We start from the raw sequence: 111,230 nt of genomic DNA, 5'->3' as shown, positions 1-111,230 counted from the left end.
AGGCCGGGTCTTCAGCTATCAGCGCTATCTTTCCGTGCTCAACGAGGGCACGGATCCGCTACCCCGGCCGGCCTGATCCCTGGCCTCACCGCCTGAGCGACTTCAGCCACCCATACCCGCTCACCAGCAGCACCCCTGCCAGCACCATCAGTGCCCCGGCCAGGAAGTTGGGCTCGATGGGCTCGCTGAGCAGCCAGGCACCGAAGACCACGCCGAAGATGGGCGTCATGAACGAGAACACGCCCAGGCGCGAGGCCAGGTATTGCGTGAGCAGCCAGAACCAGACCAGGAAGCTCACGAAGCAGACCAGCACGGACTGGAAGGCCAGGCCCGCCCAGGCCAGGGGCGTGGGCTCGAAGCGGGTCTGGCCCAGCAGGAAGGCGGCGGGCAGCAGCAGCGCAAAGCCGGTGGCCAGCTGGTAGAGCAGGGTCTGCGCGGCGGGCAGCGATGCCAGCCGCGTGGTGCGGATGGCCACCGTGGTGGCGCCCCAGGCCACGCCGGCGGCCAGCGCCAGCAGGTCGCCCAGCAGCATGGCGGCGCCGGCTGCCTTCGAAGGCTTGCCGCCGCCCAGGAAGGCCAGCGCAATGCCGGCAAAGGCCAGCACGATGCCCAGCCATTGCAGCGGCGCCAGGCGCTCCGAGGGCAGCTTCCAGTGCAGGCCCAGCGCCGCGAACACGGGAGCGGAATACAGGAAGACCACCACATGGGCGGCCGAGGTGTGGTTGATGCTCTCGCCCACCAGCAGGAATTCCAGCGCAAACAGCGTGCCCACGGCCAGGCCCGGGCGCCGGCTGCCGTCGCCCCACTGCACGCGCATGCCGCGCCAGCGCATGAACAGCCACACCAGCACGGCGCCCGCGCCCGAGCGCAGCGCGATCTGCAGCGTGGGCGCAATGGCATCGGCCGTGGCCTTGAGCAGGATCTGCTGCAGGCTCCAGATCAGGCACAGCATGAGCATCAGCGCGGAGGCGCGCGCGTCCAGCGGTTTGCGTGGGTCCACGACGTCTTCCTTTCAGCGACCGTGAAAAAGCCGGCCCGCAGGCCGGCTTCGCATCAGGCGGGGGCTGGCCCGGCCAGCGGGCCGGCCATCACTTGATGCCCAGCAGTTCCACCTCGAAGTTCAGCGTGGCGTTGGGCGGGATCACGCTGCCCGCGCCACGGCTGCCGTAGGCGATGGAGGGCGGGCAGGTCAGCTTGGCCTTGCCGCCGACCTTCATCTTCTGCACGCCTTCGGTCCAGCAGGGAATCACGCCGGTCAGGGGGAACTCGATGGGCTGGCCGCGCGTGATGGAGCTGTCGAAGTCCTTGCCCGTGTCGGGGAAGTAGCCGCGGTAGTGCACGCGCACCGTGTCGCTGGCCTTGGGGCTGGCGCCTGTGCCTTCCTTGAGGCTTTCATAGACCAGGCCGCTGGCCGTGGTGACGAGCTGGGCCGCATGGGCCGCCACGCCGGTCAGTGCGGCGAGCATCAGGCCGCAGGAGGCGGCCAGGGTGGTGAGGGTCTTGTTCATGAGGGCTCTTTCAATGCAATGTTTGCAGCGGGTTCGGTTCACGCCTTGGCGGGGACACCGATGTCGTCCAGCGCTTTGGCGATGTGGCCGACGGTGCGGTCCACGTTATGCCATTTTTCCAGGCCGAACAGGCCGATGCGGAAGGTCTTGAAGTCCGGGCCTTCGTCGCACTGCAGGGGCACGCCCGAGGCGGTCTGCAGGCCGGCTTCCATGAACTTCTTGCCGCTCTGGATGCCGGGGTCGGTGGTGTAGCTTACGACCACGCCAGGGGCCTTCCAGCCCTCGGCCGCCACGCTGGGAAAGCCGCGCGACTCCAGCAGGGCGCGCACCTTGGCGCCCAGGGCGATCTGCTCGTCGCGCACCTTGGCGAAGCCGTAGGCGCGCGTCTCCAGCATCACGTCGCGCAGGCGGACCAGGGCGTCGGTGGGCATGGTGGTGTGGTAGGCGTGCTGGCCTTTTTCGTAGCCCTCGGCGATCTGCATCCACTTCTTGAGGTCGCAGGAGAAGCTGGAGCTTTGCGTGTGCTCGATGGCTTCGCGCGCGCGCTGCGAGAGCATGACCATGGCGCAGCACGGCGAGCTGCTCCAGCCCTTTTGCGGCGCACTGATCAGCACGTCCACGCCGGTCTTTTCCATGTCCACCCACATGGCGCCCGAGGCCACGCAGTCCAGCACGAAGAGCGCACCCACCTCGTGCGCGGCATCGGCCACGGCGCGCAGGTAGCTGTCGCTGAGGATGATGCCGCTGGCCGTCTCCACATGGGGCGCGAACACGACCTTGGGCTTCTCGGTGCGGATGGCGGCGGCCACGTCCTCGGCCGCGCAAGGCGCCCAGGGGTCCTGGCTGCCCGGGCCCTGGCGGCGGGCCTTGCAGACCACGGAGCCACCGCCCAGGCCACCTTCCTCGAAGATCTGCGTCCAGCGGTAGCTGAACCAGCCGTTGCGCACGATGAGCACCTTTTCGCGATTGGCGAACTGGCGCGCCACGGCCTCCATGCCGAAGGTGCCGCTGCCCGGCACCAGCACGGCCGTGTGGGCGTGGTAGACCTCCTGCAGCGTGGTGAGGATGTCCTGCATCACGCCCGCGAAGCGCTTGGACATGTGGTTGAGCGCGCGGTCGGTGTAGACCACCGAGAATTCGAGCAGGCCGTCGGGATCGATATCGGGCAGAAGTCCGGGCATGGGAAGGTCTCCAGAGGCAGCGGGGCCCGCTTGAGCGGGCCCGCCATCGTGTTCGTCGAAAAGAGGATCAGCTTAGCACGCCGCCTGCAGCGTTTTCAGGGCCTACCAGGTGTCCACGAAGCCCGCCTGGGCGGGTGCCACGCGCGCCCCCGCCAGGCCGCGCGACAGCCAGGCGCGCGTGTCGGCGGGGTCGATGACGGCGTCGATCTCCAGCGTGCCGGCCATGTGCATGGCCTCGCCGTGGGCGTACTGCTGGGCCAGCAGCCGGTCGAACAGAGCGTTGCGTTCGGCGCCCTCGGGCAGGGCCTGCAGTTCCTTGCGAAAGCCCAGGCGCACGGCGCCTTCCAGACCCATGGCGCCGAACTCGCCCGTGGGCCAGGCCACGTTGAACACCGGCGCATGGAAGCTGCCCGCCGTCATGCCCATGGCCCCCAGGCCGTAGCCCTTGCGCAGCACCACGCTGAAATACGGCACGCGCAGCTTGGCCGCCGTGACGAACAGGCGGCTGACATGGCGCACCTGGGCGGTCTTCTCGATCTCGGGGCCGACCATGAAGCCGGGCGTGTCCACCAGGCTCACGATGGGCAGGCCATGGGCGTTGCACAGCTGCATGAAGCGCGCGGCCTTGTCGGCCGCATCGGCGTCGATGGCGCCGCCCAGGTGGGAGGGGTTGTTGGCCATCAGCCCCACGGGCCGGCCTTCGATGCGCGCCAGCGCCGTGTGGATGCCTGCGCCAAAGCCCGTGCGCAGCAGCAGCAGGCTGCCTTCGTCCACCAGATGCGCCATGGCCGCACGCGTGTCATAGGCACGCAGCCGGTTCTCGGGCACCACATGGCGCAGGGCGCGCGTGTCGGGCGCGGTCCACTCCGTGGTGCGGCCCTGGAAGAACGAAAGATAGTGGCGCGCTGCAGCCACGGCCTGGGCCTCGTCCTCGACCAGCACGTCGATCACGCCATTGGCATGCTGGATGCCGCTGGGTCCTATCTCTTCAGGGCGGAACACGCCCAGGCCGCCGCCCTCGATCATGGCCGGCCCGCCCATGCCGATGCAGCTGGCGCGCGTGGCGATGATCACGTCGCTGCAGCCCAGCAGGGCTGCATTGCCCGCAAAGCAGCGGCCGTGTGCAATGCCGATCACCGGCACCTGGCCCGACAGCGCCGCATAGGCCGCGAAGGTGTGCACATGCAGGCCGGCGACCACGGGCGTGTCGGTATCGCCGGGCCGCCCGCCCCCGCCTTCGGCGAACAGCACCACGGGCAGCTTCTGGGCCAGCGCAATGCCCAGCATGCGGTCGGTCTTGGCATGGTTGCGCGCGCCCTGGGTGCCGGCCAGCACGGTGGCGTCATAGGCCATGACGACGGCGCGCGAGCGCTCCTGGCCGAACTGCGCGCCGTTGATGGAGCCCATGCCCGTGACCATGCCGTCGGCCGGCGTGTTGGCGATCAGGTCGTCCATGCTGCGCCGGCGCGTCTGCGCGGCAATGGCCAGCGCGCCGTACTCGATGAAGCTGCCCTCATCGCAAAGATCGGCGATGTTCTCGCGCGCGCTGCGGCCGCCCTGGGCATGGCGTTTGGCCATGGCCTCGGGCCGGGCGGTGTCCAGCGTGAAGGCATGGCGGTCGATGACGCGGCGCAGGTCGGCGCGGATGTGGTCCGGGTCCTGGGCGATCTGCTGCGCGCGTGCGTCGGCCTGCACGCCTTCGGCGGCGGCCAGCACCAGCAGGGGCTGGTCCTGGGCCACATAGGCACCGGCCTCGGCCAGCCGTTGGGTGATGGTGCCGGCCTGCGGCGCCAGCAGAACATGCTCCATCTTCATGGCTTCGAGCACGCCCAGTTCGGTGCCTGCGGCTACGACATCGCCCACGGCCACGCTCCACTGCACGATGCGCGCGGGCATGGGGGCCGTGAGGGCGCCTTCGGGGACCGGCGCGCCAGCAGCCTCGTCCGCCACCGGAACATCGGCGGCCACAGCCGTGCGTTGCGCGCCTTCGGCCAGCGCCTGGGCGTCCGCCACCAATTCGGGAAGGGCCTCTTCAAGCCAGCGTGTGTGCACGGCCTGCGACGCCATCTCGGGCCGGCCGGCCAGCGCCTGCAGCAGCGGCAGGTTGGTGGCCAGCCCGTCGATGCGGCATTCGTCCAGCGCGCGGCGTGCGCGGCGCAGCACGTCTTCGAAGCGCGGCCCGCTGCTGTGCACGATGAGCTTGGCCAGCAGCGTGTCGTAGTGCGGCGAGGGGCTGGCGCCCGCCACCGCATGCGTGTCGATGCGGATGCCGGGGCCGGCCGGCCACTGCAATGCGCCTATGCGTCCGCTGCCGGGGCGCGAATGGCCTGCGGCATCCAGCGTCTCGGCATTGATGCGCCACTGCATGGCATAGCCGCGCGGCGCGGGGGGTGTCCTGGCATCCAGGCCCAGCTCGCCCAGGTGATCGCCCGCCGCAATGCGGATCTGGGCCTGCACCAGGTCGATGCCGAAGACTTCCTCGGTGATGGTGTGCTCGACCTGCAGGCGCGGGTTGGCCTCGATGAAGACATAGGGCAGGGAGTCGGAGGCGGCATCGACCAGGAATTCGAAGGTGCCCAGGCTCTCGTAGCCGATCTCGGCGGCCATGCGCAGCGCGTCGCGCGTGATGCGCTCGCGCAGCGGCTGCGCCAGGCTGGGGCTGGGCGCGATCTCCACCAGCTTCTGGAAGCGCCGCTGCAACGTGCATTCGCGCTCGCCCAGCGCGATGGGGCCTGCGCCGCCGTCGCCCAGGATCTGCACCTCGATATGGCGTGCGCCCGTCATCAGACGCTCCACATAGACACCGTCCACGCCGAAGGCGGCGCGCGCCTCGCTGCGGCAGCGCTCGTAGGCAGCGGGCAGGTCCTCGGCGCGCGCCACGGCGCGCATGCCGCGCCCGCCGCCGCCGCCGATGGCCTTGACCATGATGCCGCTGGCGCCCCCGGCCTGCTGCGCCTCGAAGAAGGCCTGGGCCTGTTCCAGCGTGACGGCCTCGCTGCTGCCCGGCATCAGCGGCACGCCGCAGCGGCGCGCCAGATCGCGTGCGCGGGCCTTGTCGCCCAGCAGCGCCAGATGGGCGGGTGCAGGGCCGATGAAGCGCAGTCCCGCGTCGGCGCAGGCCTGGGCAAAGCCGGCGTTCTCGCTGAGAAAGCCGTAGCCCGGATGGATGCCGTCGCAGCCGTGCTCGCGCGCAATGCGCAGCAGGTGGGCGCCGTCCAGGTAGGCCGAGGGGCCGCTGGCGTCCAGGGGCACGGCTGCATCGGCAGCGGATACATGGGGCGCCTGCGCATCGTCTGCGGCAAAGACGGCCAGGCTCGGCACACCCAGCTCGCGCAGCGCGCGCACGATGCGCAGCGCGATCTCGCCGCGGTTGGCTATCAGGATCTTCTGGAACATGGGACTTCGGTCTTTCTCATTGATCGCGCAGCAAGCGACGCAGCACCTTGCCCGCGCCGGTGGCGGGCAGCGCCTCGATGAAACGCACCTCGCGCGGCGCCTTGTAGCTGGCCATGTTCTCGCGCGACCACTGCACCAGGTCCTCGGCCGCGATCTGCTGGCCCGGCCGCGTGACGATGAAGGCGCGCACGACCTCGCCCTTTTGCGGGTCGGGCACGCCGATCACGGCGGCCTGGGCCACGGCCGGGTGCTTGATGAGGATGGCCTCCACCTCCTCGGGGAAGACGCTGTAGCCCGAGACCTTGATCATTTCCTTGAAACGGCCGATGAAGGTCAGGTAGCCCTCGGCGTCCATGCGGCCCATGTCGCCCGTGTGGACCCAGCCGTTCTTCAGGGTCCTGGCCGTGGCCTCGGGCTTGTTCCAGTAGCCCTTGAAGTTGCCGGGGCCGCGGATGGTGATCTCGCCCACTTCGCCGGCCGGCAGGGGCTCGCCGGTCTCGGGATCGATGATGCGCACCTCGTTGCCGGGCAGCGGCTTGCCGTGCGTGCCCCAGCGGATGGCATCGCCGGGCATGGTGGTGTCCATGGTGTGGGTCTCGCTGAGGCCGTAGGCCGCCTCGCTGGAGATGCAGTTCGGGGTGAAGCGCCTCCACTGCCGCGCCAGCTCCTCGGTGTAGGCAATGCCGAAGCTGGTCACCGTGTTGCGGCGCAGCGCGGAAAAGTCCATGGCCTCCACGCCCGGCAGCTGCATCACGGCCACGTTCATGGGCGCGATGCTGTACCACCAGGTCACGCGGTAGCGCTCCAGCGCCTGGGCCACGGCCAGCGGGTCGAAGCGGTGCAGCAGCACGCAGGTGGCGCCGCTGTGCACGGGCATGTTCACGCCCATGGACATGCCGGCAATGTGATAGAGCGGCGCCACGGCCAGCAGCATGTCGCCGGCGTTCACGCCCGTGGCGCTGGAGGCGCCGGCCGTCTTGCTGGCCGCGTTGCCGTAGCTGAGCATGGCGCCCTTGGGCAGGCCCGTCGTGCCCGAGGTATAGGTCATCAGCGAGACATCGTCCATGGCGACATCGACGGGCACGGGCTTGGCGCCGCTGTGCATGACATCCCAGAACGATTCCACGCCCTCGGGCAGCGGCTGCACGGGGGCCTGCAGTTCGGGCGGCAGCGCCAGCGTGGCCGATTCAGGAAGCCAGTCGCCATAACGCACGGCCAGCACATGCCTGAGCGCCGTGCTGGCGCGCACCTTGTCCACCACGGGCAGCAGCACATCGGCCGCGACGATGACGCGGGCCTGGAGGTCATCGAGCTGGTACTGCAGCTCATGCTCCTTGTTCAGCGGCCCGCAGGGGCAGACGATGGCGCCGATCTTCTGGATGCCGTAGTGCGCCACGATGTACTGCGGGCAGTTGTTCATGAACAGCGCCACGGGCTCTCCCCGGCCCACGCCCAGCGCCTGCAGCCGCGCGGCAAAGGCGTCGCTGGCCGCATCCACCTCGGCCCAGCTGATGTGGCGGCCATACCAGATGTAGGCGTCGCGGCCGGGGTGGTTGCGCGCATTGCGGCGCAGGGCCTCATGCAGGGGAATGAGGGTCTCGGAATCCGCCATGCTTGTCTCCTGGGTGTCTGGCCATCCCGGAACCAGTCCTAAGGGATAGCCTTGATTTGTTTTGGGGTCCAGCGGCTTGCCAATATATACCCGCTGGTAGAACATTGCTACCCATCGGTATAACCATCGCAGCCACCGACGCGACACGAGATTTCCCGCATGCCCAAGCCCCCTGTCACCCCGCGCGGCCGCCAGCGCCTTCCCACGGCCGGCTCCGATGAAAAGCGCGAACGCATCCTCAAGGCGGCCGAGGCCCTGTTCGACCGCAACGGCTACGCCAACACCACGATGGAGCAGATCGTCCAGGCCCTGGGCGTGACCAAACCCTTCGTCTACTACTACTTCCGCAACAAGCAGGAGATCTTCGAGACCCTGTGCTGGGCGCCCACCGAGGCCTGCTTCACGGTGCTGGACTTCGCGGCCGACGATGCGCGCGCCGCGCACGAGAAGGCCGTGGACGGCCTGCAGCGCCTGATCGCGGCCACCATTGCCCACTACCCTGCGGCCTTTTTTCCCTACCGCGAGCCCCAGGCGTTCAGCCCGGCGTACATGAAGGCCTCGCGCACGCTGGCGCGCCAGTTCTACCGCCAGTTCTGCGCGCTGCTCGAAGAAGGCCGCGCCAGCGGCCACCTGGACTTTCGCGAGACACGCATCACCGCCCAGGCCGCCTGCAGCCTGCCGGGCTTTCTCTACAACTGGTACCGCCCCGGCGGCCGCCTGGGCACGGCCGAGATGGTGGCCGAGCTGACCGAGCTGGCCAGCCGCGTGCTGGGCCTGCGCACGGCGCCAGCCACCGCGCCCGAAGCCATTGCCGCATCCCCCGCGAAAAAGACGCCTGCACGGCGCAGCCGGCCCCGGGCCGAGCCGCCCGGCAAGGACTGACGACCATTCCTTCGAGGAGACAAGACATGCCGATCCGCCGCCATTGCATCCGACGATATTCCCAGCCATCCATGGCACTCGCCGCCGCCCTGCTGTGCAGCACGGCCACCCACGCCCAGGGAACCGACAGCTTCAAGATCGCCTTCATCGACCCGCTGTCCGGCCCCTTCGTCAGCACGGGCGAGCTGATGCGGGACCACGTGCAGTACGCGGTCGAGGACGTGAACGCCAAGGGCGGTCTGTTCAACGGGGCGAAGCTGCAGCTGCTGCAGTTCGACAGCAAGCTCTCGGCCCAGGAAAGCCAGGCCGCGCTGCAGGCGGCCCTAGACCAGGGCGCGCGCGTGGTGGTGACCGGGGGATCGGGCTCGTCGGTGGTGGCAGCCCTGGTGCAGGCGGCCTCGCGCCACAACCAGCGCAATCCGGGCAAGGAGGTGCTGGTGCTCAACCACTCCTCCATCGACCCCGAGCTGACGGGCAAGGCCTGCAGCTTCTGGCATTTCATGTTCGATGCCAACACCGCCATGCGCATGCAGGCGATTGCCAGCTACATCAAGACCCAGCCGGGCATCCGCAAGGTCTACCTGCTCAACCAGGACTACGCCCACGGCAAGCAGTGGGCGGCCTACGGGCGCCAGATGGTGAGCGCGGCCCGGCCCGATATCCAGTTCACGGGCGAGATGCTGCACCCCATAGGCCGCGTCAAGGACTTCGCGCCCTACGTGGCCAAGATCAAGGAAACGGGTGCGGACTCGGTGATCACGGGCAACTGGGGGCAGGACCTGACCCTGCTGCTCAAGTCAGCGGCCGACTCGGGCTATGACCTGCGCTACTTCAACCACAGCGCCGGCGGCATGCCGGGCACGGTGACATCCTTCGCCCAGACCCGCATCGGCCAGCTGACCTGGGTGGCCGAATGGCACCCAGGCCAGGCCGGCCGCCCGCTGGCCGACGCCCGCGCCCAGGAATACAAGGCCCGCATGGGCAAGGACTTCCTGGCCCCGCGCATGGACCTGGTGCCGCGCATGCTGGCCGCCGCCATGGCCAAGGCACAGTCCACCGAACCTGTGAAGATCGCGCTGGCCCTGGAGGACCTGCAGATGGACACCGTGGTCGGCCCCGTGCGCATGCGCGGCAAGGACCACCAGCTGCTGCTGCCCCAGGTGGTCAACACCATCGCGCCCGTGGATGGCAAGCTGGTCAAGACCGGCTGGGAAGGCACGAACTACGGCTTTCGCACCGACGCCGTCTACACGCCCGAGCAGGTGGAGCTGCCCACGGACTGCCAGATGAAGCGGCCCGGCAGCCGCTGAGGCTGAGGCTGAGGCTGAGTATCCCGCCAGCTACGCCCCGCTCAGCGCGGGGCGTAGTTTCTCTGGCCGAAGATGCCGCTGCCCACGCGCACCATGGTCGATCCGGCGGCCACGGCCGCTTCCAGGTCGCCCGTCATCCCCATGGACACCGTGTCGAAGCGCTCCAGCCCCGGCAGGCCGCTGCCGCGGATCTGCGTGAACACGGCCGTGGCGCGGGCATGCACCTCGCGCTGGGCCTCGAAGCCCGGCACATCGTCGGGAATGCTCATCACGCCGCGCAGCACCAGGCGCGGCAGCTGCACGATGGCGGCGGCCAGCTCCAGCGCCTGCTGAGGCGCCACGCCGGCCTTGGTCTCACCGCCATCCACGTTCAGCTGGATGCAGACCTGCAGCGGCGCCAGGCCTTCGGGGCGCTGGGCCGACAGGCGTTCGGCGATCTTCAGGCGGTCCACGGTCTGGGCCCAATCGAAATGCTCGGCCACCAGGCGCGTCTTGTTGCTCTGGATGGGGCCTATGCAATGCCATTGCAGGGCCTCGCCGCCCGGCAGGCCCATGGCGCGCACGGCGGCGATCTTGTCCACGCCTTCCTGGATGTAGTTCTCGCCAAAGCTGCGCTCGCCGGCCAGCACGGCCTGGCGCACGGCGTCGGGGCCGAAGGTCTTGGAGACGGACAGCAACTGCACCGAGCCGGCCGCCCGGCCCGCCTGCGCGCAGGCCGAGGCAATCCGTTCGTGAATCTGTTGAAGCTTGTTTTCAATCGTCGTCATAATTGCCGCCAGCGTACCAAACGAGGGAGCGAACTCCGTGGACATCACCCAATTGCTGGCTTTCAGCGTCAAGAACAAGGCCTCCGACCTGCACCTGTCCGCGGGGCTTCCGCCGATGATCCGCGTGCACGGCGATGTGCGCCGCATCAATGTCGATCCGCTGGACCACAAGACGGTCCACGCCATGGTCTACGACATCATGAGCGACTCCCAGCGCAAGGCCTACGAGGAGTTCCTGGAGGTGGACTTCTCGTTCGAGATCGAGGGCCTGGCGCGCTTTCGTGTCAACGCCTTCAACCAGTACCGGGGCGCGGCCGCCGTCTTCCGTACCATTCCCAGCAAGATCCTGACGCTGGAGCAGCTCAACGCGCCGCGCATCTTCGCCGACCTGGCCCTGAAGCCGCGCGGCCTGGTGCTGGTGACCGGCCCCACGGGCTCGGGCAAGTCCACCACGCTGGCCGGCATGGTCAACCACCTCAACGAGACCGAGTACGGCCACATCCTGACGGTGGAGGACCCCATCGAATTCGTGCACGACTCCAAGAAGTGCCTGATCAACCAGCGCGAGGTCGGGCCGATGACGCAGTCGTTCTCGGCCGCCCTGCGCTCGGCGCTGCGCGAGGACCCGGACGCCATCCTGGTGGGCGAAATGCGTGACCTCGAAACCATTCGCCTGGCCATGACCGCGGCCGAGACGGGCCACCTGGTCTTCGGCACCCTGCACACCTCCAGCGCCGCCAAGACCATCGACCGCATCATCGACGTCTTCCCGGCCGAGGAAAAGGAGATGGTGCGCGCCATGCTTTCCGAATCGCTGCAGGCCGTGATCTCGCAGACGCTGTGCAAGACCAAGGACGGCCAGGGCCGCATCGCGGCCCACGAGATCATGCTGGGCACCAGCGCCATCCGCAACCTGATCCGCGAGGCCAAGGTGGCCCAGATGTACTCCACCATCCAGACGAGTCAGAATGTGGGCATGCAGACGCTGGACCAGAACCTGACCGATCTGGTGCGGCGCAACCTGATCAGCCCGGCCGAAGCGCGCGCCAAGGCCAAGATACCGGACAACTTCCCGGGCTGACCGCCACCGGCCCAGCCTCTCGCCACGCGCCATGAAAAGCATTTTCCGCAAGCTGCGAAGCGGCCAGGACCCTTCGGCCCCGGCCTCCGAGTCGGCCTTCTTCACGACCACGCTGGCGGCGCATGGCTTCATGGACCCGCACACGCCTCCCGTTCCCTGGGAGGCGCGCGCCATCGAGGTGGGCGCCACGCGGCTGCCGCGCGGCAGCGTCACCCAGCTGGAGCAGCTGTGGTCGCGCGACCGTTACCTGGGCCAGCTTGACGCCGCCAGCCTGCACCGGCTGAGCGAATACTTCATCTACGCGGCCGTGGCGCCGCAGCGCGACGTGATCCGCCAGGAGGAGAACGGCAGCTTCATGGCGGTGGTGCTGTCCGGCCAGATCGCCGTGGAGCGCCAGCAGCCCTGGGGCGAGCGCATGCGCCTGGCGCAGACACGGCCCGGCGACATCCTCGGCGAGATGTCGCTGCTCGACGGCGGGCCGCGCTTTTCCAGCTGCACCACGCTGACCGACTGCGAGATCGGCGTGCTCAGCGCCGAGGCGCTGGACGAAATGATGGTCAAGGATGCCGCGCTGGCCGCCAAGCTGATGGCGCTGCTGGCGCGCAAGCTCTCGTTCCGGCTGCGTGCCATCAGCGTGCGCCTGGGCGAGGAGCAGCACACTTAGATGGCGAATGAGTCGGCGAATGAGTCGAATATGAGGACGCCTGGCCCATCCGGGCCGGACCGGACCACCTGCACATAACAAAACAACCTGCGCGCCACGACGGCGCGCAATGCCCGGGGGAATACGGCAATGGAAAGAGATCAGGCCACCAAGTTCATCAACGACCTGCTCAAGCTCATGGTCAGCCGCAACGGCAGCGACTTGTTCATCACGGCGGAATTCCCGCCGGCGATCAAGATCGACGGGCGCATCACCAAGGTGTCGCCGCAGCCGCTGTCGCCGGTGCACACGCTGACGCTGGCGCGCTCCGTCATGAGCGACAAGCAGATCGCCGATTTCGAGCGCACCAAGGAGTGCAACTTCGCCATCTCGCCGCCGGGCATAGGGCGCTTTCGCGTCAACGCCTTCATCCAGCAGGGCCGCGTGGGCATGGTGATGCGGACGATTCCGCTGGCCCTGCCCACCATCGACAGCCTGGGCGTACCCCAGGTGCTCAAGGAAGTGACCATGACCAAGCGCGGCCTGTGCATCCTGGTCGGCGCCACGGGCTCGGGCAAGTCCACCACGCTGGCCGCCATGGTGGACTGGCGCAACGAGAATTCCTACGGCCACATCGTGACCATCGAGGACCCCATCGAATTCGTGCACCCGCACAAGAACTGCGTGGTCACGCAGCGCGAGGTGGGCCTGGACACGGACAGCTGGGAAGCAGCGCTCAAGAACTCCCTGCGCCAGGCACCGGACGTGATCCTCATGGGCGAAATCCGGGACCGCGAGACCATGGAGCACGCCATCGCCTTCTCGGAAACCGGCCACCTGTGCCTGGCCACGCTGCACGCCAACAGCGCCAACCAGGCGCTGGACCGCATCGTCAACTTCTTCCCCGAAGAGCGCCGCCCGCAACTGCTGATGGACCTGTCGCTGAACCTGCGCGCCATGGTCTCCCAGCGCCTGCTGCCCAAGCAGGACAGCAAGGGGCGCGTGGCCGCCATCGAGGTGATGCTCAACTCGCCGCTGATCTCCGACCTGATCTTCAAGGGCGAAGTCACCGAGATCAAGGAGATCATGAAGAAAAGCCGCAACCTGGGCATGCAGACCTTCGACCAGGCGCTGTTCGACCTGTTCGAGTCCAACCTCATCACCTACGAGGATGCCCTGCGCAATGCGGACTCGGTCAACGACCTGCGGCTGCAGATCAAGCTGGGCAGCCAGCGCGCCAAGTCGCTGGACCTGGCGGCGGGCACCGAGCATTTCGCCATCGTCTGAACGCGCCTTCAGCGCGCCGAGCCGGGACACCGGCTCCTTCCAGGGCCGCACACCGCGCGCCCCTGCGCCACCCGCTCCCACCACCTCTCAGGAATCCCCCATGTCCGACTCCTCCATCGCCGCCCGCAGCTATGCGGCCATCGCTCCCCTCTCCGTAGCCTTCCTGGGGCTGGGCGTCATGGGCTATCCCATGGCCGGCCACCTGGCCACGGCAGGCCACCGCGTCACGGTCTACAACCGCACGCAGGCCAAGGCCCGCGCCTGGTGCGAGGAGTTCAACGGCGGCCATGCGGCCACGCCGCGCGAGGCCGTGGCCGGCGCCGACATCGTGTTCAGCTGCGTGGGCAATGACGATGACCTGCGCTCGGTCGTGCTGGGGCCGGACGGCGCCTTCGCGGGCATGCGCCGCGGCGCCATCTTTGCCGACCACACGACGGCATCGGCCGAAGTGGCGCGCGAGCTGCATGCGGCCGGGCTGGAGCTGGGCCTGCAGTTCATCGACGCGCCCGTCTCGGGCGGCCAGGCGGGCGCCCAGAACGGCCAGCTCACCGTGATGTGCGGCGGTGACGAGGCCGCCTTCGCCACCATGCAGCCCGTGGCCATGGCCTTCTCGCGCGCCTGCACGCTGATGGGCGACAGCGGCGCCGGCCAGCTCACCAAGATGGTCAACCAGATCTGCATCGCCGGCCTGGTCCAGGGCCTGTCCGAGGCCATCGCCTTCGGCCAGCACGCGGGCCTGGACATTCCTGCCGTGCTCGACGTCATCGGCAAGGGCGCAGCCCAGAGCTGGCAGATGGACAATCGCGGCCGCACCATGGCCGAGGGCAAGTTCGACTTCGGCTTTGCCGTGGACTGGATGCGCAAGGACCTGGGCCTGGTGCTGGCCGAGGCCCAGCGCAACGGCGCCCGCCTGCCCGTCACGGCCCTGGTGGACCAGTTCTATGCCGATGTGCAGCAGATGGGGGGCAGGCGCTGGGATACCTCCAGCCTCATCAAGAGGCTCACCCCCTGAGCGGCTTACGCCGCTTCCCCCTCTCTACTTGCTTCGCAAGGGAGGGGGACGACACCATCGCTGCGGGGCGGCCCTTGCTTGGTGTCCCTGGCTTTAGGCCCTGCCAGATTCAAGTGCTATGCCCTGAGGAACGAGATCTTCCTATGTCCAAAACAAAAAGCCGGAACATGTTCCGGCTTTTGCTTTCAGGCGGCGGTGATCACTTCACCGGGGTGGCGGTGGCGCCTGCGGGGGTGGACAGGCTGCTTTCCGAGAGGCTGGTGGGAGCGCTGGCTGCGGCGGCCTTGCCGGAGTCGTCGGTGACCACGGGGGCGGACTGCGGCTGCATGCGGGCCAGTTCGTCCTCGGAGATGACTTCCACCACGCGCACGACCTTGGTCACGTCGTTGATGCCGCGGGCGATCTCGGCGCCGCGCTTGGCTTCGCGCGGGGTGACGATGCCCATCAGGAAGACGACCTTGTTCTCGGTCACGACCTTGAAGGCCGAGGCCTGGATGTCCTTGGCGTCCAGCAGGCTGGCCTTGACCTGGGTGGTGATCAGGGTGTCCTTGGAGCGCTGGCTCAGCGTGGAAGTGAAGGGCGCCACCACCACTTCGTTGAAGACATTGCGCACCGTGGGCTGCTCGCGCACGAGCTTCTCGATGGTCTGGCGGTCGGCCTCGTTGCCGGCCTCGCCGGTCAGCAGCACCTGGCGGTTGTAGCTGGTGACGTTGACATGGGCCTTGTCGCCCAGCACTTCGGAGATGCGGTTGTTGGCGCGCAGCTCGATGCCCTGGTCTTCCACCTGGGTGCCGGTGGTGCGGCGGTCCGCCACCGACATGCCGGCCATCACGGCGCTGCCGCCCACCAGGGCGACGCAGCCCGACAGGGCGGCGCCCAGGGACGCAACGGCGAGCACACCGCAGGCGGCGCGGGACCAACGGAACTTCATAGAGGCATCTCCTGTTCACCAAGTAACTGGGCATCCACGCCGTCGCACAGGCAGTGCAGCACCAGCGTATGGGTTTCGCGCACGCGCGCCGCACGGTCGTGCGGCACGCAGATCAGAACATCGGTCTCGCGCACGCGGCCGGCCAGGGAGCCGCCCGTGCGGCCGGTCAGCACCACGGCCATCATGTCGCGCTCATGGGCGGCATCCAGGGCCTCCAGCACGGCCACGTCGTTGCCCGTGGCGGACAGCACCAGCAGCAGGTCGCCGGGCTGGCCCAGGGCGCGTATCTGGCGCGCCAGGTACTGGGTGGCGTTGCCACCCGAGCCCGTGGCGCCCACGGTGCCCAGCAGGCCACCGTCGGACACCAGGGCCACGGCGGCCAGCTCGGGCCGGTCGCGCTCGAAACCGGCCACGCACAGGGCGGCGAAGAGCTGGGCGTCGCTGGCCGAGGCGCCAGCGCCGCAGGCCAGGACCTTGCCGCCGCTGGTCACGCAGGCCAGCATGGCCTGTACCGCTGACGCAATGGGCTGGCTCAGCGCCTGGGCGGCCTGGTATTTCAGGTCGGCGCTGTCGATGAAATGCTGTTGGATACGTTGCTCAAGCATGGAGGCCCGATGATAACTGCCGCCCCTGAAGTCTTTCGTAGCCAGGCGTTATTTGTGCTGCAGCGGTAACGGATCAGGCGCCTTCGGCATCAAAGGCGGCCTGCAGCCACTGCACGGCAGGCCCGGCGCCAGGCTCGACCAGCACCACGTCGAAGCGGCACGGCGGCGGCGCGGTCCATCGCATCAGGTAGTGGCGCGCGGCAAACACGATGCGCCGCTGCTTGGTGGCGCCTATGCTGGCGCCGGCACCGCCGAAGGCGCGCGTGCCGCGGCTGCGCACCTCGACGAAGACCACGGTGCCGTCGCGCGCCTGCACGATGAGGTCGATCTCGCCGCCGCCGCGCCCCGGCGTCCGATAATTGCGCTCGACCAGACGCAGGCCGGCCGCCTGCAGATGGGCCAGCGCCGCATCCTCGGCCTGCTGGCCCCGGTGCCGGGTCGTGAGGGCAGACGGCCCCGCGCCTGCCGGCTTTTTCGCAAGGAAACCCATTGACTACCTCTTTCGCCACCGCGCTGGGCGCAGCCAAGGATGCTGCGGCATCCCAGCATTATCCGCAGGGCGCCCTCTACGTGGTGGCCACTCCCATCGGCAACCTGGCCGACATCAGCCTGCGCGCCCTGCATGTGCTGCAGCTGGTGGACTGCGTGGCCTGCGAGGACACGCGCCACACCCAGGGCCTGCTGCGCTCCTATGGACTGGACCGGCCCGGCAGCCAGCTGCTGGCCGTGCACCAGCACAACGAGGCCGAGGCGGCCCAGCAGATCGTGGCGCGGCTGCAGCAGGGCCAGCGCATCGCCTATGTCAGCGATGCGGGCACGCCCGGCGTCAGCGACCCCGGCGCACGCCTGTGCGCAGCCGTGCAGGCCGCGGGCCTGCGCTGCATTCCGCTGCCCGGCGCCAGCAGCATCACGGCCGCCATCAGCGTGGCCGGCGCGGTCACGCCTTCGCAGGGCGAGGGAGGTTTCGTCTTCGCGGGCTTTCTGCCCACCAAGTCGGCCGAGCGCCTGGCCGCCGTGCAGCAACTGGCGCTGCAGCCGCGCTGCACCGTGCTGCTGGAGGCGCCGCACCGCATTGCCGACCTGGCCGCCGCCCTGGCCACGCTGGGCGAGCGCCCGGTGACGCTGGCGCGCGAGATCACCAAGCAGTTCGAGGACATTGCCACCATGCCCGCCAGCGCGCTGCCGGCCTGGCTGCAGGCCGTGCCCCAGCGCAGCAAGGGCGAGTTCGCCGTGGTGCTGCACCCGGTGGCCCTGGGTGGCGATGAGGCCGACGCCGACGCCCTGCGCGTGCTGCGCCTGCTGCTGGCCGAGCTGCCCACCAAGACGGCCGTGCGCCTGGCCGCCGAGATCACGGGCGCACCGCGCAACCGCCTCTATGACGCCGCGCTGGCGATCAAGCAGGCCGCCGAGGAGGACCCGATAGAGGATTAAGCCCAAGGCGGCAGCACCACAGTGGCCTTCACCCTCAGGGACACCGAGCAAGGGCCTACGCCGGCCGCGCCGCCCCGCCGCGAGGGTGTCGCCGGTTGCCCGTACGCCCCCCGCGTAGCGAGAGGGGGCGCCGTGCAACGGGAAGCGGCGCAGCCGCTCAGGGGGACTTATGCATACGCCAGGCCGGTGGCCACGCCACCGAACAGGTCGCCCTCGACCTGCGGCACGCCGGGGAAGGCCTCGCGCAGCGCATCGCGCAGCGTGCGCAGGGCCGACGAGCCGCCCGTGAGGTAGATGGCGTCCAGCGCCTGGGGCGCCACGCCGGCCAGGCGCAGGCAGTCCTGGGCACAGGCCACGACCTGCTGCAGCGGGCCTTGCAGCTGCTCGTGCAGCACCTCGGGCGAGATGGCGGCGGACAGGCCCGATTCCAGCCAGCCCAGTTCGATGGGCGACTCGGCATGGCGCGTGGAAGCCTCGATCTTGGCCTGCTCCACGACGGCGGCCAGGCGGTGGCCTTCGCGCAGTTCCAGCACGTCCATCAGGCGCTTGTGCAGGCGCTGGTCGCTGTAGTCGGTGCGCAGGTTGCGCGCCTCGGCCAGGGCCTTGGGCGAGTACAGCCACTGGATCAGGTGCCAGGTCGAGAGGTCGAAGAACACGCGGCTGGGCACTTCGCGGCCGCTGGGGCCGGTGTGGCGGTAGCCCAGCAGCGGCATGATCTGGGCCAGGTTGAGCCGGTGGTCGAAGTCCGTGCCGCCGATATGCACGCCGCTGGTGGCCAGGATGTCGTCGCGGCGGTCGCGGCGGCCGGCCTGCTCGGGCCCCAGGCGCACGACGGTGAAGTCGGAGGTACCGCCGCCGATGTCCACCACCAGCACCACGGATTCCTGCGTGAGGCGCTGCTCGTAGTCCAGCGCGGCGGCGATGGGCTCCATCTGGAAATCCACTTCGCCCAGGCCGGCGGCGCGCGCGGCGTCGGCCAGGGCCTGCTGGGCCTGGCGGTCGCGCTCGGGATGGTCATCCACGAAGTGCACGGGCCGGCCCAGCACCACGCGCTCGGGCAGGCGCCCGTCCAGCGAGGCACGCGCCCGGTCGGCCACGCGGCGAAGGAACAGTCCGATCACATCCTGGTAGCTGACCAGCTGGTCGTGCACGGCCGTCTTTTCCTGCAGCAGCGCGCTGCCCAGCAGGCTCTTGAGCGAGCGCATGAGCCGGCCCGGCTCGCCATCCAGGTACTGGGCCATGGCGTCGCGCCCGAAATGCGTGCTGTGCTCATCCGTATGGAAGAACAGCGCCGTGGGCATGCCGCAGGCATCGCCTTCCAGCGGCAGCAGGCGTGCGGGCTGGCCGGGCGCGCGCCAGGCCATGGCGGAGTTGGAGGTACCGAAATCTATGCCCAGCGTGGCAGGAGAGGAAGCAGTCGTCATGGCAAGCGGCGCCGCGCCACGGCAGCCTGCGAAGGCTGCAGCGGCTGCAACGAAAACGCCCACCGGAGTGGGCATGGGTGTCAGCGGGGCGCCATTCTATCGCCCGCGCATTGCGCCTAGGCGGCAGCGGTTTCCCGGGGCAGGGAATCCTGGGCGAGCACGATGCGCACGCCATGCGTGGCGGCCTCGTCCAGTGCCCGTGCAGGCGCAGTCCGCCGCACGTCCAGCCCGATCGCATAAGGGCCTTCGCCGCGCGTGGCCAGCCGGTGGCCCAGGGCGCCCGTGGCCACGCCCTGGGCTGGGGCAGACAGCACCAGCTCGGTGGCGCCCGGCCCCGTGCCCCCCAGCTTCAGCGAGGCGCGGTAGGCGCCGCCATCGGCCGACAGACGGGCCTCGCCGATGTCGGCGCCCTCGCCCAGCAGCGCGCGCCAGCGCGCCAGGCTGGCCCGCAGGTCATGCACGGCCACGTGCAGCCGGGCCACGCCGGTGGCGCCGTTGGCATGCACGCGCGCATCGCCCTCAGGCACGCGCAGGGCGCGCGGCGTGAGGTCGCCGCAGAGAAAGGGCAGGTCCTGGCTGCGGGCGCGTGCGTTGCGCCAGCGCAGCTGCGCGCCGTCGGGGCGCAGGCGGCCGCCTTCGTAGGGCGCCTCGTAGTCCAGCCCGCGCGCCTGGGCGGCGGAAACCACGGCGCCGGTCTCGGTGGGCAGCAGCGCGAAATCGACAATGCCCTCGCCATGGCGCTGCAGCTGCTGCCACCAGCGTTCCTCGGGCGCGGGCGCCCGCCAGGCGATGAGCTCGAAGTAGGCGCCGTCGGCAAACACCACCAGGGCGTTGTGCGTGGAGCGGCCCGGATGCTCGCCGCCGCGCAGCACGTTGAAGCCCAGCGCGGTGTAGTCGGCAATGGTGCGTTCCAGGTCCTGGACCGCGATGACGATGTGGTCGAGTGGCAGGGTCATGGCAGGGGTGCTTTCCGCACGGTGTTCAGGCCGCCAGGCGCGCGGCGGCGCTGGAGTCGGTATGGCGCACTTCGGCGCGGATGTTCTGCGGATTGCGCAGCAGGTTGAGGATGGGGCAGGTGCGCTCCACGGCCTCGAACAGCGCATCGATCTCGGCGCGGCTGGCCGGCGAGTCGATGTGCACGGTGTAGCCGATCTCATGCGGCCAGATGGGCGTGGCCTCGTGGCCGGGCCTGCCGCCGCGCGGGTCGATGATGCCCGTGACCTCGACCTCCAGGCTCTCCACGGGCACCTGGCGCTCGGCCGCCTGGATCAGAAAGATGTGGGTGACGCAGGTGCCCAGCACGCCCAGCTGCAGCTCGGGCGAGCTGGGGCCGAGGTTGTAGCCCGCGAAGTCGGGTGGGCTGTCGCTGATGACCTGGTGCTCGCGGATGCGCAGGCGGCGCACGCCGCTGCGGCCCTCGGCGCGCACATGGGCCTTGAGGTGGGCGGGCTGGGCCGTGCCGGCCGCGACGGCGGCGCTGCGGGCGAGCACGGCGGCGCGTTTTTCGGCGAGGTATTCGTTGAGATGGCTCATGGACTGGCTTTCGGTGAAGAAGTACCAGCCCATTGTTGGGACCGCCGCATGCGCGGCAAACAAACGAATCCGTCTGCGCTTATGCACTGGGCAGATATGCGGTGCCCCCATCCCTTAGTCGTTTTCCAAATAACGATGCAACTCGATATATGAGCGCAAATATTTGCCATCGATAGCATGAAAAACATGGAGCCGGTCCTGTGGCCGGCAGTCTTGTTTTTCAGCGCCCCAGCGGCGGCGAGGTACGAACGTGTTTTCCCAATCGAAGGCGGGTCAGGCGGCATGGAAGGCCGCGATAGCGGTATTGGCGGGCAGCAGCCTGCTGCTGGCGGCGTGCTCCAGGCACGCCGATACGGCCCAGGCAGGCGCGGCTGCTGGCCCCGTGGAAGGCGGCACCCTGGTCTACCTGGAGCAGCAGGCCCATACCAACCTCTATCCGCCGGCCGGGGGCTTCTATCCCAACGGCGGCGTGCTCAACCAGATCACCGACAAGCTGACCTACCAGGACCCGAAGACGCTGGAGATCCAGCCCTGGATCGCCGAGTCCTGGACCGTGAATGCCGACGCCACCGAGTACCGCTTCAAGCTGCGCCCCGGCGTGACCTTCTCCGACGGCACGCCGCTGGACGCAGCGGCCGTGGCGCGCAACTTCGACACCTATGGCCTGGGCAACAAGGCGCTCAAGCAGCCCGTGTCCGAGGTGATCAACAACTACGAGCGCAGCGAAGTGGTCGATCCGCTGACGGTGAAGTTCTTCTTCAGGAAGCCTTCGCCGGGCTTCCTGCAGGGCACTTCGGTGATCGGTTCGGGCCTGGTCTCGCCGGCCACGCTGGACCGCCCCTTCGAGGAGCTGGGCGACGCCACGCGCATCATCGGCTCCGGCCCCTTCGTGGTGGCCAGCGAGACGCTGGGCAAGGAGCTGGTGCTCAAGGTGCGCAAGGACTACGCCTGGGGTCCCGCCAAGCTGGCCCACCAGGGCCGCGCGCGGCTGGACGAGGTGAAGTTCATCGTCACGCCCGAGGACAGCGTGCGCATCGGCGCGCTGCTGGCCGGCCAGGCCGGGCTGATCCGCCAGATCCAGGCCTATGACGAAAAGCGCGTCGAGGACCAGAAGTTCAGCATCTACGCCCCGCCCACGCGCGGCGTGAACAACAGCGTGGCCATCCGCCCCGACAACGCCCTGGTGGCCGACCTCAGGGTGCGCCAGGCCCTGCTGCATGGCACCAACGCCAAGGAGATCGTGGAGACGCTGTTCTCGCCGCGCTATCCGCAGGCGCGCTCGGTGATTGCCTCCACGGCGGCCGGCTTCGTGGACCTGTCGGCCAAGCTGGCCTATGACGAGGCCAAGGCGAAACAGCTGCTGGACGAGGCCGGCTGGACGCTGGGCGCCAACGGCCTGCGCCAGAAGGACGGCCGCGATTTCGTGCTCTCCACCTACGAGTCCCTGCCCCAGCCGCAGAACAAGGAGACGCTGCAGCTGGTGGCCCAGCAGTGGGCCCGCCTGGGCATCAAGCTCAACGTGCTGTCGGGCGACGCGGGCAGCCGCGCGGTGGACACGCTGGACCCCGACAAGACCGGCGTGCTGCCCGGCATGGTGGGCCGCGCCGATCCCGACGTGATCAAGAGCAACTACTACCCGACCAACCGCAACGTGCTGCTGCAAAAGGGCGGCGTGAGCCAGAAGGTCAAGTCCTTCGAGGACGCCAGGCTCAACGGCCTGTTCGACGCCATCGCGGCCGAGACCGATGCCGCCAGGCGCCTGGCGCTGGCCGGCGAGGTGCAGAACTACCTGATCGACCAGGCCTATGTGATCCCCATCTTCGAGGAACCCCAGGCCTTTGCGGGCGCAGGCTGGGTGCGCGACGTGGGCTTCGAGGCCGTGGGCCGGCCCAGCTTCTACAGCACCTGGCTGGCCAGGCGCTGACCGGATCGCTCCCTGAGGAACCACTTCCATGCCGCGCCGCTATCTGCTCAGCCGCATCGCCCAGGCCGCCCTGGTGCTGTGGGCGGCCTTCACGGTCTCGTTCATCCTGCTACAGCTGCTGCCGGGCGATGCCGTGCTGATCAAGTTCCTGAACCCCGAGCTGGGCCTGGGCCCGCAGGAGATTGCCGACATCCGCGCCGCCTACGGCTCGGACCAGCCCGTGTGGCAGCAGTACCTGCACACGCTGGGCCAGTTCCTCACGGGCCATTTCGGCTATTCGCTGCAGGCCGGCGTGCCGGTGAGCCAGGGCCTGGCCACCAGCCTGCCGCCCACGCTCAAGCTCGCGGCTCTGGGCTTTGCCGCAGCCGCGCTGCTGGCCGTGGCGCTGGCGGCGGCTGCCAGCCTGGCGCCCTTTGTCTGGCTGCGCAACGCGCTGTATTCGCTGCCTTCGGTCTTTGTCTCGGTGCCCGTGTTCTGGCTGGGGATCATGCTGATCCAGGTGGTGTCGTTCCGCCTGGGCTGGATCGCCGTGATCAATCCCGGCCCCTGGGAAGGACTGGTGCTGCCCACGCTGACCCTGGCCGTACCGATCTCGGCGCCGCTGGCCCAGGTGCTGCTGCGCAATATCGACGCCGTGCTGGCCCAGCCCTTCGTGGCCGTGGCACGGGCCAAGGGCGCCTCGCGCCGCTGGGTGCTGCTGCGCCATGTGGCACGCAATGCCCTGCTGCCCACGCTGACCATTGCCGGCGTGCTGTTCGGCGAGCTGCTGGCCGGCGCCGTGGTGACGGAGGCCGTGTTCGGCCTCAATGGCCTGGGCACGCTGACCCAGCAGGCCGTGGGCAACCAGGACACGGCCGTGCTCCAGGCCGTGGTGGTCGTCTCGGCCGCCGCCTTCGTACTCATCAACCTCGCCGTGGATCTGCTGTACCCGCTGCTCGATCCGCGCCTGCGCCATTCCGTGGAGAACCGGCCATGAACACTGCCGTCTCAAGCGCTCTTTCCCCGGCCCTGGATGCCCAGGCCGCGCCCGCCACTCCTACTCCCATTCCCATTCCCACGGCGCTGCCAGCGTCGTCCCTGGCCCCTGCGCCAGCCGCCCCGCGCCGCAGCTTCGCCTTGCCGGCCCGCCTGCAATCCCTGAAGCGCCTGCCGCCCACGCTGGCCCTGGCCTGGCTGGTGATTGCCGTGGCCGCGCTGTGGGCGCTGGCGCCCGGCTGGTTTGCCCACCAGAACCCGATCGCGGGCCAGGCCGGCCAGCAGCTGCTGGCGCCCAGCGCCGCGCACTGGCTGGGCACGGACGCGCTGGGGCGCGACCTGTGGGCGCGCGTGGTGCATGGCGCCGTGCATTCGCTGTCGGGCGCCTTCGTGGCCGTGGGCGTGGGACTGGCCGTGGGCACGCTGATCGGCCTGCTGGCCGGGGCCACGGGCGGGCGCACGGAAGATGCGCTGATGCGCCTGGTCGATGTGCTGCTGGCCGTGCCTTCGCTGCTGCTGTCGCTGACCATCATCATCGTGCTGGGCTTTGGCACCATCAACGCGGCCATTGCCGTGGGCGTGGTCTCGGTGGCCAGCTTCGCGCGCCTGGTGCGCTCGGAGGTGGTGCGCGTGCGCCGCTCCGACTACGTGGAGGCCGCCTTTGGCAGCGGCGGGCGCTTTGCCGCCGTGCTGTGGCGCCATGTGCTGCCCAACTCGCTGACCTCGGTCATCGCCATGGCGGCGCTGCAGTTCGGCTCGGCGATCCTTGCGATTTCCACGCTGGGTTTTCTGGGCTACGGCGCGCCGCCGCCCACGCCCGAATGGAGGCTGCTGATCGCCGAAGGCCGCAACTACATCGCCACCGCCTGGTGGCTGACCACGGCGCCGGGCCTGATCGTGGTGGCCGTGGTGCTGGCGGCCAACCGCATCGCCACGGCCTTCGCACGGAGGCCTGCATGAGCGCCGCCATCGAGGAACGCATCCACGCCGCACCAGCGGTGGCAACCACCGCCCCCGTGCTCGAAGTGCAGGACCTGGCCGTGGCCTACCGCGATGCCGCAGGCCAGGCACAGCGCGTGGTGCACGGCGTGTCGTTTTCCGTGGCGCCGGGCGAGGTGGTGGCCCTGGTCGGCGAATCGGGCTCGGGCAAGACCACCACGGCCCAGGCCGTGATCGGCCTTTTGGCCGACAACGGCCACCGCGAGCACGGCAGCATCCGCCTGCAGGGCACCGAGGCGTCGGAGTGGCCGGCCGCACGCTGGAACGCCATCCGCGGCCGCGTGGTCAGCCTGGTGCCGCAGGACCCCACCATGTCGCTGAACCCCGTGCGCACGGTGGGCGACCAGGTGGGCGAGATCCTGCGCATCCACGGACTGCGCGACCGCACGGCCGTGCAGGCGCGCGTGCTGGAGCTGCTGGCCCGCGTGGGGCTGTCCCAGCCCGCGCTGCGCGCACGCCAGTATCCGCACGAGCTGTCGGGCGGCATGCGCCAGCGCGTGCTGATCGCCATCGCCATCGCGCTGCGGCCCGCCCTCATCATTGCCGACGAGCCCACCAGCGCGCTGGACGTGACCGTGCAGCGGCGCATCCTGGACCTGATCGACGCGCTGCGCCGCGAGACCGGCACGGCCGTGCTGCTGGTCACGCATGACCTGGGCGTGGCGGCCGACCGTTCGCACCGCCTGGTCGTCATGCAGAGCGGCCGCATCCAGGAGCAGGGCCCCACGCTGGAGCTGCTGCGCAATCCGCAAAGCGCCTATACGCGGCGGCTGCTGGCCGATGCGCCTTCGCTGGCGCCCGCGCCGCGCCGCACGCCCAGGCCCGCCACCGCCGATGACTGGGCCATCGAGGTCGAGGACCTGGTGCACGAGTTCGCGGCGCCAGGCCATGCCTAGGCCCACGGGCGCGGCATCTTCCGCGCCGTGGACGGCGTGTCGCTGCGCGTGCGCCGGGGCAGCACGCATGCCATCGTGGGCGAGTCGGGCTCGGGCAAGACCACCACCATCCGCGCCATCGTGGGCCTGGGCCGGCCCACGGCGGGCCGCATCCGCATCGAAGGCACCGAGGTCACGGGCCTGCGCGGCGAGGCCCTGCGCCAGCTGCGCCGCCGCGTGCAGCTGGTCTACCAGAATCCGTTCAGTTCGCTGGACCCGCGCCAGAGCGTGTTCGACATCATCGAGGAGCCCCTGCTGAACTTCGACCCGCTGCCGGCCGATGAGCGCCGCCGGCGCGTGCACGACATGCTGGAGCGCGTGGGCCTGCCGGCCGCCGTGCTGCCGCGACGCCCGCATGCGCTGTCGGGCGGCCAGCGCCAGCGCGTGGCGATTGCGCGCGCCCTGGTGCTGCAGCCGCAGGTGCTGGTGCTGGACGAGGCCGTATCGGCCCTGGACGTGACGGTGCAGGCGCAGATCCTCGCCCTGCTCGCCCAGCTGCAGCAGGACCTGGGGCTGACCTATCTCTTCATCTCGCACGACCTTGCCGTGGTGCGCCAGATTGCCGACACGGTATCGGTGCTGCGCGCGGGCCGGGTGGTGGACGCGGGCAGCGTGGAGGAGGTGTTCCAGCGCCCCACCAGCGACTACACGCGTGAACTCATGGACGCCATTCCCGGCAAAAGGAGCATTGATTTTGTCCCTCACCCCGCCTGATACCAACCGTGGCCACGGCTCCCGCACCGGCCCGCGCCTGGGCTTCTTCAGCCGCCTGCTCGACGATGCGCCGGCCGGCGAGCGCTACCGCCTAGTGGCCGAGCAGATCGCCCATGCCGAGGCCCAGGGCTTCGACTCGGCCTGGGTAGCCCAGCACCATTTCCATGAAAGCGAGGGCGGCCTGCCCTCGCCCTTCGTCTTCCTGGCCCATGTGGCGGCGCGCACGCGGCGCATCCGCATCGGAACGGGCGTGATCACGCTGCCGCTGGAAAACGCGCTGCGCGTGGCCGAGGACGCGGCCGTGCTGGACCTGCTGACCGGCGGCCGCCTGGAGGTGGGCCTGGGCACGGGCGGCACGGCCGAATCCTTCGAGGCCTTTGGCGTGCAGGGCGCCGAGCGCGGCGCCGTCTTCGCGCGCAACTTCGGCGTGCTGCAGGACGCCTGGGCCGGGCGCACGCTGGCCGGTGGCGTCCACCTGTACCCGGCCGCGCCGCAGCTGCTGGAGCGCGTCTGGCAGGCCACGTTCTCGGCCGAGGGCGGCGCGCGGGCCGGGGCCAACGGCGACGGCCTGATGCTGTCGCGCACCCAGCCACGGCCCGAAGGCGCGCCGCTGGCCACGCTGTCCGAGATCCAGAACCCCATCATCGACGCCTACCTCGCCCGCCTGCCCGCGGGGCGGGCGCCGCGCATCCTGGGCTCGCGCACGCTGTTCGTGGCCGACCGCCGAGACGATGCGCTGCGCTGGGCCGAGGCCGGCCTGCGCCGCGTGGCCCGGCGCCATGCCGCCCAGCCCTCGCAGTGGGCGGCCCGCGTCGATCCGCAGGCGCCGCTGGCCGATCTCATCGCCGCCTACGACGTGCATGTGGGCACGCCCGACGAGGTCATCGCCTCGCTGCGCGCCGACACGGCGCTGGCGCGCGTGAGCGACATCGTCTTCCAGGTGCATTCCATCGACCCGCCGCACGACGCCATCCTGCGCTCCATCGAGCTGACGGCCGCCCACGTGGCACCAGCCCTGGGCTGGCGCCGTGCAGATCTGCAGGCCCCCTCTTCCCTCCCCGCAGCCCGGGCCGGACTGCTGCAAGCCGCATGACCATGAACACCACCGTACAGCCCCGTTTTCCGGACGACGTCATCGACCACCTCGCCGGCATCACCCCCGGCAGCGCCCTGGACCGCGTGCGCCGCCACCGCACCGAGGCGCGCACGCAGGCCCAGCAGAGTTTTGCCGCCCTGTTCACGCCCGCCGAGCCCGTGCCCGGCACGGTCTCGCTGCGCGAGCGGCTGGCCCTGGCCGCCTTCACGGCCGGGCTGCATGGCGAGCCGCGCAGCGCCGCCTTCTATGCGAAGGCACTGGCGGCCGAAGATGCGGAACTGGCTGCCGCCGTGGCATCCGAAGTCGTGCGGGGCCGTGCACAAAGCCTTCAGCCCGGCAGCGGCCCGCACGGGCCGTACGGCCGCTACCCGGCAGGCCCGCTGAGCCGCGAAGACCAGAGCGGCCCCGCCTATGCCGTGGACCCGGCCCATGCCGCGCTGCTGGGCGCGCGCCTGGCCGCGGCGCTGGCGCATGCGCACCTGCTGACCTACCACCCGCGCGACGCCAGCGCCGGGGCCCTGCAGGCGCTGCAACAGGCGGGCTGGAGCGAGACGGACATCGTCATCCTGTCCCAGCTGGCGTCCTTCCTGTCCTTCCAGATCCGCGTGGTGGCGGGGCTGCGCGTGCTGGCTGCACGCCCCGCGCCCCCGGCCGCCCATCAACCCACCACCCTGCAAGCCCAGCCATGACCTCAACGAACTCCGCCGCTCCCCAGGTCTTCACCCAGGAACAGCTCGACTGGCTGCCATGGATTGAGCCGCTGGACGAAAGCGAGCTGACCGAACGCCACCATGCAGGCCTGGTCGATGCCTCACGCGCGCAGTCGCCCTACTTCCGCCTGCTGGCGCGCGACCCCGACACGCTGGGCGCACGCACGCGCACCGACAAGGACATCTTCTACAACCCCGACGCCGGCCTGCCGCGTGCCGAGCGGGAGCTGGCGGCCGCTGCCACCTCGCGCGCCAATGGCTGCATCTACTGCGCCTCGGTCCATGCGCGCTTTGCCACGCACTTCTCGCGCCGGGGCGGCGACGTGCAGCGCCTGCTCGACGAGGGTCCGGGCACGGACCTGGGGCCGCGCTGGAACGCCATCGTCACGGCGGCCGTGGCGCTGACCCAGACGCCGCCTGCGCTGGAGCCCGCCCACATCGATGCGCTGCGCGCCGCCGGCCTGGACGATGCCGCCATCTCCGATGTGCTGCACGGCACGGCCTTCTTCAACTGGGCCAACCGGCTCATGCTGTCGCTGGGCGAGCCACGGACCACCGCATGAGGGCTTTCGCCCTCACCACAGGCCCAGCAGCTTCCACCAGGCGCTGCCGACCACGGCAAAGACCAGCAGCTCGATCACGCACATGGCCGCGCCCACGCGCCACCAGTTGCCCAGCGTGACATAGCCGCTTCCGAAGATGATGGGCGAAGTGCCGGTGGCGTAGTGGGTCAGCGTCATCATGATGGCCGAGCCGGCCGTCATCATCAGCATGAAGGGCACGACATAGTCGGCAGGAATCAGCTGGGCGCCCACGGTCAGGAAGGCCAGCATCATGGCGCTGATGTGGGCCGTGGTGCTGGCGAACAGGTAATGCGAGAACACGAACACGCCCACCAGGATGGCCGCCACCGGCAGCCAGTCCAGGCCGCTGGCGACGATGGCGTTCTTCATGCCCACCGCGAACCAGGACACCACGCCCAGCTTGTTGAGCTGCTCGGCCAGCATGACCAGGGCGCCGAACCACACCAGCGTGTCCCAGGCGCTTTTCTCGGACAGCACGTCATCCCAGTCGATGGTGCCCGTGATGATCAGCACGAACAGGCCCAGGAAGGCGACCACCGTCGGGTCCAGCGTGAAGGCAGGCCCGAACAGCATCTGCGGCACGTTGGCCCACAGCAGCAGCATCAGGCCGAAGGTGCCCAGCATCACGCGCTCCTTGCCCGACAGCGGCCCCATGCGTGCCATCTCGCTGCGCGCGTACTCCACGGCATTGGGCGTGGCCTTGAGTTCGGGAGGCGACAGAAGGTAGATCACCAGCGGCATCAGCAGCAGGCACAGCAGGCCCGGCAGCAGCATGTACAGCGCCCAGGTGGTCCAGCTCAGGTGCAGCGCCTGGCCCGTGGCCTTGGCCACGAAGTCCACCACCAGCGGATTGGGCGCCGTGGCGGTCAGGAACATGGCCGACGTGATGGGATTGGCGTGGTAGTTGACCAGGGCCAGGTAGGTGCCCACCTTGCCCTGCGTACCCTTGGCCGGGTCCGAATCGAAGGCATTGGCGATGGACTTCATGATGGGGTGCACGATACCGCCGCCGCGCGCCGTGTTGCTGGGCGTGAACGGTGCCAGCACCAGCTCGCAGATCGCCAGGCCGTAGCCGATGCCGATGGTCCGCTTGCCCAGCAGCGCGATGAACATCAGTCCGATGCGGTTGCCCAGCCCCGTCTTCTTGAGGCCGCGCGAGATCAGGATGGCCACCACGATCAGCCAGATCAGCGGGCTGGAAAAGCTGCTCAGCGCATCGGTGACTGCGCCCTTGGACGAGCCAGACGTGACCTGGGACAGCGAGACGATCACGATGGCCATCAAGGCCATCACGCCAATGGGCATGACCTTGAGGATGATGGCCACGATGGTGGTCAGGAAAATGGCCACCAGCTGCCAGGCCTTGGGCGTCAGCCCCTCGGGCACGGGCACCAGCAGCAGCCCGAACAGCACGGCGGTGGCGATCAGCGCCGGCACCAGCCGGAACGGCACGGCCGACTTGAAGTAGCGGAACAGCGAGGCAATCTTCTCGAGCATGTGGATCCTTTGCGTTGCCGGAGCGGCGCCGAGAGAGCATGGCCTGCCGGGAGCAAAAGCCCACCAGCCTGCACGGGCACTGGCGGCCGCGCCGCATGACTGACATCATGATGCAGTGCAGCATGAGCCCGGCTTCCAGCGGGCGCCTGCGCCACCGAAGTTTGACAGGCATCAAGGCCGGGCCAGTAAACCTGGCGACCCAGGCCACCGAGCCCCGCTCACATGACAGCATCCCCAGACCGGGTGCCTTTCGCCCCGGTGTACCCATGCAGTGAAAAAAGGAGAAAAGCCGACATGCCAGCCAACCGATTCTTGCCCGAGGAATGGGAATGCCGGCTCCAGGAAATCGACCTGGAGATCGCCCGCCACGCCGTCATCTGCAAGATCCCGCTGCTGCAGGCCGGCGTGGTGGAGCGCGTGCTGGCCGATGACGCCAGCGTCTGCGGCGGCGACCACGAGGCCGCTTTCAAGACCCTGCGCGGCCTCTTGTACATGCACTACACCGAGCTGCTGCACATCAGCGAGGTGCTCAGCCCCGATGCCGCCCAGGAAATCGCCCACCGCGTGCGCCTGCGGCTGGGCCAGCGCATCGGCAACCAGCTGGGCGGCTGATGCCGGGCTGTCTGCCTGGCCTTTGCCCTGGCGCGAGGGCATGAAAAAAGGGCTACGACAGTTGTCGTAGCCCTTTTTAATTTGGTTGCGCGAGAAGGATTTGAACCTCCGACCTTTGGGTTATGAGCCCAACGAGCTACCAGACTGCTCCATCGCGCGGTATTCCAAAATTATAGCAGATTATTCAGCTGCCTTGGCTTCGGCGGCGCCTTCTTCAGCGCGCTCGACCAGTTCCACGAAGGCCATGGGGGCGTTGTCGCCCACGCGGAAGCCCATCTTCAGGATACGGGTGTAGCCACCAGGACGCTTTGCGAAGCGGGGGCCCAGCTCGTTGAAGAGCTTGGTCACGCTGTCGCGGTCGCGCAGGCGGTCGAATGCCAGGCGGCGGTTGGCAACGGTGTCGACCTTGGCCAGGGTGATCATGGGCTCGATCACGCGGCGCAGTTCCTTGGCCTTGGGAACGGTGGTCTTGATGGCTTCGTGCTCGATGAGCGAATTCATCATGTTCTTCAGCATCGCCAGGCGGTGCGAAGAGGTGCGATTGAGTTTGCGGAGGCCGTGACCGTGACGCATGGTGCTTTATTCCTAAAATATGTAATTAGGGCTTGCGCAAACAAGGATGCAAGCCTGGACCCGTTACCGGATCTGCAGCTTGCCTCAACCGAATTTGCGCAAGTTGTTGATTAATTCGTGCAGCCGTATCAGGTACTGCCCGAGGCACTGAGGCTCTCCAAAAAGGAGAGCCTGCAATTATAGTGCTTAGCGCTTTTCCAGGCCAGCAGGCGGCCAGTTCTCGAGCTTCATGCCCAGCGTCAGACCGCGGGAAGCCAGGACTTCCTTGATCTCGTTGAGCGACTTGCGACCCAGGTTGGGGGTCTTGAGCAGCTCGTTTTCGGTACGCTGGATCAGGTCGCCGATGTAGTAGATGTTCTCTGCCTTGAGGCAGTTGGCCGAACGCACGGTGAGTTCCAGCTCGTCCACGGGACGCAGCAAGATGGGATCAAAGGCGGTTGCGGCACCACGGCCACCGGCCGGAGCATCGAAGACGCTGGCGATATCGCCGCCGTCCAGCTGAGCGAACACGGCGAGCTGTTCCACCAGGATCTTGGCGGAGGCGCGCACGGCGTCCTCGGCAGTGATCGCACCATTGGTTTCGATCTCCACCACCAGCTTGTCGAGGTCGGTGCGTTGTTCAACGCGGGCCGATTCGACGGCGTAGCTCACGCGCTTGACGGGCGAGAACGAAGCGTCCAGCACGATACGGCCGATCGACTTCGTGGACTCGTCGCCATAGCGGCGCACATTGCCGGGCACATAGCCGCGGCCCTTCTCGACCTTGATCTGCATGTCCAGCTTGCCGCCTTGCGACAGGTTGGCGATGACATGATCAGGGTTGATGATTTCCACGTCGTGGGGCGTCTGGATGTCGCGCGCCGTCACGACGCCTTCGCCATCCTTGCGCAGGGAGAGCGTGACCTCGTCGCGGTTGTGCAGCTTGAACACCACACCCTTGAGGTTCAGCAGGATGTTGACCACATCTTCCTGGACACCGTCAATGGACGAGTACTCGTGCAACACACCAGCAATCGTCACTTCCGTCGCTGCGTAACCCACCATGGACGAGAGCAGGACACGGCGCAGGGCATTGCCCAGCGTATGGCCGTAGCCACGCTCAAACGGCTCCAGAACAACTTTGGCGCGATTGTGGCCAAGCTGCTCGACATTGATCGTCTTGGGCTTCAGCAAATTGGTTTGCATGCAGACTTCCTCTCAATACCCCCGGCTCGTTACACCGGTAAGGCTGGTGAAGCACCCCAGCGCGATGCCTCGCGGCTGGGGGACGGTTTTACAGAAATGTCGCTGCGCGGAATTAACGCGAGTACAACTCAACGATCAGGGATTCGTTGATGTCTGCACCGAACTCGTCGCGGTCAGGCGACTTCTTGAACGTGCCTTCAGCCTTGTCGGCCGACACTTCCACCCATGCGGGGAAACCGACTTGACCAGCCAGTTGCAGGGCTTCGACGATGCGGGCCTGCTTCTTGGACTTTTCACGCACGGCGACCACGTCACCCACCTTCACCATGTAGGAAGGGATGTTGACGGATTGGCCGTTGACCGTGATGGCCTTGTGCGACACCAGCTGACGCGCTTCCGAGCGGGTCGAGCCGAAGCCCATGCGGTACACCACGTTGTCCAGACGCGACTCCAGCAGCGACAGCAGATTGGCACCGGTGTTGCCCTTCTTCTTGTCGGCGGCTTCGAAGTAGCGGCGGAATTGCTTTTCCAGCACGCCGTACATGCGCTTGACCTTCTGCTTTTCGCGCAGCTGCAGGCCGAAGTCGGAAGTACGCTGACCGGAAGTGCGGCCGTGCTGGCCGGGCTTGGTGTCGAACTTGGACTTGTCGGCGATCGAGCGACGTGCGCTCTTCAGGAACAGGTCAGTGCCTTCACGGCGGGAGAGTTTGGCCTTGGGGCCGATATAGCGTGCCACTTGATTTCCTTTGTGTCATCTGCCGTGCACAAGCACGGGAGCCGCCCGCGATGTTACACATCTGGGCGGCGGTGGGCTTGGTGAAAAAGCTTAGATACGACGGCGCTTTTGAGGGCGGCAGCCGTTGTGGGGAACCGGCGTCACGTCCGCGATGGAAGTGATGCGGATGCCCAGGGCGCCCAGGGCGCGAACCGAGGATTCACGGCCGGGACCGGGACCCTTGATTTCGACGTCCAGGTTCTTGATGCCCTGTTCGATGGCAGCACGACCAGCCACTTCCGAAGCCACCTGGGCAGCGAAGGGAGTCGACTTGCGCGAACCCTTGAAGCCCTGGCCACCCGACGAGGCCCACGACAGAGCGTTGCCTTGGCGGTCGGTGATGGTGATGATCGTGTTGTTGAACGAAGCGTGCACGTGGGCAATGCCGTCCGAAATGTTCTTACGGACTTTCTTGCGAACGCGCTGTGCAGCGTTGTTTGCGGGAGACTTAGCCATAGTGATCTTTCAATCTCTTTATTTCTTCAAAGCCGCGGCACCCTTGCGCGGACCCTTGCGGGTACGTGCATTCGTGCGGGTACGCTGACCACGCATGGGCAGGCCACGACGATGACGGAAACCGCGATAGCAACCGATGTCCATCAAACGCTTGATGTTCATCGTTGTTTCGCGACGCAGATCACCTTCCAGCGTCAGGGAAGTCAGCTGATCGCGGATCTTTTCCAGATCACCGTCAGTCAGTTCCTTGATTTTCTTGGAATATGCGATGCCAGCGGCTTCGCAGATCTTGCGTGCAGTGGTGCGACCGATCCCATAGATAGCGGTCAGGCCGATTTCAGCGTGCTGATGCGGCGGGATGTTAATGCCAGCGATACGTGCCATTATTCGTCCTCAAACTTTCCTATCAACCCTGGCGCTGCTTGTGGCGCTGGTCCGTGCAGATCACTCGCACCACACCCTTGCGGCGGATGATCTTGCAGTTACGGCAGATTTTTTTGACCGAAGCCGAAACTCTCATTTCATTCTCCTAAAACTCTACATCCGTTACGGCCTATCGACCGGGAAACATGCCCGCGATGGATAGATCGAATGGGCGTCTACTAACTCTTACTGGACCCGCCGGCACCGCCGGCCAGGCCCATCACTTAGTTCAATTGCCAAGTGTCGCTTTGAAGTTCGCCTTTTTGAGGAGCGATTCGTACTGTTGCGACATCATGTAGTTCTGCACCTGGGCCATGAAGTCCATGGTCACCACCACAATAATCAGCAGTGATGTACCACCGAAGTAGAACGGGACGTTGTACTTCAGGATCAGGAACTCGGGCAACAAGCACACGAATGTGATGTACACCGCACCAGCCAGGGTCAGGCGAACCAGGATCTTGTCAATGTAGCGGGCCGTCTGGTCACCGGGACGGATCCCGGGGATGAAGGCACCACTCTTCTTCAGGTTGTCGGCGGTTTCCCGGCTGTTGAACACCAGGGCCGTGTAGAAGAAGCAGAAGAAGATGATGGCGGTGGCGTAGAGCATCACATAGATCGGCTGACCGGGGGTCAGCGTGCTAGCAATGTCCTTCAGCCAGCGCATGGATTCCCCTGCACTGAACCAGTTCACAACGGTCGCCGGCAGCAAGATGATCGAGGAAGCGAAGATGGGAGGAATGACCCCCGCCATGTTCAGCTTCAGCGGCAAGTGCGAAGACTGACCGCCATACACCTTGTTACCCACCTGACGACGCGCATAGTTCACCAGGATCTTGCGCTGTCCCCGCTCGACAAACACGACGAAGTACGTCACGGCTGCCACCACGAGAACGATGAAGATCGCGGCCAGGATGCTCATGGCACCGGTGCGCACCAGCTCCAGCAGACCACCGATGGAGCTCGGCAGACCTGCGGCGATACCTCCAAAGATGAGGATCGAGATGCCGTTGCCCAGACCACGTTCCGTGATCTGTTCACCGAGCCACATCAGGAACATGGTGCCGGCCGTCAGGCTGACCACCGCCGTGAGGCGGAAGCCGAAACCGGGGCTCAGAACCAGACCTGCGGAGCTTTCCAGAGCCACGGCAATTCCCAGGGACTGAAAAATCGCCAGGCCCAGAGTGCCATAGCGGGTGTACTGGGTGATCTTGCGACGACCCGATTCACCTTCCTTTTTCAGCTGCTCGAATGTAGGGACCACGTAGGTCATGAGCTGCATGATGATCGATGCCGAGATGTACGGCATGATCCCCAGTGCGAACACCGTGAAGCGCGACAGCGCCCCACCCGAGAACATGTTGAACAGATTGAGAATGCCGCCCTGCTGGCCATTGAACAGCTGCTGCAGCTGCGCTGGATCGATGCCCGGCACGGGGATATGAGCCCCGATGCGGTAAACGACCAGCGCGAGCAACAGAAAAACCAGACGGCGGCGAAGATCGCCGAATTTTCCGGTTTTTGCAATTTGAGCTGCGCTAGTAGCCACGGATGTCTTCTTTCAGATCATTAATCAGGCGATGCTGCCGCCGGCAGCTTCGATGGCAGCCTTGGCGCCGGCGGTAGCGCCGATGCCGTTGAGCTTGACAGCCTTGCTGATTTCACCGCTCTTGATGATCTTGACCACCTTTGCGATTTCACCAACCAGACCGGCTTGCTTCAGAGCTGCCAGATCGACTTCGGCCAGGCCCAGCTGTTCCAGAGCGGACAGGGTCACTTCTGCGTTGAACTTCAGCAGATGCGACTTGAAGCCACGCTTGGGCAGACGGCGCTGCAGAGGCATTTGACCGCCTTCGAAGCCCACCTTGTGGTAGCCACCCGAACGCGACTTCTGGCCCTTGTGACCACGGCCGGCAGTCTTGCCCAGGCCGGAGCCGATGCCGCGGCCGACACGGCGCTTGGCATGCTTGGCACCTGCTGCAGGCTTGATGCTATTGAGTTCCATCATCAATCCTTTCAGAGGACTTTGACCAGATAGCTGATCTTGTTGATCATGCCGCGCACAGCAGGCGTGTCCTGCAGTTCGCTGATGCTATTCAGCTTGCGCAGGCCCAGGCCACGGACGGTGGCGCGGTGCGATTCCTTGGTGCCAATGGGGCTGCGCACCAGTTGCACCTTCACGGTTTGTTGCGTTGTCATGTGATTGACTCCGATCAGGCGGTGAAGATGTCTTCAACCGACTTGCCGCGCTTGGCTGCCACTTCCGAAGGGGTCGTGGAGTTCTTCAGAGCGTCAAAAGTCGCGCGGACCATGTTGTAGGGATTCGACGAGCCATGGCTCTTGGCCACGATGTCGGTGATGCCCAGCACTTCGAAGACGGCGCGCATCGGGCCGCCGGCGATGATGCCGGTACCCTTGGGAGCGGGGTTCAGCATCACGGATGCTGCGCCATGCTGACCCATCACGGTGTGATGGATCGAGCCGTTCTTCAGGGACACCTTGATCATGTTGCGACGGGATTCTTCCATCGCCTTTTGCACGGCTGCAGGCACTTCCTTGGACTTGCCCTTGCCCATGCCAACACGGCCATCACCGTCGCCAACCACGGTCAGTGCAGCGAAGCCGAGGATACGACCGCCCTTCACAACCTTGGTGACGCGGTTCACCGCGATCATTTTTTCGCGCAGACCGTCGTCACGACCTTCGTCTTGCACCTTGGGAGAAAACTTTGCCATTTCTATCCGCTCCGCTTAGAACTGCAGGCCGGCTTCACGAGCGGCTTCTGCCAAAGCCTTCACGCGGCCGTGGTATGCGAAACCAGCGCGATCGAAAGCCACTTTCTCCACGCCTGCAGCCTTGGCCTTCTCGGCAATGCGCTTGCCGATCAGCGTAGCGGCAGCCACGTTGCCACCCTTGCCGATGGCGCCCAGTTGGGTGCGCACTTCGGCTTCGGCAGTCGAGGCCGAAGCCAGCACCTTGGTGCCGTCTTCCGACACCACGCTTGCGTAGATGTGGAGGTTCGTACGGTTCACGCTCAGACGTGCCACGCCTTGCTGTGCAATGCGGATGCGGGTCTGGCGGGCACGACGGAGACGCTGCTCTTTCTTGGTCAACATAATGCAGCTCCTTACTTCTTCTTGGTCTCTTTGATCACGACCTTCTCATCCGAGTAACGGATGCCCTTGCCCTTGTAGGGCTCGGGAGGACGAACGGCACGGATCTCAGCAGCCAGTTGGCCAACGGCCTGGCGGTCAGCACCCTTGACCACGATTTCCGTGGGCGTGGGGGTGGCAACAGTGATGCCGGCCGGCATTTCGAAGTTCACCGGGTGCGAATAGCCGATCGCGAGGTTCAGCTTGGCGCCAGAGGCCGAAGCCTTGAAGCCCACGCCGACCAGCGACAGCTTCTTCTCGAAGCCCTTGCTCACGCCCACCACCATGTTGTTCACCAGCTGACGCATGGTGCCGCTCATGGCGTTGGCTTCGCGCGAGTCGTTGACGGGCTCGAAAGACAGCTTGCCTTCGTTGTTGGAGATCTTCACCAGAACGTTCTGGGCCAGCGACAGCGTGCCGCCGGTGCCCTTCACATTGATCTGGTCAGCCTTGATGGACACATCCACGCCTGCGGGGATGGCCACGGGAGTCTTTGCTACGCGAGACATTTCAGTATTTCTCCTTAATGTCCGTTAGGCCACGTAGCACAGCACTTCGCCGCCCACGCCGGTGGCGCGTGCCTTGCGATCCGTCATCACGCCCTTGGGAGTGGTGACGATGGCCACGCCCAGACCGTTCATGACCTGGGGGATTGCGTCGCGGCCCTTGTACACGCGCAGGCCGGGACGGCTCACGCGCTCGATGCGCTCGATCACCGGACGGCCGGCGTAGTACTTCAGGGTAATTTCGAGTTCGGACTTGCCAGCGTCGGTCTTCACTTGGAAGCCGTCGATGTAGCCTTCATCCTTCAGCACCTGGGCGATGGCAACCTTGACCTTGGAGGAAGGAGCCGTCACGGTGGTCTTGGAGACCATTTGTGCATTGCGGATGCGGGTCAGCAAGTCAGCGATGGGATCACTCATGCTCATGTTTAATCTCTCCTGCTTGCTTACCAGCTGGCCTTGGTGACACCGGGGATGTCGCCAGCGAAGGCCAGTTCACGGATCTTGGCGCGGCCCAGACCGAATTGACGGAAGGTGCCACGGGGACGACCCGTGATCTCGCAGCGGTTGCGCTGGCGAGTGGGGTTCGCGTTACGGGGCAGCTTCTGCAGGCCCAGGCGAGCGGCGTCGCGCTCTTCGTCGCTGCGCTTTGCGTCAGCGGCGATTGCCTTCAGTTCTGCGTACTTGGCAGCGTACTTGGCCGCCAGCTTTTCGCGCTTGAGTTCGCGCTGAATCAATGCAACTTTAGCCATGCGCCACCTCAGTTCTTGAAGGGGAAACGGAAAGCGGCGAGCAGTGCCTTGCACTCGTCGTCGGTCTTTGCCGTAGTCGTGATGCTGATGTTCAGACCACGCAGAGCGTCCACCTTGTCGTACTCGATTTCGGGGAAGATGATCTGTTCCTTGACGCCGACGTTGTAGTTGCCGCGACCGTCGAACGAACGGCCGGAGATACCACGGAAGTCACGCACGCGGGGCAGAGCCACGGTGACGAAACGATCCAGGAATTCATACATCTGAACGCCACGCAGGGTCACCATGCAGCCGATGGCCTGGCCTTCGCGGATCTTGAAGCCGGCGATAGCCTTCTTGGCCTTGGTCACCACAGGCTTCTGACCAGCAATCTTGGTCAGGTCGGCCACGGCGTTGTCCATCACCTTCTTGTCGGCCACGGCTTCGCTCACACCCATGTTCAGGGTGATCTTGGTCAGGCGGGGCACTTCCATGGTGGAGGTGTAGCCGAACTTTTCCTTCAGTTCAGCCGCGATCTTTTCGCGATACAGTTTTTGCAGTCGTGCCATGTGTTACCCCTTAGGCCGCCTTGATTTCGGCGCCGTTGGACTTGAACACGCGAACGCGCGTGCCGTCGGCTTGCACCTTGATGCCCACGCGATCGGCCTTGCCGGTCGCTGCATTGAAGATGGCCACGTTGGATTGGTGGATAGGCATGGCCTTTTCCACGATGCCGCCGGTGGTGCCCTTCATGGGGTTCGGCTTGACGTGCTTCTTCACCAGGTTGATGCCGTCGATCAGCAGGTGGGAGTCGTCCTTGCGAGCCGAGACCACGCCTTGCTTGCCCTTGTCACGGCCGGTCAGCACGATGACTTGGTCGCCCTTGCGAATCTTGTTCATGGTGCTTCCTTTAGAGAACTTCAGGTGCCAGGGACACGATCTTCATGAACTTTTCGTTGCGCAGTTCACGAGTCACGGGGCCAAAGATGCGGGTGCCGATAGGCTCCAGCTTGGCGTTCAGCAGCACGGCGGCATTGCCGTCGAACTTGACGAGCGAGCCATCAGCGCGGCGAATACCCTTCGCCGTGCGCACCACGACCGCGCTGTAGACCTCGCCTTTTTTGACGCGTCCACGCGGTGCAGCTTCCTTGATGCTCACCTTGATGATGTCACCAACACTCGCATAGCGACGATGAGAACCGCCCAGCACCTTGATGCACTGAACAGACTTCGCGCCGGTGTTGTCGGCAACCTCTAACCGAGATTCTGTTTGGATCATTTCAATATTCCCAACTTGCTCCAGCAAACACCCGACAGCCCCAGAGTCTTCTCAAGGGCCGCGAGCAGCCAGTCAGTCTTGGGCCCGTCGTCCACGCCGAAAACCATTTCTCGGCGCTTCCACTGGGCAGATAACTTCACGATTTTCACGTGAAGCATGGGATTGTCCCAGAAATTCCTTTGCGCGTCAAACCCTTAGCGACTTTTCCCGCCCTTGCCCGGCAGCGTTGTGCAACGCCCACAAGGGCGCCGGCAACCGAGGGGCCGCCCGGGCCTCCCGATCGGCCCATGCCACCGGAGACGCCCATAAAAAAGCCGAGCCACGCGGGCTCGGCAAAGGGTGGCAGACTCAACGCAATTGTTGGCTGCGGACGGACCGCGCCGACGACGGCACAGACCGCGCAGCGGCTTTGGGGCCACCGCGTCGGGCTTGGGCGCGGCCCTTGCCCTGCGGAAAACGCACTTTCAAGCGCTTTCTTTTTGCTTCCCTCCCTCGTCAGCCTTGTGCTGGCTGCTGTTCACTGGCACTGAAGCTGGGCGCCATGAACCGCATTCTCATTCATAAAACCAATCGAGTACATATATTCATCAATTTTGACAATCATTCGTGGCGCAAGCGTCTTACGCAGAAAGCACAACGCCCTGCGTTGCAGGGCGTTGTGCATGGAGATGGACAGGATCAGGCAGGCAGGTACTGCGCCGCCAGCGGCATGAAGTCCGCCAGGCCGGCGTCGTGTCCCAGCTCCTCCTGGAGGATGGCCGCCACGCGCGGGGCCACTTCGGCGGCCTTGCGCGCGTCGAGGAACAGCAGGCGGCTGCGGCGCGCCAGCACGTCTTCCACGGTGCGCGCGTACTCGAAGCGCGCGGCAAAGCGCACCATGGCTTCGTTCAGGCCGTCGGCCAGCCATTCGTCGTTGCCCGGCAACGCCTGCACCGCCGAGGCTTCCGTGCCGTAGGAATGCAGGCCCTGGATCTGGTTCATGCGGTGGTGCACGGCGGACTCGGCCGGGGCGCCGGCCAGCGGCAGGCGGGCCGTGACACCACCGGGGCGGTGCGGCAGGCGGCCGATGGCAAAGCATTCGGAGAGCACGTCTTCGGCCATGGCGCGGTAGGTGGTCCACTTGCCGCCCGTGACGGTCACCAGGCCGGTGCGGCTGGACATGACGGTGTGCTCGCGGCTGATCTTCTTGGTGTTTTCGCCATCGTCGTCCTGGGGCTTGACCAGCGGGCGCAGGCCCACCCACATGCTGCGCACGTCGGCCAGCGTGGGCTGGCGCGTGAGGTAGCGGCCTGCCTCGGTGAGGATGAAGTCCAGTTCTTCGGGGAAAGGCAGGGGTTCGCGCGCCAGGTCGTTGCGCGGCGTGTCGGTGGTGCCCAGGATGACCTTGCCCAGCCAGGGCACGGCAAAGAGCACGCGGCCATCGGCCGTCTTGGGCACGAGCAGGGCATGGTCGCTGGGCAGGAAGTCGCGGTCCACGACCACGTGCACGCCCTGGCTGGRCGCGACCATGGGCTTGACGGGACGGCCCTGGGCCTCGGCGTCCTGCTGGCGGAACAGGTCCACCCAGGGGCCGGTGGCGTTGACCACGCACTTGGCGCGCAGCGTGAAGCGCCGGCCCGATTCCGAGTCTTCGCAGATCAGGCCGGCGACCTTGCCGCCTTCGTGCAGCAGTTCACGTGCGGGGCAGTAGTTGACCAGCAGCGCGCCCTTGGCAGCGGCCGTGCGGGCCAGCGCCAGCGCCAGGCGGGCATCGTCGAACTGGCCGTCCCAGTATTTGACGCCGCCCTTGAGGCCCTGCTGCCGCACGGTGGGCAGGCACTTCACGGTGCTGGAGCGCGAGAGGAATTCCGTGGCGCCCAGGCCTGCCTTGCCGGCCAGCGCGTCATACATCTTGAGGCCGATGCCGTAGAACGGCGTGTCCAGCAGCTTGTAGGACGGCATGACGAAGGCCAGCGGCTGCGCCAGGTGGGGCGCGTTGTGCAGCAGCGTGGTGCGCTCATGCAGCGCTTCCCGCACCAGGGCGATGTTGCCCTGCGCCAGGTAGCGCACGCCACCATGGACCAGCTTGGTGGCACGCGAGGACGTGCCCTTGGCGAAGTCATGCGACTCCACCAGCACGACCTTGAACCCGCGCGCCGCCGCGTCCAGGGCCACGCCCAGGCCGGTGGCACCGCCGCCGATGATGGCCAGATCGTAGGTTTCAGGCTGGGCCAGGCGTTCCAGCAGGGCGGCGCGGCCGGTGGGCAGAGGGGAAGCAGCGAGGGACATGGATCTTCGACGAAGGAATGTGGGGCAAGTTAACAGGGCGCCATGTAGCCGCCATGTCAGCACCCGGGACGCCACGCCTGCGCCCAATGCGAAGGGGACGGAATCGGGTTTTCCGCTATTTTCGCTCGTTTTTGTATTTTTTTCTTCGCTATCTTTCGTTTCGTGTTTTTTGCAGTCAACGAATTTGGCGATAGGCCGGGAGACCAGCACAGGGCATGTTGTCCAAAGCCGACACGGCCCAACTCAGGGACGCCGAGCAAGAGCCGCCTCGCGGCGAGGGCGTCGTCCCCCGCCCTTGCGAAGCAAGTAGAGAGGGGGAAGGCGCGCAAGCGCCTCAGGGGGTGCTAACGCACCTTGCCGTTTTTCCAGGCATTGAGCAGCGTGTCATACGCAATCGTCTCGCCCTTGGGCTTTTCATTGGCCAGCTTCTTCCACGGCGCCTGCTTGTCGCTGAGCCACTTGGCCGGGTCGCCCTTGGGGTTGAGCTTGGGCGCGCAGTGCGCCATGCCTGCGCGCTGCAGGCGGGCCATGACCTGGTCCATTTCCTCGGCCAGGTTGTCCATGGCGCCCTGGGGCGTCTTCTCGCCGGTGACGGCCTGGGCCACGTTCTTCCACCACAGCTGGGCCAGCTTGGGATAGTCGGGCACGTTGTTGCCGGTGGGCGTCCAGGCCACGCGGGCGGGGCTGCGGTAGAACTCGACCAGGCCGCCGAGCTTGGGCGCCATGTCCGTCATGGCCTTGGAGCGGATGTCGCTTTCGCGGATGGGCGTCAGGCCGACGATGGTCTTCTTGAGACTGGTGGTCTTGGCGGTGACGAACTGCGCGTAGAGCCAGGCGGCGGCCGTGCGGTTGGCGTCATGGTCCTTGAAGAAGGTCCAGCTGCCCACGTCCTGGTAGCCGTTTTGCATGCCGTCCTTCCAGTACGGCCCGTTGGGGCCGGGCGCCATGCGCCATTTGGGCGTGCCGTCGGCATTGACCACGGGCAGGCCGGGCTTGGTCATGTCGGCCGTGAAGGCGGTGTACCAGAAGATCTGCTGCGCGATATGGCCCTGGGCCGGCACGGGGCCGGACTCGCCGAAGGTCATGCCCATGGCTTCCTTGGGCGCGTACTTCTTCATCCAGTCCACGTACTTGGTGAGCGCGAACACGGCGGCCGGCGAGTTGGTGGCGCCCCCGCGCGAGACCGAGGCGCCCACGGGCGTGCACTTGTCGTCGGCCACGCGGATGCCCCACTCGTCCACGGGCATACCGTTGGGAATGCCCTTGTCGGCCGCGCCGGCCATGGACAGCCAGGCATCGGTGAAGCGCCAGCCCAGCGAGGGGTCCTTCTTGCCGTAGTCCATGTGGCCGTAGACAGGCTTGCCGTCGATCTGCTTGACGTCGTTGGTGAAGAACTCGGCGATGTCCTCGTAGGCGCTCCAGTTCAGCGGCACGCCCAGCTCGTAGCCGTACTTGGCCTTGAACTTGTCCTTGAGGTCCTTGCGCTCGAACAGGTCGGCGCGGAACCAGTAGAGATTGGCGAACTGCTGGTCGGGCAGCTGGTAGAGCTTGCCGTCGGGCGCGGTGGTGAAGCTGGTGCCGATGAAGTCCTTGATGTCCAGGCCCGGATTGGTGAAGTCCTTGCCGGCGCCGGCCATGTAGTCGGTCAGGCTCATGATGCGGCCGTAGCGGTAGTGCGTGCCGATCAGGTCGGAGTCGGAGATCCAGCCGTCATAGATGGACTTGCCCGACTGCATCGAGGTCTGCAGCTTCTCGACCACGTCGCCTTCCTGGATCAGGTCGTGCTTGACGGTGATGCCCGTGATCTCGGTGAAGGCCTTGGCCAGCGTCTTGCTCTCGTACTCGTGCGTGGTGATGGTCTCGGAGACCACGGCGATCTCCTTGACGCCCTTGGCCTGCAGCTTCTTGGCCGCCTCGATGAACCACTTCATCTCGGCCATCTGCTGGTCCTTGGACAGCGTGCTGGGCTGGAACTCCGCGTCGATCCACTTCTTGGCTTCCGCCTCTCCGGCCCAGGCCGCTTGCCCCGCCGCCAGCAGGGCCGCCGCGAGGGCGATGGTGTGAAGTCGTTGTTTCATCTGCCGTCTCCTAGATTCTTGCTGTCTCCCCGACATGCACATGCACCAGCGGGTCCCGGGGGAGCTTCGGACCCGGCTGTCGATAAATGGAATGAAGTGATCAGCCTTTGCGCATCACGACGGCCAGCACGAGCATGGACAGCACGAAACTGATCCACACCGAAGGCTCGGCCTCCAGCGAGAACCACTGCGCCATCTTCTCGCCCAGCCCCACCCAGGCCAGATTGACATAGGCCGCCAGCAGCAGCCCGATGAACAGCCGGTCCCCGCGCGTCGTCGCCATCGGCAGCCAGCCCTTGCGCATCACGGTCGGGCTGCGCAACTCCCACAGCGTCATGCCCACCAGCATAAGCACGATGCAACTGAAGAACACCGCCACCGGCAGCGTCCAGGCCATCCAGGAAAACATTGACGAGTCCTTTCAGAAACAAAAACCACTGCCCGTCGAAACTGGCGCGGCCCCAAGCGAGGGACAGCAAGCAAGGGCCGCCCCGCCGCGAGGCTGTCGTCCCCCTCCCCCGCGAAGCGGGTAGAGAGGCGCCGTGCCACGGGGGGAAGGCGCGCAAGCGCCTCAGGGGGTGCCTCACACCCTCCCCATTGCGAACCCCTTGGCGATGTAATGCCGCACGAACCAGATCACGATGGCGCCCGGCACGATGGTCAGCACGCCCGCCGCCGCCAGCGTCGCCCAGTCCATGCCCGAGGCCGAGACGGTGCGCGTCATGGTCGCCACGATGGGCTTGGCGTTCACGCTGGTCAGCGTGCGCGCCAGCAGCAGTTCCACCCAGCTGAACATGAAGCAGAAGAAGGCCGCCACGCCCACGCCGGCCTTGATCAGCGGCAGGAAGATGGTGAGGAAAAAGCGCGGGAAGGAGTAGCCGTCGATATAGGCCGTCTCGTCGATCTCGCGCGGAATGCCGCTCATGAAACCCTCCAGGATCCAGACGGCCAGCGGCACGTTGAACAGCAGGTGGGCCAGGGCCACGGCGATGTGCGTGTCCATCAGGCCCACCGTGGTGTAGAGCTGGAAGAAGGGCAGCAGGAAGACGGCCGGCGGCGTCATGCGGTTGGTCAGCAGCCAGAAGAACACATGCTTGTCGCCCAGGAACTGGTAGCGCGAGAACGCATAGGCCGCCGGCAGCGCCACCGTCAGCGAGATCACGGTGTTGATGGCCACGTAGATCAGGCTGTTGATGTAGCCCGAGTACCAGGAGGCGTCGGTGAAGATGGTTTGGTAGTTGGCCCAGGTGAAATGCTGGGGCCACAGCGAGAAGCTCGACAGGATCTCCTCGTTGGTCTTGAAGCTCATGTTGACCATCCAGTAGATGGGCAGCACGGCGAACAGCAGGTAGGCGACGAGGAACAGCGTGCGCTTGTGGAAACGGCGGTCTTCAGTCATGTCCAGCCTCCCGCAGGGCCACCCCAAGGCAGGCCGAGCCCCCTCGGGGGGCAGTGAACGAAGGGAGCGTGGGGGTCATTCTCTTGCCCCTTCCTTGTCTGCCGTGCCCACGCGCTGCATCCAGTTGTAGAGGATGAAGCACAGCAGCAGGATGATGAGGAAATAGATCAGCGAGAAGGCCGCCGCCGGCCCGAGGTCGAACTGGCCCACGGCCTTTTGCGTCAGGTACTGCGACAGGAAGGTGGTCGCATTGCCGGGCCCGCCGCCCGTGAGCACGAAGGGCTCGGTATAGATCATGAAGCTGTCCATGAAGCGCAGCAGCACGGCGATCATCAGCACGCCGCGCATCTTGGGCAGCTGGATGTAGCGGAACACCGCGAACTTGCTGGCGCCGTCGATGCGCGCGGCCTGGTAGTAGGCGTCGGGAATGGAGCGCAGGCCCGCGTAGCACAGCAGGGCCACCAGCGGCGTCCAGTGCCAGACATCCATGACCAGCACGGTGAGCCAGGCATGGGTGGCATTGCCCGTGTAGTTGTAGTCCACGCCCAGCGTGTTGAGCGCCGCGCCCAGCAGGCCGATGTCGGCGCGGCCGTAGATCTGCCAGATGGTGCCGACCACGTTCCACGGAATCAGCAGCGACAGCGAGACCACGACCAGCACCGCCGAGGCCTTCCAGCCCTGGGCCGGCATGGACAGGGCCAGCGCGATGCCCAGCGGGATCTCCACCAGCAGCACGGCCAGCGAAAAGCCGATCTGGCGCAGCAGGGCCGAGTGCAGTTCCTCGTCGCGCATGACCTGGGCAAACCATTCCGTGCCCACGAACACGCGCCGGTCCGGACTGATGATGTCCTGCACCGAGTAGTTCACCACCGTCATCAGCGGGATGATGGCCGAGAAGGCCACGCAGATGATGACCGGCAGGATCAGCAGCCAGGCCTTCTGGTTGACGGGCTTGATGGTCTGGCTCATGCCTGCAGCTCCTCGTTGACGTAGTAGCAGGTGTGGGGGCCCTGCAATTGCACCCAGACGGTCTGCCCTGCGGCGGGCAGGAAGGCGTCGGCGCCGCAGCGCAGCTTGAGAAGCCGCTCGCCCAGGCGCGCCACCAGCAGCTGGTGCGTGCCCACGTCCTGCACGCGCTCCACCGTGCAGGCCACGGCGCCGGGCGCGTCAGCCGAGGCCAGTGTCAGGTACTCGGGGCGTATGCCCAGGCTCAGGGGCAGGCCGGGCGCCACGCTGGCCAGTGCGGCGGGCAGGGACAGGTACTGGCCCTCGGCCAGCAGCCGGCCGCCGTCCTGCTGCAGCGGCACGAAGTTCATGCCCGGCGAGCCGATGAAGTGGCCGACGAAGGCATGGCTTGGCCGCTCGAAGAGCTGGGCCGGCGTGCCCACCTGCACGGCACGGCCACGCGTCATGACCACGACCTGATCGGCAAAGGTCAGGGCCTCCACCTGGTCGTGCGTCACATAGATCAGCGTGAGCCGCAGTTCATGGTGGATCTGCTTGAGCTTGCGGCGCAGCTGCCACTTGAGCTGGGGGTCGATCACCGTGAGCGGCTCGTCGAACAGCACGGCCGAGACATCGGGCCGCACCAGGCCCCGGCCCAGCGAGATCTTCTGCTTGGCGTCGGCCGACAGGCCCGCCGCGCGCTGGTCGAGCTGGCCGCTCATCTCCAGCATCTCGGCGATCTGGCCCACGCGGGCGCGGATGCGGTCGGCAGGCATGCGGCGGTTCTTCAGCGGAAAGGCCAGGTTCTCGGCCACGGTCATGGTGTCGTAGATCACCGGGAACTGGAACACCTGGGCGATGTTGCGCTCCTGGGGCGTGGCGCGCGTCATGTCGCGGCCGTCGAACAGCACCTTGCCCTGCGAGGGGACCAGCAGGCCCGACATGATGTTGAGCATGGTGGTCTTGCCGCAGCCCGAGGGACCCAGCAGCGCGTAGGCGCCGCCGTCCTCGAAGACCATGCTCAGCGGCAGCAGCGCATAGTCGCTGTCCTGCTGCGGGTTCGGCTTGTAGGAGTGGGCCAGATCGAGTTCTATGCGGGCCATCTCATCGTCCTCCGGGCCGCGCCGGCGCCAGCAGCAGCGCGCCGTCCGTGCCGAACACGTAGGCATGGGCCGGGTCCAGGTGCAGCGTGACCGCGCTGCCCAGGTCCAGGTGGTGCACGCCCGTGACCTGGGCCACCAGCTCGCCCCAGGGCGTGCTGGCATGCACGAAAGTGTCCGACCCCGAGATCTCGGCCAGTTCCACCACGCCTTGCAGCGCCACATCCCCGGGCCGGGCCTGCAGGCGCAGCGCGCTGGCGCGCAGGCCCAGGGTCAGGGGGCCGGCAGCGGCCAGGCCCACCGGCAGCGCCATGGGCAGCCGCGCGCCGCCGGGCAGCTCCAACCCGGTGTCCACGGCCTGCGCGGGCACCAGGTTCATGGGCGGATCGCTGAAGGCCCGCGCCACGCGCAGCGAATTGGGTCGGTGGAACACCTCCGCCGTGGGGCCGTACTGCAGCAGCTCCCCCTCGTGCAGCACGGCCGTGTGGCCGCCCAGCAGCAGGGCCTCGCCGGGCTCGGTGGTGGCGTAGACCACGGTGGAGCTGCCGGTGGCGAACAGCTGGGTCAGCTCCTCGCGCAGTTCCTCGCGCAGCTTGTAGTCGAGGTTGACCAGGGGCTCGTCCAGCAGCATCAGCGGAGCGCCCTTGGCCAGCGCCCTCGCCAGGGCCACGCGCTGCTGCTGGCCACCCGACAGCTCGGCCGGATAGCGGTCCAGGAACATCTCTATGTGCAGCCGCTCGGCCAGGGCGCGCACGCGCTGCGCCACGTCGCGATCGCCGCGCAGCTTCAGCGGCGAGGCGATGTTGTCCGCCACCGTGAGCGAGGGATAGTTGATGAACTGCTGGTAGACCATGGCCACGTTGCGCTCGCGCACGGGCATGCCGGTCACATCGACGCCATCGACGCGCACCCGGCCTTCGGTGGGCACGTCCAGGCCGGCCATGATGCGCATCAGGCTGGTCTTGCCGGCCTGCGTGGCGCCCAGCAGCACGGTCACCGCGCGGCTTTCCAGTTCCAGGTGCATGGGGTGCAGCCAGGTCTGGCCGCCCACACGCTTGCTGATTCTCTCCAACACCAGTTCCACGACTGCCCTCTTTTTGGCGAGGCCGCCACCGGGGCAGCATTTGAACAAGGAGAAAGGCGGGCCTCCAAAGCGCGTTTGAAGGCCCGAACGTCTTCATTTTTGTTCTTTCCGGATCGCAGCCCATCAACACATACCCTAGGTGCTGTTCCTTTTTCTTCGTTTTAAAGTTCCCCAGCCCACGGCTGGCCGCGTCAAATGCGCTATAAACCCGTCGCCCGGCCCGATTGACTGCCCGACCATCCACCCGTCCCCCCGATCGCCCCTCCGATGGATTTGCCGTGAACACCAACCCCCGCCAACTACAGCTGCTGGACGAAGTCCGCAGCCGCCAGTCCACCACGGTGGAGCAGCTGGCCGAGATCCTGGGCGTGACGCTTCAGACCGTGCGCCGCGACATTCAGAAGCTGGCAGATGCCGGGCTGATGGTGCGCTTTCACGGCGGCGTGCGCGTGCCCAGCGCCACGGTCGAGAACCTGGGCCACCCCCAGCGCCAGGTGCTGCATGCCGAAGGCAAGTCGCGCATTGCGCGCGCCGTGGCCGAGGCCATTCCCAACGGCTGCTCGCTGATCCTGAACATCGGCACCACCACCGAGGCCGTGGCCCAGGCCCTGCTCAAGCACCGGGGCCTGCGCGTGATCACCAACAACCTCAACGTGGCGGCCATCCTCAGCTCCAACGCCGACTGCGAGGTCATCGTGGCCGGCGGCGTGGTGCGCACGCGCGACCGGGGCATCGTGGGCGAGGCGGCCGTGGACTTCATACGCCAGTTCAAGGTGGACATCGCCCTGATCGGCATCTCGGCCATCGAGCCCGATGGCAGCCTGCGCGACTTCGACATGCGCGAGGTCAAGGTGGCCCAGACCATCATTGCCCAGTCGCGCGAGGTCTGGCTGGCCGCCGACCACAGCAAGTTCCACCGCCAGGCCATGGTGGAGCTGGCACGCCTGGACCAGATCGACCGCCTGTTCACCGATACCGCGCCCCCTGCGCCCTTCGACGCACTGCTTCGCGAAGCCGAGGTGCAATGCGTGGTGGCGCAATAAGTTTTCCGCAGCCGCTGCGCCACCGCCCGCACAGGACACGCGCACCGGCCCTGCTTTTCCTGGATACCGCACCATGACCTATCTGCTTGCCCTGGACCAGGGCACCTCCAGCTCGCGCAGCATCGTCTTCGACACCCAGGGCCGCATCGTGGCCTCTGCCCAACTGGAGCTGCCGCAGATCTATCCCCGCCCCGGCTGGGTGGAGCACGATCCGCGCGAGATCTGGCGCACCCAGCTGGCCACGGCGCGCGAGGCCCTGGCCAAGGCCGGGCTGGCGGCAGCCGACATCCGCGCCCTGGGCATCACCAACCAGCGCGAGACCACCGTGGTCTGGAACCGCGCCACGGGCCAGCCCCTGCACCACGCCATCGTCTGGCAGGACCGCCGCGCCGAGCCGCTGTGCGCCCAACTGCGCGAGGCCGGCCATGCCGACACCATCCAGGGCAAGACCGGCCTGCTGATCGACGCCTATTTCTCGGGCACCAAGCTGCGCTGGATCCTGGACAACGTCAAAGGCGCGCGCACCGCCGCCGAGCGCGGCGAACTGGCCTTCGGCACCGTGGACAGCTGGCTGATCTGGCAGCTCACGGGCGGACGCCGCCATGTGACCGATGTCTCCAACGCCAGCCGCACCATGCTGTTCAACGTCCACACCAACCAGTGGGACGACGATCTGCTGGCGCTGCTGGAGATTCCGCGCGCGCTGATGCCCGAGGTGCTGCCTTCCGCCGCCGATTTCGGCCGCACGGCAGCCGAGGTGCTGGGCGGCGAGATCGCCATCGGCGGCGTGGCCGGCGACCAGCAAAGCGCCCTCTTCGGCCAGGCCTGCTTTTCCGCCGGCATGGCCAAGAACACCTATGGCACGGGCTGCTTCATGCTCATGCACACAGGCGGCGTGTTCCAGACCTCTGCCAACGGCCTGCTGACCACCGCTGCGGCACAGCCCACCGCTGCGCCGGCCTATGCGCTGGAAGGCAGCGTCTTCGTGGGCGGCGCCGTGGTCCAGTGGCTGCGCGACGGGCTGCGCGCCATCGAGCACAGCGGCCAGGTGCAGCAACTGGCCGAGAGCGTGCCCGACTCGGGCGGCGTGATGATGGTGCCGGCCTTCACGGGACTGGGCGCCCCCTACTGGAAGCCCGATGCGCGCGGCACCATCACGGGCCTGACGCGCGGCACCACCATCGCCCACATCGCGCGGGCCGCGCTGGAATCCATCGCCTTCCAGAGCGCCGCCCTGCTGCTGGCCATGAGCCGCGACGCGGTGGCCAGCGGCGGCGCGCCGGTGAGCGAACTGCGCGTGGACGGCGGCGCCTGCGTCAACAACCTGCTCATGCAGTTCCAGGCCGACCTGCTGGGCATTCCCGTCGTGCGCCCGGCCTGCGTGGAGACCACGGCCCTGGGCGCTGCCTACCTGGCGGGCCTGTCCTCGGGCGTGTACCAGAGCACCGAGGAACTGTCGGCGCTGTGGAAGGCCGAGCGCCGCTTCGTGCCCACGCTGGACAAGCACCGCGCCGACGAGCTGATGGCGCGCTGGGAGCATGCGGTGGCCCAGACCGCGCTGGCGGCCTGAGGCTGACTGTCTTGCGCCGGCTTGCCAGCCTGGTTGCTTGCGGCCTGTGGCTGGCAGGCTGTGCCGCGCCACCGCAGGCGCGGCCGGTCCCGCAGCCCACCGCCTGCGCACGCCTGCAATGGCTGGGCAGCACCACGATTGCGCGCGATGAGCCCATCCATGGCGCCACCACCGGCGGCATCTCGGGCCTGGACTACGACACGCAGCGCGGCGACTACGTGGCCATCAGCGATGACCGCTCGGCCCGCGGCCCCGCGCGCTGGATGCGCCTGCGCATAGAGCCGCTGGACGCCGGCCAGCGCGCCGGCCCCAGCCCCTGGCAGGCGCAGGTCACCGAAGTGCACCCGCTGCTGGATACCGAAGGCCACTGGCTGCGCCCGCGCCATGCCGCGCCCGCCACCCAGCCCGTGCCCGACCCCGAAGCCATCCGCCTGCTGCCGGACGGCGGCCTGCTGTGGACCGACGAAGGCGACCCGGGCCGGGGCTTTGGCACCTCGCTGGTGAGGACCGACGCCACGGGCCGCCAGATCGCGCGGTGGTTCTACGCATTCAAGGACAAGGACGGCAGGCCGGGCCTGCGCTCGAACTTCGGCTTCGAGGGGCTAGCCGTCACGCCGGACGGACAGCAGGCCTGGCTGGCCCTGGAGGCGCCGCTGCGCCAGGACGGCCCGCGCGCCAGCGCCGCCACGGCAGGCGCGCCCGTGCGCATCAGCCTGGTCAGCCTGGACGACGGCCGGCTGCTGCGCCAGATCGCCTACCAGCCCGATGCCGTGCCGGCCGCCAGTTGGGCCCTGCCCCAGCGCGAGGTCAACGGCATCAGCGAAATCCTGCCGGACGGTCCCGACCATCTGCTGGTACTGGAGCGCTCCTACAGCCCGGGCCACGGCTTTGGCGCGCGGCTGTACCGCATCGGCCTGCAAGCGCCCGATACGCTGGCCATGGACAGCTTCATGCGCAACCCGCCGCAGGTGGCAGCCAAGCAGCTGATTGCCGACCTGTCCACGGTTCAGCGCGGCCGGCTGGACAACATGGAGGCCATGTCCTGGGGCCCGCCGCTGCCCGATGGCACGCGCGTGCTGGTGTTCGCCAGCGACGACAACTTCAACCCGGCGCAGGCCAACCAGATCCTGGTCACCGCCTACCGGCCCTCGACGCCCTGCGCCCCCTGAAGGCGCTTCAGGGCGTGGCCTGCACCTGCTCCTGCGGCAGGTAGATGCGCGTCAGACCGCGCGCAATCGCCTCCACGATCTGCTCGCGCCGCAGGCCGATGTGCTCGGCCATCAGGCGTTCGCTGGCCTGGGCGTCGCGGTCGCTCAAGGCCTGCAGGATTTCCAGGTGCTCGTGCTGGGTGGAGGCGCGCCCCACGTTCTCCATGTCGATCCACCGGATGAAGCGGATGCGCTCGTTCAGGCTCACCAGCATGCGCCGCAGCTCGGCATTGCCGGCCATGTCGGCAATGCGCAGATGGAATCCCTCGTCCAGGTCCACCAGCTGCCGCACCGGCGTGTCGGAGGCCACGCGCTGGCTCTGCTCCAGATAGGCCCGCGCCTCGTCGATCTGGGCATCGGTGGCGCGCTCCACGGCCAAGCGCACGCATTCGCGCTCCACGGCCACGCGGGCCTCGTACAGGTCCAGTGACTCCTTCACGTCCAGCTCGCGCCGCATGTAGCCGCGGCTGGCGGGCAGCAGAAAACCGTCGGCCACCAGCCGCGTCAGTGCCTCGCGCACGGGCGTGCGGCTCACGCCCAGGCGCAGCGCCAGTTCGCTCTCGCTCAGGCGCTCGCCCGGTTTGAACTCGTAGGAAATGGCCATGTCACGCAGCGTGCTGTAGACGCTGGAGCCCCGTTCGTGGCGGATGTTGGAGATTTTCATGGCGCCATTGTGCCCTCTGGCGCTTTGGATACTTTTAAGTATACTGAAATGGATTCTTAAAAACCCCTCATCCAACCTGCCCGGAGACTCCCGACATGACCACCGCTTTCAATGGCGCCGACGCCATGGTCCGCATGCTTCAGCTCAACGGCGTCAAGCACATCTTCGGCCTGTGCGGCGACACCAGCCTGCCCTTCTACGACGCCATGGCGCGGCTGGACCACGGCATGGACCACATCCTCACGCGGGACGAGCGCAGCGCCGGCTACATGGCCGACGCCTATGCGCGCGTCACAGGCAAGGTGGGCGTGTGCGAAGGCCCCAGCGGCGGCGGCGCCACCTACCTGCTGCCCGGCCTGGCCGAGGCCAACGAATCCTCGGTGCCCGTGCTGGGCATCACCTCGGACGTCTCCGTGGGCGCACGCGGCAAGTTCCCGCTGACCGAACTGGACCAGCAGGCACTGTACAGGCCGCTGACCAAGTGGAATACCACCATCGACCGCGTGGACCAGATTCCGCATGCCGTGCGCAGCGCCTTTCGCGCCATGACCACGGGCCGGCCCGGCGCCACCCATATCTGCCTGCCCTATGACGTGCAAAAGCACGCGCTGGATCCGGCCGATGTCTGGGCCCAGCCCGGCCATGACCGCTATCCCGCCTACCGGTCCGCGCCCGATCCGGCGGCCGTGGCCGAGGCAGCCGACCGCCTGGTGGCGGCACGCTCCCCCGTACTGATCTGCGGCGGCGGCGTGCTCATCGCGGGCGCCGGCGCCGCGCTGGATGCGCTGGCCACCCTGCTCAACGCGCCCGTGTGCTCCAGCGTCAGCGGCCAGGGCAGTCTTGCCGGCAGCCATCCGCTCAATGCCGGCGTGGTGGGCACCAATGGCGGCGTCGAGGCCACGCGCGCCGTGGTGGCGCAGGCCGATCTGGTGATGTTCATCGGCGCACGCGCCGGCTCCACCACCACCGAGCACTGGCAGATGCCCTCGCGCAAGGTGACCATCGTCCATCTGGACGTGGACGCCATGACCATAGGCACCAACTACCGCACCGACGTGGCCCTGGTGGGCGACGCCCTGCTGGGCCTGCAGGCGCTGCACGCAGCCGTGCAGCAGCGCATCGCCCGCCGCCCCGCCGATGCCGCGGACGGCGCCGCGCTGGCGGCCACCGCGCGCGCCGCCAAGCTGGCCTTCTTCGCGCCGCTGGCCGCCTCGCTGGAGCGCCCCATCAAGCCCGAGCGCGTGGTGGACACGCTCAACCGCCTGCTGCCCGCGCGCGCCATCGTGGTGGCCGACCCCGGCACGCCCTGCCCCTACTTCACGGCCTATTTCGACGCGCCCCAGGCCGGCCGGCACTTCATCACCAACCGCGCGCACGGGGCGCTGGGCTTTGCCATGTCCGCCGGCTTTGGCGCAGCCATCGGCCAGCCCGATTCCGTGGTCGTCGCGGTCATGGGCGACGGCAGTTTCGGCTTCACCTGCGGCGAGCTGGAAACCATCGTGCGCCGCAACGTGCCGCTGAAGATGATCGTGTTCTCCAACAGCGTGTTCGGCTGGATCAAGGCCAGCCAGAAGTCCGGCTACGATGAACGCTACTTCTCCGTCGACTTCAACCGCACCCACCATGCCCGCGTGGCCGAGGCCTTCGGCGTCAAGGCATGGCGCGTGGAGGACCCGGCAGACCTCGAAGCCGCGCTCAAGGCTGCGCTGATGCACGACGGCCCGGCGCTGGTGGATGTGATCTCGCAAGAGCTCCAGGACACGGCCGTGCCGGTGAGCCAATGGATGGGTTGACGCCAGGCCCCACGCACAGACCCCCTCTCCCCTCTGCCCGTCAATGCGCTTGAAAAGGAGTTTCCATGCCCTGCCGCCCTTCACGCAGCCCTACACGCAGCCCTTCACGCCACCTCTACCGCCGCCAGCTGCTGCTGGCCATGGCCGCCGCATCCCTGCTGGGGCCGGCGGGCACGGCGTTCGCGCAGGGTGCCGCCCCGCTCAAGCTGGTCATCACCTTCCCGCCAGGGGGCAGCACCGACATCGCCGCGCGCATACTGCAGCCGCGCCTGGGCGAGGTGGCCGGGCGGTCGGTGATCGTCGAGAACCGCCCCGGCGCCGCCAGCCAGATCGCCACCCAGTACGTGGCCAAGTCCGCCCCGGACGGCAACACCCTGCTGTTCAGCTTCGACACCCATGCCATCAATCCCATCGCCAAGTCCCGGCTGCCCTACGACACCTTCAAGGACTTCACGGGCGTGTCGCTGGCGCTGCGCTTTCCGCTGGTGATCGGCGCTTCGGCCTCGGTGCCCGCCAAGGACCTGGCCGGCTTCCTGGAGCTGGCGCGCCGCAACCCGGGCAAATACAGCTACGCATCGACCGGCCTGGGGTCCATGAACCACCTGGTGATGGAAGACATCAAGCGCCGCTCGGGCACCTACGTGCTGCACGTGCCCTACGGCGGCGGCGGCCCGGCCGTGCAGGCCGTGCTCGGCAATGTGTCCGACCTCACGCTGCTCAGCTACGCGGCGCTGCGCGGCCAGATTTCGGCGGGCAAGATCAAGCCGCTGGCGGTGACCGGCCTCAAGCGCCTGCCCGAGCTGCCCGACGTGCCCACCGTGGCCGAATCGGGCTTTGCGGGCTTCGAGGCCTATTCGTGGATCGGCGTGTTCGCGCCTTCCGCCACGCCGGCCGCCACGGTGCACAAGCTCACCGAAGACTTCCAGGCCACGCTGAACACGCCCGACATCCGCAGCAAGCTCATGCAGTCGGGCTTCGAAGTCATGGCCACGGACGGACCCGCCCTCGACCGCTGGGTGCGCCAGGAATATGAGCGCTGGGGCCGCTTCGTGCGGGACAACAAGATCCAGCTCGAAGACTGAGAATCCGGACGGCACCCCCTTACAACACAGGAGCATTCATGGCACTTCCGCTGGACCACATCGTCATCGCCGTGCAGGACCTCGAGGCCGCCGTGGCGGACTACCGCGCGCTGGGCTTCCAGGTCGCCATCGGCGGCCGCCATCCGGGCCGCACCTCGCACAACGCGCTGGTCGTCTTTGCCGATGGCGCCTACCTGGAGATCATTGCCTGGACCGCCCCGGCCCCCGAAGAGCGCTGGTACCGCACGCTGCGCGACCATGGCGAAGGGCTGGTGGACTTCGCCCTGCTGCCCCGCAGCACCTCCCAGGCCCTGGCCGAGGCGCGCGGGCGGGGGCTGGACACCCTGGTCGGCCCCGTGGACGGAGGCCGCGTACGCCCCGACGGCGCGCAACTGCTGTGGCAGACGGCGCGCCACGCCACGCCCGACCTGCCCTTCCTGTGCGGCGACGTCACGCCGCGCGCGCTGCGCGTGCCCGAAGGCAGCGTGCGCGAGCATCCCAACGGCGCGCTGGGCGTGGCCTCGCTGACCGTCGCCGTGCACGACCTGGAGGCCAGCCTGGACCGCTACCGGGCGCTGCTGGGCCCGGGCCTGCCGCTGGAGAAGCTGGACAACCAGGGCGCGCGGCTGGCATTGCCAGGCTTCGATCTGCTGCTGCAAGGCGCGCAGGCACTGGCGGCCTGCGACGCACTGCGCCAGCGCCTTGCCACCCGCGGAGAGGGCCCTTGCGCGCTCACCCTGCGCCAGCGGCCCGGCGCCCCGGCACAGCCCCTGGACCTGGCCGCCAGTCATGGCGTGGACATGCGCTGGCACGGTGGGAACACGCTCTAAACTCTTCGTTTTCCTTCTCCACCGCCACCAGCATGAACACCGTTTCCACAGCCTCCCCTGTCATCGCCTTCATCGGTGGCGGCAACATGGCCAGCGCCATCATCGGCGGACTGATCGGCCAGGGCCAATCCGCAGACCGCATCGTCGTCGTCGAACCCTTCGAGGCTGCACGCGACGCGCTGCGCACGAACTTCGGCATCACGGCCCATGCCGATGCCGCGGCCGCCGCCAGCGCGCTGGACGGTGCCGGCATCGTGGTCTGGGCCGTCAAGCCCCAGACCTTCAAGGAAGCCGCCCAGGCCGTGGCGCCGCACACCGCCCAGGCCCTGCACCTGAGCGTGGCCGCCGGCATTCCCACGGACGCCATCGCCCAGTGGCTGGGCACGGGCCGCATCGTGCGCGCCATGCCCAACACGCCTGCCCTGGTGGGCAAGGGCATGACGGGCCTGTTCGCCCGCGCCCAGGTCGATGCCGCGGGCAAGAGCGCCATCGAGCAGGTGGTGGCCACCACGGGCCAGTTCGTCTGGGTCGACCAGGAAGCGCACCTGGACGCCGTGACCGCCCTGTCGGGCTCGGGCCCGGCCTATGTCTTCCTGTTCCTCGAAGCCATGACACAGGCTGGCGTTGACATGGGCCTCACGGCCGAGCAGTCCTACCGCCTGGGCGTGGCCACCTTCCAGGGCGCATCGGAGCTGGCCGCCCGCTCCAGCGAAAGCGCCGAGGTGCTGCGCCAGCGCGTCACCAGCAAGGGAGGCACCACCCACGCCGCCATCACGCACCTGCAGGCGCAGCAGGTGCCCGAGCATTTCGTGGCCGCCATGCGGGCGGCGGAAACACGGGCCAAGGAGCTGGCCGCAGAGTTCGGCCGCTGAGCCCGGCGCAGCGCGCCCAGGCACCATGCAAAAGGGAGGCACCGGCCTCCCTTCTTTTTTCAGCGCTGAGCCCTCAGCGCAGCGCAAACCCCAGCGCCACGCCCGCGAACAGGCTGGCACCGATCCAGTGGCTCTTGCTGAATGCCACGAAGCAGCCTTCGCGCGTGCGGTGGCGGATCAGGGTGAAGTGCCAGATCACCTGGGCCGCAGCCACGGCCAGGCCCAGCCAGAAAGGCCAGGCCAGGCCGAAGGGCGCCAACGCCCAGACCGTGAGCAGGCCGCAGAGCACGAAGAAACCCATGACGGCCACCACGTCGAAGCGGCCCAGGGTGATGGCCGAGGTCTTCATGCCGATCTTGAGGTCGTCGTCACGGTCCACCATGGCGTATTCGGTGTCATAGGCCAGCACCAGGAACATGTTGGCCAACCACAGAATCCAGGCCGTGGCGGGCACCTGCCCCTGCACGGCGGCGAAGGCGATGACGATGCCGAAATTGAAGGCGATGCCCAGAAACGCCTGGGGCATGGCGAAGAAGCGCTTGGTGAACGGGTAGAGGATGGTGAACAGCACGGCGGGCACGGACCAGGCCACGGCCTCCCAGCGGGTGGTCAGCACCAGGCCCAGCGAAACCAGGGCCAGGGCCGCGCCCAGCAGCGCGGCCTCCTTCACCGAGACCAGTCCCGAGGTGATGGGGCGCTGCGTGGTGCGCTTGACGTGGCGGTCGAAGTCGCGGTCGGCGATGTCGTTGATGCAGCAGCCGGCGCTGCGCATCAGCACCGTGCCCAGCACGAAGACCACCAGCAGATGCCAGCCCGGAAACCCGCCCGCCGCCACCCACAGTGCGGCCAGCGTGGGCCAGACCAGGACCAGCCAGCCGGCCGGCCGGTTGAAGCGGACCAGGTCCAGGTAGAGCGACAGTTTGCTGCGCCGGGGCGCAGGCATGGGCGTAGAGGAGGAGGTAGGCATGGCGTCTGGGCGCCGATGGCGGCCGTGGGCCGACCATCGCACGCATCACATTCGAAAATGCCCGCATTGTCGCCGCTGGGCGGGCGGGCTCGGCGGCGCGCCTCAGCAGCGCCTGCCGGCAACGCGGGTTTGCGCCCACTCCACGGCACAGATCACCAGCGCCATCCAGGCCAGGCCCAGCAGCCAGCCAGCCAGCACATCGCTGGCATAGTGCACGCGCAGCACGACGCGGCTGGCGCCTACGCCCAGGGCAACGGCCAGGGCCGCCAGGCCCACGCACCAGCGCCAGGCAGGCCGCAGGTACGGCAGCAGCAGCCAGGCCAGCATCAGATAGAGCACGAAGGTGCCGGCGCTGTGGCCGCTGGGGAAGCTGAAGCCGCCCTCGGGCACCCAGCCGCCCACGGGGCGCGGGCGGCCCACGCTGGTCTTGATGGCGCGTATCCACAGGCCGACTCCCGCCGTGGCCACCACCCAGGCGGCCGCATGCAGCCAGTCGCGGCGCCACAGCAGCAGCGCCAGCACGGCAACAGACAGCGACACCATCCAGCCCACATGGCCCAGCTGGGTAAAGGCGACCACGGGGCGCACCCAGGCATCGGTGGCATGGCCAGCAAGCCACTGGTGCAGGGCATCGTCCAGCACCGGCCAGTCGGTGCAGGAGTCGCAGCCTGCGGGCTGGCCCAGGCCCAGCATGTCGCGCACCATCACGCCCAGGGCCAGCGCGGCCAGCAGGCCCGCCGCAACCAGGCCCTGCCATGCGGCGCGTGGCATCGGCAGGCCTGCATGGCGCAGCCGCGCGGCGGCGGGCAGGCGCAGGTAGAAAAAAAGGCCGCCCAAGGCGGCCAGTACCAGGCACAGGCCGCTCGTGGCGGCGTGTGCGTCAATCCAGGTCCGGAGCATGCGCGGTCATCACTCCCGGGCCGTGGCAGGTGCTTGGGACATGTGCAGCATCACTCTTCAAGCAGGGCACGCAGCATCCAGGCGGTCTGCTCATGCACGGTCAGGCGCTGGGTCAGCAGGTCGGCCGTGGGCTCGTCGCTGGCCTTGTCGGCCAGCGGGAAGAGGCTGCGCGCCGTGCGTGCCACGGCTTCATGGCCTGCCACCAGGATGCGCACCATCTCCAGGGCCTTGGGCGGATCGTGGGGCACGTCGGCCAGGCTGGTGAGCTTGCCGAAGTCGGCATAGGAGCCCGGTGCGAAATGGCCCAGGGCGCGGATGCGCTCGGCGATGGGATCAACGGCGTTCCACAGTTCCGTGTACTGCCCCATGAACATGGTGTGCAGTGTGTTGAACATCGGGCCCGTGACGTTCCAGTGGAAGTTGTGCGTTGTCAGATAGAGCGTGTAGGTGTCGGCCAGTAGGGCCGACAGGCCCTTGGAGATGGCGGCACGGTCCTTGTCGCTGATGCCGATGTGGATGGCGCTGGAGCGCACGGACACCGGTGCGACATCGGCCGTCGCTGCCTGCACGGTCTTGGCGGCCTGCACGGCCTCTGGCTTCTTTGCACCGGACTTGTCTTTGCTGGCATTTTTGGCCATGGGATCCCTTTCAACTTCGTACGGATGGAATATGCCCCGGGCAGACCGCCCGGAGACCGAAAGCAACGATAACGCAAGCGCGGTGGCCCTGGAGGCACGGCCCGCGCAGCGGTGCAGTCATCAGGACAGGCGTTTGACGCCGGGCAAGGCGCAGGCGTAGACCGCGTTGCGCAGGGCGGCGATGGCCTCGTAGCGCGTGAAGCTGCGGCGCCAGGCCAGGACCACGCGGCGCGTGGGCGGTGCCGAGCCGTCGTCCTCGAGGATGGGCAGGTAGCGGATGTGCGGCTCGTCGGTCTTGCGGCGGCGCGCCGTGGTCTCCAGCGCATCGGCGGGCACGGACAGGCGCGGCACCAGGGTCACGCCCATGCCGGCGGCCACCATGTGCTTGATGGTCTCCAGCGACGAACCCTCGAAGGTGCGGCGAATGCCTTCGGCGTTGCTGGCATAGCGTGCGAACTCGGGGCAGACCTGGAGCACATGGTCGCGGAAGCAGTGGCCCGAGCCCAGCAGCAGCATGGTCTCGTTCTTGAGATCGCTGGTGGAGACATGGTCCTTCTGGGCCAGCGCATGGGTGCTGGGCACGGCAGCCATGAAGGGCTCGTCATACAGCGGCGCCAGCGCCAGGCCGGTGTCGGGGAAGGGCTCGGCGACGATGGCGCAGTCGATCTCGCCCGTGCGCAGCATCTCCAGCAGCTTGATGGTGTAGTTCTCCTGCAGCATCAGCGGCATCTGTGGCGTGCGCAGGATGGAGTTGCGCACCAGATCGGGCAGCAGGTAGGGGCCGATGGTGTAGATCACGCCCAGCGTGAGCACGCCCGACAGCGGGTCCTTGCCGCGCTTGGCGATTTCCTTGATCTCGGCGGCCTGCTCCAGCACGCTTTGCGCCTGCCGGATGATCTCCTCTCCCAGCGACGTGACCGACACTTCGCCGGCGCTGCGCTCGAAGAGCTTGACATCGAGCTCCTCCTCCAGCTTTTTGATCGCCACGGACAACGTGGGCTGGGACACATAACAGGCTTCGGCGGCGCGGCCAAAATGCTTTTCACGTGCCACGGCCACGATGTATTTGAGTTCGGTAAGTGTCATTGGCGAGCTGTGTCTGGGAGGGAACCTCGGGAAATACGATGGTCTTAGACCTGGAGCCTGGGCCGAAACCTTTGTGCAACCAGGCCTTGCGGCCCGGTTGCCGGGGTGCTCCCCTCAAAAGTTCCTGTGCAGACTCTAGGATTTGTCCTATTTCGATTGTGCCAGTCCTCGTCCACGCATGACCACTGCGCGCTCCCCGACCTGCCGGCTTTTTGAATTTATCCACCTAGTGCAGCGGCCGGCGCATCCGGTCGCGCTGCTGCATGAGCTGGTCCATGCCTATCAATGCTGCCAGGCCTATGGCCACGATCACGGTAAAGACGGGAAGGTCCAAAGCGCTGATCACGGCAAAACCTTGCGGCCGAGCATACCGCTGTGTCTCGGAAATGCATACAAAGTCTGCTGCGGCCATGCCCGTGTAATGCATGGAGCATACTGCCGCCCCCATCACGGCAGCCGCCAGCGCCCGCATGCCCAGCGAGCCGGTGCGAAACGACAGCCAAAGAGCGGCGCTGGCCGCCACCACGGCAATGGCCACGGACAGCACCACGGTGGGAACGGACCAGACGATGAAGCCCGGAAAGCGCATGCCGTACATGCCCAGGTAATGCATGAAGGCCACGCCCAGGCCCAGCAGGGTGCCGGCGCCCAGCACGCGCAACCCGCTTTCGGGCCGCCGCGCGACAAAGGCCAGCGCCACCGAGGTCGCAGCGACGGCAGCCACCAGGGACACCAGGGTTTCGACCATGGAGTAGCCCGAGCCCATGCCCAGGTTCAGCGCCAGCATGCCCGTGAAATGCATGGACCACACGCCTATGCCGCCCAGCGCCGTGCCGGCCGCCAGCAGATTCAGCCAGCTGATTCCCGTGCGCCCGCGAATGCGCTGCGCCGCCGTGAGGGCCACGAAGGAGCCCAGCACGGCAATGCCATAGGACAGGGCCACCAGGCCCATGCGCCAGGAGGTCTCGACGAGTTCATTCGCTTGAACGGCTTCATTCATGTGGACGGCTCCTCATTCTCAGAAAGATGGGACAACACAAGAGTGATCACGGCCGTCCTCCCCGTGGGGAAGCGTGGGGAGGAGTGGCAGGCCATCCCCTCCCGGATGGACCTACCCTGTTTTTTGCGACTCAATGTACCAAAATGTCACAAATACTCAATGCCGTCGCCGCGCGCAGATGTCACCGCCAGGACCGCATGAAGCGCTCCCTACCGACAGCTACAACGCACACGCAAACCTTGCCTGGCGCGGGCTGCAGGCCTGCGGAGCAGGCCGCCACCAGGCAGCGCCCGTGCGCGTAAAAATACGTAACAGAAACATCCCGCAAGCGGGGGCCGGCCCATCAGGCCTTGAGGAATTCGGCCTTGCCGCCCAACCAGCGGTCCACATGCCGCTGGGCCAGTTGCGGGTGCTGCTCGAGCATGCGAGGCGCCAGCTCGCGGGCCCAGTCGAGCAGCATCAGGTCCTGCTCCAGATCGGCAAAGCGCAGCATGGGAGCGCCTGATTGGCGCGCACCCAGGAATTCGCCCGGACCGCGAATCTCCAGGTCGCGCCGCGCGATCTCGAAGCCGTCGTTGGTTTCGGCCATGGCACGCAGCCGGTCCTTGGCCGTCTCGCCCAGGCGGCCGCTGTCTCCCACCGAATACAGCAGCACGCAGGCCGAGGCCGCCGCCCCCCGCCCCACGCGCCCGCGCAGCTGGTGCAGCTGCGACAGGCCAAAGCGCTCCGCATGCTCGATCACCATGAGCGAGGCATTGGGCACATCGACGCCCACTTCGATCACCGTGGTGGAGACCAGCACGCCCATGACGCCGGCCGAGAACAGCTCCATCACCGCCTTCTTCTCGGCCGTGGGCATGCGCGAATGCAGCAGGCCGACCATGACATCGGGCAGCATCTCGCTGAGGTAGGCGTGGGTGGCCGTGGCGTTGGACAGGTCCAGCGCCTCGCTTTCCTCGATCAGCGGACACACCCAGTAGACCTGGCGCCCCTGGGCGACCTGGGCGCCGATGCGTTCGATGACTTCGTCCTTGCGGCTGTCGGCAATGAGCTTGGTGACGATGGGCGTACGCCCAGGAGGCAGCTCGTCGATGGTGGAGACATCCAGGTCGGCGTAGTAGCTCATGGCCAGGGTGCGCGGGATCGGGGTGGCGCTCATCATCAGCAGATGGGGCTCCATGCCCGAGGCTGCGAGTTTCTGGCGCAGCGCCAGCCGCTGGGCCACGCCGAAGCGGTGCTGCTCGTCGATGACGGCCAGCGCCAGGTTCTTGAACTGCACCTGGTCCTGGATGACGGCGTGCGTGCCCACGACCAGGGCCGCCTCGCCGCTGCGGACCAGCTCCAGCATGGCGGTGCGCTCTTTCTTCTTCTGCGCGCCGGCCAGCCAGGCCACGCGCTTGCCCAGCGGGGCCAGCAGCGGCTCCAGCCAGCCGACCAGCTTGCCGAAATGCTGCTCGGCCAGGATTTCGGTGGGCGCCATCAGCGCGCACTGCCAGCCGGCCTCGATGCAGGCCACGGCCGACAGCGCCGCCACCACCGTCTTGCCCGATCCCACATCGCCCTGCAGCAGCCGGTGCATGGGCATGCGGCGCTGCATGTCGGCGAGGATCTCGCCCACCACGCGCTGCTGGGCGCCGGTCAGGCCAAAGGGCAACTGGTCGAGAAACTGGCGCGCCAGTCCCTGGGCGCTGTCCATGGGCAATGCGCGCAGCACGGGCGCCCTGAGCCGCGCGCGCTCGCGCTTGGCCTCGTATTGCGACAGTTGCTGGGCCAGCAGTTCCTCGGCCTTCAGGCGCTGCCAGGCCGGATGCGAATGGTCTTCCAGCGTGGCCAGGGCCACATCGGGCGTGGGATGGTGCAGGAACTGCAGCGCGTCACGCAGGCTGAACAGCGGCGGCAGCCCGCCGTTGCCGTGGAAATGGGCCACGGGCGGGTGCTCTCCTGCGGGCAGCGTATCGGAGAGGTCGGCCCGCAGCATCGCCGTGGCCGCTGCGCGGCGGATATAGGCCTGGGGCAGTCCTGCCGCCACCGGATAGACGGGCGTGAGCGCCGTGGGCAGATCCCCCCCGGCCGCGCGGAACGCGGGGTGCAGCATCTGCCGTCCCCAGAAGCCGCCCTTGACCTCGCCGCGTATGCGCAGCCGCGCGCCCACGGACAGGGTTTTCTGGTGCGAAGGGTAGAAGCTGAAGAAGGTCAGCACGCATTCGGCCGTGCCGTCGTCCACCGTGACCTTGAGCATGCGGCGAGGGCGCAGCTGCACTTCGCTGTGGGTGACCGTGGCCTCGATCTGCACCGTATCGCCTTCGCGCGCATTGCGCAGCGCGGTGATGCGGGTCTCGTCCTCATAGCGCAGCGGCAGGTGCAGCGCCAGGTCGATGTCGCGCACCAGTCCCATTTTCTGCAGCGCCTTCTGCGCGGGACTGGCGGCAGGCCTGGCAGCGGACTGTGCAGGCGTGGCGGCCTTGTCGCCCGAAGTGGCCGAGGCCTTGCCGGCCTTCCTGGCGCCGCCCTTGCCTGCGCCAGCCTTTGCCTTGCCGGCGCGCGCGGCCTTGCCACCAGGGGCGTCGCGCCCCAGGTCGGGAAAGGCAGAGGAGACGTTCAGGGGCATGGGCTTTCCTGTTTCAGAACATGCGCGTTGGCTGGCAGCATAGTGTATGAATATACAGGTGTAGGCAACACGCCACGTTCATGCCGGCCGGCCCTGCCCAAAGCACCCTTGACGCCCCGGGTCTCTGGGGAAGCCGCTACCATGCACGCTGACGTTACGTAGTGTTACCCCGCCACCGAATGCCATGTTGAAGCGTATCAATGTCCAGCATGTCACTCTGGGCATGTTCCTGCACGAGTTCTGCGGCTCCTGGATGGAGCATCCCTTTTGGCGAACCCGTTTCCTGCTTCGCTCCGAGGCCGATCTCCAGCGTCTGCGCGCCACCTCCATCCAGGAGGTCTGGATCGATGTGCGCAAAGGCCTGGACGTGGGCGTGCAGGTGCCCTGCCTGCGCTTCGACCCGCAGGACGAGCTTCGCCACCAGATCCCCGACAACGCCCGCCCTGCGTCCGAGCAGAGCACGGCCCCCATCTCCACCGCCACCGAGCTGCGCCGCGCGGCCCAGACCTGCGCCCAGGCCAGGCAATTGCTGAGCCGCCTGTTCAGCGATGCGCGGCTGGGCCGGCCCGTGGACGCCTCGGCCGCCGGACAGCTGGTGGACGATGTGACAGCCTCCGTGGCACGCAATCCCCATGCGCTGATCGGCCTGGCCCGCCTGAAGACCGCCGACGACTACACCTACATGCACAGTCTGGCCGTGTGCGCGCTGATGGTGGCCCTGGCCAAGCGCATGGGCCTGGACGACCACAGCCTGCGCAAGGCCGGCATGGCCGGCCTCATGCACGATCTGGGCAAGACCGCCATTCCGGTGACCGTGCTCAACAAGCCCGGCCCGCTGGACGACGCCGAATGGGCGCTGATGCGCGCCCATCCACGCCACGGCGAGCAGCTGCTGCGCCCGCTGGGCCTGGACGACGAGGTCATCGATGCCTGCCTGCACCACCATGAAAAGGTGGACGGCAGCGGCTACCCCGACGGGCTGCAGCAGGGCGACATCGGCCTGCTGGCGCGCATGACGGCGATCTGCGACGTCTACGATGCCATCACCTCGGACCGGCCCTACAAGAAGGGCTGGCCGCCTTCGGAGGCGCTGCGTCGCATGGCCGAGTGGAGTCCGCGCCATTTCGACAAGCGGCTGTTCGAGCAGTTCGTGCAGACCGTGGGCATCTACCCGCTGGGCTCGCTGGTGCGCCTGCATTCGCAGCGTCTGGCGGTGGTGGTCGATGCCTCGCCGGCCAGCCTGCTGGCGCCGCGCGTCAAGGTTTTCTATTCGCTGCGCCAGTCCTGCCGCATCACGCCGGAGATCGAGGACCTGTCCGAAAGCCAGGGCAACGACCGCATCATCGCGCGCGAAGACCCTGCGGACTGGGACTTCCCCGATCTGGAATCGCTGTGGCTGGAGTTCGAGCGCCAGCCCCAGGCCGCCATGGCCAGGTGACCATCGGCAATTCCGGGGATGACCCCAGGGTTTGCGACAATTGCCAGCTTCCGTTCAACGAACTTGGAACGGGCCATGTCCGGCCCTCAAGCACTGCATGTCCTCCCTGTCCCGTGTGTTCTCGCTCAGCGATTTCGACTTCGAGCTTCCCGAGAAGCTGATTGCCCAGCATCCTGCCGCCCAGCGCAGTGCCTCGCGCCTGCTCGACGGCCGCGACGATGCCAACCCGCCCGCCGACCGCATCTTCCACGAGCTGCCCGATCTGCTGCAGCCCGGCGACCTGCTGGTGTTCAACGACACGCGCGTGATCAAGGCGCGCATCTTCGGCGAGAAGGCCAGCGGCGGCCGGCTGGAGCTGCTGGTCGAGCGCGTACTGGAAGGCAACGACGTCGTGGCCCACATGCGCGTCAGCAAGAAGCCCCTGCCCGGCTCGCGCATCCACCTGTGCGGCGGCAAGAACGGTGGCGGCTTCGACGCCGTGCTGCGTGGCCGCTGGCCCGACGAGAACGGCCCGCTGTTCCACCTGAGCTTTGAAGGCCCGCGCGGCGAGACGCCCCATGAGCTGATGGAGCGCTTCGGCCATCTGCCGCTGCCGCCCTACATCGAGCGCCACCAGGAAACCGGCAACGACCCCGATGCCGCCGAAGACAGCGAGCGCTACCAGACCGTCTTCGCGGCCCGCCCCGGCGCCGTGGCCGCACCCACGGCCGCCCTGCACTTCGACGACGCCGTGCTGGCCCGCCTGGCCGAGCGCGGCATCGAACGCGCCAGCGTCACGCTGCACGTGGGCGCCGGCACCTTCCAGCCCGTGAAGACCGAGAACCTGGCCGACCACCAGATGCACAGCGAGTGGTACGAAATCCCGCTGGCCACCCTGGCCGCGCTGGAACGCTGCCGCCAGCGCGGCGGCCGCATCATCGCCGTGGGCACGACCACGGTGCGCACGCTGGAGTCCTGGGCCCAGACGGGCAACTTCTCAGGCGATACGCGCATCTTCATCACACCGGGCTTCGAGTACCAGGTGGTCGATCTGCTGATCACCAACTTCCACCTGCCCAAGAGCACGCTGATGATGCTGGTCAGCGCCTTCGCCGGCTACGAGCAGGTGATGGCGCTGTACCGCCATGCGATCGCGCAGGAGTACCGCTTCTTCAGCTATGGCGACTCCATGCTGTTGAAGAAGAAAAGCACCCCCTGAGCGGCTTACGCCGCTTCCCCCCGTTGCACGGCGCCTCTCTACCCGCTTCGCGGGGGAGGGGGGCATACTGGCAGGCGCGGCCGGCTTAGGCCCTTGCTTGGTGTCCCTCGCCTCAGGCCGCGCCAGGTTCAAGCGCCAAGCCCGAAACGCCGCATGTTCAGCCAAAGTAATGGCAAAGCCTGCGGCCCTTGACCTCGTGCACGCTGACGGGGATGCCGTAGAGGGTGCTGAGGACCTCGTCCTGCACGACCTCGGCCGGCGTGCCCGCCACGGCCAGGCGGCCGTCCTTGAGCGCGATGATGTGGTCGGCGTAGCAGGAGGCGAAGTTGATGTCGTGCAGCACCATGACCACGGTCTTGCCGCGTTCGGTGACGGCGCGGCGCAGCAGGCGCATCATGCTGACGGCATGGGCCATGTCCAGGTTGTTCAGCGGCTCGTCCAGCAGGATGAAAGGCGTGTCCTGGCACAGCACCATGGCGATGTAGGCGCGCTGGCGCTGGCCGCCTGACAACTCGTCGAGAAAGCGCTCGGCCAGCGGCGTGAGCTGCAGGTACTCCAGCGCCTCGTCCACATGGCGCACGTCCTCGGGGCCCAGCCGGCCCTTGCTGTGCGGAAAGCGGCCGAAGCCCACCAGGTCGCGCACCGTCAGGCGCAGCGTGCTCTGGTTGTCCTGGCGCAGGATGGCCATGATGCGCGCCAGCGCCTCGGTGGGCGTGGTGGCCACGTCGCGGCCAGCCACCAGCACCTGGCCTTCCGTGATCGGCATGAGGCGGCTGACCAGGGACAGCAGCGTGGATTTGCCGGCCCCGTTGGGGCCGATGATGGCCGTCAGCGCCCGCTCGGGCACGTTGAAGTTGAGCTCCTGCAGCACGGTCGTGCCGCCATGGCGCTTGAGCAGATCACGCACCTCGATCATTGGGTCCCCTTGCGCATGAGCAGCACGATGAAGACGATTCCACCCAGGAACTCCACCACGATGCTCAGCACGGTATTGAATTGAAAAAGCTGCTCCAGCAGCACCTGGCCGCCCATGAGCAGCACGCCGCCCCAGAGCACGGCCGCAGGCAGCACCCAGGCATGGCGGCGCGTGCCCATGGCGTGATACGCCATGTTGCTGACCAGCAGACCGAAGAAGATGACAGGCCCGACCAGGGCCGTGGACACGGCCACCATGCAGGCCACCACGGCCAGCAGCCGCAGCACGCGGCCATCGTAGTCCAGGCCCAGGCCGATGGCGGCATCGCGCCCGAGCGAGATCACGTCCAGCACGTGGCGCTGGCGCCAGATCCAGGCGCTGCCCAGCGCGATCAGCAGCAGCGACGGCACCAGCAGTTGCAGGTTCACCGCGTTGAAGTTGGCGAACATGCGGTCCTGCAGCGCCGTGAACTCATTGGGATCGAGCACGCGCATGGCCAGCCCGGCCAGGCTGCGAAAGAAGATGCCGCCCACCATGCCCACCAGCAGCATCAGGTGCAGGCTGCTGGCATGGCCTACGAACAGCCAGCGCATCAGCAGCACGCTGAAGCCCACCATCAGCACGATGTTGAGCGCGTAGCGCCCGACCTCGCCCATGGCGGACACGCCTGCCGCGCCCAGCATCAGCACCATGGCCGCCTGCACGAACAGGTACAGCGCATCCAGCCCCATCACCGAAGGCGTGAGGATGGTGTTGTGCGACACGGTCTGGAACACCACGGTGGACAGGCCGATGGCGCAGGCCACCAGGGCCATGGTCAGCACCTTGGCGCCCCGGTGCTCCAGCACGAAGGCCCAGTCGGTCCTGACGCCCACGGTCATGAAGGCCAGCAGGCACAGCAGCGCCAGCCCTCCCAGCAGCGCCAGGCGTCGGCCCCGGCCCCAACTGCGCGCAGCCGGATCGTCGGAAGCAACGGATTGCGGCAGGCTGCTCATGCACGGTCCTTGCGGCGGCGCAGGATGAGCGCCAGGAACAGGGCACTGCCCAGCACGCCCAGCACGGTGCCCACGGGGATTTCATAGGGCGCGATCAGCAGCCGCCCGACCAGATCGCACAGCAGAGTCAGGCCCGCGCCGATCAGCGCCACCCACAGCACGCTGCGGCGGACGTTGTCACCCAGGACCAGGCGCACCACGTTGGGCACGATCAAGCCCACGAAGGGCAGGCTACCGGCCGTGACCACCACGGCGGAAGTGGCCACGGCTACCACCACCAGCCCCTGCCAGACCAGGCGCCGGTAGTTCAGGCCCAGATTGGTGGCAAAGCTCTCGCCCAGGCCGGCGACGGTGAAGCGGTCGGCCGCCAGGCAGGCAAGGGCCGTGACGCCCAGCGACAGCCACAGCAACTCGTACCGCCCCTGCACCACCAGGGAGAAGTCGCCGTTGGACCAGGACTTGAGCGCCTGCATCATGTCGAACTGCAGCGCCACGAAGCTGCCCGCAGCCTCCAGCACGCCGGCCAGCACCAGGCCGACCAGGGGCACCATCCACGACGAGCGCAGCCGGATGCGCGAGAGCACGGCCAGGAACAGCGCCGTGCCCAGCAGCGCCGCCACGGCCGAAATTCCCATCTTGGCCATCACCGGCCAGTGCGGCACCCAGAGGAACGCAGCCAGCATGCCCAGGCTGGCCGACTCCACCGTGCCCACGGTGGAAGGCTCCACGAAGTGGTTGCGTGCCAGCATCTGCATGAGCAGTCCGCAGACCGCCATGGATGCGCCGGCCAGCAACAGGGCCAGGGTGCGCGGCACGCGGCTGTAGACCAGCACCTGGCTGGCCAGGTCGTCCTCGCTGCGCGACCACAGCACGCTCCAGTGCATGTCGCCCGCGCCCACCATCAGGCTGGCCAGCGACAGCGCCAGCAGCAGGCCCAGCGCGAAAAGCCAGGCAAGGGCCTGGCGAGAGGGGCGTGACATGGGCACGGCGTGCGCGGTGGCGACAGGCGGGCTCAACGCTTTGGCGTCATGTGCGGGCAAAGGCATCCGACAGTTGCTGGATATTGGCCTTCAGCGCGCCCGGCCCGGCGTTGGACAGGGTGTACCAGTTGGCTGCGTTCAGATAGACCACCTGCTTGCCGCGCCAGGCCTTGGTGGCGCGCACCAGCGGGTTGTCCAGCAGTTGCTGGGCGGTCTTGCCATCCTGGCCGATGGCCACGTCGCGGTCGATGACGAACAGCCAGTCGGGATTGGTCTTGAGCAGGAACTCGAAGGAGACCACCTGCCCATGGCGCGCCACCGTCAGGTTGTCGATGGCCGGTTTCACGCCAAACACATCGTGCAGCATGCCGAAGCGCGAGCCCGGACCGTAGGCGCTGAGCTTGCCGCCCGAGGTCAGCAGCACCAGCCCCTTGCCCGCGTTCTGCGCCTTGCCATGCAGCGCGGCGATGGCCTGCTCCACGGCCCGGACCTCGGCCTCGGCCTTGTCCTGCAGGCCGTAGACGGCGCCCAGCGTGCGGATGTTGCGGTAGATATCGGCCATCTGGTGCTGGTCGCTGACGCTCAGGTCCAGCACGGGGGCGAAGCGCGACAGCTCCTTGTACTTGGCCTCGGAGCGGCCGCCCACGATGATGAGGTCGGGCGACAGCGCCTTGACGGCCTCGTAGTCGGGCTCGAACAGGCTGCCGATGCGTGGGTATTTCGCATCGGCATAGCGGGCCAGCAGCGGCGGCATCTTGAACTCGGGCACGCCACGCACCTCGCCGCCCAGCGCCTGCAGCGTGTCCAGCGCCGCCAGCTCGAACACCAGCACGCGCACGGGCTTGAAGGGCACCTGGACCTCGCCCTTGGCGTGCGGCACGGTCACGGTCTTGCCGACCGCTGCCGTCTGCGCATGGGCCATGGACAGTGCCAGAGGCAGCGTGACCAGCATGCCCGCGCCCTGGCCCATCGTCGCCAGGATGTGGCGCCGGGAATGATTTGCATTCAAGGTGTTCATTCTTTCAATGATTGCTGTATCGCCAGGAAGTTCAAACATTGGCCTTGGCGGCCTCAGGGAAGTGCGGGCGTGCTGTCCGGCGTGCGCTCGCAGGCCGGCAGGCCCTGGGCAAAGCGCCCGGGGTTGAGCAGGGCCACCAGGCCGCAGGCCAGCGATCCCTGCCATTGCAGGTAGTCATGGCTGGTTTCATGCTCGGCCTGCGTGACCTCGTAGCCCTTGGCGCGCAGCACGTCGGCCAGGTGGCGGTTGGTTTCCAAGATGCCGTCCTGCCCGCCGCGTGCACGCTCGTAGCGGCCTGCATCCAGATAGAAACGCACGGGCTGGCGCGGCTCCTGGGCATAGCGGCGCTGCACCCAGCCCGGCACCTCGCCGGCCGGCGACCACCAGAACGATCCCGACATGCTCAGCACATTGCCGAACCAGCGCGCATTGACCAGGCCCGCATAGGCCGAGGCCAGGCCGCCGAAGCTGGAGCCGCCGATCACCGTGCGCGCCGCAGGCTGGCCCAGGCCCTGCTCCCCCACCCAGGGCATCAGCTCCTCATCCAGAAAGCGCGCGAAGGCGGTGTTGGGCGGCAATTCCCTACCGCGTGCCTGCGGGCTGGCGTTGTCCACCAGGACCACGGCCGTGGGCGGGATCAGGCCGTCGGCCATGAGGTTGTCGATGAGGGTGGGCGTGGACACCTGCTTTGCATAGGCATTGCCGTCGAACAGCACCAGCAGCGCCTCGGGCGCCCGCCCGCCTGCGGGAAGGTAGGTCCAGACATCGCGGCTGTTGCCCAGCACGCGACTGGACAGGCGGTGCTGCACCAGTTGTCCTTGCGCCACGCCCGCGCGCGGCGCCCACCAGGGCTGGGGCGGCGCCTTGGGCAGCTCCAGCACGGAGGCGCCCTGGAAGACATCGATGAAGCCGCCCTCGGGCGGCTGCGGGAAGGTCTTGGGATTGAGCGGATCGCGCTGCGCCGTGGCCAGCAGAGCGCGGCGCTGCTCCATGGCCGAGCCTTCGATCAGCGGCACATCGGGCGCCAGCCGGTAGCTGAGCCTGGCGTTGTCCGCCATGCGGAAGCTGGCCCACCAGACATCGCTGCCGGGCAGATGCTGCAGCGGATCATGGTTGCCGGCCGGGCTGCCGAACAGGCGCACGCCCTGCATGCCCGCACGCGGCCGGCCGCGCCACAGGAAGGTGACCAGGGAGTGCCCCTCGGACAGGGGCTCGACCATGGGTGTTCCTTCCTCCTGCACGCGCCGCCAGAAGGCGTCGGCAGCCACACCAGCACCCGCGCCGCGCTGGATTGCCTGCGCCAGAGCCCGCAGCCGCGGGCTTTGCAGTGCCGGAGGCTCGGAGGTGGCCGAGGCCTTGTTGCCGGCAGGCGCCAGGCTGGAGGTCAGCCGCAGCGCGAAGCGCCCCGCTTCTTGCGCCTCACCGCCGGAACGGGGGTCAGCCAGGGCCACACGCCTGGCCACCAGCCGCTGCCGTCCGGCTCCCTCCGTGACCCACATCAGCGACTGGGCGCCGCCATCAGGCCTAGCCAGGCGGCGCAGGTGCCGGCCCTGGGCATCCTCCAGGTCCAGGGCCACGCCCTGCCCCTCGAATTCACCCTGGACCACATGGCCGGCAGGCAGATCGACGCGCCAGAACTCGCGCCCACCGGCAGCCAGGACCCCTGTGGCCGCCTGGCCTGGCGCCAGCGTGCCCGGCCGTGCGGCCAGGGCCTGCCGCGATGCGGTTGCCGTCATGTCTTCAGCGGCATGGACGGCTGCGCCCAGCAGGCACAGCAGCGAGGTGGCCAGGCACAGGCCTTGTCGTGCAGCTTGCGCCATGGCGTCAGAAGTCCACCGTGGCCGAGACACGCACCGTGCGCGGGCCGCCCGTGGTGGCGAAGTTGTCATTGAAACTGCCGGCCCAGTAGGACTTGTCGAACAGGTTCTCCACCGTGGCGCGGAAGGTGACGGGTTTGGCCGCGATGCGGGTGGCATAGCGCGCGCCCACGTCCACGCGGGTCCAGCTGGGCATCTTCAGCGTGTTGGCCGAATTCACCCATTGCGCGCCCGTGTAGATCAGGCGGCCGGTGAGCGTGGCGCCCGGCAGCGCGGGCACATCCCACTCGCCGCCCAGGTTGGCCGTCCAGCGCGGCACGCCGTAGACGCCGTAGCCGTCGCGCGCGCCGCCCTGGGTCTTGCTCTGGATGGCCTGCGTATAGGCCAGGCCGCCCAGCACGCGCGTGCCGCGCAGCGGCTCGCCGAACACATTCCACTCCAGGCCCCGGTTGCGCTGCTCGCCATCCATCAGCAGGCGGTTGGTCGCGGTCTCCACCACGGACGAAGGCCGCTCGATCTGAAACAGCGAGACCGTCTGCGTGAAATCACCCGTGCGCCACTTGGCGCCGATCTCGAACTGCTTGGTCTTGTAGGGCGCGAACACTTCGCCGGCATTGGCGTAGGTGGCGCCGACGATGGAGCCCGCGCTCAGGCCCTGCACATGGTTGGCGTACAGCGAGACCGCATCGCCCCAGGGCTTGACCACCAGGCCCAGCGCGGGCGAGATGGCATGTTCGTCATAGCGCGCCATCTTCTGGTTCACGCGCTGCAGGCGCGCGCCCACGGTGAGCTGTACGGTGTCGCCACCCCAGCTCAGCGTGTCGGCCAGGGCCAGGCTGCTGAGCACGTCGTCGCGCTCCTGCTTGATGGCGCCGTAGGGGCCGGCCAGCGTGATGGGCGCAGGGTCGTAGATGTTGGTGATGTAGCTGGCGCTGGTGGCCACGGCCGCGCGGCCACCCTTTTGGTTCATCCAGTTCACGGAGGCGACCAGCAGATGGTTCACGCTGCCCGTGCGCAGGCGCCCGCGCACGCCGAACTCGGCCGCCATGCTGTCGGTGTAGCCGTACTGGTTGTAGGTCTGGCCCACGGCCGAGCCGTCGCCCTGGGCGCGCAGCACCACGCGCGTGCCGTTGAGCATGCCGTCATAGGAATGCTTGCCGCTGCCCACCGAGCCGAACAGCGTCCAGTCCGCCCCCAGGTCCACCGAGCCGCGCAGCATCAGCGCATCGCTTTGCTGCTGGGCACGTATGCCCGGGAAGAGATTGGTCTTGGCGTCGGGCGCTGCAATCACCTGCTTGAGGTTCTGCATGCTGACCATCATCGGGCTGCCGTCGCGGATGTTGGAGCGGTAGCTGTAGGCATCCAGGCCCAGCGTGAAACCGTCGCCCTGGTAGTCGAGCGCCAGTGCGCCCAGGCCATGGCGGCGGTTCTGGCCGTCGATCTCGGTATCGCCGCCCGAGGTGCTGCCGTTGATGCGTATGCCCAGGCGGCGTTCCGGGCCGAAGCGGCGCGACACATCGGCCTGCAGGCCCAGCTGCGAGGAGCTGCTGAACATGGTGGTCACGCGCGTGAGGTCCCGGGCCAGCGGACGCTTGGTCACCAGGTTGATGGTGCCGCCCACGGCGCCGCCCGGCGTCATGCCGCTCAGCAGCGCACCCGGGCCCTTGAGCACTTCCACGCGCTCGATCATCTCGGTGGGCACATGGCCATCGGGCGCCAGGCCGTACAGGCCGTTGAAGCCCAGTTCCGAGGCATTCACACCCAGGCCGCGGATGGTGAAGTTCTCGTAGGCGTGGCCGGTGTTGGTGGTGAAGCGCACGGAGGGGTCGTTTTCCAGCACCGACATCAGCGTGGTCGCGTGCTGGTCGGCAATGCCTTCGGCCGTGTAGGAGGTGATGTTGAACGGCGTATCCATCACATCGCGCTGGCCCAGCACGCCCAGGCCCGCGCCCTTGGCCACCTGGCCGCCCGGCGCCACGGTGGGCAGTGCCTGGGGATCGGTGGTGCTGCGCACCGTGATCTCGCCCAGTTCGGCGTCGGCCGCCCAGGAGGCGGCGGGCAAAGCGGCAGCGGCAACCATGGCGCAGACACGGGCGATGGTGCCCAGGCCGTGGAACGGTGAAACGGGGGCGAAGGGGCTGACAGCGCCTGCGCGCGGCAGGCCGGTGCGGGAACGAGAGGACATCCGGGAGGGCTTTCAAGGCGGAAGAAAATGCGCCGCATCCAGGCCCGCAGCCCGTCGGGACACAGGCCGGATACGGCATCTGCCCGAATTATAGAAAATGAGAATTATTCTTATTTGAGAAAACAACGACAACGCACCGCGCGCAAACATGGGCGCACGGTCCGCAAACAATCCCGGGGAAAACAGTGGGGGCCAGGCAACAGGCCGCCGGCAACAGGCCGCCGGACGCCACGACGGCGCAGACCGCTAGAAGGTGTCGCCGCGTTCCATGGCGCGGCGGTGGCGCTGCACGAATTCCTGGTAGGTGTCGATGCCGCGCAGCTGCAAGATGGCATTGCGCACGGCCGCCTCCACCAGCACGGCGATGTTGCGGCCCGCCACCACCTGGATCACCACCTTGCGCACGGGCACGCCGAGCACGTCCTGCGTCAGCGGCTCGGCTGGCAGCCGCTCGTATTCGCGCTCCATGGTTTCCTTGCGCACCAGGTGCACGATGAGCTTGAGACGCATCTTGCGGCGCACGGCCGTCTCGCCAAAGATGGCGCGGATATCGAGCAGGCCGATGCCGCGCACCTCCAGCAGGTTCTGCAGCAGCTCGGGGCACTTGCCTTCGATCGTGGTCTGGTTGATGCGGTACAGGTCCACGGCATCGTCGGCCACCAGGCCGTTGCCGCGCGTCACCAGCTCCAGCCCCAGCTCGCTCTTGCCCAGGCCCGACTCGCCCGTGATCAGCACGCCCATGCCCAGGATGTCCATGAACACGCCATGCATGGTCGTGCGGTCGGCGAAATGCTTGGCCAGGTAGGCACGCAGCACATCGATCACGAAGGCCGACTGCTCGCGCGTGGCGAACATGGGAATGTGGGCGCGCTCGCACATGGACAGCAGCGCCTCGGGCGCCGTCTGGCCATCGGCCAGCACCAGCACGGGCGGCTCCAGCGTGACGATGCGTGCCACGCGGCGCTGGCAGTCCTGCGGCGTGGCGTTGGTCAGATAGGCGATCTCACGCTCGCCCAGCACCTGCAGCCGGTAGGGATGGATGTAGTTCAGGTAGCCGACGAGATCGGCGCCCGAGCGCGCCGAGCGCACGGCCATCTCGTCGAAGCGGCGCTCCGAGGCCCCCAGGCCCGCCACCCACTCCCAGCGCAGGCTGGAGCGGAACTCCTCGAAAAGGACGTCGGCGCTGATGGCACTGGGTCTCATGGCAAGGCCCGTGAAAAGGGGAAGACGAAAGTCTAGACCAGCGGGGCGGCGGAAGACTGCCAGCCGGCAATCATTCCATGCAGCCGGGCCGCATCGCCGCAGGACTTCAGCCGCTCGCGCAGCTGACTGTCGCTGAGCAGTTCGGCGATTTCAGAAAGGATTTCCAGATGCTTTTGCGTCGCCGCTTCGGGCACCAGCAAAAAGATCAGCAGGCCTACGGGCTGCTCATCGGGCGCATCGAAGCCAATGGGATGGTCCAGCTGGAACACGGCTGCCATCGGAGCGGTCAGCCCCTTGATGCGACCGTGGGGAATGGCCACGCCATGGCCCAGCCCCGTCGAGCCCAGGCGTTCACGCGCGAAGAGGCTGTCGGTGATGAGTGCGCGGGACAGGCCATGCAGGCTCTCGAATAGCAGACCTGCTTCTTCGAAAGCGCGCTTTTTGCTGGTGACGTCGACGCTCACGAGCACTTGAGCGGCGGGCAGGATGGAGGCAAGACGGTTCATGGTTCGGGAAACAATTATGCACCGCAGTGCCGGAAACCGTGGGGAAACCCTGACCCCCATCAAAAACCGCCCCGAAGGGCGGTGGTCGTGCGTGGCACATCAGCCACAAAAACGCAGGTATTGTAAGCGCCCGCACAGGGCCGGCGCCTTACCTGTCACCCGACTGACGCCAGGGTCAGTCCAGCATCATCGAGCCGCTTGGCCGTGCCGTAGCGGCTGCCCTGCTGGCGGGTCTTGTAGCGCACCACGAGGCGGTCCAGCTTGTCAGCCAGCGCGTCGACGGCGGCATAAAGGTCGAAGTGAGAGGTTTCGACAAAGAGATCCTGGCCCTTGACGCGCAGCGTGCAACCGGCACGTTGGCGCTTTTCCTTCTCCTTCTGGTTATGAACGGTCAGCAAGACCTTGACATCCACCACCTGGTCAAAGTGTCGAAGAATGCGTTCGAGCTTGGCCATGACGTAACTGCGCAGCGAGGGAGTGACCTCCAGGTGATGCCCACTAATCGTCAGATTCATATCTAAACACTCCTTGCTCTGGATGGAAACAGCCCGGTCCACCGGGGGACGATCCGCCGGGACAGGTGCTTGCAGGCCGGAATGCGCATTCGTTTGCTTGCGAATCCACTATGCGCCCGGGTCGGGTCAAAAGCAACGCCGCAAGCCGATAGCGCAGGACGGTGCAGGGCCTTGGAGGCGGGTTTTGCGCGCCATGCGATTGGGCGCACAATCGGCGGGTTTGCCAGGCTGCGCCCCTGGGGTGGGGGTGGCCACAGGCCGTCCGTCACCGTGAGGCGCCGTTGGGTAGAATCGCGCTCCTGCGCGTGCCGCTTGCAGCCCTCCGGCCCCTGCAGCCTCTTTGCCAGATTGCCCCTTGCCTCACATGACCACCCAGTCCCGTCCCTCCGCCCTGCACACTTCCAACATTGCCTCGCTGCCGCTGCTCGCGCGCGGCAAGGTGCGCGACAACTATGCCGTGGGCGATGACCGCATCCTGATGGTGGCCTCGGACCGCCTCTCGGCCTTTGACGTGATCATGGGCGAGCCCATCCCCGGCAAGGGCGAGCTGCTGACGCAGATGGCGCTGTTCTGGTTCGACAAACTCGGCCACATCTGCCCCAACCACCTGACCGGCGAAGCGCCCGAATCCGTGGTCACGCCCGCCGAAGTGCCCCAGGTCACGGGCCGCTCCATGCTGGTCAAGCGCCTCAAGCCCGTGCTGATCGAGGCCGTGGTGCGCGGCTACCTGGCCGGCAGCGGCTGGAAGGAATACCAGGAATCGCGCTCGGTCTGCGGCGTTCCCCTGCCCGAAGGCCTGACCAACGCCGCCAAGCTGCCCGAGCCCATCTACACGCCGGCCGCCAAGGCCGAGATGGGCGACCATGACGAGAACATCACCTACGAGCGCACGGTGGAGATGGTCGGCGAGAAGCTGGCCTCCCAGATCCGCGATACAGCCATCCGCATCTACAAGGAAGCCGCCGCCATCGCCCTCGAAAAGGGCATGATCATTGCCGACACCAAGTTCGAATTCGGCCTGGACGAAAACGGCGAACTGGTGCTGATGGACGAGGTGCTCACGCCCGACAGCTCGCGCTACTGGCCCGTGGAAGGCTATGCCCAGGCGCTGGCCAAGGGCGAGAACCCGCCCAGCTACGACAAGCAGTTCGTGCGCGACTGGCTGGAGCAGGCCCAGGTCAACGGCAAGCCCTGGGACAAGAGCGCCCCGGCGCCCCGCCTGCCCCAGGAGGTGACCGAGAAGACGGCCGCCAAGTACCGCGAAGCGCTGCAGCGCCTGACGGCCTGAGCTGCAACCTGCCTGCCCCTGCAAAAGAGAGCTTCGGCTCTCTTTTTCATTGCGCGGGCCCGTTTCTGCAGCCGGTCACGCCGGCGTCACCGACACTGCCACAATGCTTGTTCCCTCTGACTTTTTTCGAAGGAGCAAGCACATGGCCGGCAAGAAGATTCTGATGATCTGCGGAGACTACTGCGAGGACTACGAAACCATGGTCCCGTTCCAGGCCCTGCAGGCCGTGGGACACACGGTGCACGCGGTCTGCCCCGACAGGAAGGCGGGGGACCACATCAAGACGGCCATCCATGATTTCGAGGGCGCCCAGACCTACAGTGAAAAGCCCGGCCACAACTTCACGCTCAACGCCAGCTTCACCGACATCAAGCCCGAGCAGTACGACGCCCTGGTGATCCCCGGCGGACGCGGCCCTGAATACCTGCGCAACTACGATGCCGTGCGCGCCGCCGTGCGCCACTTCTTCGACAACAACAAGCCCGTGGCCGCCGTCTGCCATGGCGCCCAGCTGCTGGCCGGCGCCGGCGTGCTCAAGGGCCGCACCTGCTCGGCCTACCCGGCCTGCCGTGCCGAGGTCGAACTGGCCGGCGGCACCTACGCCGACATCGGCGTGGACCAGGCGCACACCGAAGGCAACCTGGTCAGCGCCCCCGCCTGGCCGGCCCATCCGGCCTGGATCGCACAGTTCCTGTCCCTGCTGGGCACGCGCATCAGCCACGGCTGAGCACGCAGCCGCCGTTGGCGCCGGGCGGATCAACCGCCCCAGCGCACCAGCACGATGCCGCCGAACACCAGGGCCGAGGCCAGCATGCGCACGCGGCCCAGGCGCTCGCGCATCAGCCAGGCGGCAATCCAGCCTGCAAACAGCACGCTGCTTTCACGCAGTGCAGACACAAGCCCCATGGGCGCCTGCGACAGCGCCCAGGTCGCCATCCAGCTGGCGCTCAGCTGCATGGCGGCGGCCAGGGCGCACAGGCGCCAGGTGCGTGCATCGGCGCGCAGCACGGAAGGACCGCGCCGCCAGGCAACGATCAGCACCGTGGCCAGGCCATCGCCCAGCGTGAGCAGGGCCGCATAGAGCAGCGCGGAACCGGATGCGCGCGCACCCAGCCCGTCGATGACCGTGTAGCAGGCAATCATGGCGCCCGTGGCCAGCGCATAGCCGCTGCCGCCATAACCGCTGGCCGCGCCGCTGCGCAACGACAGCGCCAGCACGCCCAGCGACAGGCACAGCACGCCGGCCAGCCCGGTCGCGCCCGGCCACTCACCGGCCAGCAGCGCCGCGCCCAGCGTCACGAACAGCGGCGCACTGCCGCGTGCCACCGGGTAGACCACGCCGAACTCGCCATGCTGGTAGGCGCGCGGCAGCACGAAGTGGTAGACGGTGTGCACGGCCACCGAAGCCGCCAGCCACCACCACACCGATGCATCCCACAGCGCCGCCGCACGCCAGTCCAGCCAGGGCAGCACCAGCAGCGACCACAGGCTGGCCAGCCCCGTGGTCAGCGCCATGGCGACCATCTTGTCGCCGCCCAGCTTGATGGCGCTGTTCCATCCCGCATTCATCAGCGCGGCCCCCAGGGCCGCAGCCAGCACCGCGTTGCTCAATTCCATTCCATGGCCTCGTTCCTGATACGGGACGGGATGATGGATTCGCACCCAGGTTAGATAAAGTCGAATCTTCGGAACCTTATCTTCAGGAAACCTGATGCGACGCCTGAACCTCGACCAGCTCCAGACCCTGGTGGCCGTGGCCGACCTGGGTACCCTGGCCGCCGCCGCCCAGGCCCTGCACCTGTCGCCGCCTGCCGTCAGCCTGCACATCCAGGAGCTGGAAGCGCGCCTGGACACACCGCTGCTGGTGCGCGGCAAGCGCCAGGCGCAGCTGACGCCTGCGGGCGAACTGCTGGCCGAAGGCGGACGCAGCCTGCTGGCAGACAGCGAATCCCTGCTGCGCCAGGTGCGCAAGCGTGCCGAGGGCTTTGGCGCCAGCGTGCGCATAGGCGCCTCGGCCGGCGTCAGCCCCCTGCTGCTGCCCGAACTGCTGCAATGGCTGGCCGAGCACGCACCGAGCGTGGAGCTGCGCCTGGAAGTCGTGAGCTCGGCCCAGGCCATGCAGCGCCTGGCGGCCGGCAGCCTGGACCTGGCCCTGGTCGGCCTGCCCCAGCCCGTGGCTGCGGGGCTCGAGGTGCTGGCCTGGCGCAACGACCCCATGGAGCTGTTCGCGCCGCCGCAGATGCCGCTGCCCGACCAGATCACGCCCGAATGGCTCAACGCCCAGCCCTGGATAGGCTTTGCCGCCGGCACCCAGATGCACCGCCTGCTGTCGCAATGGTTTGCCCAGGCCGGCCTGCTGCCCCAGCCGCGCATGGAGATGAGTTATCCCGAAGGCATACGCGCCCTGGTCGCCGCAGGCCACGGTCCCACCGTCCTGCCACGCGAGGAGCCCATGGACGCCGTCAGCCGCACCCTTCAGCAGCGCGGGCTGAGTCCCGCCCTGACACGCCCGCTGGGCCTGGCCTGCCGCAGCGCCTCGCAGCAAGACCCGGCCGTGCAGGCCGTGGTGCGCGGGTTGATGCGATTTGCCGATCCCGTACGAAAGTAGGCGCTACAGCCCGGCCTCCTGCAGCACCCACGCACGCAGCGCCTCGATGGCCGGCTGGCCCTGGCTGCGCCGGGGGTAGAGCAGGTGGTAGGCATAGGCCGGGCCCAGGCCCACGGCGATGTCGAACAGGCGCACCAGGCGGCCACGGGCCAGGTCTTCGGCCACCAGGTCCTGCTCGACCAGGCCCACGGCGCCGCCGTCCAGCACGGCCTGCACGACATGGCTGGAGTCGGTGAATGCGATGCAGCGGCCTGCGTCCAGGCCCTCCACGCCGGCCGCCGCCATCCACATCGGCCAGTTCGGCCAGACCTGGCCGTCCACCATGCAGTCCACGTGGCACAGCGTGTGGCCCAGCAGGTCGGCGGGGCTGGCCAGCGGCGGGCCGGACTGCAGCAGGGCCGGGCTGCAGACGGGGATGACCCTGGCGTCGAACAGGCGCACCGCCAGGGTGTGCGGATCACGGCCGGTGCCGAAGCGGATGGCGGCATCAATGTCATCGGCGTCGAAGTCGCGCACCTCGTCGCTGATGTCGAAGCTCAGTTCGATCTGCGGATGCGCGGCGCGAAAGCGCGGTAGCCGGGGCAGCAGCCACTGCGTGGCAAAGCGCGCGCCCAGCGACAGGCGCAGCCGCGTCTCGCCCCGGGCCAGCTGGCGCGCCCGGGCGGTGGCGCGCCGCAGCAGGCCCAGCGCCTCGGCCGTGGCCTCCAGCAGCACGCTGCCTGCGGGCGTGAGCTGCATGCTGCGGCTGTTGCGCGTGAAGAGGACGAGGCCCAGCTGTTCCTCCATCTCCTTGATCTGGTGGCTGACCGCCGCCGGGGTCAGCCCCAGTTCGTCGGCCGCACGCGTGAAGTTCAAGTGGCGCCCTGCGGCCGAGGAGCCGGTTGCACCCTGAGCCCTCGCCATGAAAAAAGGGAGCCGCAAGGCTCCCGTCTCTTCACCGGCGCGCGGCCGGACTCAGTTCAGCGCCATGCTGAGCTTGCGGCGGTAGCCGTTGACCAGCTGCGTGGCCTCGTCCTGCTCGGCCGCGCCCTTGCCCAGCAGCTCGATGCCGCCGCTGCTCTTGCCGGGGATGGCGTCCTGCTTCTTGGGCTTCGGGGGTGTGAGCAGCTCCAGGATGCCCACATAGAGCTTGCGCGCGGCCTGGCCGTTCCATTCCTTGTCGCGCATGATGATTTCCAGCAGCTCGTCCATGCTGGATGCCCACTGGCCTTCGGCGGCCAGGGCCTGAGCCTTGCCGAAGCGGGTGTCGAAGTCGCGCTTGTTCTGTGCGATGACGGCATCGAACTGGGCAAACTCCCAGTTGCCGCGATCGTCGTTGTGCACGAAGAGCATGCACTGCAGCCATTGGTTGAGCGCCTCGAAGCGCGTGGGCTGGGGAATGCGCTTGAGCGGCTCGGTCAGCAGGGCGCCGGCCTCTTCGTAGCCGCCCGTGGCGATCAGCAGGCGCACGTAGTCGAAGCGCGCATCGTCGTTGGCCGGGTCGGCGGCCAGCGCATCGGCCAGCTTTTGCAGGGCGGCCTGCGTGTCGCCGGCTTCCAGCAGCTGGTGGGCCTCGTCAGCTTCGGCCTCGGCCGCCAGCTCGCCTTCGGAGGGCAGGTGCTTGTCCAGGAACTCGCGCAGCTTGCCTTCGGGCTGGGCGCCCATGAAGCCGTCCACGGGCCGGCCGCCCATCATCAGGATGCAGGTCGGGATGGAGCGGATGCCGAACATGCCGGCCAACTGCTGCTCCTGGTCGGAGTCGATCTTGACCAGCTTGAAGCGGCCCTCGTAGGCCACTTCGAGCTTTTCCAGGATGGGGCCCAGCGTCTTGCACGGGCCGCACCAGGGCGCCCAGAAGTCGACGAGCACCGGCACCTGCATGGAGGCGGCGACGACTTCGGCTTCGAAATTCTCAATGGTGACATCAATCATGTGATCAGACCCTGTGGCAAGGCGCGCGGCCAGGGCGCGCAGACTGTGGCGGTTCGGAGTTCGGCGGCCGAATGCCTCCGATGCGGACCGTGTGATTCTCCAGCAATTCCAGGGCCCAGGGCGTGAACGCCATGGGCGGCAGCCACCCCAGATGGGAGCAGGCTGCGCGCATTTCAAGCCGCCCGGCCGAGGGCGCGGCGCAGCAGCGCTGGGCTATATTGGCGCGCTGTGCCGCCATTGCGGCCTGCCATCAACGCAATGAGGGAGGGCTCGCCTTGATCAAGGTTTCGCAGCTGGTGTTCGAGTACCCAGGCCACCGCGCGCTCGATGGCGTCAGCGTCCATATCGCCGCAGGCACCGTCACGGCCCTGGTAGGGCCCAACGGCGCCGGCAAATCCACGCTGATGCGCTGCATCGCCGGGCTGGACCAGCCGCTGTCGGGCCAGGTCCAGGTGCATGGCATTGCCGTGCAGGAGCAGCCCCGCGAAGTGCACCGGCACCTGGGCTATCTGTCGGATTTCTTCGGCCTCTATGACCGCCTGAGCGTGCGGCGCTGCCTGCAGTACGCGGCCCTGTCCATGGGCGTGCTCCCGTCCGAGGCACCGCAGCGCGTGGCGCACGTGGCCGGGCAGCTGGGCCTGGCCGATCTGCTGGAGCGCCTGCCCACCGAGCTGTCTCGCGGCCAGCGCCAGCGCGTGGCCATCGGCCAGGCCATCGTCCACCAGCCGCGCGTGCTGCTGCTGGACGAGCCGGCCAGCGGCCTGGACCCCGAGGCACGCGCCAGCCTGTCCCGGCTGATGCGTGCGCTGCAGGCCCAGGGCATGACCCTGATCGTCTCCAGCCACATCCTCAGCGAACTGGACGAGTACTGCACCCACATCCTGAGCCTGCGCGGCGGCCGCGTGGAAAGCCACGAGGCCCTGCACGGCGGCATCAAGGCACCTGCCGCCGGCGGCGATGCGCCGCTGGCACTGTACGCGCTGGAGCTGGCACCGCCCCCGGGTGCCTCGGCCGGGTCGCTGGCACGGCAGCTGCATCTGGTCCTTCCCGACACCCCTGTGCCGCCGCCCGATGACCAGGGCCTGGTGCACCTGCAGCTGTGGCTGCCCACCCTGCCGCGCGAGCGCGCCGATCTGCTGGCCCGCCTGGTCGGTACCGGCCTGCCCGTGGCCAGCCTGGCCCCGGTGCGCGAGCGCCTGCAGGACCGCTATGCGCGCGGCCTGCAGAACGCAGCAACCCCCACCCCTGCGGAGCAGCCATGACGCACAACCCCGAATTCCAGCGCCAGCTCTGGCTCAACTGGCGGCCGTCCCAGCTGGGCTGGAGCCTGCTGCTCACCGCCTTGCTGCTGGCCACGCCAATGGCCCTGGTCCAGCCCGACCGCCGCCTGCACACGCTGCTGATCGCCGCCCTGGTCGGCATGTGGATCGCCGCGGCCGGCCTGGGCAGCGTGCTGGCCGGACGCGGCCTCAACGAGGAAGCGCGCCAGCACACCTGGGACTGGCAGCGCCTGTCGGCCCTCACGCCCTGGCAAATGGCCTGGGGCAAGCTGCTGGGCGCCCCGCTGCCGGCCTGGCTGTACATGCTGTGGTGCGCGCTGGCCGTGCTGGCCACCTCGGCGGGCCAGCCGGGCGGGCTGGCCTGGGGCGTGCACGCCGTGCTGCAGGCCGCGCTGTGGGGCCTGGCCCTGCAGGCCTGGAGCATGCACTCCGTGCTCATGGGCTGGGGTCCAAAGGAGCAGCCTGCGCGCCGCATCCGCTTCGTGCTGGTGCCGCTGCTGTTCGTGATGGTGCTGCCCGGCCCCATCCTGGGCCGGTTGACCGAGCAGCTGGGCCGCGAGGAAGGCCGCCCTGTGCTGTGGTGGTCCGTGCCGCTGCACGGGCGCGGCGCCATCTACCTGTTCGGCGCCATCGCGCTGGGGCTGGGCCTGCTGGCCCTGTGGCGGCTGCTGTGCACGCGGCTGGATGTGCGCACCCTGCCCTGGGCCTGGCCGCTGGGCCTGTGCGTGGCGGGCCTGGCCTTTGGCGGCATGCACCTCGATGCAATGCAGTTGCAGGGCCCCGGCCCGGCCTCCTTCTTCGCATGGACCACGGGGCTGGCGCTGGCGGGCACGGCCTATGTCTGCCTGCACGGCATGGACGAAGGCCTGCGCAGCTGGCGCCAGGTGCAATGGTGCGTGTTGCAGGGGCGCTGGCGTGGCGCGCTTGAGGCCCTGCCGCTGTGGCCCGTGAGCTGGCTGCTGGCCGTGCTGGCCTGTGCGCTGTGGCTGCTGTGGCCCGCAGGCGGCCAGCCCATCCTGCCCGGTACAGCCCAGTTGGCGGCACTGGCAACGGCGCAGTTGCTGCGTGATGCCGCGCTGGCCACGGGCTTTTCCCTGCTGGCCGGGCGCATCAAGTCGCCGCTGGCCGCGTTCGCCGTCACCTGGCTGCTGGTCAACATCGTGCTGCCGCTGCTGGCCTTTGGCCTTGCCGGGGCCGATGCCGCCATGCTGGCCCAGCCGCTGGCAGCCGGCCTGACCAAGCCCGTCACCAGCGGCATGTGGCTGTCGCTGGCCGTGCAGGTGGCGATGGCCCTGGCCTGGCTGGCCCATGTGTTTCGCCAGCGTGTGCTGGGTTTTGCGCGCGAGCAGCACACGGCTGTGCGGTGATTTGCAGGGGGATGCGGGCCGATCCGGACTAAAAAAGTAAAATCGCGGGTTCCACTAGGCCGGGCCGCAGGCGCCCTCACGACATGAACTCCATCCAGATCGGTGTGGTCATGGGCTCCAGCAGCGACTGGGAGACCATGCAGCACGCAGTTGCCATTCTTCAGCAATTTGGCATCGCCCATGAAGCCCAGGTCGTCTCGGCCCACCGCATGCCCGACGACATGTTCGCCTATGCCGAGGCCGCCGCAGGCCGGGGCCTGAAGGCCATCATCGCGGGCGCCGGCGGCGCCGCCCACCTGCCCGGCATGATCGCCGCCAAGACCGTGGTGCCCGTGCTCGGCGTGCCGGTGGCCAGCCGCCACCTGCAGGGCGTGGACTCGCTGCACTCCATCGTGCAGATGCCCAAGGGCGTGCCCGTGGCCACCTTTGCCATCGGCGCGGCCGGCGCGGCCAATGCGGCACTGTTCGCCGTGGCCCTGCTGGCCAATGAGGACCCGGCCCTGCGGGCGAAGCTCGAAGCCTTCCGCGCCGAGCAGACCGCCGCCGCGCGTGCCATGACGCTTCCCTCGGTGGCCGCATGAGCGCCGCTGAAGTGATCCTGCCCGGCGCGACCCTGGGCGTTCTGGGCGGCGGCCAGCTCGGCCGCATGTTCGTGCAGTCGGCCCAGGCCATGGGCTATTTCACGGCCGTGCTCGACGCCGACCCGACCAGCCCCGCGGGCCTGGTCAGCCACCACCACATACGCACCGGCTACGAGGACCCGCAGGGCCTGGCCGAGCTGGCGCGCCTGTCGGCCGCCGTCACCACCGAATTCGAGAACGTGCCCGCCGCGGCGCTGAACCTGCTGGCCGCCCAGCGGCCGGTCTCGCCGGCCGGCTCCTCCGTGGCCATTGCCCAGGACCGCGCCCAGGAGAAGGCCCACTTCGTGCGCTGCGGCGTGCCCTGCGCGCCCTACGCGGTGATCGAGACGCCGGCCCAGCTGGCGGCCGTGCACGCCAGCCTGCTGCCCGGCATCCTCAAGACCGCGCGCATGGGCTACGACGGCAAGGGCCAGGTGCGCGTGAAGAACGCCGCCGAGCTGGCCACCGCCTGGGAGCAACTGGGCCGCGTGGCCTGCGTGCTGGAAAAAATGCTGCCGCTGGCCCATGAATGCTCGGTCATCGTGGCGCGCGGCCGTGACGGCTCCATGGTCAACCTGCCCGTGCAGCGCAACCTGCACCGCGAGGGTATCCTCTCCGTCACCGAGGTCTACGAAGGCAACCTGCCCCAGGCACAGGTCGAGCAGGCGCTGGCCGCCGCACGTTCCGTGGCCGACGGCCTGGACTACGTGGGCGTGCTCTGCGTCGAATTCTTCGTGCTGCAGGACGGCATGCTCGTGGTCAACGAGATCGCGCCGCGCCCGCACAACAGCGGCCACTACAGCCAGAACGCCTGCGATGTCTCGCAGTTCGAGCTGCAGGTGCGCTGCATGACCGGCCTGCCGCTGACGCAGCCGCGCCAGCACAGCCCGTCCATCATGCTGAACCTGCTGGGCGACCTGTGGTTCAAGGACGGCGAACAGGCCCAGGCGCCGGCCTGGGACCAGGTCCTGGCCCTGCCCGGCTGCCACCTGCACCTGTACGGCAAGCACGACGCCAAGCGCGGCCGCAAGATGGGCCACCTGAACGTCACCGGCCCCACGCCCGAGGCCGTGCGCTCCACCGCCCTGCAGGCCGCTGCCATCCTGGGTATAGAGCCGTTCTGAAGGCCCGCGCGATGATTCTTGATGGAACGCTGGCGGCCTCTGTCCAGGCCGCCGCACAGGCGCTGCAGCGCGGCGAACTGCTGGGCCTGCCCACGGAAACCGTCTACGGCCTGGCGGCCGATGCCGACAACGACGCGGCCGTCGCGCAGATCTTCACTGCCAAGGGCCGGCCGCCCAACCATCCGCTCATCGTGCATGTGGCCGACAGCGGCGCCATCACGCGCTACGCACGTGAAGTGCCGCTGTTCGCGCAGCAGCTGATCGACGCCTTCTGGCCCGGCCCGCTGACCCTCATCCTGCCGCGCCTGCCCCAGGCCGCCCGGGCCTCGACCGGCGGCCAGGACAGCGTGGGCCTGCGCTGCCCCTCCCACCCCGTCGCCCATGCCGTGCTGGCCGCCTGCCAGCAGTTGCAGCCGCCCGTCTGGGGCGTGTCGGCGCCCAGCGCCAACAAGTTCGGCCGCGTCAGCCCCACCACGGCGGCCCATGTGGCCGACGAGTTCGGCGACACGCTGCTGGTGCTGGACGGCGGCGCCTGCGAAGTGGGGATTGAATCGACCATCGTGGACTGCACGCGCGGCGTGCCCGTGCTGCTGCGCCCCGGCGCCATCACGCGCGACGATATCGAGCGCGCCTGCGGCCAGCGCCCCCTGTCCAAGGACGAGCTGCTGGAGAACACGCCACGCGCCTCCGGCACGCTGCTGGCCCACTACGCGCCCAACGCCAAGGTCCGGCTCATGGATGCAAGGCAGCTGCAGGCCGGGCTGGACGTGCTGGGCGCCGACGCCAGGAACCTGGCCGTCTACCACCGCGCACCGCTGCGCACCGCCTCGCGCGCCGTCACGCTGCGCGCCATGCCCGCCGACGCCGCCGCCACCGCGCGCGAGCTGTTCGGCGCCCTGCGCGACTTCGATGAGATCGGCGCCCAGCTGATCTGGATCGAGACCCCGCCCGACACGCCGGACTGGGAAGGCGTGCGCGACCGGCTGCTGCGCGCGGCGGCGGCCGGCTGACACCAGCACCCTCTTCTAAGGCTTGCGGGACGGCTCGTACGCCAGCTCCATCCGGTAGGCCAGCGCCAGGAACAGCGACTGCGCCAGGGTCAGCGTGCTGGTCAGGGAGCGAAAGCCGAAGGTGGCTGCGTCCTGGGCCAGCAGGGTGACGGTGGCGCGGGATGCCAGGGGGCTGAGCTGGCTGTCGGTCAGCGCCAGCAGGCGCGCGCCGCGTGCCAGGGCCGCGTCCACCACCTCCAGCGTTTCGGGCGCATAGGGCTCGAAGGAGACGGCCAGCATCACGTCGCCGGGCGACAGCGCGCGCAGCTCGCCCTTTTGCATGGCGCCCAGGCCGTGCAGCCAGTGCACGGGCTTTTCAGTGTGCTGCAGCGCATAGGCCAGGTAGGCGCCCACGGGGAAGGCCCGGCGCGAGGCGGCCAGCCACAGCGAGGGGGCATCCAGCATGAGGTCCACCGCCGCCTCGAACTGCTCGGGCGGTAGGCCGCGCTGCAGGGCCTGCAGGCTTTCGATGCTGCCTTCGATGACCTCGTGCGCCAGGCGCGCGCCGCTGCGCGGTTCGTTGCCCGAGGCGATCAGGCCCCGGATGCGGTCCTGGTAGTCATGCTGGGCCGAGAGCTGGCGCGCCGCATCGGCGCGGAACAGCGCCTGCAGTTCCGAGTACCCCGAGAACCCGAAATGCTTGGCAAAGCGCACCACGGCAGAAGGCTGCACACCGCACTGTTCGGCCGTGGCCTGGATGCCGTCGAAGGCCAGGCGGTCGCCCTGCATCTCCACATGCCGGCCTATGGCCTTGAGCTGGCGGCTCAGCGCCTCGAAGCCCTGGCGCAGCACGTCCAGGAAGGCAGCGCGGTCGGCGTAAGGGCCGCAGGCCGCAGTGGCGCCCGCATCAGCTGGTGTTTTTCTATTTTTCATATTTGTGGAAAATATTTTCTATTTCGATCTATGATCGCACGAACGCAACGATTATGGGGAGGCCCGCACGCCCCGGGCCCCTCGCAACGCACGGGCCTATGACCATGAGCATGCTGAACTTTCCCTCCGACCGTCCGCTGGACGTGGCCTGCCTGGGCCGTCTGGCCGTGGACCTGTACGCGCAGCAGACAGGCTGCAGCCTGGAAGAGGCCAGCAGCTTTGCCAAGTACCTGGGCGGCTCCTCCGGCAACATGGCTTTCGGCACGGCGCGCCTGGGGCTGCGCTCGGCCATGATTTCGCGCGTGGGCAATGAGCACAACGGCCGCTTCCTGGTCGAGACGCTGCAGCGCGAGGGCTGCGACACCAGCCAGGTGCAGGTCGATGCCCGGCGCCTGACCGGCATGGTGCTGCTGGGCATCAAGGACCAGGAGACCTTCCCCCTGCTGTTCGCCCGCGAGGACTGCGCCGACATGGCGCTGGACGCCGCAGCCATCAGCGAGGAATTCCTGGCCCGCTGCCGCTGCCTGGCCATCACGGGCACCCACCTGAGCGCGCCCGGCGTGCTGGCCGCCAGCCGCAGGGCGCTGGAGATCGCGGGCCGCCACGGACTGGTGCGCGTACTGGACATCGACTACCGGCCCGTGCTGTGGGGCCTGACCGGACGGGGCGACGGCGAGACACGCTATGTCGCCAGCGCCGAGGTCAGCCGCAGGCTGCAGGCCGAGCTGGGCCCGTTCGAACTCATCATCGGCACCGAAGAGGAATGGCTGATCGCCGGCGGCGTGGAGGGTGACCTGATCGCCAGCCTGCGCCGCGTGCGCGAATGCAGCCGCGCCGTCTTCGTGGTCAAGCGCGGGCCGCTGGGCTGCTCGCTGATCGAAGGCGCGGTGCCCGATGTCATCGACCAGGCGCCCACGGTGCCGGGCGAACGCGTGGAAGTGCTCAATGTGCTGGGCGCGGGCGATGCCTTTGCCTCCGGCCTTCTGTCGGGGCTGCTGCGCGGCAAGAGCCTGGAGGCATCTGCGGCGATTGCCAACGCCTGCGGCGCCATCGTGGTCTCGCGCCATGGCTGCGCGCCGGCCATGCCCACGCAGGCCGAGCTGGCGCACTGGTTCTCGGGCCACCGCCATCCGCGTCCCGACCAGGACCCCGAGCTGTCCCACCTGCACCGCGTCAGCCGCGCGCGGCCGCAGTGGCCCGCGCTGTGCGTGCTGGCCTATGACCACCGCAGCCAGTTCGACGATCTGGCGCGCGAGGCCGGCGCAGCGCCCGCGCGGCTGCGCCCGCTCAAGCGGCTGATCAACGAGGTGGTCGCCCAGGTCGAGCGCGACCCGGGCAATGCGGGCCGCATGGGCGTGCTGATCGACGGCCGGCACGACCTGGGCGAGGCCGCGCTGCACGACGCCACGGGACGCGGCTGGTGGATCGGCCGGCCCATAGAGCGGCCGGGCTCGCGCCCGCTGCGCTTCGACGGCACGAACTCGCTGGCCTCCGAGCTGCTGCACTGGCCGCAAAGCCATACCGTCAAATGCCTGGTCTTCTACCACCCCGACGACACGCCCGCACTGCGCGCCGAGCAGGATGTCTGGCTGCAGCAGGTCTGGACCGCCACGCGCGCCAGCGGCCATGAGCTGCTGCTGGAAGTGATCCCGCCAAAGGACACGCTGGCGCCCGACGACCGGGGCGAGGCCGTGCTGCGCGCCATACGCCACTTCTACGACCTCGGCCTCAGGCCCGAATGGTGGAAGGTCGGCACCATGGCGCGCGAGAACTGGGAGGCGCTGGACGCCCTGGTGAACGAACGCGACCCCTGGTGCCGGGGCGCCGTGATCCTGGGCCTGTCCCAGCCCGTGGAGCAACTGGTGCAGGGCTTTGCCCAGGCGCGGGCGCCCGTGGTCAAGGGTTTCATGATCGGCCGCAGCGTCTGGGCCGGACCCGCGCTGCAGTGGCTGCGCAACGAGCTGGACGATGCCGGCCTGCGCGATGCCGTCGCCGCCAACTTCCGTGCGCTGATCGCCGGCTGGGATGCCAGCCGCGTGGAAACCTCCCAGGACATCACCGAAGGAGCTGCAGCATGAGCCTGCTCGTCAAGGCCGCGCCCGGCCGCATCGTCACCGACATCACGCCGGCCAGTGCGGGCTGGAAGCACATCCACTTCAAGGCCCTGAGGCTGCAGGCAGGCGAGCAGGAGGAGTTGTCCACGGGACCGCTTGAATACTGCATCACCGTGCTCACCGGCCAGGTGGATGTGCAGGTCGGCAGCCAGGCGTTCAGCGCCCTGGGCAGCCGCGCCAGCGTGTTCGAGGAGAGTGCGCCTACGGCCGTGTACGTGCCGCCCGGCCAAAGCCTGCGCATCACGGCGCGCAGCCCAGCCGACGTTGCCTTGAGCGCCGCACCCGCCACGGGCCGCCATGCCACGCGCGTGATCGCGCCCGAAAGCATGCGCCGCAGCGTGCGCGGCCAGGGCAGCAACACGCGCCATGTCTGCGACATCCTGCCCGAGACCGAGGCGGCCGAGTCCCTGCTGGTGGTCGAGGTCATCACGCCGGCGGGCAACTCGTCCAGCTATCCGCCGCACAAGCACGACAGCGCCGACCCCGCCGCGCCGGACGCCGAGACCGTGCTGGAGGAAACCTACTTCCACCTGCTCAACCCCAGCCAGGGCTTTGCCTTCCAGCGCGTCTACACCGATGACCGCAGCATCGACGAAGCCATGGCCGTGGAGCACCGCGACACCGTGATGGTGCCGCGCGGCTACCACCCCTGCGTGGCCCCGCACGGCTACGACCTCTACTACCTCAACACCATGGCCGGGCCCGAGCGGCGCTGGGCCTTTCGCAACGATCCCGCGCACGAATGGATGCTGCGGCCGCGCTGACACACGGCGCAACAGATCCCCATAAAAACCACCGGAGACAAAAAATGCTGTTCAACCCAATGGTCCTGCACCGCCAGGCCTGGCTTTCCTGCGCCCTGCTGACGCTGGGCATGGGCACCGCCCAGGCGCAATCCACCCCAGCCCCCTCCTCCCAGGGTGCGCCAGCCTGGCCCACCCAGCCCGTCAAATGGGTGGTGCCCTATGCACCGGGCGGCACCACCGACGTGATCGCTCGCCAGCTGGCCGTGCAGATGGGCAAGGACCTGGGCCAGCCCGTGGTGGTGGACAACCGTCCCGGCGCGGCCAGCATCATCGGCGCCACGCTGATCGCACGCGCCCCGGCCGATGGCTACACGCTGGGCACGGCCGACTCGGGCACGCTGGCCTTCAACCCCGCCATGTATGCGCGCCTGAGCTATGACGCGGGCAAGGACTTCAGCTACATCGGCGGCCTGGGCCGCATGCCGCTGGTGCTGGCCGTGCATCCGTCCTTCCCCGCGAAGAACGTGCAGGAATTCCTGGCCATGGCGCGCAAGGAGCCGGGCGGCATCTCCTCGGCCTCGTCGGGGCCGGGCTCGCCGCTGCACGTGGCGCTGGAGCTGTTCAAGCAGCGCACGGGCACCCAGATCCTGCACGTGGCCTACAAGGGCTCGGCCCCGGCGCTGCAGGACCTCATGGCCGGCCAGATCCAGTCCATGTTCGTGGACCTGCCGCCCAGCATCTCGGCCATCCGCGCGGGCAAGCTGCGCGTGCTGGCCGTGGCCACGCCTCAGCGCCTGCCCATCCTGCCCGACATACCCACCATGGCCGAGGCCGGCGTGCCCGGCTTCGAAGCCTATGCCTGGCAGGGCTTTGTCGGCCCCGCCCACCTGAGCCCTGCGCTCACCGAGCGCCTGAACAAGAGCCTGGCCACCGCCCTGCGCCACCCCGAGACGCGTGCCAAGCTCGAAGAGATCGGCATACAGCCCATGGAGATGACGCCGCAGCAGTTCGCAGGCTTCGTGCGCTCGGAACAGGCGCTGTGGAGCGGCGTGATCAAGGCGGCCCAAATCAAAATGGATTGAAGCGCAGCAGCGACAAAAGACACTTAGAACAGATTCCGGAGACAACATGACCACCGCATCCCGCCGCCATTTCATCCGCTCACTCGGCGCCCTGGCCGCAGCGCCCGTCCTGCCCGCCGTGGCACAAGCGCCTGCCGGCGCCTGGCCCCAGCGCCCCATCGAACTCATCGTGCCCTTCGCTGCAGGCGGCGGCACCGACGTGCTGGCACGCGCGCTGGCCGAGGTGGCGCGCAAGCACCTGCCGCAGGACCTGATCGTGCTCAACCGCGCAGGCGCCAGCGGCGCCGTGGGCTGGACCGAACTGGCCAATGCCCGGCCGGACGGCTACAAGATCGGCATCATCACCGTCGAGCTGACCATGATCCCGCACATGGGGCTGACCAAGATCAGCTCCGACGCCCTGCTGCCCGTGGCCCGCCTGAACGCCGACCCCGCCACCATCGCCGTGCGTGCCGACTCGCCCTATCGCAGCATCGAGGAACTGATCGCCGCCGCGCGCAAGGACGAGGCAGCGGTGCGCATCGGCAATGCCGGCCCGGGCTCGCTGGGCCACCTGGCCGCCGCCGCGCTGCAGGACAAGGCGGGCGTGAAGTTCAACCACGCGCCCTACCGCGGCGCCAACCCCGCCGTGCTCGACCTGCTGGGCGGCCACATCGAGGCCGTGGCCGTCACGCCCGTGGAGGTGGCCACCTATGTGGCGGCCGGCAAGATCCGCCCGCTGGCCATCATGGCCGAGCAGCGCATACAGGCCGGCTGGGAAGCCGTGCCCACGCTCAAGGAGCGCGGCATCGACCTGCTCATCGGCGGCTGGCGCGGCCTGGCCGTGCCCCGCAACACGCCCGACGCCGTGGTCCAGACCCTGCGCAAGGCCATGGCCCTGACCCTCAAGGACCCCGTCCTGCGCGAAACCATGGCCAAGCAGAACATGGGCGAGGGCTACCTGGACCAGCCCGAATTCAAGGCCGTGATCGACCGCGACAACGCGGTGTTCAAGCAATTGGTGGACAAGCTGGGGATCAAGGCCTGAGGGCTCGCCCTCAGCGGATGAACCCTGCCGCAAACGACTCCCGCAGAAAGTCCACGAACACCGCCACCGCGCGCGGGACGTGGCTGGCGTAGGGGCGGATGGCGAACAGCTGTTCGCCGAAGGCGTCGACGGGCCGCCAGCCGGGCAGGACTTCGCTCAGGTGGCCGGATGCCAGGCCCGATTGCGCGCTGAAGTCCGGAACCAGGGCGATGCCCAGGCCGGCCAGTGCCGCGTCGCGCAGGATTTCGCTGTTGTTGGCGGCAAAGCCGCCGGTCACGGGAACGACGACGCGCACGCCGTCCACGCCGGCGTCGCGGGGAACGAAGCTCCAGGCCGGGGCACCCTGGGTGCGTGGATAGTGCAGGCAGTGGTGCGCGGCCAGGTCCTGCGGCGTGGACGGGGTGCCGTGCGCGGCCAGGTAGTCCGCGCTGGCCACGAGCAGCGAGCGCGTGGGCGCCAGCGCCCAGGCCACATGGGTTTCGGGCGGCGCCGTGACGTGGCGTATGGCCAGATCAAACCCTTCCAGCGCCAGCGAGCGTATCTGGTCCGATAGGTCCAGCTCCAGCCGGATCTGCGGATGGGCGCGCAGGAAGGCCGGCAGGCGCGGCATGAGTTGCTGGCGCGAAAAGGCCAGCGGCGCCGTCACGCGCAGCAGGCCGCGCGGTGCGGCAGCCAGGTCGCGCACGCCGGAGAAGCTGTGGGCAATGTGCTCGAAGGCACCGCGCGTGTCGTCCACCAGGCGCTGGCCCGCTTCGGTCAGGCGCACGCTGCGCGTGGTGCGGGTGACCAGGGCGATGCCGGCTGCACGCTCCAGTTCGGCCACGCGCTGGCTCATGGCCGCCTTGCTCACGCCCAGGCGCGCGGCGGCCGAGGTGAAGCTGCCCTGCTGCTCCAGCACGACCAGCCAGTGCAGGTGGCTCCACAAGGCCTCGGCCTTGGCATCGGGTTTTTCATTTGCCATGCATGGATTGTTCAGCAAATTGAACAATCAATTCAAGCGCAGCGCCTAGGCAGGCAGAAAGCGCACTTCTAGACTGCCTGGCATGAACACCGCAAACACCTCCTTCGCTTCCATCGTCCACTACGTCAACGGCCAGCGCACGGCAGGTGCCAGCGACCGCGGGCAGGACGTGACCAACCCGGCCACCGGCCAGGTCACGGGCCGCGTGGCCCTGGCCTCGCGCGCCGATGTCGATGCCGCCGTGGCGGCGGCCAAGGCGGCCTTCCCGAAGTGGGCCGATACGCCGCCCATCCGCCGTGCACGCGTGCTGCTGCGCTTCCTGGAGTTGCTCAACCAGCACAAGGACGAGCTGGCCCATGCGATCACGGCCGAGCACGGCAAGGTCTTCACCGATGCGCAGGGCGAAGTCAGCCGCGGCATCGACATCGTGGAATTCGCCTGCGGCATTCCGCAGCTGCTCAAGGGCGATTTCACCGACCAGGTCTCCACCGGCATCGACAACTGGACGCTGCGCCAGCCCCTGGGCGTGGTCACGGGCATCACGCCCTTCAATTTCCCGGTGATGGTGCCGATGTGGATGTTCCCGGTGGCCATTGCGGCGGGCAATACCTTCGTGCTCAAGCCCAGTCCCATCGATCCCACACCGTCGCTGCTGATCGCCGACCTGCTCAAGCAGGCGGGCTTGCCTGACGGCGTGTTCAACGTGGTGCAGGGCGACAAGGAGGCGGTGGACGCGCTGATCGAGCATCCCGACGTGAAGGCCGTGAGCTTCGTGGGCTCCACGCCGATTGCCAACTACATCTACGAGACGGGCGCGCGCCACGGCAAGCGCGTGCAGGCCCTGGGCGGCGCCAAGAACCACATGGTGGTCATGCCCGATGCCGATATCGAGCAGGCCGTGGACGCACTGATCGGCGCCGGCTACGGCTCGGCCGGCGAGCGCTGCATGGCCATCAGCGTGGCCGTGCTCGTGGGCGACGTGGCCGACCAGCTGCTGCCGCGCCTGATCGAGCGCACCAAGGCGCTGAAGGTGCTGGACGGCGAGGACCTGGCCGCGGAAATGGGCCCCATCGTGACCCGCGCCGCGCACGAGCGCATCAGCGGCTACATCGACCTGGGCGTCAAGGAAGGCGCGCAGCTGCTGGTCGATGGCCGGGGCTTCGACGGCAAGGCGGCCGGCTCCTCCACAGGCACGGACACCTCGGGCGGCTTCTGGCTGGGCGGCACGCTGTTCGACCATGTCACGCCCGACATGCGCATCTACAAGGAAGAGATCTTCGGCCCCGTGCTGGCCGTGGTGCGCGCCAAGGACTTCGCCGAGGCCGTGCAGCTGGTCAACGACCATGAGTTCGGCAACGGCGTGGCCTGCTTCACGCGCGACGGCAATGTGGCGCGCGAGTTCGGCCGCCGCATCGAGGTCGGCATGGTCGGCATCAACGTGCCGATTCCCGTTCCCATGGCCTGGCACGGCTTCGGCGGCTGGAAGCGCAGCCTGTTCGGCGACATGCACGCCTATGGCGAGGAAGGCGTGCGCTTCTATACCCGCCAAAAGAGCATCATGCAGCGCTGGCCCGAGAGCACGCCCAAGGGTGCGGAATTCGTGATGCCCACGGCCAAGTAGGCGCAGTCCCCCTCCATGAAAAAACCAGCCCGCGGGCTGGTTTTTCTTTGGGGACTGCGACCTGTCAGAAGCGGTATCCGATGCCGATGGCGTAGACGTTCGGATTGAGCTTGAGCGACACGCTCTGGCCCGAGGACAGGTGCGCCGTGGTCTTCAGGAAGCTCTTGTAGTAGGCCACGTCCAGGAACCAGCGCTCGTTGAAGTTGTAGACGAAGCCGATCTGGGGCGTCAGGCCCCATTTGCTGTCCACCGAGGCCGTGGTCGGGTTGGCCAGCGTGCCGCCGGTCAGGCCGTTGAGGGAGGCCGTGGTGCGCTCGCCGAAGAACTTGGCATAGGTCACGCCCAGGCCCAGGTAGGGGCGGAAGGCGGAGTTGGCCTCGCCGAAGCGGTACTGCGCGAACACGGTGGCGGGCAGCACCTTGGTGCGGCCCAGCTTGCCCGTGCCGGAGATGGCGCCATTGCCCACGAAGTCATGCTTGAACGGCAGGCCCATGGGCACGTCGATGGCCCAGTTGTTGGTGACCATGTAGGTCACGCCGCCCGTGAGCTGGCTGTTGGCCTTCACGTCCACGCGGGTGTCGGGGAAGCTGGGTGTGCTCAGCCAGCCGCTGCTGGTCTGGGGATCGATGCGCGTGGCGCCCAGGCGCACGCTCCAGGTGCCGGCGGACTGGGCGGTGGCGGCCATGCAGGCCGTGGCCATGGCCACGGCGGCGGTGATGCGCAGGAATGTCTTCATGGATGTGTCTCCTCGTGCTGCATGACTGCGATCACAGCCAGCCGGCACGGGCCAGGGTGCGGGAGGCCAGCTGGCTCATCTGCTGATGGCCATAGGGCGTGGGGTGGAAGCTGTCGGCAAAGGCATAGCTCTTCCACCAGTTGGCGCTGGTCTCGCCCACGGGAATGGAGGCGGACAGCGCGGCCTCGGTGCAGGTCGGGAAGCTGTAGGTGGGCAGGCCGTCGGCGCCCACGCCGGTGGCAGGGCAGGCCGCCTTTTTCACGTTGGTGTAGGCGTACTGGGCGGGGTCGGCCATCTGCTGGCGGAACTCGCTGTAGAAATCGATGATGGCCACGCGGCTCTCGCCCGCGAAGCCGTTGGCAACCTGCTGGTTGAAGGCCTTGACCCAGCCGTCGAACACGGTCTCCAGCTGGGCGGCGGCGGCCGAGCCCTGCTGCTGGGCCACCGATTGCAGTACCAGCTGGAAGCGCGGCGTCAGCGTGATGGCCGGCACGTTGAGGATGGCCACGCGCGTGGCGCCCTTGCCCAGCACATTCGCCTGGATGGTGGACACATAGCCCTTGGCCAGGTTCTGCATGTACAGGCCGCCGGCCTGGGCCATGCCGGCCTGGCCCTGCTGCAGCAGCGCACCCAGCGTGGCCGCGTCGATCTTGGTGGACAGCAGCGCCTTGAAGTTGGCGCCCTGGTCCCTGGAAGCGGCCAGGAAGGCGCCGATCACGTCGGCCGCGTCATTGGCGCCGCCGTCGATCACGGCCAGGTCATCGGCCGTGAAGCCAGCCGCGCCGGCCAGCAGGATCTGCTGCGTGATGGAGATGGGCGCCGTGGGCGCGCTGGTGTAGTTGATGCGGCCGCCGCCCACGGCGTAGTTGTTGCACGAGGTGTTGGGCGTGAAGGCCGTGCCGTTGAAGCGCGGGCACAGGGAGATGTTGTACAGGCCCGCCACGCGCTCGGCCCAGACCTGGTTGGAGCCGGCGCCTGTCAGCGTGGCGTTCTGCACGGTGAACTTGTAGCCGAAGGTGCCGCTGTCGGAGAGGCTGTCGCCCATCACCTTGACGGAGGTGATCTTGGCACGGGGGGTGGTGTCGGCGCCGCTGCCGCCACCGCAAGCGGCCAGCAGGCCGGCCGTGGCCAGGGAGGCCGCGAGGATTCGATAACGATTTGCCAAGGTGTGATCTCCGTGAAGTGTTGTGAATAGCACGACCGTGCTTTTTTTGGTGATTGCCATCGTAGCGACAGTCGCACCTTGGCGACACCGGGCAAGTACCGATAGGAATCGCGGGCCGACCGGGCATTTCGCACGCGGGCGAATAGACGATAAATACCGGTCTGGCGCCCGCAGGCAGGACAAGGCCCTTGCCGGGCAGGAGGCGGAAACACAACGGAAAGGGCCTGCAAAAGCAGGCCCTGGAACAGGAGCGCAGGCGGCGTATCAGCGGTCGTGCGCCGTCCAGTCCACCAGCGCATCCCAGGCCGCGCGCGCGGCGGCCGCATTGGCGTGGTTGGCCATGGCCACCAGCACGTATCGGCGGCCGCTGGCGCCATCCACATAGCCGGCCAGGGCCGAGGCATCGCGCAGCGTGCCGGTCTTCAGGTGCGCCATGCCCTGGACGCGGCTGAGGCTGCGGCGCAGCGTGCCATCGACGCCGACGATGGGCATGGAGGCCACGAACTCCGGCATCACGGGCGAGGCCCAGGCCTGCTGCAGCATGCGGCCCAGGCCGGAGGCCGTGATGCGCGCCTCTCGGCTCAGGCCCGCGCCGTTGTCGGCCACGGGCTGCTCGGCCGCACCCCAGCGCGCCTGCCACCACTGGCCCAGCGCCTGGCGCGAGGCCTCGAAGCTGGCCACGCCGGTGCGCTGCATGCCCATGGTCAGGAACACCTGCTGGGCCATGACGTTATTGCTGTATTTGTTGATGTCCCGCACCACCTCGGCCAGCGAGGGCGATTCGCTCTGGAAGGCCGGCTGCAGGCCGGCCGGCACGCGGCCGTCGCGCACGGTGCCCGTGAGCTTGCCGCCCAGCTCGCGCCACATGCCCTCGATGGCGCGCGCCGCGAAGGCCTCGGGCTGGGCCGGCGCCAGCGACCAGCTCTTGTCGCCGCAGCTGGCCGGGAACGTGCCGGCAAAGGCGATGCGCAACGGGTCGGCCATGTCCAGTTGCAGCCGGGCGCGCCAGTCGCCGCACTCGCTGCCTGCCGGCGCCAGGGGCACGGTTTCCTGTTGCTGGATTCCGGCCAGCGGCGGGTCGTATTGCAGCCGCGCCACGCCCGCCGCGGCGTCGGGCACAAAGCCGACCGTCACGGCCTTGTAGTTGACCAGCAGGGCGTCGGGCGCCACGTTGTAGGGGCGCCAGGGCTCGTTGTCGAAGGTGGAGGGATCGTGGGCGGGGACGGAGAACGCGCTGCGGTCCAGCACGATGTCGCCCACGATGACCTTGATGCCCATGCCCTGCAGGCGGCGCAGCATCAGCCACAGCCGCTCCATCACGAGCTTGGGATCGCCCTGGCCCTGGATGTACAGCGGCCCGCGCAGCACGCCGTCCTGCACCGGCCCGCCCAGGAAGACGGGCGTGCGCCAGACATGGGCAGGACCCAGCTGGTCCAGCGCCGCATAGGTGGTGACCAGCTTCATCACCGAGGCCGGGTTCATGGCCACATGGCTTTGCCAGTCCAGGCGCGGAGCGGCCCGGCCATCGACCTCCACCACCAGGGCGGAGACCGCCTCGCGCGGCAGCTTGGCGCGCGCCAGGGCGGCTTCCACGGGAGGCGGCAGCCGGCTTTCGCGCGCAGTCTTGGTGGAAAGGGCCGCCGGTGACGTGGGCGCATCGGCCTGGGCAATGGCCATGCCGGGCAGGGCAGCCGCCGCCAGCAGCGCGGCTGCCAGGCCCCGGTGTGAACGCGGCGTTCCGAGTGAGAAGGCGGAGGAAATCGAGGAAATAAGGAAAGAAGACAGCGAAAGATGCAACATGGCCGGCAAGTCTACGCCGGTCATTGCGGCCATGCCGCGCGCGGGCCGGGCGGGGCACCGATAATCCAGGGCTTGCTGCGGCACCGCCGCCTGCCCCACGCCATGAATCTTCTTGCCCTAGACACCAGTACCGACACCCTCTCCATCGCCGTGCAGCGCGGCGATGCCGTCTGGGAACACAGCGGCCCCGGCGGCCCGCAGACCTCGACCGAGCTGATCCCCGCCATCCTGGCCCTTATGGCCCAGGCCGGACTGGAGTTCGCCGAGCTGCGGGCCATCGTCTTCGGCCGGGGTCCGGGCTCGTTCACAGGCCTGCGCACGGCGTGCTCCGTGGCCCAGGGCCTGGCCTTTGCCGCCCGCGTGCCCGTGCTGCCCATGGACAGCCTGCTGGCCGTGGCCGAGCAGGCGCGCATGCAATACGGCTGCACCGACCTCATCGCCGTGATCGATGCGCGCATGAACGAGGTCTACCACGCCGCCTACCACTGGGCCGATGGCCGCTGGAACGACATCGGCGAGCAAAGCGGCGACTTCGGCCTGTGCGCGCCCGAGGCCCTGCAGCTGCCGCCCGGCACCGTGGTGGCCGGCAACGCCCTGGCCGCCTATGGCGAGCGCCTGGCGCCCCAGGCCAGCCATGTGGCTGCGCTGCCCACGGCCGCCGCCATGCTGCGCCTGGCCCCTGCGATGCTGGCGGCCGACCGCGCCCTGCCGGCCGACCAGGCCCTGCCGCGCTACATCCGCGATAAAGTCGCGCAGACCACGGCCGAGCGCGAGGCTGCCAAGGCGGCAGCCGCGCTTGCTTCATCCGTGCAGACCACAGAGACCCCTCCTGCCCAGGCATGAGCACGCACACGCCACAGCCCTCGCGGCCGCTGCCGCCCCTGACCGACGCCTTGGCGTCGGAGCGGGACAGCGTGCGCTTCGAGCCGCTGAACGTGCTGTGGCTGGACACGCTGCTGCCCGTGGAGCAGCAGGCCTATTCCCATCCCTGGACGCGCGGCAACTTCATCGACGCCATGGCGGCCGGCTATGAAACCCAGCTGCTGGTGGATGCCCAGGGCGGGCTGGTCGGCTACTTCGTCGCCATGATCGTGCTCGACGAGGTGCACCTGCTCAACATCACCGTGGCCCCGGCGCGCCAGCGCCAGGGCTGGGCCCGCATCCTGCTGGACGCCCTGGCCCTGTGGTCGCGCCAGCGCCAGGCCCAATGGATCTGGCTGGAAGTGCGCGAGAGCAATGTCCGCGCACGCAGCATCTACGCCGCGCATGGCTACCAGGAGGTGGGCCTGCGCAAGAACTACTACCCCATGCACGACGGCCCGCGCGAGCATGCCGTGCTCATGAGCCTCAAGCTATGGCCCTGAATCTAGACACCCGCCAGCGGGCCATGCTGCATGCCATGGGCATCACTGTCTGGCTGCCCGAACCCGAGACCGCGCCCGCCGTGCTGTCCGAGGCCCTGGCTGTGCCCGCCGATGCGCCTGCAGCGGCGCCCCTGGCGGATCCGCTGGTGGCCCGCCCCGTGCCGCCGCCCGTGCAGGAGGCGCCCTCCCCGGCGTCTGCTGCACCGGCGCCTGATGCACCGGCGCCTGTCGCCGCGCCAACGCCCGTACGCGTTCAGGTGCCTGTTCAGGCGCCGGTCCAGGCGCCACCGCCTCCCGCACCCGTGCACGCCTCTCCTGCACCCGTCATCCCCGAGCGCGAACGCCCGCCGCGCCGCTACGTGCAGCAGCCCGTGGCCGGCGCACCGGGCCTGGGCTGGCGGCTGGGCCCCGTGCGTCCCGTGTATGCGGCAACGCCGCCGGCCGGTGAGGGCGGCGAAGGCGGCTGGCTGATCCTGCTGGAGCCGCCTGCCAACTCCCTGCCGCTGCCGCCCGCCCGGCGCCCCGGCCCCGACTGCGCGCGCACCGCGCTGGAAGGCGATGCTGCCCGGCTGCTGGACAACATGCTGCGCGCGCTGAACCTGCAGGACCATCCGCGCCTGTACAGCGCCGCCCTGCACCGCGTGCAGCCTCCGGCCGAAGGCCAGGAGGCGCCCGAGGTCCCGGCCCTGCAACCGTCGCTGGAGGCACTGCTGCGCGATCTGCGCCCGGCCTGCGTGCTGGTGCTGGGCCTGGCCACGGCGCGCGCCGTGCTGGGGCGCCAGGAGGCCCTGGGCCGCCTGCGCGCCGAGCCGCACCGCATCGCCGGTGTGCCGGCCGTGGTCAGCTACGACCCCAACTACCTGCTGCGCGCCCCCCAGGCCAAGGCCGGCGCCTGGGCCGACCTGTGCCATGCCCAGGCTTTTGTGACAGGCCGCCAGATGCCCCCTGGAGCCGCTTCCGAATAGCGCGGCCGGCCCGCATGCTGCAGCGCAACGCTGCATAATCCGATGCTTTGCATCTTGGAGAAAGCTCCGTGGAAACCTACCCCAGTTGGTAGCTTTCAACTCCCGGTTGGCCTGTGGGGTTGAAAGCACCCCCGATACCCCGCACGCCTGAGAAGAACACCTGGAGTGAGCCTATGCTCAACATCTTTACGCTGGCCAATGGCCGCCTGGTTCAAGAAGAGATCGAGTCGCTGGAGGAGCTGTCCCGCTTCAAGCCGATCTGGGTGGACCTGGAGTCGCCCACGGTCGAGGAAAAGCGCTGGATCAAGCAGCACTACGAGTTGTCCATCCCCGAAGATGCGATGGACGACGACATCGAGGAATCGGCCCGCTTCTACGAAGAAGACAACGGCGAGCTGCACATCCGCAGCGACTTCCTGATCGACGATGACGAGGATCCCCGCTCCGTGCGCGTGGCCTTCATCGTCAACGAGCACAACAAGAACCTGCGCAGCTGCGGCGTGCTGTTCTCCATCCATGACGAGGACGTGCCGGTCTTCCGCCTGCTGCGCATGCGCGCACGCCGCGCGCCGGGCCTGATCGACGAGGCCAAGGACGTGCTGCTCAAGCTGTTCGACGCCGACGCCGAGTACTCGGCCGATACGCTCGAAGGCATCTACGACGACCTGGAGAAGGCCAGCAAGATGGTGCTGTCCGGCGACGTGACCGACGATGTGGCCCGCGAAGTGCTGGGCGCCATCGCGCGCCAGGAAGACCTGAACGGCCGCATCCGCCGCAACGTCATGGACACGCGCCGCGCCGTCAGCTTCATGATGCGTTCCAAGATGCTCAATGCCGAGCAGTTCGAGGAAGCGCGCCAGATCCTGCGCGACATCGAATCGCTGGACAGCCACACGGCCTTCCTCTTCGACAAGATCAACTTCCTGATGGATGCCACGGTCGGCTTCATCAACATCAACCAGAACAAGATCATCAAGATCTTCTCGGTGGCCAGCGTGGCCCTGCTGCCGCCCACGCTGATCGCCAGCGTCTACGGCATGAACTTCCGCTTCATGCCCGAGCTGGAGTGGGAGTTCGGCTACGTCTACGTCATCGCGCTCATGGTGCTCAGCGCCGTGGGGCCCATGCTCTACTTCCGCAAGCGCGGCTGGCTGAAGTAGCGGCAGCCGGCCCCCTCGGGCCGGGCTTTCTTCAGGCCAGCGCCACGGCCTCGATTTCCACCTTCAACCCGAAATGCAGCGCCCCCGTGGGCACCACGGCGCGCGCGGGCCGGTGCGTGCCGGCCCAGTCGGCATAGAGGCGGTCGAAGGCCGGCCAGTGCGCCATGTCGTCCAGGTACACGCGCACCTGCAGCAGGCGAGGCACGCCGCTGCCGGCCAGCTCCAGCGCCGCTGCCAGATTGGCCAGCGCCTGGCGCGCCTGGTCCTCGAAGCTGGCGTCCACCATGCGCGTGCCGTCGGGCCGTATGGGCAGCTGCCCTGACACGAAGACCAGCCCCTGGCCCATGGCCGTGTGGCTGTAGTGGCCGCCCGGCGCAGGCAGGTTCGGCGATGCATGGCGCAGATCGATCCCGTTTTCACCAGCCATGGAGCCGCTCCCAGGTTTGCACCGAGCCATCTGCCCCCAGCGCCTGGTAGGCCGGGAACTGCGCGCCCGTGGCGCAGGCATGGTTGGGCAGGATGCGCAGCCGCGTGCCCAGGGGAAAGCGCGTGGCGATGTCGGCCTCCGCCGTGCCATCGGCCCGGGCCAGGATGCCGTGCTCCTGGTTGGCGCCCGTGAGCACGAAGCCCGGCATCACCCGCCCCTGCAGGTCGCAGACCTGGCCGTAGCCGAAGTCCTGCCGCTGTTTCGCCGTGCCCCGGTCGCGGCTCATGGCCATCCAGCCTGCGTCCACGATGGCCCAGCCCTTGTCGGCCTGGTGGCCGATCACGGTGGCCAGCACCGACAGCGCCACGTCCTCGGCCGTGCACACGCCGATGTTGCGCATCACCAGGTCGAAGAACACATAGACGCCTGCGCGCACCTCGGTCACGCCGTCCAGCCGGCATGCCGCCAGCGCGGTGGGCGTGGAGCCCACGCTGACCACGGGGCACGGCAGGCCGGCCGCGCGCAGGGCTTCGGCGGCCTGCACGCAGCCGGCGCGCTCGCGCTCGGCCAGCGCCTGCAGCGCCTCGGGCGTGTCCAGCTCGTAGCTGGAGCCGGCATGCGTGAGCACGCCGCCCAGGCGCATGCCGCCGTCGTGCAGCGTGCGGCCAATGGCCAGCAGCAGCGGCGCATCTTCGGCGCCCACGCCGGAGCGGTGGCCGTCGGTGTCGATCTCTATCCATACCTCGAAGACCTCGCCCTGTTCGCGGCCGAACGCGGCAATGGCCTGGGCCGCCGCCACGCTGTCCACGATGAGCTTGAGATCGCAGCCGCGCCGGCGCAGTTGCAGGGCCTGCGGCAGGCGGTGCGGCGCCATGCTGACTGCATAGAGGATGTCGGTGGTGCCAGCGGCAAAGAACTGCTCGGCCTCCTTCAGGGTGGAGACCGTGATGCCCGAGGCCCCGGCCGCGCGCTGCGCGGCGGCCACGGGCACGCTCTTGCTGGTCTTCACATGGGGGCGCAGGCGCACGCCCTGCGCGTCCATGCGCTGCTGCATGCGGTGGATGTTGCGCTGCATGCGTGCGAGGTCGATCACGGCAGCGGGCGTGTCCAGGGTCAGAAGTGTGTCTTGCATGGTGTTTCTCTCTCCATCGTCAATCCAGGTATTGGCCTTTGGCCTTGAGGGCAGGCACGTCGTTGCGCAGTCCCTGTTCGATCAAGGCGGAGACCGTGGCCGGCACGGCCTGCTCGGGCGACGGCAGCTCCACCCCCAGCGCGGCCATCTGTGCGCGCAGGCCCGCATCGCCCATGGCGTGCTGCAGCGACCGCGTCAGCCGCGCGAGCACCGCCGGCGGCGTGCCGCGTGGTGCGAAGATCGCGTTCCATGAGCGCGCCTGCAGGGGGTGGCCGGCCTCGGCGCTGGCCGCCGTGCCCGGCAGCTGAGCCAGGCGCTGTGTTCCCAGCACCGCAATCGCCTTGATGCGGCCGCCCGCGATCTGCGGCAGCGCCGTCGTCGTCTGGTCGCACATGAAATCGGTCTGTCCGCCCATGAGATCGTTCATGGCAGGCGCGATCCCGCGATAGGGAACATGGGTGGGGCTTTGGCCCAGCGCCGACAGCAGCAGCACGCACCCATAGTGCGATATCGAGCCCACGCCGGCGCTGCCATAGGAGGCTGCGGCCTGGTTGCGCTTGAGCCAGTCGGCGAACTGGCGCAGGTCGGAGGCCGGCAGATTGGCACGCGCCAGCAGCAGCATGGGCGCCGCGCCCGCAGGTCCCACAGGGGCGAAGTCGGCCACGGGGTCATAGGGCAGCTTGCGGTACAAGGCCACATTGACCACATGCGTGCCTATGCCGCCAAAGGACAGGGTGTAGCCGTCGGCGGCAGCCTTGCGCGCCTGGTTCAGGCCGATGGTTCCATTGGCGCCACCCAGGTTCTCGATCACCAGGGGTTGGCCCAGATGCTCCCCCATCTTCTGAGCCACGGCACGGGCCAGCGCATCGCTGGGGCCTCCCGGGGGAAACGGCACGACCAGCGTGACCGGCCTGGCCGGAAAGGCAGCGCCGGCCTGCGCCAGGGCTCCCTGGCTCCACGCCATGGCACAGACGATGGACAGGACCGGGAATGCGGACACAAGGGACAACGGCAGGGCTGGACGCAGCTGCATGGCAGGCTCCTCACAAGGGTGGACAGGATAGGAGGGCGGGCACAGCACCGGCTGCACCCTCGGGGTTCAACCCTGCTGCAGGGAAAAGTCCCTGAGCCAGGGCAGTGCCGGCGCCAGCGTGGGTGCTTCGGCCTCGGCCTGCGGCGCGCCCGTGGGCCGCGACAGGCCCACGCGGTTGTGCCAGAAGGTACGCAGGCCCACGGCCGAGGTGCCGAACAGGTCATAGCCCGATCCGGCCACGAAGGCGGCCTGGCCCGCAGGCAGCCCCAGCCGGTCCAGCGCCAGCTGGTAGGGCCGGGGGTCGGGCTTGTAGAAGCCTGCTGCTTCCGAGGTCACCACCACATCCCAATCCACGCCCAGCAGCGCGGCGGCACGTTGACCCAGGCGCTCGGAGCAATTGGTCACCACGGCCAGGCGGCAGTGCGGGCGCAGGGCGGCCAGCAGCTCGCGTGCGCCATCCCAGGGCTGCAGCTGCTCCCATTGCGCCTCCAGCCTGTCGGCCACCGCCTCGGGCAGGCCCCGGTTGCGGGCCGCCGTGCGCACCAGGTCCTCATAGGGCTGGTAGGCGCCGCAGCCATAGGTCAGGCGCAGGTATTCGGCGCGCCAGTCGCGCCCGGCAGCCTCGCTGCCGGCGGCCGCATTCCAGACGGTCCAGGAGTCCAGCAAGGCGGTCAGCAGGTCGAAGAGCACGGCCCGGGGCCATGCGGCAGAGGTGGGGTATGGGGTGTTCATGCCTTGGCACTGTACGGACCAAGACCATGGTCGTGGTTAAATCCGCCGTCATCAATCGTTAAGGCAAATTGAATGATTGCCATCGAAGACCTGCAGCTTGCCGCCGCCTTGCTGCGCGAAAGCTCGCTGAGCGCGGCGGCCCGTGCGCTTGACGTAACACCGCCTGCACTGTCCATGCGCCTGCGCCGACTGGAGGCCGAACTGGGCCTGTCCCTGGCCAACCGCAGCGCGCGGCGCCTGGCGCTGACGCCCGAGGGCGAGCGCTTTGCCCGCGAGGCCGTGCGGCTGCTGGGCCAGATCGAGGAGCTGCGCGACTCGCTGCACGGCGATGCCCGCCAGCTGGGCGGCACGCTGCGCTTGGCCGCGCCCTTTGGCTACGGGCGCAGCCGGCTGGCCCCGGCCCTGGTGCCCTTCACGCGCCAGCACCCGCAACTGAAACTGCAGCTGGACCTGCGCGAAACGCCTTTCCCCGACCGCCACGATGCCGATGCCGTGGTCCACATCGGCGCGGTGCGCGACTCCTCCTGGGTGGCGCGCGAGCTGGCTGCCAACGACCGCTGGCTGTGCGCCAGCCCCGGCTACCTGCGCCGCCATGGCACGCCCGCCACGCCGCGCGAATTGCTGGAGCACGCCTGCATCTGCATCCGCGAGAACGAGGAGGATGTGACGCTGTGGCACCTGCGCCCCGCCGCCAGCCGGCGTGCCGTGGACGGCCAGACCCTGCGTGTGACGCCGTCCTATGTGACCAACGATGGCGGCGTGGCCCGCCACTGGGCCGAACAGGGCCTGGGCCTGGTGCTGCGTTCGCAATGGGACATGGCACCGGCCATTGCCGAGGGCCGGCTGGTGCGCGTGCTGCCCGACTGGCATTTCGGCAGCGCGCCCGTCACCCTGCTGGTGCCCACGCGCAAGGGACGCACGGCGCGCGTGCAGGCCCTGGTGACGTTTCTGGAGCAGTGCGCCGCAGCGGGCGCGCTGTAGTGCAGGTCAGGCCGTGCGCGCGGACGTATCCCGGGCATCGCTGGCACCGTGGGTGCCCTGGCCGCGCTCGCGCAGCCAAAGCACCAGGCCGCAGACCATGACCACCAGCTGCGTGCCCACCAGCAGGCCGAAGCCGGCAACGAAACCGCCGCCGGCCGAATGCGACGTCCAGCCGATGACGGCGCCCATGAGCGCAGGCATGAAGCCCGCCACCAGGGTCGCCGTGCCGTTGACGACGCCGTAGGCGCTGGCCACATGCTCGGGCCGCGCGCAGTACTGCACGGTGCTGGGGATGGCCGGGCTCATCAGGCCCCAGCAGAAGTTGGCGGCGATCAGGCAGTAGGCCGCCGCGTAGCGGTCTTCCATGTGGATGGCCAGCCATATGGCCAGCGCCAGGCCCAGGCTGCCGCCGACGAAGATCAGCGGCACCTGGCGGCGCGGCAGGCGGTCGATGACGATGCCACCGACCAGCACGGCCAGCACCGTGGCGTACTGGGGCAGCGAGGCCAGCCAGCCCATCTCGCGCAGCGAAAAGCCGCGCGACTCCAGGTAGGCCGGCAGCCAGTTGCTGCTGCCCCAGAGGTAGGAGAAGAAGGCCGCCGACAGCACGGCCACCAGCACCAGATAGCGCGTGTGCATGGCGCCGCGCACGATCTGCCCGACCTGCCCCACTGCCTCGCCCAGCGAGCGCGGGCGCGGCATGCCGGTGTCCACGCGGGGCATGCGGATGAAGGCCAGCACCAGCGGAATGCCGATGGCCACATTGATCAGGCCCAGCACGTGGAACGAGGTCTGCCAGTCATGGCCGGCCACCAGGTAGCCGATCAGCGGATAGCCCACCGCCAGCCCCAGTCCCGTGCCCATGTTCACGAAGGAGTTGGGCAGGCCGTTCTCGTGGCTCTGGAAATGCGCCTTGATGTAGCTGCCCGCCAGCGAGTACAGCGGCCCTTCGGAGATGCCCAGCAGGATGCGCGAGGCCAGCAGCAGGCCATAGCTGTTCATGGCCGGGGACAGAAAGGACACGGCGCCCCACAGCAGCAGGCCGACCACCAGGCTTCGGCGCACGCCGAAGAGCGCCGCGCAAAACGGCGTCAACACGAAGGAAGAAACGCCGTAGCCCACCATGAAGGCCGTGGCCAGCAGGCCCTGGCGCGTGCGGTCGTCGTGCGTCAGCCCGATGTGGTCCAGAAATCCCTGGTCGAGGATGAGGATCGAAAGGTTGATCCGGTCCACATAGGAGATGGCGACGATGATGAAGAGGCTGATCACCCCCCACCAGCGGGCCGCACGCATATCTTTCATGGCAAGTCTCTATCGCCCGATGGGCTGTATCAGAAGAAGTGGCGCACGCCCACCTCGAAGCCGGAGGAGCGGCCGCCCAGCGTGGTGCCCGGGGCCGACAGGCCCTGCACGCCGATGGACTTGGCCGCGCCGTCCTTGTTCTTGAGGAAGGCCACCGTGCCGTAGACCTGGGTGCGCTTGGACAGGTTGTGCCCGTAGCCCACGCTGATCTTGTTCCAGTCGGCATTGCTGCCGTCGGTGTTGTAGTGGCCGTAGGAGGCCTTGAACTCGCCCATGCCCACGGGCGCGGTCACGCCCAGCTGCAGGGCGGTGACCTTGAGGGCGCCGCGCTTTTCGCTGGCCCACAGCAGCATGGGCTTGGCCACGCCGAAGTCCCAGCTCAGGCCCACGTTGCTGGCCGTGAGGTTGGTCGCATCGCTGTCGCCATAGAACTTGCCCGTGGCCAGTGCGCCGTTGAAGGGGCCCTGGCGGTAGCCGAAGCGCAAGCCGCGGTAGTCGCCCTGGTTCTTGTTGGGCGCGCTGCGCGCCTGCTCGCCCATGGCCACCTGCACCTGGCCGTAGAAGCCGCCCAGGTTCTGCGGCAGGAAGTAGCTGACCGCGTTGCTGATCTGGATGGGCGCGCCGCCCGTGGCCGTGCCCGTGCCGGGAATGCCCAGCATGGTGAAGCCCATGGTGCCGCCCACGCCGTTGGTGAGGAAGGGGTCGAAGATCAGCGTGCTCAGGAAGGTGGCCGAGTCATCGCGGCCCAGGCGCACTTCGCCGAAGTCGCCCGACAGGCTCACGGTGGAGCGGCGGTTGAAGCTCAGGCCGCCACCGCTGGCCTTGCCCGAGCCGCTGTCCACGTCCATGCCCGCCTCCAGCCAGAAGCCAGCGCGCAGGCCGCCGCCCAGCTCTTCCGTGCCGCGAAAGCCGAGGCGGCTGATGTTGGCGCCGCCCGTGGACAGGCCGGTCTTGGAGGGGCCGGAGCCGTTCAGGTGCGTGACGCCGACATCGACGACGCCGAAGATCTCGACCTTGGACTGCGCCGAAGCGGCACCGGGCAAGGACGCCAGGCAGGCTAGCGCCACGCCCAGCATGGGCGTATGGATGGTTTTCATGGGGTTGTCTCCTCTGGGGGTGGTGGCTTGGGG

General features: G+C 68.2%; 110 protein-coding genes, 1 tRNA gene and 1 pseudogene (1 of these 112 running past the window's edge). 43 read left to right on the top strand and 69 right to left on the bottom strand.

Annotated elements, in window-relative coordinates; genetic code table 11:
* A protein-coding gene (locus GRX31_RS04085; RefSeq protein ID WP_160851593.1) for a Fic family protein crosses the window boundary here: on the top strand, positions 1–76 show its 3' portion. It extends 1,106 nt beyond the left edge of the window; only the last 76 of its 1,182 coding nucleotides appear in the window; its start codon lies beyond the left edge, outside the window; the stop codon is at positions 74–76.
* Positions 77–85: 9 nt separating this feature from the next.
* Here GRX31_RS04085 and GRX31_RS04080 read toward each other — a convergent pair whose 3' ends face one another.
* The 5 genes from GRX31_RS04080 to GRX31_RS04060 all read right to left on the bottom strand — a co-directional run bounded on the left by GRX31_RS04080 (position 86) and on the right by GRX31_RS04060 (position 7,697).
* Positions 86–1,000: an EamA family transporter gene (locus tag GRX31_RS04080; protein WP_160851591.1), complete on the bottom strand. Its 915-nt coding sequence runs from the start codon at positions 998–1,000 to the stop codon at positions 86–88.
* An 88-nt stretch (positions 1,001–1,088) separates the two neighbouring features.
* Positions 1,089–1,508, bottom strand: coding sequence for an FKBP-type peptidyl-prolyl cis-trans isomerase (locus tag GRX31_RS04075; protein ID WP_160851589.1), 420 nt, complete (start codon positions 1,506–1,508; stop codon positions 1,089–1,091).
* Between the two features lie 38 nt (positions 1,509–1,546).
* Positions 1,547–2,689, bottom strand: a complete 1,143-nt coding sequence (locus GRX31_RS04070) for a pyridoxal-phosphate-dependent aminotransferase family protein (protein WP_160851587.1) — start codon at positions 2,687–2,689, stop codon at positions 1,547–1,549.
* A gap of 102 nt (positions 2,690–2,791) precedes the next feature.
* Complete coding sequence (locus tag GRX31_RS04065; RefSeq protein ID WP_160851586.1) at positions 2,792–6,085, bottom strand: carboxyl transferase domain-containing protein; 3,294 nt, start codon at positions 6,083–6,085, stop codon at positions 2,792–2,794.
* A 16-nt stretch (positions 6,086–6,101) separates the two neighbouring features.
* Positions 6,102–7,697, bottom strand: coding sequence for an AMP-binding protein (locus tag GRX31_RS04060; RefSeq protein ID WP_160851584.1), 1,596 nt, complete (start codon positions 7,695–7,697; stop codon positions 6,102–6,104).
* Between the two features lie 159 nt (positions 7,698–7,856).
* On the opposite strand from GRX31_RS04060, the gene GRX31_RS04055 reads away from it, so the two are divergent.
* The gene (locus GRX31_RS04055) at positions 7,857–8,579 is read left to right on the top strand and encodes a TetR/AcrR family transcriptional regulator (protein ID WP_013804427.1); all 723 of its coding nucleotides are present in this window, start codon (positions 7,857–7,859) and stop codon (positions 8,577–8,579) included.
* A gap of 26 nt (positions 8,580–8,605) precedes the next feature.
* Positions 8,606–9,889 carry a branched-chain amino acid ABC transporter substrate-binding protein gene (locus GRX31_RS04050; RefSeq protein WP_160851582.1) on the top strand — a complete coding sequence of 428 codons (1,284 nt, stop codon included), beginning with the start codon at positions 8,606–8,608 and terminating at the stop codon, positions 9,887–9,889.
* A gap of 41 nt (positions 9,890–9,930) precedes the next feature.
* Here the strand turns inward: GRX31_RS04050 and GRX31_RS04045 are convergent, their stop codons facing one another.
* Complete coding sequence (locus tag GRX31_RS04045) at positions 9,931–10,656, bottom strand: YggS family pyridoxal phosphate-dependent enzyme (protein WP_160851580.1); 726 nt, start codon at positions 10,654–10,656, stop codon at positions 9,931–9,933.
* A gap of 37 nt (positions 10,657–10,693) precedes the next feature.
* On the opposite strand from GRX31_RS04045, the gene GRX31_RS04040 reads away from it, so the two are divergent.
* The 4 genes from GRX31_RS04040 to GRX31_RS04025 all read left to right on the top strand — a co-directional run bounded on the left by GRX31_RS04040 (position 10,694) and on the right by GRX31_RS04025 (position 14,679).
* Positions 10,694–11,737: a type IV pilus twitching motility protein PilT gene (locus GRX31_RS04040; protein ID WP_016450723.1), complete on the top strand. Its 1,044-nt coding sequence runs from the start codon at positions 10,694–10,696 to the stop codon at positions 11,735–11,737.
* Positions 11,738–11,768: 31 nt separating this feature from the next.
* Positions 11,769–12,401: a cyclic nucleotide-binding domain-containing protein gene (locus GRX31_RS04035; protein ID WP_016450724.1), complete on the top strand. Its 633-nt coding sequence runs from the start codon at positions 11,769–11,771 to the stop codon at positions 12,399–12,401.
* Between the two features lie 129 nt (positions 12,402–12,530).
* Positions 12,531–13,667, top strand: coding sequence for a PilT/PilU family type 4a pilus ATPase (locus GRX31_RS04030; RefSeq protein WP_016450725.1), 1,137 nt, complete (start codon positions 12,531–12,533; stop codon positions 13,665–13,667).
* Between the two features lie 100 nt (positions 13,668–13,767).
* Positions 13,768–14,679: an NAD(P)-dependent oxidoreductase gene (locus GRX31_RS04025; RefSeq protein WP_016450726.1), complete on the top strand. Its 912-nt coding sequence runs from the start codon at positions 13,768–13,770 to the stop codon at positions 14,677–14,679.
* 199 nt (positions 14,680–14,878) lie between these two features.
* Here GRX31_RS04025 and GRX31_RS04020 read toward each other — a convergent pair whose 3' ends face one another.
* The 3 genes from GRX31_RS04020 to GRX31_RS04010 form a co-directional block, all read right to left on the bottom strand.
* Positions 14,879–15,610 (bottom strand): BON domain-containing protein, encoded by a 732-nt coding sequence (locus tag GRX31_RS04020; protein WP_016451991.1) that lies wholly within the window; start codon positions 15,608–15,610, stop codon positions 14,879–14,881.
* Entirely contained in the window at positions 15,607–16,215 is a 609-nt protein-coding gene (locus tag GRX31_RS04015; protein WP_016451992.1) for an SIS domain-containing protein, read from the bottom strand. The genes GRX31_RS04020 and GRX31_RS04015 overlap by 4 nt, the downstream gene beginning before the upstream one ends.
* 73 nt (positions 16,216–16,288) lie before the next feature.
* On the bottom strand, positions 16,289–16,705 hold the full coding sequence (locus tag GRX31_RS04010; protein WP_017406037.1) for a YraN family protein: 417 nt from the start codon (positions 16,703–16,705) through the stop codon (positions 16,289–16,291).
* Between GRX31_RS04010 and rsmI the strand changes: the two genes are divergently transcribed.
* Positions 16,705–17,646: a 16S rRNA (cytidine(1402)-2'-O)-methyltransferase gene (gene rsmI, locus GRX31_RS04005; RefSeq protein ID WP_012202992.1), complete on the top strand. Its 942-nt coding sequence runs from the start codon at positions 16,705–16,707 to the stop codon at positions 17,644–17,646. The two genes, GRX31_RS04010 and rsmI, sit on opposite strands and share 1 nt — an antisense overlap.
* Positions 17,647–17,813: 167 nt before the next feature.
* Here the strand turns inward: rsmI and GRX31_RS04000 are convergent, their stop codons facing one another.
* From GRX31_RS04000 to GRX31_RS03990, 3 genes are all read right to left on the bottom strand, one after another.
* On the bottom strand, positions 17,814–19,070 hold the full coding sequence (locus GRX31_RS04000) for an Hsp70 family protein (protein ID WP_016450731.1): 1,257 nt from the start codon (positions 19,068–19,070) through the stop codon (positions 17,814–17,816).
* Positions 19,071–19,186: 116 nt separating this feature from the next.
* Positions 19,187–20,026 (bottom strand): VOC family protein, encoded by an 840-nt coding sequence (locus GRX31_RS03995; protein WP_160851578.1) that lies wholly within the window; start codon positions 20,024–20,026, stop codon positions 19,187–19,189.
* Positions 20,027–20,051: 25 nt separating this feature from the next.
* Positions 20,052–20,636, bottom strand: a complete 585-nt coding sequence (locus tag GRX31_RS03990) for an OsmC family protein (protein ID WP_016450733.1) — start codon at positions 20,634–20,636, stop codon at positions 20,052–20,054.
* 217 nt (positions 20,637–20,853) lie between these two features.
* Here GRX31_RS03990 and GRX31_RS03985 point away from each other — a divergent pair, with 217 nt between their 5' ends.
* From GRX31_RS03985 to GRX31_RS03955, 7 genes and pseudogenes are all read left to right on the top strand, one after another.
* The gene (locus GRX31_RS03985) at positions 20,854–22,527 is read left to right on the top strand and encodes a TIGR04028 family ABC transporter substrate-binding protein (protein ID WP_160851577.1); all 1,674 of its coding nucleotides are present in this window, start codon (positions 20,854–20,856) and stop codon (positions 22,525–22,527) included.
* A gap of 28 nt (positions 22,528–22,555) precedes the next feature.
* On the top strand, positions 22,556–23,503 hold the full coding sequence (locus tag GRX31_RS03980) for an ABC transporter permease (RefSeq protein WP_047473056.1): 948 nt from the start codon (positions 22,556–22,558) through the stop codon (positions 23,501–23,503).
* Complete coding sequence (locus tag GRX31_RS03975; protein WP_160851575.1) at positions 23,500–24,462, top strand: ABC transporter permease; 963 nt, start codon at positions 23,500–23,502, stop codon at positions 24,460–24,462. Before GRX31_RS03980 ends, GRX31_RS03975 begins: the two co-directional genes overlap by 4 nt.
* A pseudogene (locus GRX31_RS03970) lies at positions 24,459–26,150 on the top strand (dipeptide ABC transporter ATP-binding protein). Before GRX31_RS03975 ends, GRX31_RS03970 begins: the two are co-directional and overlap by 4 nt.
* Positions 26,131–27,243 carry a putative FMN-dependent luciferase-like monooxygenase gene (locus tag GRX31_RS03965; RefSeq protein WP_160851573.1) on the top strand — a complete coding sequence of 371 codons (1,113 nt, stop codon included), beginning with the start codon at positions 26,131–26,133 and terminating at the stop codon, positions 27,241–27,243. The pseudogene GRX31_RS03970 and the gene GRX31_RS03965 overlap by 20 nt, the downstream one beginning before the upstream one ends.
* A complete protein-coding gene (locus tag GRX31_RS03960; protein WP_160851571.1) occupies positions 27,240–27,935 on the top strand; it encodes a CMD domain protein in 696 nt (231 codons plus the stop codon). The genes GRX31_RS03965 and GRX31_RS03960 overlap by 4 nt, the downstream gene beginning before the upstream one ends.
* Complete coding sequence (locus GRX31_RS03955; protein WP_016449182.1) at positions 27,932–28,519, top strand: alkylhydroperoxidase domain protein; 588 nt, start codon at positions 27,932–27,934, stop codon at positions 28,517–28,519. The genes GRX31_RS03960 and GRX31_RS03955 overlap by 4 nt, the downstream gene beginning before the upstream one ends.
* Before the next feature lie 12 nt (positions 28,520–28,531).
* Here GRX31_RS03955 and GRX31_RS03950 read toward each other — a convergent pair whose 3' ends face one another.
* Entirely contained in the window at positions 28,532–30,037 is a 1,506-nt protein-coding gene (locus GRX31_RS03950; RefSeq protein WP_160851569.1) for a DASS family sodium-coupled anion symporter, read from the bottom strand.
* Positions 30,038–30,331: 294 nt separating this feature from the next.
* On the opposite strand from GRX31_RS03950, the gene GRX31_RS03945 reads away from it, so the two are divergent.
* Positions 30,332–30,649, top strand: coding sequence for a hypothetical protein (locus GRX31_RS03945; protein ID WP_016449180.1), 318 nt, complete (start codon positions 30,332–30,334; stop codon positions 30,647–30,649).
* 82 nt (positions 30,650–30,731) lie between these two features.
* On the opposite strand, the gene GRX31_RS03940 is transcribed toward GRX31_RS03945, so the two are convergent.
* From GRX31_RS03940 to GRX31_RS03820, 26 genes are all read right to left on the bottom strand, one after another.
* Positions 30,732–30,808: transfer RNA gene (locus GRX31_RS03940), tRNA-Met, on the bottom strand.
* A 21-nt stretch (positions 30,809–30,829) separates the two neighbouring features.
* On the bottom strand, positions 30,830–31,222 hold the full coding sequence (gene rplQ, locus GRX31_RS03935; protein WP_012202979.1) for a 50S ribosomal protein L17: 393 nt from the start codon (positions 31,220–31,222) through the stop codon (positions 30,830–30,832).
* 186 nt (positions 31,223–31,408) lie between these two features.
* Complete coding sequence (locus tag GRX31_RS03930) at positions 31,409–32,407, bottom strand: DNA-directed RNA polymerase subunit alpha (protein WP_012202978.1); 999 nt, start codon at positions 32,405–32,407, stop codon at positions 31,409–31,411.
* Between the two features lie 112 nt (positions 32,408–32,519).
* A complete protein-coding gene (rpsD, locus tag GRX31_RS03925; RefSeq protein WP_012202977.1) occupies positions 32,520–33,143 on the bottom strand; it encodes a 30S ribosomal protein S4 in 624 nt (207 codons plus the stop codon).
* A gap of 90 nt (positions 33,144–33,233) precedes the next feature.
* Positions 33,234–33,638, bottom strand: a complete 405-nt coding sequence (gene rpsK, locus GRX31_RS03920; RefSeq protein WP_012202976.1) for a 30S ribosomal protein S11 — start codon at positions 33,636–33,638, stop codon at positions 33,234–33,236.
* A gap of 18 nt (positions 33,639–33,656) precedes the next feature.
* A complete protein-coding gene (gene rpsM / locus GRX31_RS03915) occupies positions 33,657–34,022 on the bottom strand; it encodes a 30S ribosomal protein S13 (RefSeq protein ID WP_012202975.1) in 366 nt (121 codons plus the stop codon).
* Between the two features lie 22 nt (positions 34,023–34,044).
* Positions 34,045–34,158, bottom strand: a complete 114-nt coding sequence (rpmJ, locus tag GRX31_RS03910; protein ID WP_003050535.1) for a 50S ribosomal protein L36 — start codon at positions 34,156–34,158, stop codon at positions 34,045–34,047.
* A 132-nt stretch (positions 34,159–34,290) separates the two neighbouring features.
* The gene (secY, locus tag GRX31_RS03905; RefSeq protein WP_012202974.1) at positions 34,291–35,610 is read right to left on the bottom strand and encodes a preprotein translocase subunit SecY; all 1,320 of its coding nucleotides are present in this window, start codon (positions 35,608–35,610) and stop codon (positions 34,291–34,293) included.
* 24 nt (positions 35,611–35,634) lie between these two features.
* Positions 35,635–36,066, bottom strand: a complete 432-nt coding sequence (gene rplO / locus GRX31_RS03900) for a 50S ribosomal protein L15 (RefSeq protein ID WP_016449179.1) — start codon at positions 36,064–36,066, stop codon at positions 35,635–35,637.
* 11 nt (positions 36,067–36,077) lie between these two features.
* Positions 36,078–36,260 carry a 50S ribosomal protein L30 gene (rpmD, locus tag GRX31_RS03895; RefSeq protein ID WP_012202972.1) on the bottom strand — a complete coding sequence of 61 codons (183 nt, stop codon included), beginning with the start codon at positions 36,258–36,260 and terminating at the stop codon, positions 36,078–36,080.
* 14 nt (positions 36,261–36,274) lie between these two features.
* Entirely contained in the window at positions 36,275–36,796 is a 522-nt protein-coding gene (gene rpsE, locus GRX31_RS03890) for a 30S ribosomal protein S5 (RefSeq protein WP_016449178.1), read from the bottom strand.
* A 15-nt stretch (positions 36,797–36,811) separates the two neighbouring features.
* The gene (rplR, locus tag GRX31_RS03885; RefSeq protein ID WP_012202970.1) at positions 36,812–37,177 is read right to left on the bottom strand and encodes a 50S ribosomal protein L18; all 366 of its coding nucleotides are present in this window, start codon (positions 37,175–37,177) and stop codon (positions 36,812–36,814) included.
* Between the two features lie 11 nt (positions 37,178–37,188).
* Entirely contained in the window at positions 37,189–37,722 is a 534-nt protein-coding gene (gene rplF, locus GRX31_RS03880) for a 50S ribosomal protein L6 (RefSeq protein WP_016449177.1), read from the bottom strand.
* 24 nt (positions 37,723–37,746) lie between these two features.
* A complete protein-coding gene (gene rpsH / locus GRX31_RS03875; RefSeq protein ID WP_016449176.1) occupies positions 37,747–38,142 on the bottom strand; it encodes a 30S ribosomal protein S8 in 396 nt (131 codons plus the stop codon).
* Positions 38,143–38,162: 20 nt separating this feature from the next.
* Positions 38,163–38,468 carry a 30S ribosomal protein S14 gene (gene rpsN / locus GRX31_RS03870; protein ID WP_012202967.1) on the bottom strand — a complete coding sequence of 102 codons (306 nt, stop codon included), beginning with the start codon at positions 38,466–38,468 and terminating at the stop codon, positions 38,163–38,165.
* An 8-nt stretch (positions 38,469–38,476) separates the two neighbouring features.
* Entirely contained in the window at positions 38,477–39,016 is a 540-nt protein-coding gene (gene rplE / locus GRX31_RS03865) for a 50S ribosomal protein L5 (RefSeq protein WP_016449175.1), read from the bottom strand.
* A 10-nt stretch (positions 39,017–39,026) separates the two neighbouring features.
* Positions 39,027–39,347 (bottom strand): 50S ribosomal protein L24, encoded by a 321-nt coding sequence (gene rplX / locus GRX31_RS03860; RefSeq protein ID WP_016449174.1) that lies wholly within the window; start codon positions 39,345–39,347, stop codon positions 39,027–39,029.
* A gap of 10 nt (positions 39,348–39,357) precedes the next feature.
* A complete protein-coding gene (gene rplN / locus GRX31_RS03855; protein ID WP_016449173.1) occupies positions 39,358–39,726 on the bottom strand; it encodes a 50S ribosomal protein L14 in 369 nt (122 codons plus the stop codon).
* Entirely contained in the window at positions 39,723–39,884 is a 162-nt protein-coding gene (locus GRX31_RS30495) for a hypothetical protein (protein WP_016449172.1), read from the bottom strand. The genes rplN and GRX31_RS30495 overlap by 4 nt, the downstream gene beginning before the upstream one ends.
* Positions 39,885–40,404: 520 nt before the next feature.
* Entirely contained in the window at positions 40,405–41,994 is a 1,590-nt protein-coding gene (locus tag GRX31_RS03850; RefSeq protein ID WP_160851567.1) for a glycerol-3-phosphate dehydrogenase/oxidase, read from the bottom strand.
* Positions 41,995–42,338: 344 nt separating this feature from the next.
* Complete coding sequence (locus tag GRX31_RS03845; RefSeq protein ID WP_016449170.1) at positions 42,339–44,072, bottom strand: ABC transporter substrate-binding protein; 1,734 nt, start codon at positions 44,070–44,072, stop codon at positions 42,339–42,341.
* A gap of 100 nt (positions 44,073–44,172) precedes the next feature.
* A complete protein-coding gene (locus GRX31_RS03840) occupies positions 44,173–44,481 on the bottom strand; it encodes a DUF2160 domain-containing protein (protein ID WP_016449169.1) in 309 nt (102 codons plus the stop codon).
* Between the two features lie 174 nt (positions 44,482–44,655).
* On the bottom strand, positions 44,656–45,471 hold the full coding sequence (locus GRX31_RS03835) for a carbohydrate ABC transporter permease (RefSeq protein WP_013804448.1): 816 nt from the start codon (positions 45,469–45,471) through the stop codon (positions 44,656–44,658).
* Between the two features lie 75 nt (positions 45,472–45,546).
* A complete protein-coding gene (locus GRX31_RS03830; RefSeq protein WP_047326320.1) occupies positions 45,547–46,440 on the bottom strand; it encodes a carbohydrate ABC transporter permease in 894 nt (297 codons plus the stop codon).
* A complete protein-coding gene (locus GRX31_RS03825; RefSeq protein WP_016452006.1) occupies positions 46,437–47,519 on the bottom strand; it encodes an ABC transporter ATP-binding protein in 1,083 nt (360 codons plus the stop codon). The genes GRX31_RS03830 and GRX31_RS03825 overlap by 4 nt, the downstream gene beginning before the upstream one ends.
* Before the next feature lies 1 nt (position 47,520).
* Positions 47,521–48,600: an ABC transporter ATP-binding protein gene (locus GRX31_RS03820; RefSeq protein WP_016452007.1), complete on the bottom strand. Its 1,080-nt coding sequence runs from the start codon at positions 48,598–48,600 to the stop codon at positions 47,521–47,523.
* Positions 48,601–48,878: 278 nt separating this feature from the next.
* On the opposite strand from GRX31_RS03820, the gene GRX31_RS03815 reads away from it, so the two are divergent.
* From GRX31_RS03815 to GRX31_RS03805, 3 genes are all read left to right on the top strand, one after another.
* Positions 48,879–49,643 (top strand): DeoR/GlpR family DNA-binding transcription regulator, encoded by a 765-nt coding sequence (locus GRX31_RS03815; RefSeq protein WP_016452008.1) that lies wholly within the window; start codon positions 48,879–48,881, stop codon positions 49,641–49,643.
* Positions 49,644–49,716: 73 nt separating this feature from the next.
* A complete protein-coding gene (glpK, locus tag GRX31_RS03810) occupies positions 49,717–51,213 on the top strand; it encodes a glycerol kinase GlpK (protein WP_160851566.1) in 1,497 nt (498 codons plus the stop codon).
* Between the two features lie 11 nt (positions 51,214–51,224).
* Complete coding sequence (locus GRX31_RS03805; RefSeq protein ID WP_160851564.1) at positions 51,225–52,382, top strand: esterase-like activity of phytase family protein; 1,158 nt, start codon at positions 51,225–51,227, stop codon at positions 52,380–52,382.
* Between the two features lie 7 nt (positions 52,383–52,389).
* Here the strand turns inward: GRX31_RS03805 and GRX31_RS03800 are convergent, their stop codons facing one another.
* Positions 52,390–53,085 carry a GntR family transcriptional regulator gene (locus GRX31_RS03800; protein ID WP_016449162.1) on the bottom strand — a complete coding sequence of 232 codons (696 nt, stop codon included), beginning with the start codon at positions 53,083–53,085 and terminating at the stop codon, positions 52,390–52,392.
* A gap of 95 nt (positions 53,086–53,180) precedes the next feature.
* Between GRX31_RS03800 and GRX31_RS03795 the strand changes: the two genes are divergently transcribed.
* From GRX31_RS03795 to proC, 4 genes are all read left to right on the top strand, one after another.
* Positions 53,181–54,878 carry a thiamine pyrophosphate-binding protein gene (locus GRX31_RS03795; protein WP_016449161.1) on the top strand — a complete coding sequence of 566 codons (1,698 nt, stop codon included), beginning with the start codon at positions 53,181–53,183 and terminating at the stop codon, positions 54,876–54,878.
* 65 nt (positions 54,879–54,943) lie between these two features.
* Positions 54,944–55,960 (top strand): tripartite tricarboxylate transporter substrate binding protein, encoded by a 1,017-nt coding sequence (locus GRX31_RS03790; protein ID WP_016452013.1) that lies wholly within the window; start codon positions 54,944–54,946, stop codon positions 55,958–55,960.
* A gap of 38 nt (positions 55,961–55,998) precedes the next feature.
* Positions 55,999–56,790, top strand: coding sequence for a VOC family protein (locus GRX31_RS03785; protein WP_160851562.1), 792 nt, complete (start codon positions 55,999–56,001; stop codon positions 56,788–56,790).
* Positions 56,791–56,822: 32 nt separating this feature from the next.
* Positions 56,823–57,662 carry a pyrroline-5-carboxylate reductase gene (proC, locus tag GRX31_RS03780; RefSeq protein ID WP_016449158.1) on the top strand — a complete coding sequence of 280 codons (840 nt, stop codon included), beginning with the start codon at positions 56,823–56,825 and terminating at the stop codon, positions 57,660–57,662.
* A 73-nt stretch (positions 57,663–57,735) separates the two neighbouring features.
* Here the strand turns inward: proC and ubiA are convergent, their stop codons facing one another.
* The 6 genes from ubiA to recG form a co-directional block, all read right to left on the bottom strand.
* Positions 57,736–58,605, bottom strand: coding sequence for a 4-hydroxybenzoate octaprenyltransferase (ubiA, locus tag GRX31_RS03775; RefSeq protein ID WP_016449157.1), 870 nt, complete (start codon positions 58,603–58,605; stop codon positions 57,736–57,738).
* Between the two features lie 126 nt (positions 58,606–58,731).
* Complete coding sequence (locus GRX31_RS03770; RefSeq protein ID WP_126311171.1) at positions 58,732–59,529, bottom strand: phosphatase PAP2 family protein; 798 nt, start codon at positions 59,527–59,529, stop codon at positions 58,732–58,734.
* A 50-nt stretch (positions 59,530–59,579) separates the two neighbouring features.
* On the bottom strand, positions 59,580–60,167 hold the full coding sequence (locus GRX31_RS03765) for a Dps family protein (RefSeq protein ID WP_016449155.1): 588 nt from the start codon (positions 60,165–60,167) through the stop codon (positions 59,580–59,582).
* A gap of 120 nt (positions 60,168–60,287) precedes the next feature.
* A complete protein-coding gene (locus GRX31_RS03760; protein ID WP_016449154.1) occupies positions 60,288–61,253 on the bottom strand; it encodes a LysR substrate-binding domain-containing protein in 966 nt (321 codons plus the stop codon).
* A 226-nt stretch (positions 61,254–61,479) separates the two neighbouring features.
* A complete protein-coding gene (locus GRX31_RS03755) occupies positions 61,480–62,253 on the bottom strand; it encodes an MHYT domain-containing protein (RefSeq protein WP_043789162.1) in 774 nt (257 codons plus the stop codon).
* 343 nt (positions 62,254–62,596) lie between these two features.
* Entirely contained in the window at positions 62,597–64,861 is a 2,265-nt protein-coding gene (gene recG, locus GRX31_RS03750) for an ATP-dependent DNA helicase RecG (RefSeq protein WP_160851560.1), read from the bottom strand.
* 184 nt (positions 64,862–65,045) lie between these two features.
* On the opposite strand from recG, the gene GRX31_RS03745 reads away from it, so the two are divergent.
* Entirely contained in the window at positions 65,046–66,299 is a 1,254-nt protein-coding gene (locus GRX31_RS03745; RefSeq protein WP_016449151.1) for an HD-GYP domain-containing protein, read from the top strand.
* A gap of 97 nt (positions 66,300–66,396) precedes the next feature.
* Positions 66,397–67,497, top strand: coding sequence for a tRNA preQ1(34) S-adenosylmethionine ribosyltransferase-isomerase QueA (gene queA / locus GRX31_RS03740; protein ID WP_016449150.1), 1,101 nt, complete (start codon positions 66,397–66,399; stop codon positions 67,495–67,497).
* 157 nt (positions 67,498–67,654) lie between these two features.
* Here queA and GRX31_RS03735 read toward each other — a convergent pair whose 3' ends face one another.
* The 9 genes from GRX31_RS03735 to hpf all read right to left on the bottom strand — a co-directional run bounded on the left by GRX31_RS03735 (position 67,655) and on the right by hpf (position 77,632).
* The gene (locus tag GRX31_RS03735) at positions 67,655–68,413 is read right to left on the bottom strand and encodes an iron ABC transporter ATP-binding protein (protein ID WP_160851558.1); all 759 of its coding nucleotides are present in this window, start codon (positions 68,411–68,413) and stop codon (positions 67,655–67,657) included.
* Positions 68,410–69,408, bottom strand: coding sequence for an iron chelate uptake ABC transporter family permease subunit (locus GRX31_RS03730; protein ID WP_160851556.1), 999 nt, complete (start codon positions 69,406–69,408; stop codon positions 68,410–68,412). Before GRX31_RS03730 ends, GRX31_RS03735 begins: the two co-directional genes overlap by 4 nt.
* The gene (locus tag GRX31_RS03725; protein WP_043789330.1) at positions 69,405–70,388 is read right to left on the bottom strand and encodes an ABC transporter permease; all 984 of its coding nucleotides are present in this window, start codon (positions 70,386–70,388) and stop codon (positions 69,405–69,407) included. Before GRX31_RS03725 ends, GRX31_RS03730 begins: the two co-directional genes overlap by 4 nt.
* A 46-nt stretch (positions 70,389–70,434) precedes the next feature.
* On the bottom strand, positions 70,435–71,406 hold the full coding sequence (locus tag GRX31_RS03720; RefSeq protein WP_442874078.1) for a siderophore ABC transporter substrate-binding protein: 972 nt from the start codon (positions 71,404–71,406) through the stop codon (positions 70,435–70,437).
* A 53-nt stretch (positions 71,407–71,459) separates the two neighbouring features.
* Entirely contained in the window at positions 71,460–73,226 is a 1,767-nt protein-coding gene (gene fes, locus GRX31_RS03715; RefSeq protein WP_160851553.1) for an enterochelin esterase, read from the bottom strand.
* A gap of 4 nt (positions 73,227–73,230) precedes the next feature.
* Complete coding sequence (locus tag GRX31_RS03710) at positions 73,231–75,408, bottom strand: TonB-dependent receptor (protein ID WP_016449144.1); 2,178 nt, start codon at positions 75,406–75,408, stop codon at positions 73,231–73,233.
* Between the two features lie 246 nt (positions 75,409–75,654).
* On the bottom strand, positions 75,655–76,611 hold the full coding sequence (gene hprK / locus GRX31_RS03705; RefSeq protein ID WP_016449143.1) for an HPr(Ser) kinase/phosphatase: 957 nt from the start codon (positions 76,609–76,611) through the stop codon (positions 75,655–75,657).
* Between the two features lie 32 nt (positions 76,612–76,643).
* Positions 76,644–77,117: a PTS sugar transporter subunit IIA gene (locus tag GRX31_RS03700; RefSeq protein ID WP_016452020.1), complete on the bottom strand. Its 474-nt coding sequence runs from the start codon at positions 77,115–77,117 to the stop codon at positions 76,644–76,646.
* Between the two features lie 155 nt (positions 77,118–77,272).
* Positions 77,273–77,632: a ribosome hibernation-promoting factor, HPF/YfiA family gene (gene hpf, locus GRX31_RS03695; protein ID WP_016449141.1), complete on the bottom strand. Its 360-nt coding sequence runs from the start codon at positions 77,630–77,632 to the stop codon at positions 77,273–77,275.
* A 364-nt stretch (positions 77,633–77,996) separates the two neighbouring features.
* Here hpf and GRX31_RS03690 point away from each other — a divergent pair, with 364 nt between their 5' ends.
* Positions 77,997–78,920 carry a phosphoribosylaminoimidazolesuccinocarboxamide synthase gene (locus GRX31_RS03690; RefSeq protein WP_016449140.1) on the top strand — a complete coding sequence of 308 codons (924 nt, stop codon included), beginning with the start codon at positions 77,997–77,999 and terminating at the stop codon, positions 78,918–78,920.
* A 142-nt stretch (positions 78,921–79,062) separates the two neighbouring features.
* Positions 79,063–79,647 (top strand): DJ-1/PfpI family protein, encoded by a 585-nt coding sequence (locus GRX31_RS03685; protein WP_160851551.1) that lies wholly within the window; start codon positions 79,063–79,065, stop codon positions 79,645–79,647.
* A gap of 29 nt (positions 79,648–79,676) precedes the next feature.
* On the opposite strand, the gene GRX31_RS03680 is transcribed toward GRX31_RS03685, so the two are convergent.
* Positions 79,677–80,537 (bottom strand): DMT family transporter, encoded by an 861-nt coding sequence (locus tag GRX31_RS03680; RefSeq protein WP_160851549.1) that lies wholly within the window; start codon positions 80,535–80,537, stop codon positions 79,677–79,679.
* A 94-nt stretch (positions 80,538–80,631) separates the two neighbouring features.
* Here GRX31_RS03680 and GRX31_RS03675 point away from each other — a divergent pair, with 94 nt between their 5' ends.
* Entirely contained in the window at positions 80,632–81,528 is an 897-nt protein-coding gene (locus tag GRX31_RS03675) for a LysR family transcriptional regulator (RefSeq protein ID WP_096914746.1), read from the top strand.
* Positions 81,529–81,531: 3 nt separating this feature from the next.
* Here GRX31_RS03675 and GRX31_RS03670 read toward each other — a convergent pair whose 3' ends face one another.
* Positions 81,532–82,431 carry a LysR substrate-binding domain-containing protein gene (locus GRX31_RS03670; RefSeq protein ID WP_160851548.1) on the bottom strand — a complete coding sequence of 300 codons (900 nt, stop codon included), beginning with the start codon at positions 82,429–82,431 and terminating at the stop codon, positions 81,532–81,534.
* A gap of 51 nt (positions 82,432–82,482) precedes the next feature.
* Positions 82,483–83,439, bottom strand: a complete 957-nt coding sequence (trxA, locus tag GRX31_RS03665; RefSeq protein ID WP_160851546.1) for a thioredoxin — start codon at positions 83,437–83,439, stop codon at positions 82,483–82,485.
* Between the two features lie 275 nt (positions 83,440–83,714).
* Between trxA and GRX31_RS03660 the strand changes: the two genes are divergently transcribed.
* From GRX31_RS03660 to GRX31_RS03640, 5 genes are all read left to right on the top strand, one after another.
* Complete coding sequence (locus GRX31_RS03660; protein WP_160851544.1) at positions 83,715–84,701, top strand: ABC transporter ATP-binding protein; 987 nt, start codon at positions 83,715–83,717, stop codon at positions 84,699–84,701.
* Complete coding sequence (locus tag GRX31_RS03655) at positions 84,698–86,086, top strand: hypothetical protein (RefSeq protein ID WP_070080715.1); 1,389 nt, start codon at positions 84,698–84,700, stop codon at positions 86,084–86,086. The genes GRX31_RS03660 and GRX31_RS03655 overlap by 4 nt, the downstream gene beginning before the upstream one ends.
* Positions 86,087–86,169: 83 nt before the next feature.
* Complete coding sequence (purE, locus tag GRX31_RS03650; protein WP_016449129.1) at positions 86,170–86,667, top strand: 5-(carboxyamino)imidazole ribonucleotide mutase; 498 nt, start codon at positions 86,170–86,172, stop codon at positions 86,665–86,667.
* A complete protein-coding gene (locus tag GRX31_RS03645) occupies positions 86,664–87,830 on the top strand; it encodes a 5-(carboxyamino)imidazole ribonucleotide synthase (RefSeq protein ID WP_017404019.1) in 1,167 nt (388 codons plus the stop codon). Before purE ends, GRX31_RS03645 begins: the two co-directional genes overlap by 4 nt.
* An 11-nt stretch (positions 87,831–87,841) precedes the next feature.
* Positions 87,842–88,840 carry an L-threonylcarbamoyladenylate synthase gene (locus tag GRX31_RS03640; RefSeq protein WP_047326340.1) on the top strand — a complete coding sequence of 333 codons (999 nt, stop codon included), beginning with the start codon at positions 87,842–87,844 and terminating at the stop codon, positions 88,838–88,840.
* Positions 88,841–88,855: 15 nt separating this feature from the next.
* On the opposite strand, the gene GRX31_RS03635 is transcribed toward GRX31_RS03640, so the two are convergent.
* On the bottom strand, positions 88,856–89,752 hold the full coding sequence (locus tag GRX31_RS03635) for a MurR/RpiR family transcriptional regulator (RefSeq protein WP_016452031.1): 897 nt from the start codon (positions 89,750–89,752) through the stop codon (positions 88,856–88,858).
* Between the two features lie 104 nt (positions 89,753–89,856).
* On the opposite strand from GRX31_RS03635, the gene GRX31_RS03630 reads away from it, so the two are divergent.
* The 4 genes from GRX31_RS03630 to GRX31_RS03615 are packed head-to-tail and all read left to right on the top strand — an operon-like array spanning position 89,857 to position 94,721.
* Positions 89,857–91,830, top strand: coding sequence for a bifunctional 5-dehydro-2-deoxygluconokinase/5-dehydro-2-deoxyphosphogluconate aldolase (locus GRX31_RS03630; protein ID WP_160851542.1), 1,974 nt, complete (start codon positions 89,857–89,859; stop codon positions 91,828–91,830).
* Positions 91,827–92,630, top strand: a complete 804-nt coding sequence (iolB, locus tag GRX31_RS03625) for a 5-deoxy-glucuronate isomerase (RefSeq protein ID WP_017404006.1) — start codon at positions 91,827–91,829, stop codon at positions 92,628–92,630. The genes GRX31_RS03630 and iolB overlap by 4 nt, the downstream gene beginning before the upstream one ends.
* A 44-nt stretch (positions 92,631–92,674) precedes the next feature.
* On the top strand, positions 92,675–93,694 hold the full coding sequence (locus tag GRX31_RS03620; RefSeq protein ID WP_160851540.1) for a Bug family tripartite tricarboxylate transporter substrate binding protein: 1,020 nt from the start codon (positions 92,675–92,677) through the stop codon (positions 93,692–93,694).
* Between the two features lie 46 nt (positions 93,695–93,740).
* A complete protein-coding gene (locus GRX31_RS03615) occupies positions 93,741–94,721 on the top strand; it encodes a tripartite tricarboxylate transporter substrate binding protein (RefSeq protein WP_016452035.1) in 981 nt (326 codons plus the stop codon).
* A 10-nt stretch (positions 94,722–94,731) separates the two neighbouring features.
* Here GRX31_RS03615 and GRX31_RS03610 read toward each other — a convergent pair whose 3' ends face one another.
* Positions 94,732–95,682, bottom strand: a complete 951-nt coding sequence (locus GRX31_RS03610) for a LysR family transcriptional regulator (protein WP_016449120.1) — start codon at positions 95,680–95,682, stop codon at positions 94,732–94,734.
* Between the two features lie 82 nt (positions 95,683–95,764).
* Between GRX31_RS03610 and GRX31_RS03605 the strand changes: the two genes are divergently transcribed.
* Positions 95,765–97,303, top strand: a complete 1,539-nt coding sequence (locus tag GRX31_RS03605) for a CoA-acylating methylmalonate-semialdehyde dehydrogenase (RefSeq protein WP_016449119.1) — start codon at positions 95,765–95,767, stop codon at positions 97,301–97,303.
* A gap of 64 nt (positions 97,304–97,367) precedes the next feature.
* Here GRX31_RS03605 and GRX31_RS03600 read toward each other — a convergent pair whose 3' ends face one another.
* The 3 genes from GRX31_RS03600 to dacB all read right to left on the bottom strand — a co-directional run bounded on the left by GRX31_RS03600 (position 97,368) and on the right by dacB (position 101,037).
* Positions 97,368–98,039: an OmpW/AlkL family protein gene (locus GRX31_RS03600; protein WP_016449118.1), complete on the bottom strand. Its 672-nt coding sequence runs from the start codon at positions 98,037–98,039 to the stop codon at positions 97,368–97,370.
* Between the two features lie 31 nt (positions 98,040–98,070).
* The gene (locus tag GRX31_RS03595) at positions 98,071–99,204 is read right to left on the bottom strand and encodes an SGNH/GDSL hydrolase family protein (protein ID WP_160851538.1); all 1,134 of its coding nucleotides are present in this window, start codon (positions 99,202–99,204) and stop codon (positions 98,071–98,073) included.
* A 264-nt stretch (positions 99,205–99,468) separates the two neighbouring features.
* Positions 99,469–101,037 carry a D-alanyl-D-alanine carboxypeptidase/D-alanyl-D-alanine endopeptidase gene (gene dacB / locus GRX31_RS03590; RefSeq protein WP_034363446.1) on the bottom strand — a complete coding sequence of 523 codons (1,569 nt, stop codon included), beginning with the start codon at positions 101,035–101,037 and terminating at the stop codon, positions 99,469–99,471.
* A 69-nt stretch (positions 101,038–101,106) separates the two neighbouring features.
* Between dacB and tsaB the strand changes: the two genes are divergently transcribed.
* The 4 genes from tsaB to corA all read left to right on the top strand — a co-directional run bounded on the left by tsaB (position 101,107) and on the right by corA (position 104,493).
* Positions 101,107–101,847 (top strand): tRNA (adenosine(37)-N6)-threonylcarbamoyltransferase complex dimerization subunit type 1 TsaB, encoded by a 741-nt coding sequence (gene tsaB, locus GRX31_RS03585; protein WP_160851536.1) that lies wholly within the window; start codon positions 101,107–101,109, stop codon positions 101,845–101,847.
* Entirely contained in the window at positions 101,844–102,368 is a 525-nt protein-coding gene (gene rimI, locus GRX31_RS03580) for a ribosomal protein S18-alanine N-acetyltransferase (protein ID WP_016449114.1), read from the top strand. Before tsaB ends, rimI begins: the two co-directional genes overlap by 4 nt.
* On the top strand, positions 102,359–103,333 hold the full coding sequence (locus GRX31_RS03575; protein ID WP_160851534.1) for a uracil-DNA glycosylase family protein: 975 nt from the start codon (positions 102,359–102,361) through the stop codon (positions 103,331–103,333). The genes rimI and GRX31_RS03575 overlap by 10 nt, the downstream gene beginning before the upstream one ends.
* Before the next feature lie 173 nt (positions 103,334–103,506).
* On the top strand, positions 103,507–104,493 hold the full coding sequence (corA, locus tag GRX31_RS03570; RefSeq protein WP_016449112.1) for a magnesium/cobalt transporter CorA: 987 nt from the start codon (positions 103,507–103,509) through the stop codon (positions 104,491–104,493).
* Positions 104,494–104,524: 31 nt separating this feature from the next.
* Here corA and GRX31_RS03565 read toward each other — a convergent pair whose 3' ends face one another.
* The 4 genes from GRX31_RS03565 to GRX31_RS03550 all read right to left on the bottom strand — a co-directional run bounded on the left by GRX31_RS03565 (position 104,525) and on the right by GRX31_RS03550 (position 107,817).
* On the bottom strand, positions 104,525–104,920 hold the full coding sequence (locus GRX31_RS03565; RefSeq protein ID WP_160851532.1) for a RidA family protein: 396 nt from the start codon (positions 104,918–104,920) through the stop codon (positions 104,525–104,527).
* Positions 104,910–106,052 (bottom strand): DSD1 family PLP-dependent enzyme, encoded by a 1,143-nt coding sequence (locus GRX31_RS03560; RefSeq protein WP_160851530.1) that lies wholly within the window; start codon positions 106,050–106,052, stop codon positions 104,910–104,912. The genes GRX31_RS03565 and GRX31_RS03560 overlap by 11 nt, the downstream gene beginning before the upstream one ends.
* Before the next feature lie 19 nt (positions 106,053–106,071).
* The gene (locus GRX31_RS03555; protein ID WP_016452041.1) at positions 106,072–107,085 is read right to left on the bottom strand and encodes a tripartite tricarboxylate transporter substrate binding protein BugD; all 1,014 of its coding nucleotides are present in this window, start codon (positions 107,083–107,085) and stop codon (positions 106,072–106,074) included.
* A gap of 66 nt (positions 107,086–107,151) precedes the next feature.
* Positions 107,152–107,817, bottom strand: a complete 666-nt coding sequence (locus GRX31_RS03550; protein WP_016449108.1) for an HAD family hydrolase — start codon at positions 107,815–107,817, stop codon at positions 107,152–107,154.
* A gap of 72 nt (positions 107,818–107,889) precedes the next feature.
* Here GRX31_RS03550 and GRX31_RS03545 point away from each other — a divergent pair, with 72 nt between their 5' ends.
* Positions 107,890–108,798 carry a LysR family transcriptional regulator gene (locus tag GRX31_RS03545; protein ID WP_016449107.1) on the top strand — a complete coding sequence of 303 codons (909 nt, stop codon included), beginning with the start codon at positions 107,890–107,892 and terminating at the stop codon, positions 108,796–108,798.
* Positions 108,799–108,804: 6 nt separating this feature from the next.
* Here GRX31_RS03545 and GRX31_RS03540 read toward each other — a convergent pair whose 3' ends face one another.
* A complete protein-coding gene (locus tag GRX31_RS03540; protein WP_016449106.1) occupies positions 108,805–110,100 on the bottom strand; it encodes an MFS transporter in 1,296 nt (431 codons plus the stop codon).
* A 29-nt stretch (positions 110,101–110,129) separates the two neighbouring features.
* Positions 110,130–111,197, bottom strand: coding sequence for a porin (locus GRX31_RS03535; RefSeq protein WP_013804504.1), 1,068 nt, complete (start codon positions 111,195–111,197; stop codon positions 110,130–110,132).
* Positions 111,198–111,230: the final 33 nt, after the last annotated feature.

Source organism: Delftia sp. CH05 (assembly GCF_009827015.1).
In the GTDB taxonomy this organism is placed as follows: domain Bacteria; phylum Pseudomonadota; class Gammaproteobacteria; order Burkholderiales; family Burkholderiaceae_C; genus Comamonas; species Comamonas tsuruhatensis.
The sequence above is the reverse complement of the archived record's forward strand: the minus strand, read 5'-3'. Positions and strand labels throughout refer to the sequence as shown.

Excerpts from the sequence above, each read along its gene's own strand:
- GRX31_RS04075 (WP_160851589.1), bottom strand. The coding sequence starts at position 1,508 with ATGAACAAGACCCTCACCACCCTGGCCGCCTCCTGCGGCCTGATGCTC.
- GRX31_RS04070 (WP_160851587.1), bottom strand. The coding sequence starts at position 2,689 with ATGCCCGGACTTCTGCCCGATATCGATCCCGACGGCCTGCTCGAATTC.
- GRX31_RS04065 (WP_160851586.1), bottom strand. The coding sequence starts at position 6,085 with ATGTTCCAGAAGATCCTGATAGCCAACCGCGGCGAGATCGCGCTGCGC.
- GRX31_RS04060 (WP_160851584.1), bottom strand. The coding sequence starts at position 7,697 with ATGGCGGATTCCGAGACCCTCATTCCCCTGCATGAGGCCCTGCGCCGC.
- GRX31_RS04055 (WP_013804427.1), top strand. The coding sequence starts at position 7,857 with ATGCCCAAGCCCCCTGTCACCCCGCGCGGCCGCCAGCGCCTTCCCACG.
- GRX31_RS04050 (WP_160851582.1), top strand. The coding sequence starts at position 8,606 with ATGCCGATCCGCCGCCATTGCATCCGACGATATTCCCAGCCATCCATG.
- GRX31_RS04045 (WP_160851580.1), bottom strand. The coding sequence starts at position 10,656 with ATGACGACGATTGAAAACAAGCTTCAACAGATTCACGAACGGATTGCC.
- GRX31_RS04035 (WP_016450724.1), top strand. The coding sequence starts at position 11,769 with ATGAAAAGCATTTTCCGCAAGCTGCGAAGCGGCCAGGACCCTTCGGCC.
- GRX31_RS04030 (WP_016450725.1), top strand. The coding sequence starts at position 12,531 with ATGGAAAGAGATCAGGCCACCAAGTTCATCAACGACCTGCTCAAGCTC.
- GRX31_RS04025 (WP_016450726.1), top strand. The coding sequence starts at position 13,768 with ATGTCCGACTCCTCCATCGCCGCCCGCAGCTATGCGGCCATCGCTCCC.
- GRX31_RS04020 (WP_016451991.1), bottom strand. The coding sequence starts at position 15,610 with ATGAAGTTCCGTTGGTCCCGCGCCGCCTGCGGTGTGCTCGCCGTTGCG.
- GRX31_RS04015 (WP_016451992.1), bottom strand. The coding sequence starts at position 16,215 with ATGCTTGAGCAACGTATCCAACAGCATTTCATCGACAGCGCCGACCTG.
- GRX31_RS04010 (WP_017406037.1), bottom strand. The coding sequence starts at position 16,705 with ATGGGTTTCCTTGCGAAAAAGCCGGCAGGCGCGGGGCCGTCTGCCCTC.
- GRX31_RS04000 (WP_016450731.1), bottom strand. The coding sequence starts at position 19,070 with ATGACGACTGCTTCCTCTCCTGCCACGCTGGGCATAGATTTCGGTACC.
- GRX31_RS03995 (WP_160851578.1), bottom strand. The coding sequence starts at position 20,026 with ATGACCCTGCCACTCGACCACATCGTCATCGCGGTCCAGGACCTGGAA.
- GRX31_RS03990 (WP_016450733.1), bottom strand. The coding sequence starts at position 20,636 with ATGGGCTGGTACTTCTTCACCGAAAGCCAGTCCATGAGCCATCTCAAC.
- GRX31_RS03980 (WP_047473056.1), top strand. The coding sequence starts at position 22,556 with ATGCCGCGCCGCTATCTGCTCAGCCGCATCGCCCAGGCCGCCCTGGTG.
- GRX31_RS03975 (WP_160851575.1), top strand. The coding sequence starts at position 23,500 with ATGAACACTGCCGTCTCAAGCGCTCTTTCCCCGGCCCTGGATGCCCAG.
- GRX31_RS03960 (WP_160851571.1), top strand. The coding sequence starts at position 27,240 with ATGACCATGAACACCACCGTACAGCCCCGTTTTCCGGACGACGTCATC.
- GRX31_RS03955 (WP_016449182.1), top strand. The coding sequence starts at position 27,932 with ATGACCTCAACGAACTCCGCCGCTCCCCAGGTCTTCACCCAGGAACAG.
- GRX31_RS03950 (WP_160851569.1), bottom strand. The coding sequence starts at position 30,037 with ATGCTCGAGAAGATTGCCTCGCTGTTCCGCTACTTCAAGTCGGCCGTG.
- GRX31_RS03945 (WP_016449180.1), top strand. The coding sequence starts at position 30,332 with ATGCCAGCCAACCGATTCTTGCCCGAGGAATGGGAATGCCGGCTCCAG.
- rplQ (WP_012202979.1), bottom strand. The coding sequence starts at position 31,222 with ATGCGTCACGGTCACGGCCTCCGCAAACTCAATCGCACCTCTTCGCAC.
- GRX31_RS03930 (WP_012202978.1), bottom strand. The coding sequence starts at position 32,407 with ATGCAAACCAATTTGCTGAAGCCCAAGACGATCAATGTCGAGCAGCTT.
- rpsK (WP_012202976.1), bottom strand. The coding sequence starts at position 33,638 with ATGGCTAAGTCTCCCGCAAACAACGCTGCACAGCGCGTTCGCAAGAAA.
- rpsM (WP_012202975.1), bottom strand. The coding sequence starts at position 34,022 with ATGGCACGTATCGCTGGCATTAACATCCCGCCGCATCAGCACGCTGAA.
- rpmJ (WP_003050535.1), bottom strand. The coding sequence starts at position 34,158 with ATGAGAGTTTCGGCTTCGGTCAAAAAAATCTGCCGTAACTGCAAGATC.
- rplO (WP_016449179.1), bottom strand. The coding sequence starts at position 36,066 with ATGGAACTCAATAGCATCAAGCCTGCAGCAGGTGCCAAGCATGCCAAG.
- rpmD (WP_012202972.1), bottom strand. The coding sequence starts at position 36,260 with ATGACAACGCAACAAACCGTGAAGGTGCAACTGGTGCGCAGCCCCATT.
- rpsE (WP_016449178.1), bottom strand. The coding sequence starts at position 36,796 with ATGGCAAAGTTTTCTCCCAAGGTGCAAGACGAAGGTCGTGACGACGGT.
- rplR (WP_012202970.1), bottom strand. The coding sequence starts at position 37,177 with ATGTTGACCAAGAAAGAGCAGCGTCTCCGTCGTGCCCGCCAGACCCGC.
- rplF (WP_016449177.1), bottom strand. The coding sequence starts at position 37,722 with ATGTCTCGCGTAGCAAAGACTCCCGTGGCCATCCCCGCAGGCGTGGAT.
- rpsH (WP_016449176.1), bottom strand. The coding sequence starts at position 38,142 with ATGAGCATGAGTGATCCCATCGCTGACTTGCTGACCCGCATCCGCAAT.
- rpsN (WP_012202967.1), bottom strand. The coding sequence starts at position 38,468 with ATGGCTAAAGTTGCATTGATTCAGCGCGAACTCAAGCGCGAAAAGCTG.
- rplE (WP_016449175.1), bottom strand. The coding sequence starts at position 39,016 with ATGGCACGACTGCAAAAACTGTATCGCGAAAAGATCGCGGCTGAACTG.
- rplX (WP_016449174.1), bottom strand. The coding sequence starts at position 39,347 with ATGAACAAGATTCGCAAGGGCGACCAAGTCATCGTGCTGACCGGCCGT.
- rplN (WP_016449173.1), bottom strand. The coding sequence starts at position 39,726 with ATGATCCAAACAGAATCTCGGTTAGAGGTTGCCGACAACACCGGCGCG.
- GRX31_RS30495 (WP_016449172.1), bottom strand. The coding sequence starts at position 39,884 with ATGCTTCACGTGAAAATCGTGAAGTTATCTGCCCAGTGGAAGCGCCGA.
- GRX31_RS03845 (WP_016449170.1), bottom strand. The coding sequence starts at position 44,072 with ATGAAACAACGACTTCACACCATCGCCCTCGCGGCGGCCCTGCTGGCG.
- GRX31_RS03840 (WP_016449169.1), bottom strand. The coding sequence starts at position 44,481 with ATGTTTTCCTGGATGGCCTGGACGCTGCCGGTGGCGGTGTTCTTCAGT.
- GRX31_RS03835 (WP_013804448.1), bottom strand. The coding sequence starts at position 45,471 with ATGACTGAAGACCGCCGTTTCCACAAGCGCACGCTGTTCCTCGTCGCC.
- GRX31_RS03830 (WP_047326320.1), bottom strand. The coding sequence starts at position 46,440 with ATGAGCCAGACCATCAAGCCCGTCAACCAGAAGGCCTGGCTGCTGATC.
- GRX31_RS03825 (WP_016452006.1), bottom strand. The coding sequence starts at position 47,519 with ATGGCCCGCATAGAACTCGATCTGGCCCACTCCTACAAGCCGAACCCG.
- glpK (WP_160851566.1), top strand. The coding sequence starts at position 49,717 with ATGACCTATCTGCTTGCCCTGGACCAGGGCACCTCCAGCTCGCGCAGC.
- GRX31_RS03800 (WP_016449162.1), bottom strand. The coding sequence starts at position 53,085 with ATGAAAATCTCCAACATCCGCCACGAACGGGGCTCCAGCGTCTACAGC.
- GRX31_RS03795 (WP_016449161.1), top strand. The coding sequence starts at position 53,181 with ATGACCACCGCTTTCAATGGCGCCGACGCCATGGTCCGCATGCTTCAG.
- GRX31_RS03790 (WP_016452013.1), top strand. The coding sequence starts at position 54,944 with ATGCCCTGCCGCCCTTCACGCAGCCCTACACGCAGCCCTTCACGCCAC.
- GRX31_RS03785 (WP_160851562.1), top strand. The coding sequence starts at position 55,999 with ATGGCACTTCCGCTGGACCACATCGTCATCGCCGTGCAGGACCTCGAG.
- proC (WP_016449158.1), top strand. The coding sequence starts at position 56,823 with ATGAACACCGTTTCCACAGCCTCCCCTGTCATCGCCTTCATCGGTGGC.
- ubiA (WP_016449157.1), bottom strand. The coding sequence starts at position 58,605 with ATGCCTGCGCCCCGGCGCAGCAAACTGTCGCTCTACCTGGACCTGGTC.
- GRX31_RS03770 (WP_126311171.1), bottom strand. The coding sequence starts at position 59,529 with ATGCTCCGGACCTGGATTGACGCACACGCCGCCACGAGCGGCCTGTGC.
- GRX31_RS03765 (WP_016449155.1), bottom strand. The coding sequence starts at position 60,167 with ATGGCCAAAAATGCCAGCAAAGACAAGTCCGGTGCAAAGAAGCCAGAG.
- GRX31_RS03760 (WP_016449154.1), bottom strand. The coding sequence starts at position 61,253 with ATGACACTTACCGAACTCAAATACATCGTGGCCGTGGCACGTGAAAAG.
- GRX31_RS03755 (WP_043789162.1), bottom strand. The coding sequence starts at position 62,253 with ATGAATGAAGCCGTTCAAGCGAATGAACTCGTCGAGACCTCCTGGCGC.
- recG (WP_160851560.1), bottom strand. The coding sequence starts at position 64,861 with ATGCCCCTGAACGTCTCCTCTGCCTTTCCCGACCTGGGGCGCGACGCC.
- GRX31_RS03745 (WP_016449151.1), top strand. The coding sequence starts at position 65,046 with ATGTTGAAGCGTATCAATGTCCAGCATGTCACTCTGGGCATGTTCCTG.
- queA (WP_016449150.1), top strand. The coding sequence starts at position 66,397 with ATGTCCTCCCTGTCCCGTGTGTTCTCGCTCAGCGATTTCGACTTCGAG.
- GRX31_RS03735 (WP_160851558.1), bottom strand. The coding sequence starts at position 68,413 with ATGATCGAGGTGCGTGATCTGCTCAAGCGCCATGGCGGCACGACCGTG.
- GRX31_RS03730 (WP_160851556.1), bottom strand. The coding sequence starts at position 69,408 with ATGAGCAGCCTGCCGCAATCCGTTGCTTCCGACGATCCGGCTGCGCGC.
- GRX31_RS03725 (WP_043789330.1), bottom strand. The coding sequence starts at position 70,388 with ATGTCACGCCCCTCTCGCCAGGCCCTTGCCTGGCTTTTCGCGCTGGGC.
- GRX31_RS03720 (WP_442874078.1), bottom strand. The coding sequence starts at position 71,406 with ATGAACACCTTGAATGCAAATCATTCCCGGCGCCACATCCTGGCGACG.
- fes (WP_160851553.1), bottom strand. The coding sequence starts at position 73,226 with ATGGCGCAAGCTGCACGACAAGGCCTGTGCCTGGCCACCTCGCTGCTG.
- GRX31_RS03710 (WP_016449144.1), bottom strand. The coding sequence starts at position 75,408 with ATGTCCTCTCGTTCCCGCACCGGCCTGCCGCGCGCAGGCGCTGTCAGC.
- hprK (WP_016449143.1), bottom strand. The coding sequence starts at position 76,611 with ATGAGACCCAGTGCCATCAGCGCCGACGTCCTTTTCGAGGAGTTCCGC.
- GRX31_RS03700 (WP_016452020.1), bottom strand. The coding sequence starts at position 77,117 with ATGAACCGTCTTGCCTCCATCCTGCCCGCCGCTCAAGTGCTCGTGAGC.
- hpf (WP_016449141.1), bottom strand. The coding sequence starts at position 77,632 with ATGAATCTGACGATTAGTGGGCATCACCTGGAGGTCACTCCCTCGCTG.
- GRX31_RS03690 (WP_016449140.1), top strand. The coding sequence starts at position 77,997 with ATGACCACCCAGTCCCGTCCCTCCGCCCTGCACACTTCCAACATTGCC.
- GRX31_RS03685 (WP_160851551.1), top strand. The coding sequence starts at position 79,063 with ATGGCCGGCAAGAAGATTCTGATGATCTGCGGAGACTACTGCGAGGAC.
- GRX31_RS03680 (WP_160851549.1), bottom strand. The coding sequence starts at position 80,537 with ATGGAATTGAGCAACGCGGTGCTGGCTGCGGCCCTGGGGGCCGCGCTG.
- GRX31_RS03675 (WP_096914746.1), top strand. The coding sequence starts at position 80,632 with ATGCGACGCCTGAACCTCGACCAGCTCCAGACCCTGGTGGCCGTGGCC.
- GRX31_RS03670 (WP_160851548.1), bottom strand. The coding sequence starts at position 82,431 with ATGGCGAGGGCTCAGGGTGCAACCGGCTCCTCGGCCGCAGGGCGCCAC.
- trxA (WP_160851546.1), bottom strand. The coding sequence starts at position 83,439 with ATGATTGATGTCACCATTGAGAATTTCGAAGCCGAAGTCGTCGCCGCC.
- GRX31_RS03655 (WP_070080715.1), top strand. The coding sequence starts at position 84,698 with ATGACGCACAACCCCGAATTCCAGCGCCAGCTCTGGCTCAACTGGCGG.
- purE (WP_016449129.1), top strand. The coding sequence starts at position 86,170 with ATGAACTCCATCCAGATCGGTGTGGTCATGGGCTCCAGCAGCGACTGG.
- GRX31_RS03645 (WP_017404019.1), top strand. The coding sequence starts at position 86,664 with ATGAGCGCCGCTGAAGTGATCCTGCCCGGCGCGACCCTGGGCGTTCTG.
- GRX31_RS03640 (WP_047326340.1), top strand. The coding sequence starts at position 87,842 with ATGATTCTTGATGGAACGCTGGCGGCCTCTGTCCAGGCCGCCGCACAG.
- GRX31_RS03635 (WP_016452031.1), bottom strand. The coding sequence starts at position 89,752 with ATGAAAAATAGAAAAACACCAGCTGATGCGGGCGCCACTGCGGCCTGC.
- GRX31_RS03630 (WP_160851542.1), top strand. The coding sequence starts at position 89,857 with ATGAGCATGCTGAACTTTCCCTCCGACCGTCCGCTGGACGTGGCCTGC.
- iolB (WP_017404006.1), top strand. The coding sequence starts at position 91,827 with ATGAGCCTGCTCGTCAAGGCCGCGCCCGGCCGCATCGTCACCGACATC.
- GRX31_RS03620 (WP_160851540.1), top strand. The coding sequence starts at position 92,675 with ATGCTGTTCAACCCAATGGTCCTGCACCGCCAGGCCTGGCTTTCCTGC.
- GRX31_RS03615 (WP_016452035.1), top strand. The coding sequence starts at position 93,741 with ATGACCACCGCATCCCGCCGCCATTTCATCCGCTCACTCGGCGCCCTG.
- GRX31_RS03610 (WP_016449120.1), bottom strand. The coding sequence starts at position 95,682 with ATGGCAAATGAAAAACCCGATGCCAAGGCCGAGGCCTTGTGGAGCCAC.
- GRX31_RS03605 (WP_016449119.1), top strand. The coding sequence starts at position 95,765 with ATGAACACCGCAAACACCTCCTTCGCTTCCATCGTCCACTACGTCAAC.
- GRX31_RS03600 (WP_016449118.1), bottom strand. The coding sequence starts at position 98,039 with ATGAAGACATTCCTGCGCATCACCGCCGCCGTGGCCATGGCCACGGCC.
- dacB (WP_034363446.1), bottom strand. The coding sequence starts at position 101,037 with ATGGCCGCAATGACCGGCGTAGACTTGCCGGCCATGTTGCATCTTTCG.
- tsaB (WP_160851536.1), top strand. The coding sequence starts at position 101,107 with ATGAATCTTCTTGCCCTAGACACCAGTACCGACACCCTCTCCATCGCC.
- rimI (WP_016449114.1), top strand. The coding sequence starts at position 101,844 with ATGAGCACGCACACGCCACAGCCCTCGCGGCCGCTGCCGCCCCTGACC.
- GRX31_RS03575 (WP_160851534.1), top strand. The coding sequence starts at position 102,359 with ATGGCCCTGAATCTAGACACCCGCCAGCGGGCCATGCTGCATGCCATG.
- corA (WP_016449112.1), top strand. The coding sequence starts at position 103,507 with ATGCTCAACATCTTTACGCTGGCCAATGGCCGCCTGGTTCAAGAAGAG.
- GRX31_RS03565 (WP_160851532.1), bottom strand. The coding sequence starts at position 104,920 with ATGGCTGGTGAAAACGGGATCGATCTGCGCCATGCATCGCCGAACCTG.
- GRX31_RS03560 (WP_160851530.1), bottom strand. The coding sequence starts at position 106,052 with ATGCAAGACACACTTCTGACCCTGGACACGCCCGCTGCCGTGATCGAC.
- GRX31_RS03555 (WP_016452041.1), bottom strand. The coding sequence starts at position 107,085 with ATGCAGCTGCGTCCAGCCCTGCCGTTGTCCCTTGTGTCCGCATTCCCG.
- GRX31_RS03550 (WP_016449108.1), bottom strand. The coding sequence starts at position 107,817 with ATGAACACCCCATACCCCACCTCTGCCGCATGGCCCCGGGCCGTGCTC.
- GRX31_RS03545 (WP_016449107.1), top strand. The coding sequence starts at position 107,890 with ATGATTGCCATCGAAGACCTGCAGCTTGCCGCCGCCTTGCTGCGCGAA.
- GRX31_RS03540 (WP_016449106.1), bottom strand. The coding sequence starts at position 110,100 with ATGAAAGATATGCGTGCGGCCCGCTGGTGGGGGGTGATCAGCCTCTTC.
- GRX31_RS03535 (WP_013804504.1), bottom strand. The coding sequence starts at position 111,197 with ATGAAAACCATCCATACGCCCATGCTGGGCGTGGCGCTAGCCTGCCTG.